Annotated in this window: 83 protein-coding genes and 8 pseudogenes; 51 read left to right on the top strand and 40 right to left on the bottom strand. The window is 70.9% G+C overall.

Annotated features, from left to right (window positions below):
* From ACP4IX_RS26965 to ACP4IX_RS26955, 3 genes and pseudogenes are all read left to right on the top strand, one after another.
* A partial coding sequence (locus tag ACP4IX_RS26965; RefSeq protein WP_426557040.1) for a type I polyketide synthase occupies nucleotides 1–1,842 on the top strand: 1,842 nt, incomplete at its 5' end.
* A 137-nt stretch (nucleotides 1,843–1,979) separates the two neighbouring features.
* Entirely contained in the window at nucleotides 1,980–2,120 is a 141-nt protein-coding gene (locus ACP4IX_RS26960) for a Tn3 family transposase (RefSeq protein ID WP_426557038.1), read from the top strand.
* Nucleotides 2,121–2,202: 82 nt separating this feature from the next.
* Nucleotides 2,203–2,743, top strand: a pseudogene (locus tag ACP4IX_RS26955) (monooxygenase); the annotation flags it as partial.
* 19 nt (nucleotides 2,744–2,762) lie between these two features.
* Here ACP4IX_RS26955 and ACP4IX_RS26950 read toward each other — a convergent pair.
* Nucleotides 2,763–3,206 carry an Rrf2 family transcriptional regulator gene (locus ACP4IX_RS26950; RefSeq protein WP_426525821.1) on the bottom strand — a complete coding sequence of 148 codons (444 nt, stop codon included), beginning with the start codon at nucleotides 3,204–3,206 and terminating at the stop codon, nucleotides 2,763–2,765.
* A gap of 161 nt (nucleotides 3,207–3,367) precedes the next feature.
* On the opposite strand from ACP4IX_RS26950, the gene ACP4IX_RS26945 reads away from it, so the two are divergent.
* Nucleotides 3,368–3,838 (top strand): nuclear transport factor 2 family protein, encoded by a 471-nt coding sequence (locus ACP4IX_RS26945; RefSeq protein WP_426525823.1) that lies wholly within the window; start codon nucleotides 3,368–3,370, stop codon nucleotides 3,836–3,838.
* Nucleotides 3,839–4,102: 264 nt separating this feature from the next.
* Here the strand turns inward: ACP4IX_RS26945 and ACP4IX_RS26940 are convergent.
* The 7 genes and pseudogenes from ACP4IX_RS26940 to ACP4IX_RS26910 all read right to left on the bottom strand — a co-directional run.
* Nucleotides 4,103–4,269, bottom strand: a pseudogene (locus tag ACP4IX_RS26940) (aminoglycoside phosphotransferase family protein); the annotation flags it as partial.
* A gap of 47 nt (nucleotides 4,270–4,316) precedes the next feature.
* Complete coding sequence (locus ACP4IX_RS26935) at nucleotides 4,317–4,970, bottom strand: DUF5825 family protein (protein ID WP_426557036.1); 654 nt, start codon at nucleotides 4,968–4,970, stop codon at nucleotides 4,317–4,319.
* Nucleotides 4,971–5,000: 30 nt separating this feature from the next.
* The gene (locus ACP4IX_RS26930) at nucleotides 5,001–6,920 is read right to left on the bottom strand and encodes a RiPP maturation radical SAM C-methyltransferase (protein ID WP_426557034.1); all 1,920 of its coding nucleotides are present in this window, start codon (nucleotides 6,918–6,920) and stop codon (nucleotides 5,001–5,003) included.
* An 86-nt stretch (nucleotides 6,921–7,006) separates the two neighbouring features.
* The gene (locus ACP4IX_RS26925; protein WP_256359348.1) at nucleotides 7,007–7,135 is read right to left on the bottom strand and encodes a hypothetical protein; all 129 of its coding nucleotides are present in this window, start codon (nucleotides 7,133–7,135) and stop codon (nucleotides 7,007–7,009) included.
* Nucleotides 7,136–7,152: 17 nt separating this feature from the next.
* Complete coding sequence (locus ACP4IX_RS26920; RefSeq protein ID WP_426557032.1) at nucleotides 7,153–8,973, bottom strand: alpha/beta hydrolase family protein; 1,821 nt, start codon at nucleotides 8,971–8,973, stop codon at nucleotides 7,153–7,155.
* Complete coding sequence (locus ACP4IX_RS26915) at nucleotides 8,970–10,196, bottom strand: MFS transporter (protein WP_426557030.1); 1,227 nt, start codon at nucleotides 10,194–10,196, stop codon at nucleotides 8,970–8,972. Before ACP4IX_RS26915 ends, ACP4IX_RS26920 begins: the two co-directional genes overlap by 4 nt.
* Before the next feature lie 613 nt (nucleotides 10,197–10,809).
* Nucleotides 10,810–11,196 carry a DUF1330 domain-containing protein gene (locus ACP4IX_RS26910; RefSeq protein ID WP_271059198.1) on the bottom strand — a complete coding sequence of 129 codons (387 nt, stop codon included), beginning with the start codon at nucleotides 11,194–11,196 and terminating at the stop codon, nucleotides 10,810–10,812.
* 342 nt (nucleotides 11,197–11,538) lie between these two features.
* Here ACP4IX_RS26910 and ACP4IX_RS26905 point away from each other — a divergent pair, with 342 nt between their 5' ends.
* From ACP4IX_RS26905 to ACP4IX_RS26880, 6 genes and pseudogenes are all read left to right on the top strand, one after another.
* Nucleotides 11,539–12,864, top strand: a complete 1,326-nt coding sequence (locus ACP4IX_RS26905; RefSeq protein WP_426525834.1) for a zinc-dependent alcohol dehydrogenase — start codon at nucleotides 11,539–11,541, stop codon at nucleotides 12,862–12,864.
* Nucleotides 12,861–13,022, top strand: a complete 162-nt coding sequence (locus ACP4IX_RS26900) for a hypothetical protein (RefSeq protein WP_426525836.1) — start codon at nucleotides 12,861–12,863, stop codon at nucleotides 13,020–13,022. Before ACP4IX_RS26905 ends, ACP4IX_RS26900 begins: the two co-directional genes overlap by 4 nt.
* A gap of 42 nt (nucleotides 13,023–13,064) precedes the next feature.
* A pseudogene (locus ACP4IX_RS26895) lies at nucleotides 13,065–13,221 on the top strand (SDR family oxidoreductase); the annotation flags it as partial.
* A 398-nt stretch (nucleotides 13,222–13,619) separates the two neighbouring features.
* Nucleotides 13,620–14,180, top strand: coding sequence for a hemerythrin domain-containing protein (locus ACP4IX_RS26890; RefSeq protein ID WP_426557028.1), 561 nt, complete (start codon nucleotides 13,620–13,622; stop codon nucleotides 14,178–14,180).
* A gap of 641 nt (nucleotides 14,181–14,821) precedes the next feature.
* A complete protein-coding gene (locus ACP4IX_RS26885) occupies nucleotides 14,822–17,875 on the top strand; it encodes an FAD-binding and (Fe-S)-binding domain-containing protein (protein WP_426557026.1) in 3,054 nt (1,017 codons plus the stop codon).
* A 17-nt stretch (nucleotides 17,876–17,892) separates the two neighbouring features.
* Complete coding sequence (locus ACP4IX_RS26880) at nucleotides 17,893–19,356, top strand: cation:proton antiporter (protein WP_426557025.1); 1,464 nt, start codon at nucleotides 17,893–17,895, stop codon at nucleotides 19,354–19,356.
* Nucleotides 19,357–20,117: 761 nt separating this feature from the next.
* Here ACP4IX_RS26880 and ACP4IX_RS26875 read toward each other — a convergent pair.
* From ACP4IX_RS26875 to ACP4IX_RS26860, 4 genes are all read right to left on the bottom strand, one after another.
* Complete coding sequence (locus tag ACP4IX_RS26875; RefSeq protein ID WP_426557023.1) at nucleotides 20,118–21,911, bottom strand: glycoside hydrolase family 15 protein; 1,794 nt, start codon at nucleotides 21,909–21,911, stop codon at nucleotides 20,118–20,120.
* Nucleotides 21,908–22,996 carry an enolase C-terminal domain-like protein gene (locus ACP4IX_RS26870; RefSeq protein ID WP_426557021.1) on the bottom strand — a complete coding sequence of 363 codons (1,089 nt, stop codon included), beginning with the start codon at nucleotides 22,994–22,996 and terminating at the stop codon, nucleotides 21,908–21,910. Before ACP4IX_RS26870 ends, ACP4IX_RS26875 begins: the two co-directional genes overlap by 4 nt.
* A gap of 44 nt (nucleotides 22,997–23,040) precedes the next feature.
* Nucleotides 23,041–24,885, bottom strand: coding sequence for a thiamine pyrophosphate-requiring protein (locus ACP4IX_RS26865; RefSeq protein ID WP_426525848.1), 1,845 nt, complete (start codon nucleotides 24,883–24,885; stop codon nucleotides 23,041–23,043).
* 138 nt (nucleotides 24,886–25,023) lie between these two features.
* A complete protein-coding gene (locus tag ACP4IX_RS26860; RefSeq protein ID WP_426525850.1) occupies nucleotides 25,024–25,434 on the bottom strand; it encodes a four-helix bundle copper-binding protein in 411 nt (136 codons plus the stop codon).
* 242 nt (nucleotides 25,435–25,676) lie between these two features.
* On the opposite strand from ACP4IX_RS26860, the gene ACP4IX_RS26855 reads away from it, so the two are divergent.
* Entirely contained in the window at nucleotides 25,677–25,847 is a 171-nt protein-coding gene (locus tag ACP4IX_RS26855) for a hypothetical protein (RefSeq protein ID WP_426557019.1), read from the top strand.
* 205 nt (nucleotides 25,848–26,052) lie between these two features.
* Here the strand turns inward: ACP4IX_RS26855 and ACP4IX_RS26850 are convergent, their stop codons facing one another.
* Nucleotides 26,053–26,421, bottom strand: a complete 369-nt coding sequence (locus ACP4IX_RS26850; RefSeq protein WP_426557017.1) for an MmcQ/YjbR family DNA-binding protein — start codon at nucleotides 26,419–26,421, stop codon at nucleotides 26,053–26,055.
* The gene (locus ACP4IX_RS26845) at nucleotides 26,418–26,804 is read right to left on the bottom strand and encodes an MmcQ/YjbR family DNA-binding protein (RefSeq protein WP_426525854.1); all 387 of its coding nucleotides are present in this window, start codon (nucleotides 26,802–26,804) and stop codon (nucleotides 26,418–26,420) included. The genes ACP4IX_RS26850 and ACP4IX_RS26845 overlap by 4 nt, the downstream gene beginning before the upstream one ends.
* A 128-nt stretch (nucleotides 26,805–26,932) precedes the next feature.
* Here ACP4IX_RS26845 and ACP4IX_RS26840 point away from each other — a divergent pair, with 128 nt between their 5' ends.
* Complete coding sequence (locus ACP4IX_RS26840; protein WP_426557015.1) at nucleotides 26,933–27,868, top strand: helix-turn-helix domain-containing protein; 936 nt, start codon at nucleotides 26,933–26,935, stop codon at nucleotides 27,866–27,868.
* 867 nt (nucleotides 27,869–28,735) lie between these two features.
* On the opposite strand, the gene ACP4IX_RS26835 is transcribed toward ACP4IX_RS26840, so the two are convergent.
* The 5 genes from ACP4IX_RS26835 to ACP4IX_RS26815 form a co-directional block, all read right to left on the bottom strand.
* Complete coding sequence (locus tag ACP4IX_RS26835) at nucleotides 28,736–29,194, bottom strand: DUF4440 domain-containing protein (protein ID WP_426557013.1); 459 nt, start codon at nucleotides 29,192–29,194, stop codon at nucleotides 28,736–28,738.
* Nucleotides 29,195–29,249: 55 nt separating this feature from the next.
* Nucleotides 29,250–30,272, bottom strand: a complete 1,023-nt coding sequence (locus tag ACP4IX_RS26830) for an alcohol dehydrogenase catalytic domain-containing protein (RefSeq protein WP_426557011.1) — start codon at nucleotides 30,270–30,272, stop codon at nucleotides 29,250–29,252.
* A gap of 150 nt (nucleotides 30,273–30,422) precedes the next feature.
* The gene (locus ACP4IX_RS26825) at nucleotides 30,423–31,931 is read right to left on the bottom strand and encodes a GMC family oxidoreductase (protein WP_426557009.1); all 1,509 of its coding nucleotides are present in this window, start codon (nucleotides 31,929–31,931) and stop codon (nucleotides 30,423–30,425) included.
* Between the two features lie 418 nt (nucleotides 31,932–32,349).
* Entirely contained in the window at nucleotides 32,350–33,786 is a 1,437-nt protein-coding gene (locus ACP4IX_RS26820) for a carboxylesterase family protein (protein ID WP_426557007.1), read from the bottom strand.
* A gap of 52 nt (nucleotides 33,787–33,838) precedes the next feature.
* A complete protein-coding gene (locus ACP4IX_RS26815; protein WP_426557005.1) occupies nucleotides 33,839–34,258 on the bottom strand; it encodes a glycoside hydrolase family 3 N-terminal domain-containing protein in 420 nt (139 codons plus the stop codon).
* A gap of 8 nt (nucleotides 34,259–34,266) precedes the next feature.
* Between ACP4IX_RS26815 and ACP4IX_RS26810 the strand changes: the two genes are divergently transcribed.
* The 7 genes from ACP4IX_RS26810 (at nucleotide 34,267) to ACP4IX_RS26780 (ending at nucleotide 41,254) form a co-directional block, all read left to right on the top strand.
* The gene (locus ACP4IX_RS26810; protein WP_426557003.1) at nucleotides 34,267–34,428 is read left to right on the top strand and encodes a hypothetical protein; all 162 of its coding nucleotides are present in this window, start codon (nucleotides 34,267–34,269) and stop codon (nucleotides 34,426–34,428) included.
* Nucleotides 34,429–35,016: 588 nt separating this feature from the next.
* On the top strand, nucleotides 35,017–36,498 hold the full coding sequence (gene dctA / locus ACP4IX_RS26805) for a C4-dicarboxylate transporter DctA (protein ID WP_426557001.1): 1,482 nt from the start codon (nucleotides 35,017–35,019) through the stop codon (nucleotides 36,496–36,498).
* 85 nt (nucleotides 36,499–36,583) lie between these two features.
* The gene (locus ACP4IX_RS26800) at nucleotides 36,584–37,489 is read left to right on the top strand and encodes a LysR family transcriptional regulator (RefSeq protein WP_426525870.1); all 906 of its coding nucleotides are present in this window, start codon (nucleotides 36,584–36,586) and stop codon (nucleotides 37,487–37,489) included.
* Nucleotides 37,490–37,669: 180 nt separating this feature from the next.
* Nucleotides 37,670–38,752, top strand: coding sequence for a tartrate dehydrogenase (locus ACP4IX_RS26795; RefSeq protein WP_426556999.1), 1,083 nt, complete (start codon nucleotides 37,670–37,672; stop codon nucleotides 38,750–38,752).
* A 250-nt stretch (nucleotides 38,753–39,002) separates the two neighbouring features.
* Nucleotides 39,003–39,823, top strand: a protein-coding gene (locus tag ACP4IX_RS26790; RefSeq protein WP_426556997.1) for an IS5 family transposase whose coding sequence is annotated in 2 segments (ribosomal slippage) — nucleotides 39,003–39,342 and nucleotides 39,342–39,823 — 822 coding nt in all. Because the reading frame shifts where the segments join, the coding sequence is not laid out codon by codon here.
* An 11-nt stretch (nucleotides 39,824–39,834) separates the two neighbouring features.
* The gene (locus tag ACP4IX_RS26785) at nucleotides 39,835–40,566 is read left to right on the top strand and encodes an SMI1/KNR4 family protein (RefSeq protein WP_426556995.1); all 732 of its coding nucleotides are present in this window, start codon (nucleotides 39,835–39,837) and stop codon (nucleotides 40,564–40,566) included.
* Nucleotides 40,567–40,660: 94 nt separating this feature from the next.
* Nucleotides 40,661–41,254, top strand: a complete 594-nt coding sequence (locus ACP4IX_RS26780; protein ID WP_426556993.1) for a site-specific integrase — start codon at nucleotides 40,661–40,663, stop codon at nucleotides 41,252–41,254.
* Nucleotides 41,255–42,030: 776 nt separating this feature from the next.
* Here the strand turns inward: ACP4IX_RS26780 and ACP4IX_RS26775 are convergent.
* The 3 genes and pseudogenes from ACP4IX_RS26775 to ACP4IX_RS26765 form a co-directional block, all read right to left on the bottom strand.
* Nucleotides 42,031–42,246: pseudogene (locus tag ACP4IX_RS26775) on the bottom strand (hypothetical protein); the annotation flags it as partial.
* A gap of 19 nt (nucleotides 42,247–42,265) precedes the next feature.
* Complete coding sequence (locus ACP4IX_RS26770) at nucleotides 42,266–43,387, bottom strand: sensor histidine kinase (protein ID WP_426556991.1); 1,122 nt, start codon at nucleotides 43,385–43,387, stop codon at nucleotides 42,266–42,268.
* The gene (locus tag ACP4IX_RS26765; RefSeq protein ID WP_426557050.1) at nucleotides 43,384–44,010 is read right to left on the bottom strand and encodes a response regulator; all 627 of its coding nucleotides are present in this window, start codon (nucleotides 44,008–44,010) and stop codon (nucleotides 43,384–43,386) included. The genes ACP4IX_RS26770 and ACP4IX_RS26765 overlap by 4 nt, the downstream gene beginning before the upstream one ends.
* 686 nt (nucleotides 44,011–44,696) lie before the next feature.
* Here ACP4IX_RS26765 and ACP4IX_RS26760 point away from each other — a divergent pair.
* Nucleotides 44,697–45,947 (top strand): DUF418 domain-containing protein, encoded by a 1,251-nt coding sequence (locus tag ACP4IX_RS26760; protein ID WP_426556989.1) that lies wholly within the window; start codon nucleotides 44,697–44,699, stop codon nucleotides 45,945–45,947.
* A gap of 544 nt (nucleotides 45,948–46,491) precedes the next feature.
* Here ACP4IX_RS26760 and ACP4IX_RS26755 read toward each other — a convergent pair.
* The 4 genes and pseudogenes from ACP4IX_RS26755 to ACP4IX_RS26740 form a co-directional block, all read right to left on the bottom strand.
* Nucleotides 46,492–48,294 carry an ABC transporter ATP-binding protein gene (locus tag ACP4IX_RS26755; protein WP_426556987.1) on the bottom strand — a complete coding sequence of 601 codons (1,803 nt, stop codon included), beginning with the start codon at nucleotides 48,292–48,294 and terminating at the stop codon, nucleotides 46,492–46,494.
* A gap of 501 nt (nucleotides 48,295–48,795) precedes the next feature.
* Nucleotides 48,796–49,041: a hypothetical protein gene (locus ACP4IX_RS26750; RefSeq protein WP_426556985.1), complete on the bottom strand. Its 246-nt coding sequence runs from the start codon at nucleotides 49,039–49,041 to the stop codon at nucleotides 48,796–48,798.
* 11 nt (nucleotides 49,042–49,052) lie between these two features.
* Nucleotides 49,053–49,670: pseudogene (locus tag ACP4IX_RS26745) on the bottom strand (transposase); the annotation flags it as partial.
* Nucleotides 49,671–49,841: 171 nt separating this feature from the next.
* Nucleotides 49,842–50,258: a hypothetical protein gene (locus tag ACP4IX_RS26740; protein WP_426556983.1), complete on the bottom strand. Its 417-nt coding sequence runs from the start codon at nucleotides 50,256–50,258 to the stop codon at nucleotides 49,842–49,844.
* A 137-nt stretch (nucleotides 50,259–50,395) separates the two neighbouring features.
* Here ACP4IX_RS26740 and ACP4IX_RS26735 point away from each other — a divergent pair, with 137 nt between their 5' ends.
* The 7 genes from ACP4IX_RS26735 (at nucleotide 50,396) to ACP4IX_RS26705 (ending at nucleotide 56,490) form a co-directional block, all read left to right on the top strand.
* Nucleotides 50,396–51,532: an IS701 family transposase gene (locus tag ACP4IX_RS26735; RefSeq protein ID WP_426557049.1), complete on the top strand. Its 1,137-nt coding sequence runs from the start codon at nucleotides 50,396–50,398 to the stop codon at nucleotides 51,530–51,532.
* Between the two features lie 264 nt (nucleotides 51,533–51,796).
* The gene (locus ACP4IX_RS26730) at nucleotides 51,797–52,321 is read left to right on the top strand and encodes a hypothetical protein (protein WP_426556982.1); all 525 of its coding nucleotides are present in this window, start codon (nucleotides 51,797–51,799) and stop codon (nucleotides 52,319–52,321) included.
* Between the two features lie 39 nt (nucleotides 52,322–52,360).
* Nucleotides 52,361–52,762 carry a tyrosine-type recombinase/integrase gene (locus ACP4IX_RS26725; protein ID WP_426556980.1) on the top strand — a complete coding sequence of 134 codons (402 nt, stop codon included), beginning with the start codon at nucleotides 52,361–52,363 and terminating at the stop codon, nucleotides 52,760–52,762.
* Between the two features lie 342 nt (nucleotides 52,763–53,104).
* The gene (pcaC, locus tag ACP4IX_RS26720; protein ID WP_426556978.1) at nucleotides 53,105–54,454 is read left to right on the top strand and encodes a 4-carboxymuconolactone decarboxylase; all 1,350 of its coding nucleotides are present in this window, start codon (nucleotides 53,105–53,107) and stop codon (nucleotides 54,452–54,454) included.
* Nucleotides 54,455–54,498: 44 nt separating this feature from the next.
* A complete protein-coding gene (locus ACP4IX_RS26715; RefSeq protein ID WP_426524005.1) occupies nucleotides 54,499–55,134 on the top strand; it encodes an MBL fold metallo-hydrolase in 636 nt (211 codons plus the stop codon).
* Nucleotides 55,135–55,198: 64 nt separating this feature from the next.
* The gene (locus ACP4IX_RS26710) at nucleotides 55,199–55,978 is read left to right on the top strand and encodes an exodeoxyribonuclease III (protein ID WP_426524003.1); all 780 of its coding nucleotides are present in this window, start codon (nucleotides 55,199–55,201) and stop codon (nucleotides 55,976–55,978) included.
* A 104-nt stretch (nucleotides 55,979–56,082) separates the two neighbouring features.
* Nucleotides 56,083–56,490 carry a DUF6278 family protein gene (locus tag ACP4IX_RS26705; RefSeq protein ID WP_426556976.1) on the top strand — a complete coding sequence of 136 codons (408 nt, stop codon included), beginning with the start codon at nucleotides 56,083–56,085 and terminating at the stop codon, nucleotides 56,488–56,490.
* A gap of 735 nt (nucleotides 56,491–57,225) precedes the next feature.
* Here ACP4IX_RS26705 and ACP4IX_RS26700 read toward each other — a convergent pair.
* Entirely contained in the window at nucleotides 57,226–64,599 is a 7,374-nt protein-coding gene (locus tag ACP4IX_RS26700; protein ID WP_426556974.1) for an SDR family NAD(P)-dependent oxidoreductase, read from the bottom strand.
* A gap of 159 nt (nucleotides 64,600–64,758) precedes the next feature.
* Here ACP4IX_RS26700 and ACP4IX_RS26695 point away from each other — a divergent pair, with 159 nt between their 5' ends.
* The 6 genes from ACP4IX_RS26695 to ACP4IX_RS26670 are packed head-to-tail and all read left to right on the top strand — an operon-like array spanning nucleotide 64,759 to nucleotide 70,789.
* Nucleotides 64,759–65,781, top strand: a complete 1,023-nt coding sequence (locus ACP4IX_RS26695) for a 3-oxoacyl-ACP synthase III family protein (protein WP_426523997.1) — start codon at nucleotides 64,759–64,761, stop codon at nucleotides 65,779–65,781.
* On the top strand, nucleotides 65,775–66,725 hold the full coding sequence (locus tag ACP4IX_RS26690; RefSeq protein ID WP_426523995.1) for an alpha/beta fold hydrolase: 951 nt from the start codon (nucleotides 65,775–65,777) through the stop codon (nucleotides 66,723–66,725). Before ACP4IX_RS26695 ends, ACP4IX_RS26690 begins: the two co-directional genes overlap by 7 nt.
* The gene (locus tag ACP4IX_RS26685; protein WP_426523993.1) at nucleotides 66,722–68,299 is read left to right on the top strand and encodes an AMP-binding protein; all 1,578 of its coding nucleotides are present in this window, start codon (nucleotides 66,722–66,724) and stop codon (nucleotides 68,297–68,299) included. Before ACP4IX_RS26690 ends, ACP4IX_RS26685 begins: the two co-directional genes overlap by 4 nt.
* On the top strand, nucleotides 68,296–69,309 hold the full coding sequence (locus ACP4IX_RS26680) for an NAD-dependent epimerase/dehydratase family protein (RefSeq protein ID WP_426523991.1): 1,014 nt from the start codon (nucleotides 68,296–68,298) through the stop codon (nucleotides 69,307–69,309). The genes ACP4IX_RS26685 and ACP4IX_RS26680 overlap by 4 nt, the downstream gene beginning before the upstream one ends.
* Complete coding sequence (locus tag ACP4IX_RS26675) at nucleotides 69,306–69,566, top strand: acyl carrier protein (protein ID WP_426523989.1); 261 nt, start codon at nucleotides 69,306–69,308, stop codon at nucleotides 69,564–69,566. Before ACP4IX_RS26680 ends, ACP4IX_RS26675 begins: the two co-directional genes overlap by 4 nt.
* Nucleotides 69,563–70,789 carry a beta-ketoacyl-[acyl-carrier-protein] synthase family protein gene (locus ACP4IX_RS26670; protein WP_426556972.1) on the top strand — a complete coding sequence of 409 codons (1,227 nt, stop codon included), beginning with the start codon at nucleotides 69,563–69,565 and terminating at the stop codon, nucleotides 70,787–70,789. The genes ACP4IX_RS26675 and ACP4IX_RS26670 overlap by 4 nt, the downstream gene beginning before the upstream one ends.
* A 190-nt stretch (nucleotides 70,790–70,979) precedes the next feature.
* Here the strand turns inward: ACP4IX_RS26670 and ACP4IX_RS26665 are convergent, their stop codons facing one another.
* Nucleotides 70,980–71,390 carry a RidA family protein gene (locus tag ACP4IX_RS26665; protein WP_426523985.1) on the bottom strand — a complete coding sequence of 137 codons (411 nt, stop codon included), beginning with the start codon at nucleotides 71,388–71,390 and terminating at the stop codon, nucleotides 70,980–70,982.
* A 76-nt stretch (nucleotides 71,391–71,466) separates the two neighbouring features.
* Here ACP4IX_RS26665 and ACP4IX_RS26660 point away from each other — a divergent pair, with 76 nt between their 5' ends.
* The 3 genes from ACP4IX_RS26660 to ACP4IX_RS26650 all read left to right on the top strand — a co-directional run bounded on the left by ACP4IX_RS26660 (nucleotide 71,467) and on the right by ACP4IX_RS26650 (nucleotide 73,746).
* Nucleotides 71,467–71,841 carry a winged helix-turn-helix transcriptional regulator gene (locus ACP4IX_RS26660; protein ID WP_426556970.1) on the top strand — a complete coding sequence of 125 codons (375 nt, stop codon included), beginning with the start codon at nucleotides 71,467–71,469 and terminating at the stop codon, nucleotides 71,839–71,841.
* A gap of 329 nt (nucleotides 71,842–72,170) precedes the next feature.
* Nucleotides 72,171–72,941, top strand: coding sequence for an oxidoreductase (locus ACP4IX_RS26655; RefSeq protein ID WP_426556968.1), 771 nt, complete (start codon nucleotides 72,171–72,173; stop codon nucleotides 72,939–72,941).
* A gap of 58 nt (nucleotides 72,942–72,999) precedes the next feature.
* A complete protein-coding gene (locus ACP4IX_RS26650; RefSeq protein WP_426523979.1) occupies nucleotides 73,000–73,746 on the top strand; it encodes an SDR family oxidoreductase in 747 nt (248 codons plus the stop codon).
* Here the strand turns inward: ACP4IX_RS26650 and ACP4IX_RS26645 are convergent.
* Together ACP4IX_RS26645 and ACP4IX_RS26640 are read right to left on the bottom strand one after the other, a co-directional pair.
* A complete protein-coding gene (locus ACP4IX_RS26645; protein WP_426557047.1) occupies nucleotides 73,695–74,129 on the bottom strand; it encodes a hypothetical protein in 435 nt (144 codons plus the stop codon). The genes ACP4IX_RS26650 and ACP4IX_RS26645 overlap by 52 nt on opposite strands.
* A gap of 132 nt (nucleotides 74,130–74,261) precedes the next feature.
* Nucleotides 74,262–74,864 (bottom strand): TetR/AcrR family transcriptional regulator, encoded by a 603-nt coding sequence (locus ACP4IX_RS26640; protein WP_426556966.1) that lies wholly within the window; start codon nucleotides 74,862–74,864, stop codon nucleotides 74,262–74,264.
* Between the two features lie 115 nt (nucleotides 74,865–74,979).
* Between ACP4IX_RS26640 and ACP4IX_RS26635 the strand changes: the two genes are divergently transcribed.
* Nucleotides 74,980–75,396: a Dabb family protein gene (locus ACP4IX_RS26635; RefSeq protein ID WP_426523975.1), complete on the top strand. Its 417-nt coding sequence runs from the start codon at nucleotides 74,980–74,982 to the stop codon at nucleotides 75,394–75,396.
* A 211-nt stretch (nucleotides 75,397–75,607) separates the two neighbouring features.
* On the opposite strand, the gene ACP4IX_RS26630 is transcribed toward ACP4IX_RS26635, so the two are convergent.
* On the bottom strand, nucleotides 75,608–76,354 hold the full coding sequence (locus ACP4IX_RS26630) for an SDR family oxidoreductase (RefSeq protein ID WP_426523973.1): 747 nt from the start codon (nucleotides 76,352–76,354) through the stop codon (nucleotides 75,608–75,610).
* 440 nt (nucleotides 76,355–76,794) lie between these two features.
* Nucleotides 76,795–77,493 carry an SDR family NAD(P)-dependent oxidoreductase gene (locus tag ACP4IX_RS26625; protein WP_426556964.1) on the bottom strand — a complete coding sequence of 233 codons (699 nt, stop codon included), beginning with the start codon at nucleotides 77,491–77,493 and terminating at the stop codon, nucleotides 76,795–76,797.
* Between the two features lie 66 nt (nucleotides 77,494–77,559).
* Between ACP4IX_RS26625 and ACP4IX_RS26620 the strand changes: the two genes are divergently transcribed.
* Nucleotides 77,560–78,189: a hypothetical protein gene (locus tag ACP4IX_RS26620; RefSeq protein WP_426556962.1), complete on the top strand. Its 630-nt coding sequence runs from the start codon at nucleotides 77,560–77,562 to the stop codon at nucleotides 78,187–78,189.
* Nucleotides 78,190–78,744: 555 nt separating this feature from the next.
* Nucleotides 78,745–80,568, top strand: coding sequence for a gamma-glutamyltransferase (gene ggt / locus ACP4IX_RS26615; RefSeq protein WP_426556960.1), 1,824 nt, complete (start codon nucleotides 78,745–78,747; stop codon nucleotides 80,566–80,568).
* A 6-nt stretch (nucleotides 80,569–80,574) separates the two neighbouring features.
* Here ggt and ACP4IX_RS26610 read toward each other — a convergent pair whose 3' ends face one another.
* Both ACP4IX_RS26610 and map read right to left on the bottom strand, forming a co-directional pair.
* The gene (locus tag ACP4IX_RS26610) at nucleotides 80,575–83,106 is read right to left on the bottom strand and encodes an ATP-dependent Clp protease ATP-binding subunit (RefSeq protein WP_426556958.1); all 2,532 of its coding nucleotides are present in this window, start codon (nucleotides 83,104–83,106) and stop codon (nucleotides 80,575–80,577) included.
* Nucleotides 83,107–83,237: 131 nt separating this feature from the next.
* Nucleotides 83,238–84,014 carry a type I methionyl aminopeptidase gene (map, locus tag ACP4IX_RS26605; RefSeq protein WP_426556956.1) on the bottom strand — a complete coding sequence of 259 codons (777 nt, stop codon included), beginning with the start codon at nucleotides 84,012–84,014 and terminating at the stop codon, nucleotides 83,238–83,240.
* Between the two features lie 63 nt (nucleotides 84,015–84,077).
* Here map and ACP4IX_RS26600 point away from each other — a divergent pair, with 63 nt between their 5' ends.
* The 5 genes from ACP4IX_RS26600 (at nucleotide 84,078) to ACP4IX_RS26580 (ending at nucleotide 89,291) form a co-directional block, all read left to right on the top strand.
* Entirely contained in the window at nucleotides 84,078–84,329 is a 252-nt protein-coding gene (locus ACP4IX_RS26600) for a helix-turn-helix domain-containing protein (protein WP_398135859.1), read from the top strand.
* 177 nt (nucleotides 84,330–84,506) lie between these two features.
* Complete coding sequence (locus ACP4IX_RS26595) at nucleotides 84,507–85,349, top strand: nitrilase-related carbon-nitrogen hydrolase (protein ID WP_426523961.1); 843 nt, start codon at nucleotides 84,507–84,509, stop codon at nucleotides 85,347–85,349.
* The gene (locus tag ACP4IX_RS26590; protein WP_426556954.1) at nucleotides 85,346–86,629 is read left to right on the top strand and encodes an aspartate aminotransferase family protein; all 1,284 of its coding nucleotides are present in this window, start codon (nucleotides 85,346–85,348) and stop codon (nucleotides 86,627–86,629) included. The genes ACP4IX_RS26595 and ACP4IX_RS26590 overlap by 4 nt, the downstream gene beginning before the upstream one ends.
* Nucleotides 86,630–86,833: 204 nt before the next feature.
* Nucleotides 86,834–88,279, top strand: a complete 1,446-nt coding sequence (gene hydA / locus ACP4IX_RS26585) for a dihydropyrimidinase (protein ID WP_426523957.1) — start codon at nucleotides 86,834–86,836, stop codon at nucleotides 88,277–88,279.
* Between the two features lie 10 nt (nucleotides 88,280–88,289).
* Complete coding sequence (locus tag ACP4IX_RS26580; RefSeq protein WP_426556952.1) at nucleotides 88,290–89,291, top strand: TIGR03842 family LLM class F420-dependent oxidoreductase; 1,002 nt, start codon at nucleotides 88,290–88,292, stop codon at nucleotides 89,289–89,291.
* Nucleotides 89,292–89,686: 395 nt separating this feature from the next.
* On the opposite strand, the gene ACP4IX_RS26575 is transcribed toward ACP4IX_RS26580, so the two are convergent.
* The 4 genes and pseudogenes from ACP4IX_RS26575 to ACP4IX_RS26560 form a co-directional block, all read right to left on the bottom strand.
* Complete coding sequence (locus ACP4IX_RS26575) at nucleotides 89,687–90,115, bottom strand: cold shock domain-containing protein (RefSeq protein WP_426556950.1); 429 nt, start codon at nucleotides 90,113–90,115, stop codon at nucleotides 89,687–89,689.
* Between the two features lie 333 nt (nucleotides 90,116–90,448).
* Nucleotides 90,449–91,111, bottom strand: a complete 663-nt coding sequence (locus tag ACP4IX_RS26570) for a hypothetical protein (RefSeq protein WP_426523951.1) — start codon at nucleotides 91,109–91,111, stop codon at nucleotides 90,449–90,451.
* A gap of 448 nt (nucleotides 91,112–91,559) precedes the next feature.
* On the bottom strand, nucleotides 91,560–92,624 hold the full coding sequence (locus tag ACP4IX_RS26565; RefSeq protein ID WP_426557045.1) for a lipoate--protein ligase family protein: 1,065 nt from the start codon (nucleotides 92,622–92,624) through the stop codon (nucleotides 91,560–91,562).
* A gap of 252 nt (nucleotides 92,625–92,876) precedes the next feature.
* Nucleotides 92,877–94,253: pseudogene (locus tag ACP4IX_RS26560) on the bottom strand (IS1380 family transposase).
* 122 nt (nucleotides 94,254–94,375) lie between these two features.
* Here ACP4IX_RS26560 and ACP4IX_RS26555 point away from each other — a divergent pair.
* The 3 genes and pseudogenes from ACP4IX_RS26555 to ACP4IX_RS26545 all read left to right on the top strand — a co-directional run.
* Nucleotides 94,376–94,723 (top strand): annotated as a pseudogene (locus tag ACP4IX_RS26555) (transposase); the annotation flags it as partial.
* A 986-nt stretch (nucleotides 94,724–95,709) separates the two neighbouring features.
* Nucleotides 95,710–96,207 (top strand): hypothetical protein, encoded by a 498-nt coding sequence (locus ACP4IX_RS26550; protein ID WP_426556948.1) that lies wholly within the window; start codon nucleotides 95,710–95,712, stop codon nucleotides 96,205–96,207.
* Nucleotides 96,194–96,661, top strand: a complete 468-nt coding sequence (locus ACP4IX_RS26545; RefSeq protein WP_145871233.1) for a hypothetical protein — start codon at nucleotides 96,194–96,196, stop codon at nucleotides 96,659–96,661. Before ACP4IX_RS26550 ends, ACP4IX_RS26545 begins: the two co-directional genes overlap by 14 nt.
* 390 nt (nucleotides 96,662–97,051) lie before the next feature.
* Here the strand turns inward: ACP4IX_RS26545 and ACP4IX_RS26540 are convergent, their stop codons facing one another.
* Together ACP4IX_RS26540 and ACP4IX_RS26535 are read right to left on the bottom strand one after the other, a co-directional pair.
* Complete coding sequence (locus ACP4IX_RS26540) at nucleotides 97,052–98,428, bottom strand: IS1380 family transposase (RefSeq protein WP_426556946.1); 1,377 nt, start codon at nucleotides 98,426–98,428, stop codon at nucleotides 97,052–97,054.
* Nucleotides 98,429–98,561: 133 nt separating this feature from the next.
* A pseudogene (locus ACP4IX_RS26535) lies at nucleotides 98,562–98,868 on the bottom strand (ISAzo13 family transposase); the annotation flags it as partial.
* A 249-nt stretch (nucleotides 98,869–99,117) separates the two neighbouring features.
* On the opposite strand from ACP4IX_RS26535, the gene ACP4IX_RS26530 reads away from it, so the two are divergent.
* From ACP4IX_RS26530 to ACP4IX_RS26515, 4 genes are all read left to right on the top strand, one after another.
* On the top strand, nucleotides 99,118–99,870 hold the full coding sequence (locus tag ACP4IX_RS26530; RefSeq protein ID WP_426557043.1) for a thioesterase II family protein: 753 nt from the start codon (nucleotides 99,118–99,120) through the stop codon (nucleotides 99,868–99,870).
* A 261-nt stretch (nucleotides 99,871–100,131) separates the two neighbouring features.
* Nucleotides 100,132–102,960, top strand: a complete 2,829-nt coding sequence (locus tag ACP4IX_RS26525; RefSeq protein ID WP_426556944.1) for an AAA family ATPase — start codon at nucleotides 100,132–100,134, stop codon at nucleotides 102,958–102,960.
* Nucleotides 102,961–102,986: 26 nt separating this feature from the next.
* Nucleotides 102,987–103,472 carry a PH domain-containing protein gene (locus tag ACP4IX_RS26520; RefSeq protein WP_426556942.1) on the top strand — a complete coding sequence of 162 codons (486 nt, stop codon included), beginning with the start codon at nucleotides 102,987–102,989 and terminating at the stop codon, nucleotides 103,470–103,472.
* Between the two features lie 300 nt (nucleotides 103,473–103,772).
* A partial coding sequence (locus ACP4IX_RS26515) for a type I polyketide synthase (RefSeq protein ID WP_426557041.1) occupies nucleotides 103,773–110,669 on the top strand: 6,897 nt, incomplete at its 3' end.

Raw genomic sequence — 110,669 nt, 5'->3', positions numbered from 1 at the left:
GCGCCTGAGCTGGTGGCGGAGTTGTCCGGGCTGGGTGCGCGGGTCACGGTGGTGGCGTGTGATGTGTCGGACCGGGATGCGCTGGCGGGGTTGCTGGCGGAGCATCCGGTCTCGGGTGTCGTCCACACGGCGGGTGTGCTCGATGACGGTGTCATCGGCTCGCTGACCGCCGAGCGGATGCATCGCGTACTGGCACCGAAGGTGGATGCCGCCTGGTATCTGCACGAACTGACCGAGGGCATGGACCTGTCGCTGTTCGTCGTCTTCTCGTCCGTGGCCGGCCTGCTGGGCGGGCCAGGCCAAGGTAATTACGCCGCAGGCAATGTGTTCCTGGACGCTCTGGTGCAGTGGCGCCGGCAGGCGGGCCTGCCGGGTGTGTCGATGGCCTGGGGCGCGTGGACGACCGAGGTCGGGCTGACCGGCACCCTGCGGGATGCCGACATGCGGCGCATGGAGCGTTCGGGGATGCCTCCGCTCTCGGTCGACCAGGGCTTGGTCCTGTTCGATCAAGCTCTGCACACCGGCGAGGCGGTCGTGGGGCTGACCCGCCTCGATCCCTCGGTACTGCGCACTCCGGAGGGACTGCCGCCCATGCTGCGGTCGCTCGCCCGCGGTGTGGCCCGTCCACTCGCCAGGGATGTCCGCCAGGACCCTGATGGATTCGCCCGGCGCTGGGCGGCCGTCGTGGCCGCGGACCGGCCGCAGTTCCTGCAGGATCTGGTCCGCGGGCATGTCGCCGCCGCATTGGGACACGCATCGCCCGACCACATCGACAGCAGCCGGCCATTCCGTGAGCTGGGCTTCGACTCACTCACCTCGTTGGAACTCCGCAACCGGCTCGCTACCGTGACCGGGCTCAAGCTGCCGGCCGGCTTGGTGTTCGACTACCCGGCCATCACCGACGTGGCAGACTACCTAGGGACCGCGCTCGCGCAGTCGCCGACGGCCGCGAAGCCCGATGAGGCGGCACCGGCCGCGGGATCGGCGGGGGCTCCGACGGCGCACCGGCAGGACATCGTCGGCAAGCTGTACTTCCGCGCGGTCGAGAACCGGCAAGTGGGGGCAGCGCACGAGTTCGCGAAGAGCGGTGCGATGCTGAGGCCCAAGTTCGAGACCGCCGACCAACTGGCCAAGCCGCCCGCGCTGGTCAGGCTCTCGCCCGGGGACACTGGATCGCACCTCATCTGCATCTGTCCGCCTGTACCTCTGCCTCTGACCGGCCCGGACGTGTACTTGCGGTTTGCGGCCGAGTTCGCCGGCATGCGACGGGTCTCGGCGGTCATGCCGCCCGGGTTCGACGCGGGCGATGACCTGCCCGCGACCAGTGAGATCCTGATGGAGGTCATGGCGACCGCGATCATGGACTACGTCGGGGACGAGCCCTTCTCCCTGGCAGGTGCCTCGTCCGGCGGTGTACTCGCGTACGAAGTGGCCAAGGAACTGGAGCGGCGGGGAGCGGCCCCGACCGGTGTCGCGCTGCTGGACTCGTACCGGATGAACGACCAGGTCATCAGGAAGTGGGAAAACGACCTGGCCGGCAGGTCGTTCACCGGCATCGACTCCGGGAGTATCGGGTTCGAGGAGCTCACGGCCTTCGCCTGGATCTGCGGGAGTCTGCTCATCGACTGGGAGCCGGGTGGTCTCGCCGCCCCCGCCCTGCTCGTGCGGGCCACGGACCCGATCGTCCAGGAGGAGGGGGTGAACTGGCAGACGAGTCTCACGGCGATGTCCGCCGTCGTCGACGTCCCCGGCGACCACTTCACCATTCTGGAGAGCGAGCACGTGCCGTTCGTGGCCGAGGTCGTCCATGAATGGCTGACGGAAACCGAGCAGCAGGGGTGACCGAGACCCCTCCGGGCGGCGATGATCACCGCCGCCCGGAGGGGTGCCACTACTTCGCGTACCGCTGGGGAGCCGCCGTAACGTCCCTCACCCGGACCGTGTGACTTACCTGCGTAGGTGCCACACCAGTAGAGGTCATGTCCGCTGGAGTGGTGTGTACGCTGCGGTCGGGATCGTGGAAGAACGCCACCTACACCGCGTTCCGCGAGGTCGGCCGCGTGATTCGCACCGTGCAGCTGCTGCGCTACCTCTCGGATGCCCGCTGCGCCGGCGGGTGACCGCGGCGACGAACAAGGTCGAGGTCGCGGCGATGTGGCTGCAGGAGCGCAATGGCGGGCTGACGCCGCAGAAGGCGATGCCGAGGGCGGCACCCATCTGGTCATCGTGTCGGGGCTGCGTGATGAGGAACCGCCCACGGACGACGACGGGGTTCGTGACGTACGTCAGGAAGAGGCTGCCGCATCCGCTCCTGCATCGGTGGCTGGACGAGGCCGAGCCCCTGTCGTCGGCGTTCGGCTACCGGCGGACCGCGGACATCCGCCGCCGCTACGGCCTGCCCGGCCGCCGCCCGGGGGGATTCCTTGCCACTGGCGACGCCCTGTGCACGTTCAACCCGATCTACGGGCAGGGCATGGCTGTCGCCGCGATGAGCGCGGTCGTCCTGCGTGAGCCCCTGTCCGATCCGCGCCGGATCCCCACGACGCGGCGCGTGCAGAAAGCGCTCCTCGCGGCGTCCCGGCAGGCATGGGGCATCTCCGCCGGGTCGGACCGCTCGATGCCGGGCGCGGTGGGCAGTGCCCTGGCCTCTGGGCCGGCGGACCGCGTCGCCGACTGGTACCTGCGGCGCGTCCTGGAGCGCTACCCCGGTGACCCGGTGGTGGGGACCGCCTTCCGCTCCGTACACGGGGTCGCCCAGCTGATCAGAGAGGCTGGCGAGGTGCCGCGAGTACGTCCCTGAGCACCTTCTCGAGCGTGACGCGGGCCAGTTCGTGTCTCAGGGTCTGCTCGATGTCCTGGTAGATGCCCCGCATTGCCGGCTGGATGCCGTGACCCACCACGCATCCCTGGTCCGGGGTGGTGCGGTGCATCGCGAACAGCGGGCCGGGTTCCACTGCCTCGTACACGTCGAGCAGGGTGATCGACCCCAGCTCGCGCGCCAGCGACCAGCCCGCGCCCGCGCCCCGCCGGGACTCCACGAGGCCGGCCCTGCGCAGCTCGCCGAGCAGCCGTCTGATCACCACGGGGTTGGTGTTCGCGCTGGCTGCGATCTGCTCGGAGGTGGCGACCTCGTGGCCCTGGCGCTGGTAGAGACCGATCCAGGCCAGCGTATGGGCGGCAATGGTCAGCCTGCTGTTGGCGCTCATGATCCCTCCTCCGGTCGCAACGCTCCATGTTACGACAGCGCAGTCGCAACAGTGAAGGTTGCGACAATCTGTCGTAACGATTACCGTTACGACAGTCGGGAAGGGTCAATCAAGGACAAGCGCGGACCGTGAGCGTGTTGCGTACTCGAAGGAGAACAGGAATGGAAAGTAACGAAAAGACCATTCGCGAGGCTTACCGGCTCGCGGAAGGGAACGTTCTCGACGGTGACGGTTTCCTGGCCTTGTTCACCGAGGACGGGTCGTTCAACGACATGTCGACCTCGCAGAGTTTCCGCGGAGAGCAGATTCCTCAGGTGATCGCGGGCCTCGCCCGCTCGTTCCCCGATGTACACCGTGAACTGCTCGAGGTACATGCGTTCGGTGATGTCGTCGCCGTCGAGTTGCGGATCCAGGGCACGCATCTCGGAGGGTTTCCGACTCCGGTCGGCGAGATCCCACCGACCGGGAACCGGATCGACGTGCCGGCGGCGGACCTCTGGTACCTCCGTGACGGAAAGATCGAAAGGTTCAATTGCTACAACTCGATGAGCGTGTGGCTTGAACAAATAGGGGTCCACCCTGACTTCGAGTCCGCAGTCGAAGCCACCGAGACAGCAGCCACGACGGCGTAACTCTGCCGGTCAGCGCCGAGTGTGCGACAAGACACTCCCTTCTTCGGGCCGCATGCCCGGCGCTGCTTCTTGAACGAAGTTGTTGTTCGCACCCAGCCGCCCGGTCATCACCGCCGACATGCTCCACACCGTGCTCCGCCGCCGCGCGGGCGGCGAGTCCGTCGAGCAGATCCAGCCCGAGCTGATCATCCCCACCGGCAAGCGCAAGGGACAGACACCACCCCCCTTGTACCGTTTCGGGACGCGCCTGCCTTGCGAACGCACGACGTCCCCCGGGACGTACGTCAACCGCTCCCGGTCGTCCGCGGTGAGCCCCACCGGCCGCGGCGCCGCGTCGAACCCGTGCTCCCTCAGCGCGCGCAGATGGGCGTGCAAGGCGCGGGACGCTCGACCAGGTCACCGCGGCGGAGCACGGCGCCCGGGCACACCATGCCGTCGGCCAGCGCTTTCTCCTCGGCCACGAATGAGCCCCGCTCCTTCAGATGGCGATCGACTGCTGGAGCCACCGGCTGACACGGTACGGCAGCCACCACGCGTACGGGCCGACGTCCAGGACGAGGTGTTCGGAGCGGAAGTCGGCCAGCGCGGCCTGGTCGACGGTGTCGGCGAGGGCGCCGTAGTCCAGCAGGCGGACCGCCGTGTCGTACTCGGGTTCGTCGGCGGTGAAGCGGCGCAGCTCTCCCCAGCGGCGGTCGCGGATCTGCAGGAAGCCGGGGCCTTTGCGCCACAGGCACTTGCACAGGTAGTGACCGCGCCGCCATGTGCGCAGCGACTCCCCGGCGTCGGCGGGGCCGTGCAGCGCGGCGGGCGGCTGGAGATGACTGAGCCGTCGCCAGGTCTCCCCCTCCCTCGGGTCGAGACGCAGTTCCCACTCGACCATGACCGCCCGCGCGGTCAGGTCCCGGACCAGGGAGAGCCCGTACACGGCGGCTGCCGGGTCCGCGCCGGTGGAGAGGTCGACAGGGGCGGGCAGCCGCACACGGCGCGCGCCCAGCTCCCACAGGCGTGCGGCCTGGCCGCGCGCCGGGCCGGGCAGGGGCACCTCGCCCAGGAACATGCCAGGCAGCCCGCACGCGGCGGGGTCGTAGTCGCGCCAGGCGAGGACCGTCGGCGCGGTGAGGGTGGCGGTCATCGTGCTCCTTCGAAGCGGGGCGGGAGGGGGTCAGGCCGGCTCGGGAACGGCGGGACCGTCGGGGGCGTCCTCGGTGTGGATGTGTCGCATGAAGTCCAGGCGCAGCAGGTCCTCGTTGACGGCGGCCGGGGCGATGTGGACGTACTGTCCCGCATCGGCGAAGACGATGCCGAGGCCGATCCAGGTGTCAAGGAGCCGCCGGACCCCGTCCTCGTCGCGGGCCGCCTCGGGGACGCGTGCCGCTGCCTTGCGGGTGAGGGCCTGCACGTTGTGCGGCTGGTCGAGGAGGCGGAAGAGGGCGAGTTCGAAGGGGTCGGTCAGCTCCTTCACCCGCCAGTCGAAGGCGCGGCGACGGCTGACCAGGACGATGCGATCGCCGTGGTCGTCGTGGGTGAGCCGGGCGTCGGTGTGGTGCTTCTTCCAGTCGGCGAGGGCGTTGTTGAGGGCGCTGACGGTGGGTTCGCCGATACCGCGGGCGGGCGCCTCGAAGACGTACGCCATGCCGTACAGCTCTTCCTCGGGCAGGTCGTAGGTGAAGCGGTAGTGCGCTTCGGGGAGCAGACCGGTGAAGCCCAGTTCGGGGCGTTCGAAGTAGGGGCTGAAACGCTCGATCGCGATGCGCGCGGACAGGTCGACCGGTGGGTCCAGGTGCTCCAGGGCCGGTATCTGGGCGATGACCGGGTCGTAGTCCTCGGCGCTCTCGCCGGGGAATCCGTGCAGGTAGTTCCAGGCGACGGAGAGACCGGTCTCGGCGCCGTCGCGCAGCATCCGCACGTTCTGGCAGCCGCTCACACCCTTGTCCATCAGGTCCAGCACGCGGCTATTGAGGCTCTCGATGCCGGGTTGCACGTAGATGAGTCCGGCGTCGGCGAGTGTGCGCAGCTGGCTGCGCCTCATGTTGGCCTTGATCTCGATGTGCAGGCGCAGGTCGTAGCCGCTCTCGATGATGCGGGGCAGCACGGTGGTGAGGTAGCGCATGTCGAGGATGTTGTCGACGACATACATGTCGAGGACCCGGTGGCGACGGGCCAGCTCCATAATCTCCTCGTAGAAGGTGTCCGGGCTCTTGGAGCGGAACTCCATGAAGGAACCGTTGAGCCCGCAGAAGGTGCAGTGGTGTTTCTCGCCCCACCAGCAGCCCCGCGCCCCCTCGACGACGAGTTTTGGCTCGACCCAGTTGCGGGCGACGGACGCGGCGAGCCGTTCGAAGTAGCCGCTGTAGTCGGGCGGCAGGATCGCGGTGGGCGGCAGCGGGCGGGTGGCCATCGGGTTGGCGACACTCGCGCCGTCCGCCTCGCGGTGGCACAGGCCGGGAATGGAGTCGAGCGGGCCGTCCTCCGCGAGCGCGCCGAGGAGTTCGGGGAAGGCGGCCTCGCCCTCGCCGCGTACGACGTGGTCGACGAAGGGGAAGTTGCGGTGCACGGTGGCGCCCTGTTCGCCGTCGCAGTTGGCGCCGCCCATGACGGTCACGATGTGCGGGGCGAGCTGCTTGACACGGCGGGCGGCGGCGAGCGCGGCGGTGTTCTGCTGGAAAGTGGAGGTGAACCCGACTACATCCGGCTCGCTCGCCACGATCTGCCGGGCGATCGACTCGACGAACTCCGGTGCAGTGCGGTGCAGTTCGCGAGTCATCTTCATCCGAGCGGACTTGAGCTTGCCGCTCATCGTCGCCACGAACTCGTCCTCGCGCCAGGCCGGGTCGTCGTACAGGGCGGAGGAGAAGACCCAGTCGCCGCAGCCCATGAAATAGGAGGAGAGGGCGTAGTACTCGTAGTCGTCGCCGGTGAACTCGGTGCGTTCGGTGATCCAGTCGGTGAACATGAGGTTGGCGTGCAGCACCTCGGCACTGGCACCGGGCACACGCTCGTCCACACTCCGTTTGAGGATGCCGAGGGCCAGGGACGGCAGGTCGATGGGCGACCAGGGCATGTTGACCAGCAGTACGCGCATGGGCGCTTCTCTCCTGACGTGGTGCGGGGGCGGGCGACGGTGCGGGCCGGTCGGCCCCGGGGTGCCCTGGGGCCGACCGGTGAGGATCAGTCCTCGACGGTGTCGTCGCCGTCCTCGGCGTTGCGGAACGGGACGGTGACCGTAATGCCGACGCTCGGCTTGCGGTTCGTCTCGTCCTCGGCCAGCGGGTCGTTGTGGATGACGTCCTTCTGCATGGGTTTCTCCTTCTCTCTCAGTGTTCGACTGTGTGGTGCGCTGACCCCTCTCCGGCCGGAGCGGGGTGTCTGGGGGGTGGGGTGGTGCGGGCGGTGCGCCGGAGCGTGCGGTCGAGGAAGCGCACCGCGCGGCGCAGGACGGTCACGTGGTCGCCGCCGTCGTAGCCGTCGTGGCCGGACTCGAGCCACAGGGACTCGTGCGGGGCACCGGCCGTGTCGAGGGCGGCGAGGTAGGAACGGATCTGTGCGGGCGGGCACTTGGTGTCGTGCGTGGCGGCGACGACCAGGAGCGGATCGCGGACGCGGGCGGCGTAACGGATCGGCGAGCTGTGTGCGTACGCGTCCGGCACCTGCGCGGGTGTGCCGCCGAACAGCCGCTCGTCCAGCGCGCGGAGGGCGGGCGTGGCGGCGGCGTGTGCGGCGGCGTAGTCGGCCACGGGTTTGACGGCGACGCCCGCCTGCCAGAGCCCGGGTCGGGTGCCGAGGGCGAGCAGGACGAGGTAACCGCCCCAGGAGGTGCCCCAGAGTCCGGTGGCGTCCGGCCGGATGAGCCCGCGCGCCACGAGGTCGGCGCGGACGGCGGCGAGGTCGGCGACCTGGGTGTGGCCGACGCCGTCGCGGAAGGCGCGCTGCCAGCCCGGTCCGTATCCGGTGGAGCCGCGGTAGTTGACGCGGGCCACGGCGAACCCGGAGGCCACCAGGGAGTGCACGGTGCCGTCGTAGGCGTCGCGGTCGTGGTCGGCGGGGCCGCCGTGGACGAGGAACACGGTGGGGTGCGGCCCGGGTGTGGACTCCGGAAGGCTGAGCAACGTGTGTACCGGGCCGTCCGGTCCCGGTGTGTACATGTCGTGCAGGGTGCCGGGCACACGGCCGTCGACGGTGCCGAGCGGGGGCAGCGGTGTCCCGGCCGTGGACCTCATGCGGGGCGGGTGGGTGCTGTCCGTCCAGAGGGTGTGCAGGTCGCCGCCGGGGCGCGGGACCGCGTCCAGGAGGGTACCGGGCGGAGTCGGTACGGGGCCCAGGGTACGGCGGGCGAGGTCGGCGCGGCGGAGCAGGGAGCGGCCGTGCCGGTCCTGCCGGATCAGCACGGCGCCGCCGTCCGGGTACCAGCGGGCGGTGAACTGGGTGTCCAGGGCGCACCAGTCGTGGGTGACGGTGCCGGTGGCGGCGGTCCAGGTGGCGAGGGTGTAACGGTCCCCGCGCTCGCAGACCAGCAGCAGGATGGGGTGGTCGTCGGGCGCGGGGCCGAAGCCGAGCGCCCACAGTCTGCCGTGCGGGCCGTCACCGGGGAGGGCCACGACCTCGGCGCCGTCGGGGGTGAGGAGGGTGACGGCGCTGGGCGCGTCGGCGGTGCGGGTGAGGGCGAGGAGGTCGCCGTGCGGGGCGAGTCCGGCGAGCGCGGCGGGGCCGTTCACACGTGTGACCTCGCGTCCGGGGCCGCCGCGTGTCCCGAGCCTGACGCTGGTGTGGTCGCCCAGCCCGATGCCGAGGGCGACGGTGGCGTCGGCGGTGACGGCGAGGCCGCGGGCGGTGCCGTCGGGGACGCCGGTCAGACCGGGCCGGCCGGGGCCGCCGGCGAACGGGCCGTCGAACGGCTGGAATCGCCAGTGGCCGACGCCCCGCGCGTCCTCGGCGAACCACCACACGTATGCGTCGGCGTCGATCGCGCCGTGCAGGGTGCCGCCGGGGCGGTCGGTGACGCGGCGGGCGTGGCGGGCGGCGGCGTCCCAGGTGAAGACCTCGCAGCGGCCCTCCGCGTCGGCGGTGAAGACCATGCGGTGCGGATCGGCGGCGCACACCTCGGGCAGCGCGGCGCGGTACACCTGGAAGCGGCTCATGCGGCGGCCTCCGCGAGGGCGGCGCGCCGGGTGGTGTGCGCGGCGAGCAGGACGAGGAGGGCGGCGCAACCAAGCGCGGGCGTCGCCGAGTTCAGCTGACCGGCGAAGAGACCGGCCAGGACCGGGGCGAGGGCGGCGGTGGCGCCGGAGGCGGTGGCGATGACGGCGCCGACGCGGGCCTGCACGTCGGGCGCGGTGGTCAGCAGGGCGCGGGCCTGGAGGACGACGGCGGGCAGCGGCACGAGGAGGCCGATCGCGCCGAGCAGCACGCCGTACGCCCAGGGCCCGTCGGCGAGGGCGAGGGCCGCGGTGAGCGGGGCGAGGAGCCAGGTGACCGTGGTGAGGGTGCGGGCGGCGCCGAGGCGGGCGGCGGCCTTGGGCGCGGCGAGGGATCCGGCCAGACCCGCGGCGCCGGTGACGGCGAGGACGAGGCCGAGCGGGAGCGCACCACTGCCGGAACGTTCCAGCACGAAGACCGCGGAGTAGTAGAGCGTCGCGGCCACCCCGTTGACCAGCGCGATCCACGTCAGCACGAGGCGCAGCAACGGCCGTCGTCGCACCAGGTACAGGCCGGCGGCGGCCGCACGCCACAACCCCTCGCCCGAAGGAGCTGCCGCGGCCCTCAGATCCGTACGCATGGCCCGTACGCAGCCGGCGACGACGGCGTAGGAGAGGGCGTCGGCCGCGAACGGCAGAGCGCGGAAGAGCTGGTACGCGGCTCCGCCGAGGGCCGGGCCGAGGATGAGTGCGCCCTGGTCGGCGGCGGCGAGCCGGGCCACGGCGCGCGGCTGGTCGTCGGGCGGGCAGACCAGGGCGACCGTGCCGCGCGACGCGGCGTCGTGACAGGCGGTGGCGAACCGTTCGACGAGGACGGCGGCCACGAGGTGCGGAAGTGTCAGGTGTCCGGCGAGCAGGGTCACGGCGACGGAGCCCATGGCCAGCGCGGCGACGACGGCGGACCAGAACATGATCGTCTTGCGCGCGCCGCGGTCGGCGGGGACGGCCGCGAGCGGCCCGAGCAGCAGGCCCGCGGCCAGCGAGAGCCCGGCGACGAGCCCAGCGGTCCGCGGTGAGTGCCCGAGACCGAGGAGCAGCAGGGGAAGGACGGCACCGGATGCCTGGGTGCCCAGAGCGTCAACGGCGTTGGCCCACCAGAAGAGGCGGAAGTCCCGGGCGGACTGGTCGCGCCCGGAACCGGAAGCGCCACGGCGGCCCCGGAGCAACCGGGGCCGGGGTAATCCATCGCGGGGGTCCGCCGCTCCCGCCCGCGTGAACGACTCCACGATTTCCCCCAGTTGGATGAAGTTACCGTGCAGGTTGTGCAGAAAGCGAAAGCGAAACGAGCGGGATCGTAGCCAGCGCCTCGAACGGGCTACAAGGTCGCGGTTCGGTTGGCCGGAAAGCGCTAGGGGGCGCGGAGGGATGGGGATTCCGGGTTCGCAGCAAAGGGAGGGGTGTGTTCCGTCGCGGTCCGCGGGGAGGAGGAGGTAGTGAGAGACGCGCGTGACGTGTGAGGCGTGTCGTTGGCATGCTTCTGGTCAAGCGCCGAGCCTGCCGAAGCGGTCCGGAAGGACGTCGGACGGTGCCGGTGCCGGTACTTTCCCGGCCGAGGATGGCCAGTTCTCGCTGCCGGGTGCCGCCATGGCATGCGTAATGCCGCGCCCCTGCGGAGCGCGGCAGGCATCGCGGCTTCGCCGTGAGGCCGCACGCGCTGGTGCGCATGATGCGGTCGCTGCCTCGTGCGGTCCGTGTACTGGAACACCCTCGGGTGCCTGATTTGCCATCGCACCCGTTCATCTGTATCAGGGGCGTGTGTCCCTCTCGGCGTGGCCCGCTTCAGGACGGTCGCGGGCCGAGCCGAGATGCCCAGGGTGCGGTCGGTTGGAGTACGGCCTCGGACAGCGCGCGGGTCCGTAGCGCGGTGATCTGCTGGTAATCAGGGTCGGTGACCATGCTGTTGAACGCCTCCCGGCTTGGATAACGCACCAGAAGCACCGCGTCCCAGGTCTGGCCTTCCCCGGCCACGAGGGGCGTATCGCCGTCGCCTGCGTAGAGCAGTTCCCCTCCGTACCTGCTCAGGAAGACGGCCGCACGGCGCGAGTATTCCTCGTAGGACCGCCGGCCGTCCGGCGTGAACCGCAGAAGGTTCAGCATGACGAACGGCCCATCCGGGCCATGCGTAGCGAAGGCGTTGAGAACCGCCTTGTCGGGATCGACAGCCACGGGCTGCTCCTGTCGGTCGTCGTGGGACGCTTCCCGCCCGCCCGGGCCGGGTGGTACGAGGCTAGGCGACGACAGGCCCCCTGCATACCGCCCGGTCGGTACATCCTGCCTTTCGGGAGTGGCGAGCTCACTTACCGTTCCCCGGCCGTCAAGACGGCATCCGGCTCTCCCGTCGCAGGGCTCGACGAGTCGAACCCTACGTCTGTACGTCAGCAGGTCTCACCGTCACCGGTGGGACACCGCGGTTTCGAGGACCCCCGGCAGGACACCCAAAAACGGCCATAAGGAGTGCACCTGTGGCGTCGCCTTGTAACGGTGATACGAGAACGACCGAGGAGACACATGAAGGCTGTGGTGTGGCACGCGCTGGGGGACATACGCCTCGATGATGTGCCGGAACCGAAGATCAAGGACCCGTACGACGCGATCGTGCGGATCACGACGTCCGCCATCTGCGGCACCGACCTGCACTTCATCCGTGGCACGATGCCCGGGATGCAGGAGGGACGCATCCTCGGTCACGAGGCCGTCGGCGTCGTGGAGGAGGTCGGTTCCGGCGTGCGCAACCTCCGTCCCGGTGACCGTGTCGTGGTGCCGTCCACCGTGGCCTGCGGGACGTGCAGCTACTGCCGGGCCGGCTACTACGCGCAATGCGACAACGCCAACCCGGGTGGTCCGCGGGCGGGCACGGTGTTCTTCGGCGGCCCGGAAGCCGCCGGGGGACTGGACGGTCTCCAGGCCGAGTACGCCCGTATCCCGTTCGCGCACGTCGGGCTGGTCCCGCTGCCGGACACCGTGGATGACGCGCAGGCCATCCTGGTCTCCGACATCTACCCCACGGCGTGGTTCGGGGCGAGGCTGGCGGAGGTCGGACACGGCGACACCGTGGCGATCGTGGGTGCCGGGCCGGTCGGTCAGGCGGCCATCGCCTGTGCCCGCCTCCAGGGAGCCGGGCGCATCATCGTCGTCGACGGCCTGGCGGATCGGCTGGACCTGGCGCGCGACCAGCATGCCGAAACGGTCGACTTCAACACCGAGGATCCGGTCGAGGCCGTCTTGGAGCTGACCGGCGGCATCGGCGTGGACCGTGTGATCGAGGCCGTGGGCGTGGATGCCCAGCGGCCCGCCCACGGCCCGGCGGCCGAAGCGCTGCGCGAGCAGGGCGAGCAGTTCGCGCACGAACGCCAGGAGGCGGCTCCCGAACAGAATCCGGACGGCAGCACGTGGGTGCCCGGTGACGCCCCGACCCTGGCCGCCCGCTGGGCCGTGCAGATGTCGGCGAAGGCCGGCACGATCGGCACCGTCGGCGTCTACCCGCCGCAGGTGCAGCACTATCCGTACGGCGAGGCGTTCATGAAGAACCTCACCCTGAAGATGGGCAACTGCAACCACCGCCGATACGTGCCCGAGCTGGTGTCCATGGTCGCCGCCGGCCGGCTCGACCCCACTCCGCTGATCACCCGCTGGGTCGGCACCGAGGACGCGATCGACGCCTACCGCGCCTTCGACCGGCGGGAGGCGGGCTGGACCAAGGTGACCCTCGGCGTGGCGGGCGACGGCTCGGTCGCTCCGGGCTTGGGCGAAGCGGCCGGCACCGGAGCCGCCACCACGGCAGGTACGCAGGGGCCCAGGACGACGGACCAGGGCAGCCGAGGTGACCGGTCATGACCGCCGAGGCCGGCGAGAAGGCGCAGAAGACAGGGGACTTCTACTGCGCGCACCGCAGCGAAAAGGTGCATGTGGCACAGGGAGACAAGATCCCGTCCTGCCCCAACGGGCACAAGGAGTTCGAGACCCGGAGGAACGGACTCGGCAACAGGTCGTGAACGGGAGCCTAGGTGTCAAGGGGCCCGAGTGTACGGCCGCCGGTGCACATCGGCTCCGCGCTCGCCTACCGCGGCATTCCGTTGCAGAGCGCGTACTGCGGTGCCAAGCACAATCCAGGGCTTCACCGAGTCGGTGCGCTGCGGACTGCTGCGCGACAGGTCGGCGGTACGCGTCACCATGGTGCAGATGCCGGCCGTCAAGGCCGGTGCGGGGTACGCGCTGCTGCGCCGCCGAGCCATGTAAAACGCCAGTTCGCCGAGGAGTGGTCGGGGAACGCCTTGCGCAGCGTCGCGCGGGCGAGTCCACCACAGGCAGGCGCGGGTCGGGAGGCAGCGCCGAGTCCCCGGCCGCCCGTGCGGTCCTCTGCCTCAGCCGTGCTCTGCTTCGGGACAGCAGAACACACAACACCCCTCGACGCTTCGCGGACCCGGTCGGGGAACAGGTGTACCCCGGGGGCGACGTTCGCTCGCAGTGCAGTCCGCACAGCCCGCGTGACGGGCCCGGTGCGCCGGATGCTTCACCGGTTTGCGCGCGCGGGGACTGGGATACACGGGCGAGGCATTGCGGACGGTATTGCGCGTAGGAAGGGAACGCCCATGGGCCACGGCGGGGATGTCACCGCGGAGCTGACCACCGACCACCGGGAGGTCGAAGAACTGTTCGGCAAGATCGAGGCCCTGCCTCCGGGGGACGGGCAGAGGAAGAAGTACGCCGACCAAGCCGTGATAGAGCTGGTGCGGCACTCGGTCGCCGAAGAGGCGTACCTCTATCCGGCCGTGCGGGAGTTCCTGTCGGACGGTGACACGATCGCGGACAAGGAGATCGAGGACCACGCCGAGGCCGAGCGTACGATGAAGGCCCTCGAAGGAGTCGACGCGGGTGACGCGGAGTTCGACCGGCTCATCGGCGAGCTGATGGCGGAGATCCGGTCGCACGTCCGGGACGAGGAGGACAACCTCTTTCCCCGGCTGCGGTCGGCGGCCACCGAGGATCAGCTGGTGGGGCTGGGCGAGAAGGTCCGACAGGCCAAGAAGACCGCTCCAACCCGACCGCACCCGTCCGCCCCGGACAAGCCGCCGGCCAACAAGCTGCCGGCCCCCGGCACGGGCATGGTCGACCGGAGCAGGGACGCCCTGTCGGGGCGTGGGAAGGGCTGACCTGCCCAGCTGCCCTGTCGCCGCAGCTCAGCTCCTGCCCTGGCTGGATGTCGCGGTCTTCCTTGACGGCGATGGCGGCGATGGCGGCGGCGAGATCGGCCGGGCAGGCGGACGCCTGGCGCAGGGAGCAGGACACGGCAGCGGATCGGGCCAGCGAGCATGCCGCCGTCTTGAATGGGCTGTGAGCGTGGCGGTCGGGTTGCGGCTCGCCACCGGGGCGGCCGACGGCGACGAGCGCGGCCGGGCCACCCCTTCTCGGCCGGCACTGGGCGAAGTCGTCGACCGTGGTGCCGTGGTGGTGCAGGGGGCGCAGTGGCGAAGCGGTGGGGCACGCGAAGGGTGCGCGCGGGGGCTAGCGCCGCCGCGCGGGCTTCCGGTTTGTGTGCGCGAAGCCCTGGATACACGGTCGGGGCAACGCGGTCCACGAAGGAGAGGGGCGCCCTCGTAAGGCACGACGGAAACGTCGACGCCGAGGTGCGCATACCGCCGGCCGACACACTGCCGGCACCCGGCTCGGGCATGGTGCGACGCGGCAGGCACTGAGGCCGCGCGATCCCGTCCTCCGGTGGACGGGCCGACTGCTCCCGGCGTCAGCCGGTCGATACCGACGACGCACCCCTCGTCACCAGTGGAGGTTGTTCATGGACCCGGTTGATCTGCCTCTTCCCGTCGTCCTGCGTCCGCAGGAGCGACCCGATGCGGGTGTCCTGGAGCGGGACCTGCGGTCCCGCGTCGACGGGGAGGTGCGTTTCGACGCGGGCGCGCGGGCGACGTACTCGACCGACGCCTCCAACTACCGGCAGGTACCCATCGGCGTGGTCGTCCCCCGGACGGTCGAGGCGGCCCGGGAGGCGGTGGAGGTATGCCGTGAGCACGGCGCGCCGCTGCTGTCGCGGGGTGGCGGCACGAGCCTCGCCGGCGAGTGCTGCAACACCGCCGTGGTCCTGGACTGGACCAAGTACTGCAACCGGCTGCTGTCCGTCGACGTGCAGAACCGTCGATGCGTCGTCGAGCCGGGCATCGTGCTGGACGACCTGAACCGACAGCTGGCCGACTACGGCCTGATGTACGGCCCCAAGCCCGCCACCCATCCCAACTGCACGATCGGCGGAATGATCGGCAACAACTCGTGCGGGTCGACGGCCCAGGCGTACGGCAAGGTCGTCGACAACCTGTACCGCCTCGAAGTCCTCACTTACGACGGCGTACGCATGTGGGTGGGCCGGACGGACGACGGCGAACTGCGACGGCTCACAGAGTCCGACGGGCGCACTGCCGAGCTGTACCGCGGCCTGAAGGCCCTGCGCGACCAGTACGCCGGCCTCGTCCGTGAGCGCTACCCGGACATCCCGCGCCGGGTCTCCGGCTACAACCTGGACTCGCTCCTGCCCGAGCACGGTTTCGACGTCGCCGGACTGCTCACCGGCTCCGAGTCCACTCTCGTCACCGTCCTGCACGCGGAACTCGAGCTCGTTCCGGTACCGAAGCACAGCGCGCTGGTCGTGCTCGGTTACGAGGACATCTGCCAGGCCGCCGACCACGTACCGGCAGTCCTCCGGCACGAGCCGGCGGCGCTGGAGGGCGTGGACCACCAGTTGATCCACTTCCAGCAGGAGAAGCACCTCAACCCCGACGCCCTGAAGGAACTGCCCGACGGACGCGCCTACTTGATGGTGCAACTCAACGGCGACACCCGCGAGGAGGTGGAGAAGCGGGCCAAGGCGCTCATCGACGCCAAGCCCGACGACGTCGACCACACCTGGTACGACGACCAGCGGCACATCGGACAGCTGTGGAAGGTGCGCGAGTCCGGGCTCGGTGCGACCGCGCACGTCCCCGGCAAGCCGGACACCTGGGAGGGCTGGGAGGACTCGGCCGTCCCCGTGCACCGCCTCGGTGACTACCTGCGTGATCTCAAACGCCTCTACGAGGAGTTCGACTACGGGCACCCCTCGGTCTACGGCCACTTCGGTCATGGCTGCGTCCACACCCGCATCCCCTTCGACCTGGAATCGGAGCAGGGGATCGCCCGGATGCGGGCGTTCGTGGAACGCGCCGCCGATCTCGTCGTCTCCTACGGTGGATCGCTGTCCGGCGAGCACGGGGACGGCCAGTCCCGGGGCGAACTGCTGACGAAGATGTTCGGGCCGGAGCTGATCGAGGGCTTCGAGCGGCTCAAGGGCCTGTTCGACCCGGAGAACCGCATGAACCCGGGCAAGATCGTCGTTCCCTACCGCCTCGACCAGAACCTGCGGCTGGGAGCCGGCTACCTGCCCTGGGAACCGGAAACCGTCTTCTCCTTCCCGCACGACGACGGCAAGTTCAGCCGGGCCGCCGCCCGCTGCGTCGGAGTGGGCAAGTGCCGTTCCTCGGAGGGTGGGGTGATGTGCCCCAGCTACCGGGCCACCCGCGAGGAGGAGCACTCCACCCGTGGCCGTGCCCGCCTGCTGTTCGAGATGGTCAACAACGACGACGACTCCCCGGTGACGGACGGCTGGCGCTCCGACGAGGTGCACGACGCACTCGATCTCTGCCTGGCCTGCAAGGGATGCAAGACGGACTGCCCGGTCAACGTCGACATGGCCACCTACAAGGCCGAGTTCCTGCACCACCACTACAAGGGCCGGTTGCGGCCGCTCGCCCACTACTCGATGGGCTGGCTACCCGCCGTCGCACGAGTCGTCTCGCTCGCCCCCCGCACCGTCAACGCCCTGGCATCCGTGCCCTGGCCGGCACGTGCGGCGAAGGCGCTGGGCGGAGTGGCGCCGGAGCGGGATGTGCCGGTCTTCGCCGAACAGCGCTTCACCGACTGGTGGCGTGAGCGGGGTGGGCCGCGTGGTGACGGACAGCGGGGAGAGGCCGTGGTCTGGCCCGACACCTTCACCGACCACTTCCACCCCGCCGTCGGCCGCGCCGCCGTCGAGGTACTGGAAGCGGCAGGGTTCCGGGTCAAGGTGCCCGATCACGCGGTCTGCTGCGGGCTGACCTGGATCTCCACGGGACAGTTGGGCGTTGCCCAACGCGTTCTGGGACACACCCTCGACGTGCTCCGCGAGGATCTGCGCCGGGGCACCCCCGTCGTCGGTCTGGAACCCAGCTGCACCGCCGTCTTTCGCGCCGACGCCGTGGAACTGCTGCCGAAGGACCCGGACGTGGAGCGGCTGCGCGCTCAGACCAGGACGCTCGCCGAACTCCTGGTGGAGCGTGCCGACGACTGGCGGCCGCCCCGGGTCGACGCCCGGGCGGTCGTCCAGCGTCACTGCCACCAGTACGCCGTCATGGGCTTCGACGCCGACCGCGAGATCCTCGAGCGGGCCGGGGTCGACGCCGACGTCCTCGACGCCGGATGCTGCGGACTGGCCGGCAACTTCGGGTTCGAGAAGGGCCATTACGACGTGTCCATGGCCTGCGCCGAGGCCGGGTTGCTGCCCGCGGTACGGCAGGCCGACGACTCCACCCTGGTGCTCGCCGACGGCTTCAGCTGCCGTACTCAGGTCGACCAGGCCGGCACCGGACGCACCCCGCTGCACCTCGCGGAGATCCTCGCGGCCGGCCTGCGTGGGAATGAGCCCGTGGCGGACCGGCCCGTGCCTCCAGGCCGACGCGCACTGCTGCCGCTGGCCGGGGCGGGCGCCGTCCTGCTCGCGGCCGCCGTCGGCGCCCGACGTGTCCGGGTGTCCCGTACCAGTTCCTGAAGAAGGGTGTGCGCTAGGTGGAGGGAACCTGGTCGTTCGGACTGGCGATTCTCGTGGTGGCACTGGCCGGCACGGCAGCGGTCGCGTCGAACCGGTTGAGTGAGCGGACCCGTGTTCCCGCTCCCGCGTTCTTCCTGGTGGTGGCCGCCGTCGCCGTGGACGTCTTCCCCGGGCTGCGGGAACTGTCGACCGCCACGGTGCAGGACGTGGTCACCGTCGCCCTGGTGGTGCTGCTCTTCCAGGGCGGAATGGACCTCGGCTGGCGGCGCTTCCGGCCGGAGGCCCGAGCCATCCTCGCGATCGGTGTACTGGGGACCTTCGCCACCGCCGGCCTGCTGGCTGTCGCGGCGCACACACTGCTCGGCCTGGACTGGCGTCCCGCCCTGCTGCTGGGCACGGCTCTCGCGCCCACGGACCCGGCCGTCGTCTTCTCGGTGCTCGGACGCCGCCGCATCACGGGCCGCACCGGAGTGCTGCTGCCCGGCGAGTCCGGCGCCAACGACCCGGTGGGCATCGCGCTCATGGCCGGTCTGCTGGGCAGCTCGGGCGGTGCCCTCGGCACGGCCGGACACACGGCCGTGCTCTTCGTCCAGGAGATGGTCGTCGGCGCGGTGCTCGGCGCCGCCGGCGGATGGGCGCTCAAGTGGCTGATGCGCAGGGTAGCGCTGCCGGCCGAGGGCCTCTACCCGCTGCGCACGCTCGCGGGGGCGTTCGCGGTCTACGGACTGGCGACGGTGGCCCACGGCTCCGGGTTCCTGGCCGTCTTCGTCGCCGGAATCCTGCTCGGCGACGTCCGGGCTCCCTACAAGAGGGAGATCGAACGCTTCCACACCGCGCTGGGCAGTCTGGGGGAGGTCGTCGCCTTCGCCGTGCTGGGGCTGACCGTACCGCTGTGGACGTTCACTGCCGAAGGCGCGTGGCAGGACGGACTGATCCTGGCGGTGCTGCTCGCCCTGGTCGTGCGTCCGGTCGTCATGGCCGTTCTGCTGTGGCGCATGCGGATGAGCCTGGGGGAGAGGGCGTTCCTCGCCTTCACCGGGCTCAAGGGCGCCGTGCCGGTGCTGCTCGGCAGCTACATCGTCAGCTCACGGGTCGCGGACGCCGATCGCCTGTACGACATCGTCTTCGTCGTGGTCGTCTTCTCCGTCGTGGTCCAGGGATCGCTGGTGCCCACCGTGGCGCGGTGGTGCCGGGTGCCGATGCGGTCGGTGGAACTGGAGCCGTGGGCTTTGGGAGTGCGCTTGCGTGACCGCCCCGAGGGGGTGGTCCGCCACGTGGTCGCGGAGGGCTCCCCGGCAGACGGCACCGCCATCGAGGAACTCGACCTCGGCGAGGACACCTGGATCAGCCTCGTCGTCCGCGAGGGGCGCCTGCTTGCCGTGAGCGGCTCCACGCGGTTGCGCAGGGACGACGAGATCCTGCTGCTGACGGGAGACGACGACGAGACATGTGCACGGCTGTTCACCACCCACCCGACGTGACACCGACCGTGCCGGGGACGCGGTGCGTGTGCATGGCACTGCTGGTGCTGCTGCAGGCGGTCGTACGGTAGGCAGCAAGCGCCCGGTGTCGGCGAGGGTTGGTCCGACAGGGATGTCCGGAGACGTGCGGGGCGACCGCCGGACGGCCTTGCGTACCGCCCCCGGGCGCCGGCGGCGCCGACTCGCGCGTACGTCGCTCCCAGGGCCCGGCGCCTCCGAGGCCCCAGGCAGACCGCGTGGGGAGGCCGACGGCGGCCACCTTGCGTATGGACCGGATCGTGACGGCGAACAACGTCAGATCGGCGGCTGCGATGCCGAGAGTTCCCCACACCGGGCGGCTGCGGTAACAGCGGTATCGGCGCGGGCGTGAATGACATGATGAGTGCCGGCCGTGTCAGCATGGGCCTCGAGCAGCCGCCGGACGGGCGCGCTGGTGCTGGCCACGGACAGGAGCATGCCCAGGTCCCGGCATGTTCGGTGGACGCGGAGGACGACGCTGGTCGTGGGGCCGTCCGCGGCGTACTCTTCCAGGACGATCAGGACGGGAGCGGGTTTGTGAGCGTGAACGAGACCTCGAGTCGGCCCACGAGCTCGGCACGTCCGGCGATGTCAGGAGCCTGGTGCACCGTGATGACGAGCACTCCGTGCTCGAGTGAGTGAGACAGCAACACGGTTCTCGACCCCCGCAGTGGTGGACAGCGCCCCTTCGGGTACCCGGAAGGGCAGGCACCAGTCCGCGCGGAGTCGTGCTGTGCGAACTGTCACCAACCGGCCGACGACATCGCGTCCGTAGCGTCGCCGAACCGTGCCGAGCACTCCAACAGCAGCGCATGGACGAACCCCTGCGGCAGATTGCCCCGTAGCTGGCGCTGTGCCACGTCGTACTCCTCGGCGAACAGTCCGGTGGGCCCGCAGGCCGAGCGGGTGCGCTCGAACCACCTCGCCGCTTCGGTGTGCCGGCCCTGGGCGTGAGCGGCCAGCGCCATCGTGAAGCCGCACAGCAGGAAGGCACCCTCCGCGTCGCCCAGCGGCTCGTCCCCGTGCCGGAAGCGGTAGACGTAGCCGTCGTCCGCCAGGAGGCGTGCGACCTGCGAACGAGTGAGGGAGAAGCTGGGGTCGGTGCGCGGAACCGCCCCGCGTGCCAACGGCAGCAGAAGGGCCGCTTCCGGACCGGCGTCGTCGTCAGCACGCTGCCAGTGACCGTCGGGATGGACGCAGCGCGACCTGGTGGCGTCAAGGATGCGGTCGGCCAGGCGTGACCACTCCGCCGACGCGGGCGTGCGCAGCCGGCGGGAGAGGTCGCGCAGGCCGACGACACAGCAGAGACGGGAGTGGGTCCACCATCGGTTCTCCAGTTCCCACAGTCCGGCGTCCGGCTCGGTCCAGCGCTCGGCGATCGCGTCGGCGGCCATGGTGGCGGCCTCGACGGCCCGGGTGTCGAGCGCGTCGTGGCGGGCGGCAGCGGCGAACAGTTGGAGGGCCTCCCCGAAGACGTCGAGCTGGAACTGCCGACCCGCGCGGTTGCCGGTCCGGTCGCCACCGCCGGGGTAGCCGACGAACGGCAGTCGCCGCTCCGGCGGCAGCGGCTTTCCGTCCACTGTGTAGGCCGGGCGCAGCCCGGTGCCGTCCTCCAGGATGCGGTCGGTGACGAAAGCCGTCGCCCGATCCAGCAGGGCGTGCGGGCCGTGTGCCGCGACCGCGATGCCGGCGTAGCACTGGTCGCGGACCCAGGCGTAGCGGTAGTCGTAGTCGCGGCCGGTATCGGCGCGTTCGGGCAGCGAAGTGGTCGCTGCGGCGACCATGCCTCCGTTGGCACTGGTCAGTCCGTTCAGGACGGCGTACGCCATGCGGGTGTCGCGGGGAGCGGCGGTGTCGGTGCAGTCGGGCACAGTCGCCTTCCACCATCGCTCGGTGGCGTCCCACAGGGCCGGTGGGTCGAGCGAGTCGCTCTGCGGCTGGGTGGCGAGGTCCAGGACGAGGTCGTGGGCGCCGCCCTCCGGCAGCCGCAACCGGGTGCGCAGCCCGCCGTCCGGGTCCGGTCGGGCGCCCGCGGCCCCCGTGAACCGTACGTGCAGGGAACCGGTGCGTGCCTGCCAGGTGCCGCTCTCCCGCAGCATCTGGGTCATGGGGTGCCGTCCGTAGTCGGCGCGCACGTCGAGGTCGATGTCGACGAGTGCGGGTCCCCGAACGGCACGGATTTGCCGGAGCAGCACCACGCGTCCGGCTTCGGCCGGGAGCGCCAGGGCCTCCCGGCAGGAGATGATCCCGTCGGCGGTCACCCATCGGCTGACGCGGATCAGCGTGCCGTCCTCGTAGTAGCCGCCCCACACGTTCCACCGGTCGGCAGGACGGATCCGGTACCGGCCCGGCCCGCCGAGGAGGCCGTTGAAGACGGCACCGTCGTGCCATGCGGGCGCGCACAGCCAGGCGATCCCGCCGCGCGGATCGATGAGCGCCCCGCGCTCTCCGTCGGCGATCAGGGCGTAGTCGCGCAGAGTCCACGGGCTGTCCGCCGAGGCCGTGGACGCGTCGTCGGTCGTGGCGGGCCGGGTCATGCGGTGCGGTAGCGGTCGGCGGTCGTCCGGTTCAGTGCGAGTCCGTGGCCCGGTTCGCCGGAGGCGCCGGGGGTGACGGTGCCGCCTCGCGGGTCGAGCGTGCCGTGGAACAGCGTGTTCTCGACGCGGACATGGTCGTGGAACCACTCCAGGTGACGGGTGTTGGGCACGGCTGCGGCGACGTGGGCGTGCAGGTGCGGGGCGCAGTGACCCGAGATGTGCAGCCCGAGTCCTTCGGCCACGGCGGCAGCGCGTAGCCAGACGGTGATGCCGCCGCAGCGGGTGACGTCGGCCTGGAGGCAGTCGACGGCGCCCGCGGCCGCCATTCGGGCGAGGTACGGGAGGTCGTAGCCGTATTCACCCGCGGCGACGTCAGCGGTGACGGCGTCGCGTACCTCGCGCAGGCCGGCCAGGTCGTCGGAGGAGACGGGCTCCTCCAGCCAGGTGACACCGAGGTCGGCCATGGCCGTTGCCATACGTACGGCCTGCTTGCGCGTGTAGCCGCCGTTCGCGTCGACGTACAGTTCGGCGGTCTCGCCCACGGTGCGGCGTGCCAGCGCGGTGCGGTGCAGGTCGCGGGCCGCCTGGCGGCCCCAGGACTCGGCGACCTTGATCTTCACCCGGTCGATGCCCTGATCGGTCCAGCTGCGCAGTTGCTCGACGAGCTGGTCGTCGTCGTACGTGGTGAGGCCGCCGCTGCCGTATACCGCGACCTCGTTGCGGGCAGCGCCCAGCAGACGCAGGAGCGGCAGGCCCAGGAGGCGGGCCTTGAGGTCCCACAGCGCCGTGTCGACGGCGGAGACGGCGCCGGCGGCGATGCCGGGCCTGCCGGCGTTGCGCAGGGCACGGCTCATCCGGTCGTTGGCGGCGGGGGCGTCGAAGGCGTCGTGCCCGACGACGAGGTCCGCCAGTTCGTGCTCGATGACGGGTGCGGTGGCGGGCGATCCGTAGGTGAAGCCCAGGCCCGTCACGCCCTCCGCGACGGCCTCGACCAGCACCAGGGTGGTGGCCTCCCAGGTCAGGGTCGCGTCACCGCCCGGCAGATCCGTGGGGATCCGGTAGACGGAGACGGCCAGGTCCTCCACGGCCGGACTGCCGCGGAGAACCTGACCTGATGAGGCCGCCTGGGTCACTTGTTCTCTTCGGTGCTGTCGTGCGGTCCGGCGCCGGGGCGGTCGTCGCGGTGGCGACTGCCGGGCAGCATCTCCTGCACTTTCGCCTTGAATCCCTGCTTCACCATGGAGCCGCGGTCGCTGTCACCCTTGAGGATCGCTGCGGCTGCGGCCTCGATCTGGTCCAGCTCGGCGTGCGGCGGGATCGGCGGGACGGCCGGGTCGGTGCGGAAGTCGATGACGAAGGGCCGGTCCGCGGCGAGGGCCTGATCCCAGGCGGACTCGACGTGCTTGGGCTTCTCCACCCGGACCCCGTCCAGACCGAACGACCGTGCGATGTCCGCGTACGGCAGGTCGGGAATGTGCTGGGACTCCTCGAACTGCGGGGCGCCGGACATGGCGCGCATCTCCCAGGTGACCTGGTTGAGGTCGCCGTTGTTCAGCACCGCCACAATCAGCCGCGGATCCGACCACTCGCGGTAGTACTTCGCGGCGGTGACCATCTCCATCATGCCGTTCATCTGCATCGCGCCGTCACCGACCAGGGCGATGGCGGGCCGGTCGGGGTGGGCGAACTTGGCGCCGATGGCGTAGGGCACGCCGGGGCCCATGGTGGCCAGGGTGCCGGACAGGGAGCCGCGCATCCGGCCGCGCAGCCGCAGGTGACGGGCGTACCAGTTGGCGGCCGAGCCGGAGTCGGCGCTCAGGATCGCGTCGTCGGGCAGCTTGCCGTCCAGGGCGTGGACGACGTACTCGGGGTTGACCGGGTCGGCGCTGACGGCGGCGCGGCGCTGCATGACCTCCCACCAGCGGGCGACGTTCTTCTCGATCTTCTCCCGCCAGGAGCGGTCCTCCTTGCGGTGCAGGCGGGGCAGCAGCCGCTGGAGGGTCTCGCGCGCGTCGCCGACGAGGTTGACCTCGTTCGGGTAGCGCAGGCCGATCATGTGCGGGTCGATGTCGATCTGCACGGCCCGGGCCTGGTCCAGCTCCGGCATGAACTGTGTGTACGGGAAGCTGGAGCCGATCATCAGCAGGGTGTCGCACTCCTGCATCAGCTCGTACGAGGGACGGGTGCCCAGCAGCCCGATGGAACCGGTGACATAGGGCAGGTCGTCGGGCAGGGCGTCCTTGCCGAGCAGGGCCTTGGCAACGCCGGCACCGAGCACGTCGGCCAGCCGCTCGACCTCGGCGCGGGCGCCACGGGCGCCCTGCCCGATCAGGACGGCGACCTTCTCGCCTGAGTTGAGCACGTCGGCGGCCCGCTGGAGGTCCTCGTCGGCGGGGACCGGCGCGTACCGTCCCATTCCGAGGCTGGAGGGCACCATCTTGAAGGAGTGCGTGGGCGGACTGTAGTCCAGCTCCTGCACGTCGCCGGGAAGGATGATCGCCGTGACGGTGCGCTTGGCGTACGCGGTACGGAAGGCCCGGTCGATCAGGTTCGGCAACTGCTCGGGGACCGTGGCCGTCTCGCAGAAGTCCGAGGCGACGTCCTTGTACAGGCTGGCCAGGTCCACTTCCTGCTGGTAGGAGCCGCCCATCGCACTGCGGTTCGTCTGCCCGACCAGGGCCACGACGGGAACATGATCGAGCTTGGCGTCATAGAGCCCGTTCAGCAGGTGGATCGCGCCCGGTCCGGACGTCGCCGCGCACACGCCGACCTTGCCGGAGAACTTCGCGTAACCGACGGCCTGAAAGGCAGCCATCTCCTCGTGCCGGGCCTGGACGAACTTGGGTTTGTTGTCCGCGCGTCCCCAAGCGGCCAGCAGCCCGTTGATGCCGTCCCCCGCGTAGGCGAAGACATGGTCGACGTCCCAGTCGCGCAACCGCTGGAGAATGTAGTCGGACACCTTCGTGCTGGCCATGCAAACTCCGTTTCCGATCTCGATAGTGAACGGCTGTCCCGGCGTCTGGACGCCCGCGGGCATGACACAGCCCATGGGTAACCGTCTGGCTACGCGGGAAACGTCGCCCCCGTGGGGCCCGCCTCGGCCGCGCGGGCGTCAGCCGAGGGAGGCGAGCAGGTCGTTGCACGCTTCCTCGCAACGGCGGCACGCCTCGGCGCAGACGCGGCAGTGCTCATGCTGCTCGGCGTGGCTCGCGCACTCGTCACCGCAGGCTTTGCAGACGGTGGCGCACGCCGTGAGGACGGCCCGGGTGACGTTGGCGTCGTAACCGGTGTGGCGGGAGAGGACGGCGGCCGTCGCGGCGCAGACGTCGGCGCAGTCGGCGTCGGTCCTGATGCACTTGGTCAGTTCGGCGACCATGTCCTCCGACAGGCAGGCGTCCGCGCAGGCCGTGCACGCCTGAGCGCAGGCGACGCACTCCTCGATGCAGTGGGCGAGCTTGTCACGATCCACACCGCCCAGGTCGGCGGGGTAAGCGGCGAGCATGTCCCGGACAGCAGTGTTCATGCGAGTCTCCAGTAAGTGCGGTGGCAGTGGGACTCCGAATGGGCCCCGACCCTTGACGCGTAACACCGAATGACGGCGGGGAAACCCGCCGGAACGCGGACGTATGCGCTGCCGGCTGCAGTAGGCCGACGGCGACAGTGTGTTCCGGGCTTCCCGTCTTCATCAGCCACCAGCAGGCCCAGGCCTCTTTCGACGAGGGCGACGGACGGACGCGGGCAGTCCCCTCGCGGGGGGAATCGGCCGTGGCGGTGTACGAGGACCCGGCCGGCGTGCTGACCGCCCTGATCCGGGCCAGTCACCTGTCGGCGTTCGAGGACCTGCCGGCCCTGGTGGCCGCCCACGCCGCCGCGCGGGCCTGGGCAGGGTCGGTATCTTCCTGGCCGACCTGCAGCAAGGAGTGCTGCGTGAACTGACCGGCCGCGGTCTGGACGCCGGGTACGGGGGCGAGGAGCTGCGCATCGACGGCACCCTCGCGGGCAGGGCCGGTCGGCGAGTGGACGGGCGGGCCCCTCGTCGAAGAGCGGCAGGGTCGGTTCCATGGTTCTCTCGGTCGGCGGCGAGCGTAGGGGGCGCTGGTAGGTGTCGGATCAGCCGCTGGCGGGCGCGCGCCGAGGGTGCTCATCGGGGGCGGGGGCGATCACGCTCGGGCAGCCGCGCGACGACCAGGTCGTAGGAGTCCTCGACCACGTCGGTGATCAGCCGTTTGGTGATGCCGGGGCCCGCTCCGAGTGTGATCCAGTGGCGTTTGTCGAGGTAGCGGCCCGGTGTGATCGTGGCGTGGGCGTGCATGTGGGCGCGGGCGCGTTCGGGTTCGCATTTGACCGTGATGATCTGTTCGTCCGGGTCGTCGGTGACGATGAGGAACACCTTGCCCGCGACTTTGTACACGTCGAGCTGGGGGGTGAAGGGGCGTGAGTGGCTGACGTCGGGCAGGGCGAGGGCCGTCTTGCGGGCGGTGTCCTGGAGCCGGTCGCCGGCCGCGCTCACCGGGCGGCCCGCGTGCCGCCGGCGTAGGTGTGCGGGTCGACGGGCTGCTCGGCCTTGGGCAGATGGGCGACGACGAGCCGGTAGGACTCGGTGACGAGCTCCCGGACCAGCTTCGTGTCGATGCCCTCCCCGTCCTCCAGAGTGATCCAGTGCTTCTTGTTCATGTGGTATCCGGGGGTGATGTGGCTGCTGTCTTCCCGCAAGGCCAGGGCCTCGCCCGGGTCCGACTTGAGGATCACGACGGGTCGCCCGGGGACCTCGGTCATCAGCATGAACACCTTGCCGCGCACCTTGAAGACCTCCCAGTCGTCCCCGAAGGGATGATCCAGCTCGGCTCCGGGAAGCTCCTGCGCGCAGTCGGCGGCGGTCTTGTGCAAAGTCATGGGTTGTCCTCCTTGAAGTGGCGGCGGGCTACGTTGCGGTGAACCGCCAAGTGCGCGCCCCGCAATTGCGGCGGCACACTTCATCCGTGCCCGTAATCCACCGAAAACGGGCAGTAGACTGCGGACACATGATGGTCGATAGGCGACAACCAGCCTCGAATGGCCCGGCCGGACCGGCCAAGGTCCCCTTGTACGGTTTCCAGCCCCCGGTCGGCACGCCCCTCGGGCTGGAGGTGAGCACCGTGCAGGACTTCTTCGCCGAGCACGACGACTGGCCGTGGAACCCTCCCCGGCCGGGCCGCGCCACCTTCCACTACCTCATCGCGGTCACCGAGGGCGTACTGCGGCACGACGTCGACCACCTCACGCGGACCGTCACCCCCGGCCAGTGGCTGTGGGTGCGGCCCGGGCACACGCAGTGCTGGCATCCGCCGGGCGCCGCCCGCGGCCCGTTCATCCTGTTCGAGCCGGACGTCCTGACACCCGCCACGGCCCGCCTGCTGGCCCCGCTCACTGCCCACGAGGCCCCTGCCGTGCTGAGCCCGCACCCCGACGACGCCACTTGGCTGCACCAGACGGCACTGCAGCTCCTCGACGAACACCGTGCGCTCGGACGCCGCCCTCTCGATGTCCACCATGCCCTGCGGCGCAGTCTGCTCGAATCGCTGCTGCTGCGCCTGGCCAACGCCCCCGGCATCGCCCCCGCGGACGCGACGTCGGCCGGCGCGGGCCGGGGCGACACCTACGGCCGGTTCGCGGACGCCCTGGAGCTGCACTTCCGCGAACTGCACCGGGCGGCGGACTACGCCGAGCTGCTCGGCTGCTCGGTGCGCACCCTCAGCCGCGCCGCCCGGGCCGCCACCGGCAAGGGGGTGCGTGAACTCATCGACGAGCGCCGCCTGCTCGAAGCAAGGCGCCTGCTGGGAGGTGCCCGGTGGGACGCCCGGAGTGTGGCCGGCCACCTCGGCTTCACCGACCCTGCGAACTTCGGCCGCTTCTTCCGCGACCGTACCGGTCTCACCCCGTCCGCCTTCGCTGCCCGCGAGGCGAGGACCGGGGCGTGACGCAACGCGGCGGAGGCGCCTTGCCCGTCAGGAGGAGACGGCTGCCTTCGCGGTCTGCGCGCGCACGTCCAGCGGGGGTGCACGGTGTACCACTTGCCGTCGTCAGTCGGGACGGGTCGCGCTGTCCGTGCGGAGGTCGCGTTCGCAGACGGCAAGAACGTTGCCGGAGGGGTCGGTGAACCAGGCGAACCAGGGCCGCTGGCGCGGTAAATCCCGTCCGGGTCGGTCTGCATGGGCGTTCCGTCGTAGTGCTCGAAATCCACGCCTCGTCGGGTGAGGTCCGCGACAGCACTGGGGAGGTCAGGGACGACGATGTTGAGGATGGTGAATCGGGCTGGTTGGTGGTTGGGGTGGGTGTACGCGACGGTGCTCGCGCCGCCCGGGAGGTAGAGGGTGAGCATCCCGTCCCGGTCTTCCACCTGCAGCCCGAGTAGCCGTGGTAGAAGGTGCGGGTCGATTCCAGGTCGGTCACGGTGAAGGAGCTGTAGGCGTCGGTTGCGGTCTCGGTCATCGGGGTCCTTACGCTCGGTCATTGGGTTGCGTTGGTGCCGCGGGGCGGGTGTCTCGCTGATCGGTGCGACGGGGGCGGCGCCGGGCAGATGCTGACTGCACAGGCGCCGGCGGGGCCCCGCTCGCCATGCGTCGCAGTGAGCGATGCGCCACGGGCCATCGATGAACCGGTAGCCGTGCGAGCCGTTCCAGGACCTGATCGGTGGAAGGAAAGCGTTCGGGGCCGCCGCCACCACGTGCCGCGGGGCGCGTGCCTGCCTCAGCCGAGCAGACCTTCCTGGGCCGGCGGAGGTCGCGTTCACCTCGCGAACCGTCCGCGGGTCGATCGCTGCCGCCGGAGGAGCGCGGAAAGGGTTCTCAGACGACCGTCTCAGCGGAGCCGAAGTCCATGTCCATCGGGCGAATGAACGACCAGGTGGAGTGGATGATGCGCCACTGAGAGTCTTCTTCTTTCTGGTAGAGCTCGATGCAGTTGTACTTCATGTCGATGAGGTTGGTGTCCGCGTACAGCTGGTAGGTCAGCAGTGCCGTGTCGCCTCCGAACTGCACGCGCGGGCTACGGAAGTCGTACGCGTCGGCATGGAGCTTTCCGTTCACTCCGTCCAGGAAGGCGTCGATGGTCTCGTGGTCCTCGACGCGTTCCAGATGGGCGCCGTCGAAGTAGGTGAAGCTTCTGCGCGACCACAGTTCCCGGTATCCGGAGACGTCGCCGTTGAACCATTTGTCCAGGGCGCTCTTCTCCAGCCCGATGAGGTGCTCGGCGAGCTGCTTCTGCTCGGCGGTGTAGTTCGCCTCGTAGTCAGGGACGGTAGTCATGATCTTCCTTTCGTGCATGCCGCGGCCGGCGCCGGACAAGAGATGGTGGGCTTCGTCAGTCGCCGAGGACGACGACGGGCTTGCCCGGCGTCGTACCGGACTCGACGTCGGCCTGGGCGGCGCGGACCTGCTCCAGACCGTGGTGGACCCCCGCGATGGGAGGCTTGATGTGTCCGGCCGCGATCGCGTCGAGCTGGCGCTGGAACACCTCGGCGGGCAGGTCACGTGCCTCGCCCCCGTAGGAGGTCAGCCGAACCCCGCCGGGGATCATGAACGGGGTGAAGTGGGGGATGGTCCACTCGCCCGCCAGGGCGCCGGTGAAGCAGACGGTGCCATGACGGCGCACCGTGCGGAGAGTGTCGGGGAGCACCGAGCAGCCCACCAGTTCCAGCGCGGTGTCGACGCCGTCCGGTACCAGGGCGCGCACCTGCTCCTCGATGCGGCCGTCGTCGACCAGCGGATGGTCGACGCCGAAGGCCCGAAGTTCCACGGCCCGCTCCGGGTTGCGGGTGGTGGACAGCACCGTGGCGCCGAGGTCCTTGGCGAGCGTGGCGGCGCTCAGCCCGACCGTGGAGGTGCCGCCACGGATCAGCAGCGTCTGCCCGGCCTTCAGGTCCAGGCCCCGGGTCAGCGAACCGTACGCCGTCTGGAACATCTCCGGCAGCGCTCCGACCACGTCCCAGGGCAGGCTGGTCTCGAAGGGGATGACCTGCTCGGCGGGGACGGTCACGTACGGGGCGTAGGCGCCGTCGTACCGCCGGCCCATGCCGCCCATCATGGTCGCGACCTGCTGTCCAGGGCGCAACCCGCTGTTCTCATCGGCCTCGTCGATGACGCCGACGCCCTCGATGCCGGGGATACGCGGGTAGGTGACCTCGGCGTCCGATTCTCCCTTGCGGGTGGTGACCTCGGACTCGTTGACGCCGAACGCCTTCACCTTGATCCGCACCCAGCCGGGGTTGCGGACCGGTAGCGGCACGTCCTTGATCTCCAGGGCGTCGAGATCGCCCGGGTGGGTGACGACGACGGCCCGCATCGTTGCGGGTGTGGCGCCGTCGGCTGCTGTCGGCTGGCTCATGTCGAACTCCTTTCCGTGTCCCCCTGAAGATGTGAACTCGGAGCCGTGGCTCCGGACGCGGCGGTGTACCCGGTTGCCGCCCGGCCCCCATCTGCCGAGGCGCCTATGGCGGCATCCTGGGCCGGCTACGACCGGCCCGCTCACTCCTCATCAGCGGTTCCGCGCGGTCAGGGCGGCGGAGCAGTGTTCGGCGAGGGCCATGGTGGTGAGGTTGGGATTGGCGGTGGGCAGGCCCGGCATCACCGAGGCGTCGATCACATACAGGTCCTCGACGCCGTGGACGGCGCCGGTGGGGGACACGACAGCCTTGGTATCGCCGGCCGGGCCCATGCGGCAGGTTCCCACCGGGTGCTGGTAGGTGGTGACGGACCGGCGCAGCGCTTGGTGCAGCTGTGCGTCGGTGGCCGCGGCGGGGCCGGGGGCCTGCTCGGCGCCGAGCAGGCCGTCCAGGGGCGGGGTGTGTGCCAGGCGGCGGGCCAGCCGCATGCCCGCCACCAGGCGTTCGCTGTCCCGGGGGTCGGTGAGGAACCCGAGGTCGACGCGGGGCCCCTGGCGGGGGTCGTTCGAGCGCAGCCGCACTTGCCCGCGGGAGTGGGGCCGCAGCAGGCAGACGTACAGGGTCAGCACGGTGCCGCCGTCGTCGTCCGTCTCCGGACCCAGCGGGAAGACGTGCAGGTCGGTGCCGGTGTTCTCGCCGGAAGCACAGGTGAGGAACATCTGCATGAGGGCGGTGTGCGCCTGGGGCGGGGCGGCGTCGGCGGGGAAGGTGAGGGTGGTCACTGGGTGGTCCTGGAGGTTGCCGCCCACACCCGCGAGGTCGGACTCGACCGGGATGCCGAGGTCGCGCAGGTGTGCGGCCGGGCCGATGCCGGAGCGCATCAGCAGGACCGGGCTGCCGTAGGAGCCGGCGGCGAGGATCACCCTCCGACTCCGCAGGACGGTGCCCTGTCCGTCGGCGAGCCGGACCCCGGCCGCCCGGCCCCTCTCCAGGACGACGCGGTCCACGAGCGTGTCGGCCCGCAGGGTGAGGTTGCGGCGGTCTCTGGCGCGGGCGAGGTAGGTCAGGGCGGTGCTCTGCCGGATGCCGTCGATCCGGTTGACCGGCACCGGCCCGATGCCCTGGGTCCCGGGTGCGTTGTGGTCCTCCACCGCCGGGTATCCAAGAGCCAGGCAGGCGTCCTGGAAGGCCCGCTGCAGGGGGTGGAGTTCCTCGGGCCGGTAGCGGCGCACGGGCACGGCGCCGTGGGTGCCGTGCCAGGGCGTGGTGAAGTCCAGGTCGTGCTCGACGGTACGGAAGTGGGGCAGCAGGTTCTCGAAGGACCACGCGGTACCGGCTCGCGCTGCCCAGCCGTCGTAGTCCTGCGGGTGCCCGCGCAGGGCGATGGCGTTGTTGACGGCAGAGGAGCCGCCCACCAGTTTCCCGCGGGCCACGGGGATCTCGCGACCCAGGCTGCCGGGTTCGCTGACTGACCCCCAGTCGTGGCTGAGGGTCTCCCGCGGGCCGGCGGCCACGTCCTCGGGCATCCGGGCTGCCTCGCTGCCGTAGTCCGGTCCCGCTTCCAGCAGCAGCACCGAACGCTTCCCCGACTCACTCAGCCGGTCCGCCAGCACCCCTCCGGCGGACCCCGCACCGACCACGATCACATCCCACTCGTCCACGGTTCCCACTTCCCCTGGTGCTGTCCGCTCGCTGGCCGGGCTCAGCGTTCCACCCGGCTGCCCCGAGCCACCGGCGGACGATGCCACGACAACCATTCGCCACTCCGTCGGCCCATGCCGCGACGGCCGACGGACAGCCCGCCGCCCGTCACCCATGGCATTTCTCGCCCGGCGCGCCGGGAGGTGTGCCGCCCGCGGGCCGGGGCTCGCGGCTCCGTTCTGGCGGCGCGTCTCCTCCTTGACTGCCACAGCTGGGTTTCGCTCTCCGGGCCCTGGACCCGCCGGTCCCAGGCCCGGCCCCACCGAAGACTGCGGCTTGCACGGGACCGGTATATCCCTGGCCAGGCGTCCAGGCTGCTGGGCTGGGTAACGACGACGGCCCTGCGCTGTTCTGCGTCCCTGTGTCGCCTGGTGACCGTCAAGGGCGGTCGATGCCCTTCCACAGGTCGAGGGTCGCCTGGTAGCGAGCGGTGGCCTCGAAGGGCGGGTTGCCGACGCTTCCCGAAGTGGGCTGATCGACGACGGCGGGCCACAGGCGGCCCAGCTCGCCAGTGGCGAAGTCGAGCACGATGTCGCGGATACGCGTGTCGCGCTCTGCCTGCTCGGCGCTGCGGCCCGGCTGTTCCTGGCCGACGAGGGCGTGCATCTCGCTGCCGTGGACGGCGGGCACGTTCTTGGCGGGTCCGACTACCAGGAGATGAGCGTTGCCGCCTGCGGCGGCGTGGGCCAGGGCGGCGCGCGCGGCGGGGAGCCCGTAGATGTAGTCCGTCAGGAGCGCGGAGCGGACCTCGGCCGGAGTGCGGCCACCCTGGTTGCAGGCATCGACGATCTGCTGCGCGCGCGAGCGCGGAATACGCCAGCCGGCGACCTCGTCGGTGATGGCCTCGACGGTGTGGGGGTCAAAGCGGTCGAGGTCGTTCGCCACCCACCAGCCCATCTCGTCACTGGCCGCGCTCAGCAGGATGTCGACGTCGCGGTGTGTACCGGAGGCGAGTACGTCCATGGGGTGGGCACGCAGCACCGCTCCGGGCTGTCCGGTGTCCAGGACGACGCCGATGGCCTTGGAATCCATTCCGGCGCGGACGCCGAGGTCCGTGGGGAGGACCTTGTGCAGAGCGGGCACCAGGGATGCCGCATCCAGGTCGAGCAGCTTCTCCGGCTGGTCCGCGACGCCGAGTTCGGTGACGAACCGGTGCGCGAGCTCCTCGGCCCACCAGGCCGGCTGGACGCGCGAGGCGGCGCCGGAGAACCCGGCCAGACGTCGGTACAAGCCGTTGGCGGCGGGAGCTCCGAGCAGCCCGAAGGCGGAGAAGCCGCCGGCGCTGTGGCCGTAGAGGGTGACGTTGCCGGGGTCGCCGCCGAAGTAGGCGATGTTCTGCCTGATCCAGGTCAGCGCGGCGATGACGTCCTGCAGACAGAGGTTGCTGGCCTCGGCGAGCGCTCCCCCGTACTGCGACAGAGAGACCCCGCCCAGAGCGCCGAGCCGGTAGTTGATCGACACGCCCACCACGCGTCCCGTCGCCGCGAGACCGGAGGCGTTCGAGGTGATCTGCGTGTTGGCGCCGTACTCGAATCCGCCGCCGTGGATGTACACGGCCACCGGCAGCGCCTTGCCGGCAGGCTCCTGGGGAGCCCACACGTTCAGGTTCAGGCAGTTCTCGCCCATCCCGCTGTCCGCCCCCAGCCAGTCGCCGCTGTCGGGCTGGACGGAGACGACGCCCTTGCGGTCATAAGGGAGGTCCGGATCGAAGTCCGCGACCACGGGGCGGCGGAACCGCTCGGCGGTGGCGTACGGAATTCCCCACCAGGACCGAACCCCTGGTGCAGTCGGGGCCGTAGGTGTGGTGGCGGTCATGGCGTCTCCTTCGGGCACAGCGGAGGGTGTCGCGTTGGTGTGCGGCGTCATCTCATGGGGAACACCGCGGCGCTCTTCCATGGTGTGTCGGTCTCTGGCGCATCAGGCATTCGGAGGCGGACAGCTGATGGTCGACCGGTGACATTCGTCGGCGGATGAACGCGGCGGTCAGCCGGGCCACCGTGCCCGGGTCCTCCCCGAACGTTCCATATCCGCGTGACCAGCGTGGGTCGCTGTAGATGTCGGCCATCGGGCCGAGCGCGACCCGGAATCCGAGGGCCAGGTACTCGCGGCGTACGACGTCGCCGTACTCCTGGACCCGCCGCTCGGCTTCGGGCAGCGCGGCCATGCCGGTGTGCTCGGGCCAACGGGAGAGCGCCTCCAGGGTCTGACCGGTCAGCGGTGACGAGAACACGCCGTGCCGCGGGTCGGTGGAGACCGTCACCGGGATACCCAGCCGCGTGCCAGCCACTGCGGGAGATGGGGCAGGCCGCGGTGCGCCTCCTCACCGACACCCTCGACCACGGCCGGAGCCCCGCCAACGCCTCTGTCCCCACCCACCTCGTCATCCGTGACTCCTGCGGCTCCCCCGCCCCGGACGGCAGCCCGCTGCCCATGCGGGTCAACGGGGCCTCGGCGTAGGCGGGTCCCATCGGGCTGTCGCCTCCCCGAACCCTCGTCACCCGGTCCGAGACTCGCCCGCTGCCAAGCCAGGGCCTTGCGTACGGCCGGGGGTATGGCCCCGATACAGCGGACATGAGCGGCGGCGAGATGCCATCCGTCCTCGCGTTGAGTAGGTCGACGCGATCGGGGGCATTGAGCAGGAGGGCCGAGGCGATTTCGGCCGAGCCGGCCGACCGAACCTTCCCCGATCGTCGTGAGCGACCTCTCCGGCATCCACCCCGGCCCCGCACACAGAAGCTTGCTTCGCGCAGGACAGCTGGGCGACTTCCCAGCCGCCAGAGCCGTCAGACAACGACTCGTCACCTCAAGGTGAAGCGACGGCCGACCGGTAGTGAATCCTGGGCGGAACACCCATTGGTTGCGCCTATACAGGCCATCGATTTTTCGTCGTGGACCTCCCTGCATGTGACCGGCTTCACTGACCCGTTAGTGAGAGCGGTGCCGGTCGGGCCCGGCGCCGCACAAGACATCGTCGTCGTGGCCGTCCGGATCGGACCTTCTCGTGGCGCGTCGGTGGTGTTCAGCCGTGCCTGGATGGAGGTTGCAATGACGCACACCCCGGATGAAGCCGCGGGCGGCAACGGCGTGGTGGGGGCCAAGCCCTGGTACCGACAGCTTTACGTACAGGTCCTGGTAGCCATTGTCGTCGGTATCGTGCTCGGTTGGCGGTGGCCGGATCTGGGCACTTCGATGGAGCCGATCGGCACCACGTTCGTCACCGCCATGAAGATGCTCATCGGCCCGATCGTGTTCCTGACCATCATCGGCGGCATCGCCGGGGTCGCGGACCTGAAGAAGGTGGGCCGCACGGGAGTCAAGGCGCTCGCCTACTTCCAGATCGGCACCATCGTGGCCATGGCGGCGGGCCTGATGGCCATCAACCTTTTCCCGCTCGGCGAGGGCGTGCACGCCGACGTGGGCGAGCTGGACACCTCCGGGGACGCCGGCCAGTACATCGAGAAGGGCGAGCACCAGCACTGGTGGGAGTTCCTGACCAACCTGGTCCCGGACAGCTTCTTCGGCGCGTTCGTCGACGGGGACATCCTCCAGGTCATCTTCCTGGCCGTGCTCTTCGGCATCGCGCTGAAGATGGTGGGCAAGGCGGGCGAGCCGATCATCGCGTCCGTGAACCGGCTGACCGAAGTCGTCTTCAAGGTCCTGGCGTTCGTGATGAAGGCAGCTCCGCTGGGCGCCTTCGGGGCGATGGCCTTCGCGATCGGCAAGTTCGGCCTCTCCACCCTCACGAGCCTCGGCTCGCTGATCCTGCTGTTCTACGTCACCTCGATCCTCTTCGTCGTGGTCGTCCTCGGAACCGTGCTGGCCGCCTACGTGAAGCTCAACATCTTCCAGCTGCTGCGGTACTTCAAGGAGGAACTGCTGCTGGTGCTCGGTACGTCCACGGCCGAACCGGCACTGCCGGGGCTGATGCGCAAACTGCAGTTCATGGGAGTCGACCGGCCCACCGTCGGTCTCGTCGTGCCGACCGGCTACAGCTTCAACCTCGACGGCGCGGCGATCTACCTCTCCCTGGCCACCCTCTACATCGCCCAGGCCACCGACACCCCGCTGTCGGCAGGCCAGCAGCTCGGCCTGCTCGCCGTGATGCTGCTGACGTCCAAGGGCGCGGCCGGTGTGGCCGGCGGCGGGTTCATCGCCCTGACCGCGACGCTGTCCACTGTTGGCCACGTCCCTGCCGCAGGCATCATGCTCGTCTTCGGTATCGACAAGTTCATGTCCGAGTGCCGGGCCATCGTCAACTTCTGCGGCAATGCGGTCGCCACCCTGTTCGTCGCGCGGTGGGAGAACGGACTGGACGTCGAACGAGCGCGCCGCGTGCTGGCCGGACAGCCCGTGGAGGAGCTACCTGAACCGGAGGCTGTACTGGGCAAGCCTGACCGAGACGGCGTGACGTCGCTGCGGAAGGAACAAGACGCCGCGGCCACGGAGGGACCGGTCTCCGGTCAGCCGGGCCCGGGGCCGGCCCCAGCTGGCGACATGCCCTCCGCCGTTCCTTCGCGGTCGGCCTGAGAGGCGTGGACCAGCTTTCCTGACTGGCCGGAGGCCTGCGCACGTTCGATAGGTTTCCCCTATAGCAAGCGGTAGGGGAGGCAGAGTGGACGCCCGGCAGTTGCAGTACTTCCTCGCCATCGTGGAGCACGGCGGTTTCAGCAAGGCCGCCGCCGCGCTTCACGTGGCGCAGCCGTCGTTGTCCCAGGCGATGGCGAACCTGGAGGCCGATCTGGGGGTCTCCCTCTTCCACCGCATGGGCCGCGGCGTAGTCCTGAGTGAAGCCGGTGCCCAGCTCCTGGAGCCGAGCCGCCGCGTCCTGCGCGATCTCGACGCCGTACGGGCGCGGGCGGCCGACCTGGCGGGGCTCGGCCGCGGCACGGTTGAGGTGGCCGCCATGCCCTCACCCGGTATCGAGCCGCTGACCACGCTGATCCACCGGTTCGCCGAACTGCACCCTGGCGTCACCGTGAACACCCGGGCGGCCTTCACCCCGGAGGAGACCGTCGACCTGGTCCGCAGCGGCGCCTGCGAGCTGGGGCTGCTGGGAGCCGCCCGGCCGGTGACCGCGACCGGCATCGATGTCCTGCCGGTGGAGGAACAACCGTTCGTCGTCGTCTCCGCGGCCGACGCGGGCTTCCATGACGGCGACGTCCTGAGTCCCGCGGACCTGGCCGGGCACGAACTGATCGCCTCCCGCCCGGGCAGCCTGATGCGCACCATCGTCGACGACATCACCGCCCGCAGCGGGAACACGGAGATCGTCGCCGTCGTGGACCACCGCACCTCCATCCTGCCGCTCGTGCTCACCGGCGTGGGCATCGCCGTGCTGCCGGCCGCCTGGACCCGACTGGCCCGCCGCTGCGGACTGGTGGTCGCCTCCCTCGCGCCGACCGCCCACCTCCACGTCGCGATGATCAGCCTGGCCAACCACCTCACCCCCGGCGCACGGGCCTTCCTCGACCTCACCCGCGCCCTGGCCGCACGACGGGGGCACGACCCCCAGGCGTGACGGCACGCCACAGTCCTTGCACCGATCGGCCACCCCTATGAGTCGTATCGAAAGCACGTCTTGGACGGAACCTGCCGCCGACCGGTTGACTCGAAAGCACACCAGATCAGCACCCGATCCCCTTCGCCCCAGCCCGGCTGAGCACGGGCGCTGGCCCTGTCCAAGAACTGGAGGCTCCCCGTGCCCGAGACCCGAACCTTCCGTATCGCGGCCATTCCCGCCGACGGCGTCGGCGGGGAGGTCGTCGCGTCAGGACGCGCCGTCCTGGACGCCCTCGCCGACGCCTCCGACAAAGCCTTCGCCTTCGACTGGCAGGAGTTCGACTGGGGCAGCGACTACTACGCCCGCACCGGAAAGATGATGGCCGACGACGGCCTCGAACAGCTCAAGGACTTCGACGCCATCTACTTCGGCGCCGTCGGCTGGCCCACCGTCCCCGACCACATCAGCCTGTGGGGACTGCGCCTGAGGATCTGCCAGAGCTTCGACCAGTGGGCCAACGTCCGCCCCGTGCACTTCCTGCCCGGCATCACCAGCCCCCTGCGCAAGGCCGACGACACCGAACTCGACTGGGTCGTCGTCCGCGAAAACAGCGAAGGCGAATACGCCGGCCTCGGCGGCCGCAACCTCGCCGGCCGCGGCGCCGGCGGCGAAGTCGCCGTCCAGTCAGCCCTGTTCACCGAGGTCGGCTGCGAACGCATCATCCGCTTCGCCTTCGACCTCGCACGCACCCGCACCCGCCGCAAGGTCTCCTCCGTCACCAAGAGCAACGCCCAGCAGTACGGCATGGTCCTGTGGGACGACGTCTTCAAGCGCGTCGCGGCCGACTACCCCGACGTCGAGACCGAGAGCGTCCTGGTCGACGCCATGTCCGCCAAGTTCGTCCTGCACCCCGAGGACCTGTCCGTCGTCGTCGCCTCCAACCTCAACGCCGACATCCTCTCCGACCTCGGCAGCGCCCTCGCGGGCAGCCTCGGCCTCGCGGCCAGCGCCAACCTCAACCCCGAACGCCGCTTCCCCAGCATGTTCGAACCCGTCCACGGCTCCGCCCCCGACATCGCCGGCCAGGGCCTGGCCAACCCCATCGGCGCGGTCGGCAGCGCCGCCCTTATGCTCGACCACTTCGGTCTACCCGACCAGGCCGCCCGACTGAACAAGGCCATCGAAACGGTCACCGGCGCCGGCATCCTCACGCGCGATGTCGGCGGTACCGCTACCACGGGCGACGTCACCAAAGCACTCATCGACGCTCTGGCCAACTGACACGCCGTCTCGACGGCGGCACCGCAAGCGTCCCGGTCCGCACCAACGTCGCGCCCGCGGACCGGGCGAACCAACCGTGCCGGGCCCCACCTCGGAGCCCGGCACGGCTGTGTGCCGTGCAGTCCGCGGCGCCTTGCCGACAGGCAAGAGGCGAGGAGAAGTCGGCGTCCTCGGCGCCTTACTGATCGTTTCAGAATGAGTTGAGCTGCGGGTCCTGCGCTTAGTGATCTTGGGCGGCAGGGTGTCCGGAGTGCGTGCTGATCTTGTTCCTGACGACTTGTGGGAGCGGGTAGCTCCGCTGCTGCCGCCCGCTCCCGAGCGGCGCCGCCGCCATCCGGGGCGGCTGCGTGTTCCCGACCGAATCGCACTCGCCGGCGTCCTGTATGTACTGCGGGCCGGTGTCGCCTGGCGTGACGTCCCCGCGGGGACTGCGGGCTGCTCCGGGGTGACGGCCTGGCGCCGGCTGCGGGACTGGACCGAGGCCGGCGTCTGGCCACGCCTGCACGCCGACCTGCTGACCGAGCTGCGCCGCGCCGACCTGCTGGACCTGGACGACTGCGCCGTGGACGGCTCGCACGTCCGGGCCCTCAAAGGGGGGATCACGTCGGCCCATCGCCCGTCGATCGGGCCCGCCCCGGCTCCAAGCACCACTTGATCGTCGACCGTCACGGAACCCCGCTCGCCGTCACGCTCACCGACGGCAACCGGCACGATGTCACCCAGCTCCTGCCCTTGTTGGACGCGGTCCCATCCATCCGGGGTCAGCGGGGACGCCCCCGCCGCAAGCCTCGGCGACTGTACGCGGGTCGGGGCTACGACTTCGACAAGTACCGCCGCCTGCTGTGGAAGCGTGGCATCAAACCCGTGATCGCCCGGCGCGGTGTCGCCCACGGCTCCGGACTGGGGAAGGTCCGGTGGGTGGTCGAGCGCGCCTCCGCCTGGCTCCACCAGTTCAGACGACTCCGCACCCGCTACGAGCGACGCGCCGACCTCCATCAAGGCATGCTCGAACTCGCCTGCGGAATCATCTGCCTCAGACGGCTTCCGAAGGCAGTCGACGTGCAGCAGTAGGCTCCTGACGCGTGACCTCTTCTCCCCACGGCGTACCTGCGCCCTTCCGCCATGAGCCCAGCCCGGAGACCAGGCGAGAGGCGGACGACGACGCGTTGATCAAAGCCCTGCAGGATCGTGCATGGGATCCGGGTCTGCGATTCGACCGCGCGGACGTCCCTGTCGCGTGGATCGTCGAGCGTTATGGCAAGCCCCGGTTGGAGCAGTTGCGAGACGACATAGTTTCGTATGGCAGTGACGGGACGGTTGAGCTCAAGGCCGAGACCGAGGAGGTGACCGACTACTACGCCGACGCCCCTCGTGGGCCGCTGTTCCCTCCGATCTCCCTGTCAGACATCGAGAAGGCAGAGCACAGAATCGGGCGCCGTCTTCCCGAACTGCTTCGGCGTCTCTACACCGAGGTCGCCAACGGAGGATTCGGACCCGATGGCGGGCTTGCCTCCCTGACCGACGGCAACCGGGCCCCAGGGCACGTGCGCGACTGGCCGTGCGCGGCCAGCGTCCACGAACGCGACCTGTCAGAGGGCACGCCACCATCGTGGCTCTTTCTCGCCTACGGCGGCTGCACGATGCAATGGCATGTCTCATTGAGCGCAGTCGACAACCCAGTGCTTCTCTACGACGCCGACGGTCACACCTTCGGGGAGGGCCCTCACGACGGCCTTCACCATGCGACCGCCTCACTACGAAAATGGCTGTGGACCTGGGCTGACGGCGGCGACGTCTGGGGTGAAGTCCTGTGACTGCTCTTACGAGCAGGCGTGATGTCGCATTGCACGTCCAGCTCATTCTGAAACGGTCAGTAAGGAGGTTGTCGAGCCGTGGAACGCCTCGGAGGTGGGTGCCTTCGTCGCTGCGATGAAGAGTGACCGCCTGTTCGCGCCACTGCTGCTGTCCGTGATGGGGCTCCGTCCGGCGGAGGTCTGCGGCCTGCGGTGGTCGGACATCGACCTGGACGCAGCCACGCTCAGCATCGCCAACACCCGGACCATGATGGGCAACCGCACGGTGGTGGAGAAGGACACGAAGAGCATGGCGGGGGAGCGTGTGTTGCCGATTCCGAGCCTCGTACGGGAGGCGCTGAAGACATTCCGCGCCACGCAGGCAGGGGAACCCCTGGCGGCGGGTGAGGGGTACGAGGGCGGCGGGTATGTGCTCGTGGATGAACTTGGGGGCGCGCTGAACAGTCGGCAGCTCCGAACGCGGGCCTACAAAACAATGGACGCAAACGGCCTTCGCAGGGTCCGTCTGTACGATGCTCGGGCGTCTTGCCTCACGTACCTGGCCAACAATGGGGTGCCGGATCACCTGCTCGCCATGTGGGCCGGGCACACCAACGTGAAGACGACGAAGAAGTGGTACGTGAAGCCGGACGTGGCGGACCTGCTTCCAGCGGCGGAGGCATGGGGAGGTCTCGCAGGGGGCGTGTGACAGATCGTGACAGATGAAGGTGTGAACCCGTGACCGAAGCCAAGATCGAAACGCTGCAATACCGCCTTGACGGGCCAGAACACCTCCCCGTGCTGATCTTGGGACCGTCCCTCGGTACCACATGGCACAGGTTGTAGAGACCGTCCAGGGACGTCTACGGCAGTCCAGCGCGGGCAGGAAAGTGCAGGTCAGAACGTCTTGGTCCGGGACGGTCCGCCCAGTTGGTGATTGCGGTGTGACACGAGGGTGATATGGCGAGGCCCCCACTGAGGTCCGTCCTGAAGGGATCTCTGCTCGGATCCTCGAGACGGCGAAGCCGCATCGGTGAGCAATCCAGTGCGGCTTCTCTGGGATCGCACGCTCTGGCGTGCACGATGCGGTCGGCGGCCCTTGCAGCCGGTTGGACGCGACTTTCCCGAGTGCCTGATTTGCGATCGTACGCGCTCGTCCGTGTGAGGGTGGCTGGCCATTGGGGCAGCTGAACTGGCGATCCCGGCCTGTGGCGAAGCCGCGGCGCATCACTGTCTCAGGGATGTCCGTGTGGGCGTCGATTCGCACTTCCGTAACTAGTACGAGCGCCGCATCGGAAATTCGCGAGATAGGCCCATGCCTCAATAACTGCTTTGCCCGAGAGGTCAGCCACTTGGTCGGGTCCACTCGGCCGTGACACCCACCAGAGGGCCGGTCGTACGCTGAGGACTGGCCCGTAAATTATCTTCATTGGGGTGGGATCGGTCCAGCCTCCGCCATCAGGGCTGCTCGTGTGGTGGGCTGCCTCAGGCCGCACGGGCAGTCTGCGTGGCTGGTGTAGGGCAGGGCAGGATCCAGCGCGTCGGCACAGGGCCAGGAGCGTGGGCGTGACGGTGCAGGATGCGCGGTTTGGCTTGGGTCTCACGTAGGACACGGGCTGGGTGGTGGTGCAGGGTCACGTGCTCAGCAACGATGGCGTCCGGCTCGTCGCGGTGTGATTTCGGGCGGTCGAGGGTACGGCGGGTGCTCGTGGGGTCGGTTTCAGTCGGGCCGGGCGGGGGCGCGTAGTTCGACCTTGTACCCGCCTTGCGGGGTGGGTACGGCGGTGAAGGTGCCGTCGAGCAGTTCGGCGCGCTCTCGCAGGCCGATCAGGCCCTGGCGGGAGCTGGGCAGCGCGACGGCCGGGCGCGTGGGTGCTGTGTTGGTAATGGTGACGCCGAAATAGTGGGCGTCGTGCCACAGGCAAACCTCGGCGCGGGCTCCGGGCGCGTGCTTGCGCACGTTGGTGAGGGCTTCTTGGACTGTGCGGTAGACGGTGCGCTGGGCAGTTGTGCTGATGGCGGCCGGAAGCTCGCCGGTCAGGGTCGTCTCGATGCCGCTGTTGGCGATCAGTTGCTGGAGATCTGCGAGGGTGGGCTGGGGGGCGAGTTCGGTTTCCTTGCCACCGGAGGCGCGGAGCAGGGTGACCATGTGACGGAGTTCATCGAGGGTGTTCACGCTCAGGGAGCGGATGGTGCGGGCGGCCTCGCGGGCTTCGGGATCTTTGGAGGCGACCTGTAGCGCTCCGGCCTGTACGGCGATGAGGCTGACCTGGTGGGAGACGACGTCGTGCATCTCGCGGGCCAGCTGGGCCCGTTCGTGGGCGAGGACGGTCTGGGCGTGCAGGGCGCGTTCGTGCTCCCGGGCCTCTTCCGCCTCCTTGAGCTGGCGTGCCACGTCGCGCCTGGCTTGGACGAGCTGGCCGCACAGGACCGGGGCGATGGCTGTGGCCAGCGTGTAGACGAACTGGATGAGCGTCCAGGTCCGGTCGCCGGTGAACGTGTCGGACAGGGGCCAGGCGAGGGTGCCCGCCGCCGCGTGCAGCAGGGCGCAGCCGACCAGCAGCCGACGGTTGCGGGTGGCCGTGGCCAGTGTGTACAGGGCGGCGATCGGCGCTACCGCCACGTCCATGAAGACCGTCATGGGCAGAGTCAGCAGGAAGACGGTCAGCGGAAATCGCCTGCGCAGGAACAGTCCTGTGCTGCCGATGGCGACGCAGGACCACACGAGGGGGGTGCCCTCGTCGAAGAGGTTGATCCAGGCGTCGAGCACGGCGAGCACGACGAGTCCCACGTCGACGGCCCAGGGCGGCACTCTCCGCCTCAGTGCCTGGCCTGTGCTCATCGCCCCTTGTCCCGCGACGTGTCGTCACCGCTCTTGCTGAGCAGTCCGGCCCGCTCCGCGAGCAGTGCCGCCTGGACACGGCTGGAGACCCGCAGCTTGGTCAGGATCGAGCTGACGTGGTCCTTGACGGTGCCGGCACTCAGATGGATGCGGGTGCCGATGTCGGCGTTGGACAGTCCCTCCGCAACCAGGACGAGGACGTCACGTTCCCGGTCGCTGAGCAGGCCCACGCGCGCCACGTCCGCGTCCTGGGGTGCTCCTGCCCCCGGGTGACCGCGCAGCAGGGCACGTGTGGCCTTCGGCGACATCACCACCCCGCCCGCGGCCAAGGTCCGCACCAGGTGGGCGAGCTGTTCGGGTTCGGTGTCCTTGAGGAGGAAGCCGGCGGCCCCCGAGCGCAGCGCGGTCAGGATGTACTCATCGGTGTCGAACGTGGTCAGCATGGCCACGTGCGGTGGTTCGGGCAAAGCCTGGATCTGCCGCAGGACGGTCAGACCGTCCACGTCCGACATGCGGATGTCGAGGAGCACGACATCCGGCATCTCGCGGCGGATCACGTCAGCCGCCTGCGCTCCTTCCGCGGTCGCCACGACCCGGATGCCGTCGGACGCGTTCAGGATCATCTGGAAGCCGGATCGCACCAGGGCCTCGTCGTCCACCACCACTACCCGGATCACCGGCGTTCCGCCTCACACTCGTCTGCCCTGTCTGGGTTCTCGGCGACTCGTACGCGGCGCAGGGCATTCCGGCCCCGTATGAATTCGCTCGCTGCCGAGCGTACGTCCGCGGCGGCACGCGACGCTCGATCACGAGGCGACGCCCGCCACCTGACAGGCCCGTCCCAGCCGTTCGGGGGGAGCGCTTCGGCCCTTCGGCGGGCAGGAGGGAGAACCCTGGCGGATGGAACCTGTGGCCCTGTCGCGGTGGGACGGTGGGTGGTCGGCCGGACCGGCGGGCCGCAGCCGATCTCCGTACCGTTGGAGGACCCCCTGACCCTGCCCCGCTCGTCTCTGCGCTTGCGCCGTTCCGCCCGCGCTGGAGGCCGTACCTGGGGCTCCTCTATGGCGATCGGCACGGCGGACGCGCTCCTCGGCCTGGCCGTCGTGGAGGCCAACGCCCTTATCAAGTAGGGATGTCGGTCGCCGGGTAGCTGCGGGCGCCTCCTCCCCGGCGCTGCAAGTGGCCCGCTCCGAGGCAGCGGCCGCGGTACCGCCCCGCCGTCCGGCGGGGCGACACCGGCCGAACGGCGGGGCCGTCACCGAAGGCTGCCGGATGGTCTGTCACTCCGCGTCACCATGAGGTTGTCTCCATGACATATACGCAGCCGCCACACGAGACATCAGGGCCGCAGGAGCATTCCCCTCCGCAGACCCGGACCTCGCCCGAATCCGCCGTGCCCGCCTCGGCCGGTGTGTCTGTGCGACGCATGGTCGGGCTGGACGTGGCCCGTGCGCTGGCGGTGTTCGGCATGTACATAGTCCACATCGGGCCCCCACTGTCGGCCACGGACGGCGTCGGCAGCTGGGTACGCTACCTGGCCGACGGCCACTCGTCGGTTCTGTTCGCCACGCTCGCCGGGTTCTCGCTGATGCTGATCGCCGGCCGCAGGGAGCCGAAGACCGGCCTGGCCGGCCGACAGGCAAAGGCGCGGATCGCGATCCGCGCCGTGGTCCTGCTGGCGCTGGGCACCGCCCTGGCGATGGAGTACGGGGGCGTGATCATCCTCGCCTTCTACGGCGTCTACTTCCTCCTCGCCCTGCCCCTGGTACGGCTGCGCGCCGGGACGCTCGCGGTGATCGCTGCCGGGCTCGCCCTGGTCACACCGCAGCTGGCGTTCGTCCTGAAGTCGCTGCTGAGCGAGTCCGTCCAGCAGAGCGTCAACACCTACGACCCGCTCAAGGCACTCAGCGACGTGGGAGTGCTCGATCTGCTGCTCACCGGCTTCTACCCGACGATTACGTGGATGCCGTTCGTGGTCGCCGGGATGGCGCTGGCCCGCCTCGACCTGTCCGCCGTCGCCGTTCAGTGGCGTCTGGCCGCGCTCGGTGCCGCCCTCACCGTGACCGCGTACGGCATGTCCCTGCTACTGGCGGGCAAGGACGCGTTGCGGAGCATGGCGGAGGGCGGGGAGTCGTCCGCCGGCTCCGAGCCGGCGTCCTTCGACAGCGGGTCCTTCGAAGCTCAGGGAGCGGTCTCTGATCTGCTGTCCGCCGGGCCGCACAGCGGCACCACGTTCGACATCATCGGCAGCGTGGGCGTAGCGATCCTCGTGATCGTGTCCGCGACAGCGCTGATGGACCGTCTGCCGCTCCTGCGCCGCCTGGCGAAGCCGATCACCGCCGTGGGCGCCATGTCCCTGACGGCCTACGTCGGCCACTTCGCCGTGCAGTCCGTGGCGGGGATGCCGACCGGTGAGAGCAGCCAAGTTTCCTGGGTGCCCGCGCTCACGTTCGTCCTCGGGGCGATCGTGTTCGCCGCGGTCTGGTCCCGCTTCTTCCGCCGCGGGCCGCTGGAGTCGCTGCTCAACGCCGCCACCAGGCTGGCGAAGTACGTCCGATGAGAGCGGGCCGGGGGCGGCTGGCCGACGCGCCCGGCCTCGACGGCCCTCGCTGCCCGCAAGGGGACCAGCCCCTGCGGGCTTCGGCCGTGCGCCAGCGGGCCGACCGCCCGTGGGCGAAAGTTCCCTCTTGGGACCGAACGGTGCAGAGACAGCGCGCGTCTCAGCCATGGCGCTCGATGGCTTGGGGCAGGCAGGCGAAGGTCGTGCAGGTCTCCGGTAGGCCGATGGCCGTCATGGCCCAGGCGTCGGCTGCGCGGGCATTTCCGCCGTGGTCAGTGCCGTGGGGGGGCCTTCGGCCGGAAGGTGCACCGGGCCGAACGAGCGAAGCCGTGAGGGGCATGAGTGAAGGCTCTCCTGCGGCTGAGGGAGCGGTGGTGTGCGTCCTGCGGACTCCGCGTGCGACTCCCGGAGTGATGGCCGCAGCCTTAGGAACCGCCGTGCCTTCCGCCGGTATCCGGCGGATTCCGGCTCACCTGCACAGCCGGGCTGCCCCCGTCTCACGGCGGGGGCAGCCCACGGGGACGACGACGTCGCCCGGCTCATCTCACCCGGAAGGGCGCCCCGCCGATGTCAGGAGCTGGGTCGCGGCAAGCTGTGCGTACAGCTCATCCTTGGCCACCAGCTCCTCATGGGTGCCGATCGCGCGGACGGTGCCGGCGTCCATGACGATGATCCGGTCGGCGTCCGTCACCGTGGACAAGCGGTGGGCCACCACCAGGACGGTGGTCTCGCGTGCCGTCTCGGCGATTACGTCCCGCAGCGCCAGCTCGTTGACGGCGTCGAGCTGCGAGGTCGCCTCGTCCAGGAGCAGCAGCCGGGGCCTGCGCAGCAGGGCGCGGGCGATCGCGACGCGCTGGCGCTCGCCGCCGGACAGCTTCGAGCCGCGGTGCCCGACCAGGGTGTCCAGGCCGTGCGGGAGACGCGCGACGAGGGTGTCGAGCCTGGTCCGGGCGAGGACGGCACGAATGTCGTCGTCCGTCGCACTGGGCGCGGCGAAGACCAGGTTCTCCCGCAGCGTTCCGGCAAGGACCGGCGCGTCCTGCTCGACGTACCCGATGACGGACCGCAACTCGGGCAGCGGCCACTCTCGCACGTCCTTGCCGTCGACCAGAACCCGGCCGCCGGTCGCCTCGTAGAACCGCTCGATGAGCGTGAAGAGCGTCGACTTGCCCGCTCCCGAGGGACCGACGAAAGCTGTCACCCCGGTGCCCGGCACCTCGAAGTCCACCTGCTGGTGGATGTACGGCAGCCCGGGTGCGTAGCGGAAGGACACGTCTTCGAAGCGGACCGATGCCGGGTACTGCACGACGGCCCAGTCCTCGGGCCGCACCGGCCCATGTGCGGCCGACGGCTCTGTCGGCAGACGGTCCACCTCAGTGATCCGGGAGATCGCGGCCGCGCCCTCCTGGTAGCCGGAGACGGCCTCGACCAGTTTGTACACAGGCTCCATCAGGTAGAAGAGGTACAGCAGGAACGCGATGAGTGTGGACACGGGGATCTCCCCGGACGCCACCCGCGCTCCGCCGACGGCGAGCACCGCGAGGAACGCCAGCTGGACGGCGAGGTTGTCCGCCGTACCCACCACGGCCTCCCACTTGGCGCCGCGCACGCCGTGGCGCCACGCCCGCCGGGCCGCCGCCTCGACACGGGCGGTCTCCCGTGCCTCGGCGCCGGCCGCCTTCACGGTGCGGGCAGCGCCGAAGGCTCGCTCCAGTCCCGTGGACATCTCCCCGACCGCGGCCTGCGAACGCTCGGTGGCCTGCCCGATCTTCGGCATCACCAGGGCGACACCGACCCCGACGACCACGACCACCGCGAGCGTGACGCCGAGCAGTACGGCATCGAGGAAAGCCATCACCACGATCGCGGCGACCAGCGTGACCGCCCCTGTCGCGGCGTTGACCACCGCCTGGGTGCTGACCGCCCGCAGCAGCGTGGTGTCCGAGGTGACCCGCGACATGAGATCGCCCGGCTGCATCCGGTCCACTTCCGCGAGCCGCAGCCGCAGCAGCCGGTCGATGAGGCTGCGGCGAGCGGCCAGGACCACGGACTCCGCAGTCCGCTCCAGGACATGGCCGCCGAACGCCTCGGCCACTGTGCTCAGCAGCACCAGCACTGTCATGGCCAGCAGGATGTCGGCGATCGTGTCGCCGGAGGAGAGCCGGTCGACCAGTTCCTTCGTGGCCAGCGGCTGGAGCAACCCACCGGCGGCTCCTACCAGCGCCAACAGCAGGCCGACTACGACCGCCCACCGGTGTGGGCGGACGTACCCGTACAACGCCTTGAGCGTCTCGCCGGCACGGGGGAAGTCGGCACCCGTCGTCTCGGAGGCGGATGCGGTGTTCACAAGATTCCTTTCCTACGTGGTTCGCCGCTGTGGCAGGACGCGCACCGTAGCCTGGCGGCACGACGGTCCGCCGTACCGGCCGATGACCGATGCGTGGTGGCGAGCTCCTGCTCGTGTGCACGGCGTCATGCCACCAGCCTCGAAGACCGGCCGTCTCTTCGGACATCCGGCGATCGTCGGGTGGACCCCCGCCGAGTGGCTGGAGAAGAACGCCTGCCGGCCTACCGTGCCGGGATGCCACGAGGTCCCCGTGCTGGATCGCGGGCTGTCTCATCGCAGCAGGCGTGTCGGAGATCTTGGGGGCTCGCGGCCGCCTTCCGCGGAGGTCAGATGCGCCCGATCCATTCCACTACGGTCGCGGCGAGCTCCTGGGGCACCTGCTCCGGTGCCGCCACGTGCCCGTCGGACAGCACTCTCGTCGGGCAGCCGAGCGCTGCTGAGAACATGGCCAGGGACGGGAGGGAACAGTGGTCGCCTCCTCGCCGGGACGGCAGAAGGCGGTCACTTGCCCCACGACTCCCGCAGATGCGAGCCGTCCGGCGCGAGGTCGACATGGTCGATGCGTCCGTGGGTGACCGCGCCGGCGCGCTCCTCGTCGTCGACGAACGATGCCGCGGACAGCATGAGGCTGGCCACGCGGTTCTGGAAGCGCGCTGCCGGCTCGACGGCGATCACCCCGCCCGTGTGGTGCTCGACCAAGTGGAACCGGTCCAGGCCGAGTGCCTCGGTATTCGTCTTGTCCCTCATGCGTGGGTCGGGGGTGCGTCGTAGCCGGCGTCCGCGATGATGAGGATGTCCGGGTCATCGGCCTGCCACTGCCCTGCGGTGATCAGTCGCTCGACCAGTTCGCGCAGCTGTCGGGCGGTGACAGTGGCGGTGTCGTCTCCGGGCGCCAGCCGAAGCGCGTCCAGCGGCGCGGTCCATGAACTGCGGCCGGGCTCGAGCGCGCAGACGATGGAGTACGGCCAGCCGGGAACGGGGATGTGCTGGTCCTTGCCGCGTCCGTAGGTGTGGCACAGGATCCGCTGCGGTGAGGTGTGGGCATTGGGCCGCAGCCAGCAGGTGATGTCGACGGCCAGGACCAGTCGGCCGTCAACGGCCCGCGGCAGGGACACCGCGGTCAGAGCCCGCCGCAGCCGGTTCGTATCCACCTGACCGCGAGCCACTGCCGCATAGAGACCGCCGTGACCACGACGATGTTCGCCCACCAGTGACAGCTCGGCCAGAGACCTGACCGGCCCGTCGCCGCACAGAACAGCGTCGGCCAGCTCGAACAACGCGTCCGAACGAGCGGTGAGACAGGAGTGGAACTCGCCCCGGAAGCGTGACAGTTGCGCCAATTCCTCTTGCCGGGTATCGCGATGCAGCAGACTCATCCTTGCGGCCTTCGTGCTGGACGTGTGTGTTCCTTGGTCGGAGCACATGTTCAGACGAAGGCCGCTTTGGTGTACGCCGGATACCAGACCGAGTGATCAAGTTCGAGGCGCCATTCGACGCCGGATGTTAAAGATCAAGCTAGAGCATCTGCACTCCAGTCTCGAGGCTCATCACGCCGTTCGTGACGCCGGACGCGACGTCGGCGAGCACCGCGGTCCGGTCGGTCGGGGTGTGCGGCCCCCATGCCAGGGCGGCGGGCAGGGATTCGCCTGCGGGCCAGCCTGGCCGGCTTGGCGGAGCTGCTGCACCATTCGCAGCAGGATCTCGTACTTGTCCGCCCGGGCCAGGCGCATCGAGGAGACCAGGGAGTCCAGCGGGCCGAGAGCAAGCTGCAGCGCGTACCCGGAGGGCACTTCCGTCGGGTTGAGCAGGCCGAGGGGCGCAGCGGTGATCCGAGAGTTCGCGGCGATGCGGTCCTGCACGTGGTTGATGCGCTGCCGCAGCTCGGCGATCTGGGGCGAGGCGTCGAGGGTGTCCATCCGGCCGCCATCGCTCAGCTCCCACGCGCTGCCCGCCTCGATCTTCACCGGCAGGGGGCGGCCCGTTGCGCCTGGATGACCAGCCTACGACCGCTGCAATAAGCCGCCGCGAAGCTATCTGGACACCCTTAGTACTGCAGCCGCAGTTGCTGTGACCGGTGCTCCGGCTGGTCGTTGTGCTGGTCATGGGTGGGGGTGTCACGGTTGACGAGGTGCATCGCTGGGCGGCTGATCTCGATGTGCTGCATGCTCGGATCGGTCGGTATTTCCGCAGATCGGAACCGCGCGAGCGGGCAAGGCAGTATCTGCGCGGGATGCTCGCTCCGCTGGAGCGGAAGAACGGCTGGACGCTGGCCGAGCAGGCCGGCGAGGTGTGCCCGGACGGCATGCAGCGCCTGCTGAATCAGGCCGACTGGGATGCCGACGCGGTGCGGGACGAGGTCCGAGGCTTTGTGCTGGAGTATCTCGGCGCCGAGGACGGCGTGTTGATCGTGGATGAGACCGGCTACATCAAGAAAGGGGTCCGCTCGGCCGGGGTGCAGCGGCAGTACACCGGCACCTCTGGAAAGATCGACAACTGTCAGCTGGGGGTGTTCCTCGCCTACGCCTCCGACCGGGGGCGGGCCCTGATCGACCGGGAGCTGTACCTGCCGGCCTGCTGGACTGAGGATCCGGCCCGCCGGGCGGACGCCCGGATCGGCGACGAGGTCGCCTTTGCCACCAAGCCGGCCCTGGCCCAGGCGATGCTGGCGAGGGCGGTGGACGCCGGTGTGCCGTTTCGGTGGGTGACCGGGGACGAGGTCTACGGCCAGGATCCGGTGCTGCGCAGTTGGCTCGCCCAGAGGCGGCTCGGTTACGTGCTGGCGATCGGCTGCAAGCACCGGTGCGGTCCCCGCGGGCAGAACGCCCGCACCATCTCGGCCATCCTGCCCGAGGACGCCTGGGAGATCCGCTCGGCCGGCGACGGCGCCCACGGCCTGCGCGAATACGCCTGGGCGATGGTTTCGTTGCCTGGTCAGGGCACGGATGGCTTCGAGGACGGTCTGCTCATCCGCCGGTCCCTGGTCGACGGCGAACGCGCCTACTATCTCACCCACGCCCCCGCCGACACCCCGCTGGCGGAGATTATCCGCGCCGCCGGGGCCCGCTGGGCGATCGAGGAAGCCTTTCAGGCGGCGAAGAACGAGGCCGGCCTGGACCACTACCAGGTCCGTCACTATCCAGCCTGGTACCGGCACATCACTCTGGCCATGGCGGCCGCCGCCCATCTAACCGCCCTCCGGGCTGCCACCGGGGAAAAGGGGGACACCGAGGCGACCTGATCCGACTGACCGTGAACGAGATCCGCCGCCTGCTGAACAAACTCGTCCACACCGTCCGGCACGGGACCGACCACATCCTGCACTGGTCACGCTGGCGCCGCCGACACCAGCACCGAGCCCGGCTCAGCCACTACCGCCGCCGCGGCCACCGACCTCCGTAGCACTGACTGAATCCGGGTGCCGGAGCAAGGCCGCCCGGGACAATAGCGTTCACGCTGTGCGTTGGAGGGCTGCGTCATCCTTTACCTGATTCTCGCTTGCGATGTGCTCTTCTGGGTCTTCCTCGTCGGCGGCCTGACCGCGCGCTATGCCGCCGGCTGGCGGACCCTCGGCGGCGCGCTACTGCTGTGCGTCCCGCTGATCGACATCGTGCTGCTGGGAGCCACCGTGCTCAGTATCCGGGCCGGTGCCGAGCCGACGGTCTGGCACGGCCTGTCGGCGGCCTACCTCGGAATCACCGTGGTCTACGGCCACCGCACCGTCCGCTGGGCCGATGCGAAGTTCGCCCGGCACTTCGGCGAAGCCGCCGCCCCACCACGCCCGGAGCTCTACGGCCGCGCGGCCGTCGCGGATGCCTGGAAGTCCTGGTTCAGGTTCCTGCTGGCCTACGCGATCAGCGTCGGCCTGATCTTCGGCTTGGTGGTACTGGCCGGCACCCTCGACAACGGCGCTCCGCTACTTGTGTGGCTCAACCCCCTTACCAAAGTCCTCGTCTACAGCCTGATTTGGCCCATAGTGACCACCATCTGGCCTGGCAAGGCACCAGAGCCGGCGAAGGAGAACCAGTGACCGGGGAGCCCCGCCGGCCACCGGCTGGGCACACACCCGATGACCGCGACCACCGACTCCCGCAACTGCGGCTGCAGTATTAGGACGTTCAAGACTCTCCAGGCCAAGGAGAGGCTCGTCCTCGGTGAGGCTTACTCGGACTCTGGGTACGTCGTGGTGCACGAGACCGGGGAGGCTTTCACGATCAAGCAACTCCGCAGGCGCGCGTACCGGCTCATGGAGGTTCTTGGCCTGCGCAGAGTACGTCTGTACGACGCTCGTGCCTCCTGCCTCACCTTCCTTGCCAACAACGGCGTGCCGGATCACATCCTCGCCCGGTGGGCCGGGCACACGAACGTGAAGACGACGAAGAAGTGGTACGTGAAGCCAGACGTGGAAGATCTCCGCGAAGCCGCCACCACATGGGATGGCCTGCACGGTGAGGCAGAGGGTCGTGCATGAGTTCGGCGCCGTTCCCGAGGGCGGTTTTCAGGTGGCGATCGGAGCGGCCCGAAAGGTTCCCCGCTACGCCGTTCCGACCTTCGGGACGGCGCCACATGCTTTGCTGCAAACTCGGAACAGTCGGCCGCTGTGCTGATGGAGGAGGCAGCGCGTCGACGCGAGGATCGGACGAGAGTACGGCCGACAGGTCACGCCGTGTCAGGGGCGGGCGTACACGCCGAGAGGCTCAGGCTCGGTCGACGAGACCACCGGCGGTACCCGACGAGTCGAGCCGCGGGTGCATCGAGCCGCCGGCTTCCCCGGGCTGTGTGAGATTTCGTGAGACGTGAGAGGGTCTGGGGCGTGAGCGAGACACCACCCAACACCCTGCAATACCGCTTTGACGGGCCAGAAGACGCTCCGGTTCTGATCCTGGGTCCCTCACTGGGTACCACATGGCACATGTGGGACCGGCAGGTGCCCGAGCTGGCTCAGCAGTGGCGGGTCTTCCGTTTCGACCTGCCCGGGCACGGGGGCGCCCCCGCCCACCCGGCGGGCTCCGTCGCCGAGATCACCACACGGTTGCTGGCCACACTCGACGGACTCGGCGTGCAGCGCTTCGGCTACGCGGGCTGCGCGTTCGGCGGCGCCATCGGTGTCGAACTGGCCCTTCGCCACCCCGAACGCCTCGCCTCCCTCGCGCTGATCGCCGCCTCGCCGCGCTTCGGTACGGCCGACGAGTTCCGTCAGCGTGGCGTGATCGTCCGCACCAACGGCCTGGACCCCATCGCCCGCAGCGCGCCGGAGAGGTGGTTCACCGGAGGGTTCGCCGCCGCCCAGCCCGCGATCACCGAGTGGGCCGTGCAGATGGTGCGGACCACCGACCCCGGCTGCTACATCGCCGCCTGCGAGGCGCTCGCCGCGTTCGACGTACGAGGCGAACTCGGCCGCGTCGGTGCCCCGGCCCTGGTCCTCGTCGGCTCCGACGACCAGGTCACCGGCCCCGCCGAGGCCCGCACCCTGGTCGCGGGCATCCCCGACGCACGCCTCGCCGTCGTCCCCGGCGCCTCCCACCTGGTCCCGGTCGAGCAGCCCGCGGCCGTCACCGACCTGCTGGTGCGGCACTTCACCACCGCCTGGCAGACCGCCCACGACACGTCCACCGGTCAGATCGCCGTCCCGGCCGCCCACGCCGTCGCACCGGCGCTCTCCGCGGCGCCCGCGGCTTCCACCGGCCCCGTCCAGCCGGCCCTGGCCCCGCCGCCGGCCGCGTCGCCGGTCGCGGAGATCGCCCCGCCCGCCGTACCGCCGCAGGTACCCGGGCAGGGGCGGCCCGACCCGTACGAGGCGGGGCTGAAGGTGCGTCGCGAAGTGCTCGGCGACGCGCACGTCGACCAGGCGCTGGCGCAGGCGGACGAGTTCTCGGCGGACTTCCAGGAGTTCCTCACCCGGTACGCGTGGGGCGAGGTCTGGGACCGGCCGGGCCTGGACCGGCGCACCCGCAGCTGCGTCACCCTCACCGCCCTCGTCGCCGGCGGCCATCTGGACGAGCTCGCGCCCCACCTCCGGGCCGCCCTGCGCAACGGCCTCACCCCGGGGGAGATCAAGGAAGTACTGCTCCAGGCGGCCGTCTACTGCGGCGTACCGGCCGCGAACGGCGCCTTCCGGGTGGCGCAGCAGGTCATCCGCGAGGAGACCACACCGCCGGAGTGATTCCCGCCGAGCCGGGGACCGGTGTGCGGCGGCAGGATGGAGTCATGAAGCTCACCAAGAAGTCGCACGCCTGCGTCCGCCTCGAAAAGGAGGGGCGGACGCTCGTCCTGGACCCCGGCGGTTTCAGCGAGGAGGACGCCGCCCTCGGCGCGGACGCGATCCTCGTCACCCACGAGCACCCCGACCACTTCGACGAGCTGCGGCTGCGCGCCGCCATGGAGGACAACCCGGCCGCCGGGATCTGGACGCTGAAGTCCGTCGCGGAGAAGATCTCGGCGGCGTTCCCGGGCCGCGTGCACACCGTCGGCCACGGCGACACCTTCACCGCCGCCGGCTTCGACGTGCAGGTGCACGGCGAGCTGCACGCGGTGATCCACCCGGACATCCCGCGCGTCACCAACGTCGGCTTCCTCGTCGACGGCGGCAAGGTCTTCCACCCCGGCGACGCCCTCACCGTCCCCGGCCACCGGGTCGAGACGCTGATGCTCCCCGTCATGGCGCCGTGGAACAAGATCTCCGAGGTCATCGACTACGTCCGTGAGGTGAGGCCGCAGCGCGCCTACGACATCCACGACGCCCTGCTCACCGACCTCGCCCGCCCGATCTACGACCGCCAGATCGGGCAGCTGGGCGGCTCGGAGCACCTCCGCCTGAGCCCCGGGGACTCCGCGCGGGTGTGAGGCGCGACCCGGCAGGACGGGGACCCGGGCCGCGTTGTCAGTGCCGCCGGGTAGGTTGTGGGACATGCGCATCGCGACCTGGAACGTGAACTCGATCACCGCCCGCCTGCCAAGGCTGCTCGCCTGGCTGGAGAGCAGCGGCACCGACGTGCTCTGCCTCCAGGAGGCCAAGGTCGCCGAGGAGCAGTTCCCGTTCGACGAGCTGCGCGAGAAGGGCTACGAGGCAGCGGTGCACGCCACCGGCCGGTGGAACGGTGTGGCGGTGCTCTCCCGCGTCGGCCTCGACGACGTGGTCAAGGGCCTGCCCGGCGACCCCGGCTACGACGGCGTCCAGGAGCCCCGCGCGATCTCCGCCACCTGCGGCCCGGTCCGCGTCTGGTCGGTGTACGTGCCCAACGGCCGCGAGGTGGAGCACCCCCACTACGCCTACAAGCTCCAGTGGTTCGAGGCGCTGCGCGCGGCCGTCGAAGGCGACGCGGCCGGCAGCCGCCCCTTCGCGGTCCTGGGCGACTACAACGTCGCCCCGACGGACGACGACGTCCACGACCCCGCCGCCTTCGAAGGCTCCACCCACGTCACCCCCGCCGAGCGTGCCGCCCTCGCCTCCCTGCGCGGCGCCGGCCTGTCCGACGTGGTCCCGCGCCCGCTGAAGTACGACCACCCGTTCACCTACTGGGACTACCGCCAGCTCTGCTTCCCCAAGAACCGCGGCATGCGCATCGACCTGGTGTACGGCAACGAGCCCTTCGCCAAGGCGGTCACCGACTCCTACGTCGACCGTGAGGAGCGCAAGGGCAAGGGCGCCTCGGACCACGCGCCGGTCGTCGTGGACCTGGACGTGTAGGCGCCCGGCGTCCGCGGCCCGCCTCCCCGCCGGGGCCGGCTCCTCGCTCACCGCTCCCGCGTGCCCCATGGTGCACATGGCGGTATGAATGACAGTCTGCAGGTATGAACCTCCCCTTCCTGGGCAAGCGGCGCGAGGATACCCGGGCTCACGACGCCGACGGTATCGGCGACCTGCTCGCCGACTGCGACCTGCTGCGCTCGCAGGCACTGCGGGAGGGTGTCCGGCTCGACGACTCCGAGGTCTCGCTGGAGCGGCTCGACCAGATGCTGCCGCGCTGGCGGAGCGACGAGGAGATCATCGCCTGGCTCGGCAACGACGCCGGTCTGTACCTCGGCACCGTGATCGTGCGCACCGTGCCCGGTGCGGCCTGGGCCATCCGGTCGGACGGGCAGCCCGTCGTCCGCCTCGCCTCCGGTCGGGAGTTCGACGTGGTGGCGTCCGGCCACGCGTGGGCGGAGGACGGCGTGCCCGAGCTCTCGCAGCTGTACGGCGAAGTCGCGGAGGCGTGAACCTCCGGTCCCGCGAACACCGTAAATAGGGCTAATGCCCGAAAAGCGCGTGTCGTTGGCATACCTGCCGATTGTGTCGATACGTTGCAGTGGTCAGGGCACACGCGACCGCACAGGGGCACACGCAGGGCGCGGCCGGAGATCACTGCTCGCGCGGCGGATCGGACACCACGACGGGCCGTCCGAGGGCGAGGAGAAGGTCAGCTGCGCACCGGGTTCACGCCCGGTGGGAGTTGCGGGGCGTGGGCGCCGGTGCCGGCAGGGGGTTCGTCACCGCCCGGTTCACGCCCCCGACGAGCTCGACGACATCGGGCCGTACGTCTGCGAGTTGACCACCTACAGCAGCAGCACGAAGGAGTTGCTGCCGTGCTCGCGCGCCGGCAGCGCGTACCCTGTCACGCCGGCGTCCACGCGGTGGCGCTCGCCGCCTGTCCGGAACGCGGTCCGCCGCCCGGTGCGGGAGCAGGGCGTTGCCCGCGCCCCGGGCGGCGTGCCGCTGTCAGGGGCGCCGATGGACCGGTCCGGACGTGTTCCGGATGCCCCCTCTCGCACGCGGTTCCACGGCAGCCGTCCGGCCCGCGGGAACAAGGCCCTCGCTTCGACAGAGGGCTCTGCCATGGAGTCCCGGGCGGGGCAGGGAGCGCCGGGCTGCTTCGGGCGCGACGCGAGCGGATCAGCCCGGCCGCTCCCCGCCCGCTGTACCGGGACTCCGGCACAGCGGGCATCCGTGTCCGTCTACTCCTGCTCGGCGGGGTCCAGGCCCAGCCTCTGATGGACCAGACGGGCGAAGTGGGTCAGGGTGCGGCCGGTGGCCAGGTCGGCCGGTGCCAGGCGGATGTCGAAGAGATCTCTTGCCTGGACCAGGAACTGCATGCCGAGCAGTGAGTCCAGTCCGAAGTCGGTGACACTGCGCGTGGGGTCCATGTCGTCCGGATCGGTCTGCAGGACACCCGCGAGAAGCTGGGCGAGCGTTTCGACGATCTTGCGCTGTGCCTCGTCCGCCGGAAGGCCGGCCAACGTCCGAAGCAGCTCCTTGCGGGTGTCCGGGGAGGGCACGGAGGACGACGGCGCCAAGCGGGCGAAGCGGGGCGTGGCCAGGGCGGGCAGCAGGTGGCGTGCGGCCCCCCAGCGGTAGCGGCCCGCTCCGGCGACGTCGGCACCGGTGGCCAGGAGGCGGCCCGCGGTGGTCAGGGCCTCGGCCGGAGTGAGGAGTTCGAGGCCACGCTCGGCCATGGCGGCTTCCATACCGCTGCGGGCGACATAGCCGGTTTCGCTGATCGGGCCCCAGGCCAGTGCCGTGCCCGGTTTGCCGCTGTTCCGCCGGGCCCGGGCGAGGGCCTCCAGATAGGCGTTGGCCGCCGCGTACGCCGCCTGGCCGGGGTTGCCGATGGCGGCGGAGACGGAGGAGTAGGCGAGGAACAGGTCCAGGTCGCGGTCGGCGGTAAGGCGGTCCAGCAGAGCCGCGCCCGCCGCCTTGGGCGCGAGTACGGCGGCGAACCGTTCGTCGGTGAGGTCGGACAGCACCGCGTCGTCCATGTGCATCGCCGCGTGCACGATGCCGCGCAGGCGGTGCCCGCCGGCGTCCACGGCGTCGAGGACCTGACCCAGCGCGGCTTCGTCGGTGACGTCGGCGGCGTGGGCGGTGGCGCGCACCCCGCGGTCGGCGAGCTCCTGGAGGAGGGCCGGTGCTCCGGGGGCGTCGGGTCCGCGGCGGGAGAGGAGGGCCAGGTGCCGGACTCCGTGGTCGGCCAGCCGACGTGCGGTGGCGGCGCCGAGGCCGCTCAGCCCTCCGGTGACCAGATAGGTGCCGTCTCCGTCGAGCCGGACGGTACCGGGTGCGGGTTCCACGGGGACGGGCTCGTCCAGCGGGTCGAAGGTGACGACGATCTTTCCGGTGTGCCGGGAGTGCTGCAGGAGGTGGAAGGCCGCGTCGGCCCGGGCGGCCGGGTGGACGGTGTGGGGCAGGGGGCGGTAGGCGTGGGAGGCGACCAGTTCGCCGAAGTCCGCCAGGAGACGGGAGCGCAGGGCGGGGGCGTCGACGACGGCGTCGAGGTTGAAGCCGATGAAGGTGAGACTGCGGTCGAAGGGGCGCAGCGTCATCGGGTTGTTGAGGAAGATGTCCCGCTTGCCGAGTTCGACGAAGCGGCCGTTGGGGCGGAGGAGGTCGAGGCCCTGGGCGATGGCCTCGCCGCTGAGGGAGTTCACCACGACGTCCACTCCCCGGCCGCCGGTCAGTTCCCGTACCCGGGGGACGAAGTCCAGGCTGCGGGAGTCGAGCACGTGCTCGGCGCCGAGCGTGCGCAGCAGGTCCCGTTTGGTCTCCGTGCCGGCGGTGGCGATGACGCGGGCGCCCTGCCGGCGGGCGCACTGGAGGACGGCCAGGCCGACCGCTCCGGCTCCGCCGTGGACGAGTACGGTCTCGCCGGCGGAGAGCCGGGCCTGATGGGTCAGGGTGTGGTGGACGGTCAGGAACGCGACGGGGAAGGTCGCGGCCTCCGTGAAGCCCATTCCGTCAGGGATGCGGACGACCGCGGCGGCCGGAGTCGTCGTGTGGGAGGCGAGGGCGGCGGGCATGAGGCCGAAGACCCGGTCGCCGGGCTTCAGGTCCTCCACTCCCGGCCCCACGGCGTGGACGACGCCGGCCCCGTCGGTGCCCAGCCCGCGGCCGAGGGGGCTGTTCTCGACCGCTTCGGGCGGTAGCAGACCGTTGGCTCGCATGGGGTCGCGGTAGTTCAGGGCCACCGCCCGCAGCTCGACGGCCACTTCGCCCGGGCCGGGTTCGGGAAGGTCCGTCTGCCGCCAGACCAGCCGCCGGTGCAGGCCTGGTTCACGTACCTCCAGGATGAACGGCGTGCGGGCGGGTGCGGCCGGGGACTCGCCCGCCGGGTGCTGCACCTGCCGGGGCACGAACCGGCCCTGTGCGGTCAGGACGATCTCGTCCTCCTGAACGCTCCGGTCGTCACCGCCGGGAGCGAGGAACTCTCCGGCCAGGCGGCGGGCGTCGGTGTCCGCGTCACCGGTGCGGTGGCACGACAGACGCCTGACGCACAGGTCGGGACGCTCGTTGGCGAGGGTGCGGCAGGCCGCCCAGACGGCCGCGTCGACCGGGTGGGAAGGCTGCTCCGGGGCCGGGAAGAGACCGGTCGGACGCGTGACGAGCCACACCTGTGGACTCGTGCCGCCGCTGAGGCCGTCGCAGGCGGCGGCCAGGGCGCGCAGGAGGGCCGCACGGCGGGTGGTCCGCGTGACGGTCTCGTGCGGCCCGGGCTCGGCGAGCAGCAGGACGAGGCGCGGATCGGAGTCCGCGGGCAGGGCCCCGCTCCAGACGGCGGCCTCGTCGGAGGCGGCGATCACGGTGGCCGTCCCGAGCCGGGCGGCCAGTGCCCGTGCGGTCGCCGTCTCGGTGTCGTCCTCGACGGCGATCACCCAGGGGGTGGCGGAAGCCGCTCGGGGCTCTTCGTGGTCCGCGGCGTGGTCGTGGTCGGCCGCGGCGAGGAGGACGGAACGGTCCTCGGGACCGGTCTGCGCCACACCGGAGAAGCCGCACCGGCGCAGCAACGGTGCCCACCGGTCGCGGGGGAGGATGCGGCAGGTGGGGCGCAGGTCGTGGTCGCCGCGCTCCCAGAAGTCGTCCAGGGCGCCGGACCGCAGGGCCTGGAACCGTGAGCTGTGCGGTTCGACGGCCAGCAGGTGCCCTCCGGGGGCCAGTACGGCGTGCAGCCGGCGCAGTGTCACGGCCAGATCGGTGGTGGCGTGCAGCGCGTCGCCCGCGAGGACGAGGTCGAAACCGCCCCGGGGCATGCCCTGGTCCACCAGGTCGGTGTTGGGGTCCAGCGTGCGGTAGTCGACGAAGTCATGGGCGGCGAAACGGTGCTCGGCGCGGGTGAGCCCGCCGCCGGTGGGGGCGGTGCAGGTGTACCGGGTCCGGTCGGCCGGGAGTACGGGCAGTGCCGCGGCCGTCAGAGCGGTGGTGGTGGCCCCGATCTCCAGGACGCGCAGCGGGCGGTCGGCGGGCCAGCGGGCGACGATGTCGCAGAGCAGGGCCTGCGCGGCACGGTGGGCGAAGCGGTGGGCCGGTCCGGTCTCGCTGAGCTGCTCGTACGCGCTGTCCCCGGCGGGCAGGAGCTCGCGCGCGTCGGTCAGGCCCCGCAGCACGTCGGGCAGACGGCGCAGATGGCGGTTGAGGAGCAGTGTCTCGGCGCCGAAGGCGGGATGGTCCTCCACGAGGCCGCGCAGCAGTGCCTCGGACTCCGTCTCGACGCCGGTGAGCTGCCAGGACTCCCCGGCCGGCTGGACGAGACCGTGGTCGGCCAGCAGGGGCATCATCAGCCGCACCAGCCGCCGGTGCCGGGGCTGCAGCCCCCCGGCCACCAGTTCGGCCGTCGAGAAGGGGGCCGTGGGGTCGGCCAGGAGACCTCGCAGCGTCTCGGCCCAGCAGTGGGCGCCGGCCCGTTCGGCGTCGGAGACGAACCGGTCGTGGCCGCTGTCGTCCAGCGCGGCGCGGGCGGCGGTGACGCGCGGCTCGGCCACGCGTGCCACCTCGGCGGGCGCGGGCAGCGGAGACGGCGCAGCGGGCGTGTCCGGGTGGGGCGCTGCCCGCAGAACAGTGCGCTGGACGGTCAGGGGGGTGTGCTCGGTCAGGCGTCCGCGGCGGGTGCGGCAGCCGTCGATCTCGGCGGTGACCGTGCCGTCCACGTCGGCGTAGGTGATGTCCCAGCAGATCTCGTTGACGCTGCGGCTGCGCCGGCGCAGATGCACGACACCGGTGGGCGAGGGGGTGCGCCACACGCGTACGGACCCGAACACGGTCGGCAGGAAGGCGGCGGATTCCGCCTCCGGCCCGGCGAGTGCCACGGTGGCCTGGAGCGGCGCGTCGAGCAGGACCGGGTGGGCGGTGTAGGCGTCGGCGGCGTGCGGCAACCGGTAGGAGACGAGTGCCTCTCCGTCGCCGGCGTCGACGCGGTCGATGAGCTGGAAGGCCGGCCCGCAGTTGAGGCCGATGTCGTGGCACGCCCGGTAGAAGTCCGGGCCGTCGATGCTCCGGTGGCAGCGGGCCCGGAGCGCGTCGACGTCGAGCGGGGGCGGTGCCGTGCCGAGCAGGGTGCGGACCTGGGCGCGTACGACGGGCCGGCACTCCCCGCCGTGTTCCTCGCGGACGCTGACGGTCAGGGAGCCGTCGTCCGGGGTGACCGCGGTCTGCAGGGCGACCGGAGTCGGATCCGGCCACGGCACGGCCAGCGGACGGCCGATCTCGAGATGCCGTACCTCGACCGGGCGGTCCAGCGCCCGCCGTCCGGCGCTCAACGCGATCTCCACGTAGGCGGCGGCCGGCATGAGTACGTCGTCGCCGATCCGGTGGTCGCCCAGCCAGGGCACCAGTTGCGGCTCGACGGAGCCGTGCCAGACGGGGTGCGGGGCGGGCATCCGTTCACCCACCAGGGGGTGGTCCAGCATGCCGCTGCCGGTCGCCCTGATGACCAGGTCCTGCGGGGCGCCGTGCCAGTACCGTTCGTGCTGCCACGCGTAGGCGGGCAGGTCGACCACACGGCCCGGGCGGTGGAAGTGCCGCTGCCAGTCGGTCCCGGTGTCGGTGGCGAGCACGGCGGCGACGGCCGCCGCGGTCTCGCGTACGCCGTCCCCGTCACGGTGCAGGGTGGCCACGCAGGCGGCGCCGGTGCGGCGCAGGTAGGAGCGCAGCACCGGGTGCGGGCCGATCTCGACCAGGACGCCGGCGTGCTCGGCGGTGAGGTGGGCGGCGGCGTCGGCGAACCGGACGGGTTCGCGGACGTTGCGCCACCAGTACCCGGCGTCGAGCTCCGGCCCGTTCAGCGGGGTGCCGGTGACGGTGGAGACGAACGGAATCCGGGCCGGGGCGGGGGCGAGCCCGTCCAGTGCGTCGAGCAGCGGCTCCCTGAGGGGGTCCATGGCACGGCTGTGGAAGGCGTAGTCCAGGTCGAGATCGCGGAAGAAGACGTCTCGGCTGTGCAGCTCGGCGCCCCAGGCGGCCAGTTCCTCGGCGTCACCGGCGACGGTCACGTCGCGCTCGCTGTTGATGCCCGCGATCTCCAGGGCGCCGCCGTAGCGCAGGAGTTCCTCCCGGGCCTGTTCCTCCGGCAGGCCCACGGCGGCCATGCGGCCCCGGCCCGCCGTGGCGCCCTGGGTACGGCTGCGTTCGGCGATCACCAGGGCCGCCTGGTCCAGGGTCAGGATGCCGGCGGCGCAGGCGGCGGCGACCTCTCCGACGCTGTGCCCGGCCACCGCCCGCGGACGCACGCCGTGCGAGGCCAGCAGTGCGGTCAGGCCCACCTGGACGGCGAACAGGGCCGGCTGGGCGATCTCCGTGCGCTGCCAGGTCGGGGCGGAGGGGCGTGCCAGTTCCTTCGCCACCGACCAGCCCAGGTGGGGTGTCAGGGCCGCGTCGGCCTCTTCGACGGCCGTTCGGAAGGCCGGTTCGCGCTCCAGCAGGTCGGCGGCCATGCCCGGCCACTGGGAGGCGTTGCCGGAGAACACGAACGCGGTGCCGTCCCGCTCGCTCGTGCGCACGAGCGCCCCGTGGGCGGGCTCGGCGGCGATCAGCCGGTCGAGCTGCCGGGCGGCGTCCTGCGGGTCGGTGGCCAGCACGGCGGCGCGGTGCGGGTGCGCGGTGCGCCGCACGGTGCTGGTGTGGGCGAGGTCGTAGAACTCCTCGGGCCCGGTGTCCCGCAGCCGCTCCGCCATGCGGGCGGCCATCTGGTTCAGTGCCTTGGGGGACCGGGCGGAGACGACCAGCGGCAGCGGGCGCCCGCTCGGCACGGGCCGCGGTCCGCTCTGCCGGGCGGCGGGCGGCAGGGTGACGATCGCGTGGGCGTTGGCTCCGCCGAAACCGAAGGAGGACACGCCCACGGCGGACCGCTCCCCCAGCGTCAGGGGGACGGGCTCCACGGCGGGGGCCAGTCCGAGGCCGTCGAAGTCGATCGCGGGGTTGAGGGGGAGGGCGTGCAGGGACGCCGGCACCGTGCGATGACGCAGCACCAGGATCGCCTTGAGCAGCCCCGCCATCCCGGAGGCGGGCTCCAGATGACCGAGGTTCGTCTTCACCGAGCCGATCGGCAGCGGGCCGCCGCGGCGGCGACGCCCCAGGGCCCGGCCGATGGCCTCGGCCTCCGCCGGGTCCCCCACCTGGGTGCCGGTGCCGTGTGCCTCGGCGTACACCAGGTCGTCCGCGTCGATCCCGGCCTCCGCGTAGACCGCGTGCAGCAGCGCCTCCTGCGTCTCGGCGCTGGGCACGACCATGCCGGTGCTGCGGCCGTCGGTGTTGTTGCCGGTGGCGGCGAGCACGCAATGGATGCGGTCGTGGTCGGCCACCGCGTCACCGAGGCGTTTGAGGACGAGCACCGCGCCGCCCTCCGCGCGGACGAAGCCGTCGGCGTCGGCCGAGAACGCCGCACAGCGACCGCGCCGGGACAGCATGCCCGCGTACGAGAATCCGGCGAAAGGGTACGGGGTGGACAGCACGTTGACGGCACCGGCCAGGGCGACCCGGGAGGTGCCCTCCCGCAGGGTGCGGCAGGCCCGGTCCAGGGCGACCAGGGCGGAGGAGCAGGCCGTGTCCACGGCCATGCTCGGGCCGCGCAGGTCGAAGGCGTACGACAGCCGGTTCGCCGTGATGGACAGGGTGGCGCCGGGCATGGTGTGCGGACTCGTGTGGTCCTGCATCATCGACAGGGTCACCCCGTAGCCGGGATCGGAGACGCCCACGTACACGCAGGTGTCCGATCCGGCCAGTGACCCGGCGGGCAGGGCGGCGTCGTCCAGGGCCTCCGCGGCCATCTCCAGCAGCAGCCGCTGCTGCGGGTCGATGTGCCGGGCCTCCGCGGGTGCCATGCCGAAGTAGCCGGCGTCGAACGAGGCGACGTCCGTGAGGAATCCGCCGGCGGCGGTGTAACTGCGGCCGGGGCGTACGACTTCCGGGTCGACGATTCTCTCCCTGGGGAACCGGTCGGCGGGCATCTCGCCGACCATGTCCCGCCCGTCGCGCAGTACCGACCACAGGCCGTCCAGATCCGTGATTCCTCCGGGAAGCCGGCAACCGACCCCTACCACGGCCACGGCCCGCTCGAGCTGCTGCATACCAAGTCCCCGCCTTCTCACGCCGATTGCAGGCATTGGTAGCCGAGGAAGGAGCAGCGCGGCGCGAAAAGGCCGGTGCCTACCACTCGTTGTAGTGAATATTGACGTACAAAGAGCTTTTCAGTCCGGTGGTGCGGAGGGGGCGGCTACGGTGACGCGGTGCCCGAAGCCTTCCGTGCCCGTATAGCCGCCGTCTCCGTTCATCTGCCGTCCCGCTACCGGACCATGGACGAAATCCGCACGAAGATCACCGAGACCGGCGGGTACGCGCCACCGCCCGGTCTGCTGGAGGACCTCACCGGGGTCCGTGGAGTCCATGTGCACGAGGACGGCGAGAACGCCTCCGACCTCGCCGTGGCAGCCGCGCGCAAGGCGCTCGCCGAGGCGGAACTGGAGATCGGCGACGTCGATCTGCTGCTGTTCGCCGCGACCGCGCTGGACCTGATCGAACCCGCCACGTCCCACCTCGTGGCAGCCAAACTGGGCGCTTCCTGCCCGGTGTTCGACGTCAAGAACGCCTGCAACAGCGTCCTCAACGCCATGGAGGTGGCCACCTCGTTCATCGAGTCCGGCCGCTACCGCACGGTCCTCATCGCCTGCGGCGAACCCGCGACGCTGGCCACCCGCTGGCACGCCCCCGACCGCCAGGCCCTCCTGAGGGCCCTGCCCGGCTACACGGCGTCGGACGCCGGCGCGGCGATGCTGCTCACCGCCGGCCCCGCGGGCGAACACGACCCCGGCATCCTGTCCCTGCGATTCGTCAGCAACTCCGAGGCGTGGGAGGCCTGCACCGTGGCCGGCGGGGGAAGCATGCACCACCTGTCCGTGCACGACGACCACACCACACTGCGCCTGAACGGGGACCTGCGCCAGGGCGCGCTCGACGCCCTTCCCCAGATCCTGGCCGCCGCCGGGAAGGAACTCGAGGCGGTCTCCCGCAGTGCCTTCGTCGCCTTCCACCAGATCGCCATGCCGCAGTACCGGGAGATGCTCGAGCTGCTCTCCCTGCCCGAGGACCGGTGCATGCCCGCGGTGGCCGAACACGGGAACTGCGCGGCGGCCTCCCTCCCGCTGCAACTGGTCAAGGCACGGGAGGCCGACCGCATAGAGAGCGGGGACCTGGTGACGATGATCGGCCTGGCCAGTGGTTTCAGCTTCGGTCTGGCTCTCGTCCGATGGTGAGCGCACGGGCCGCCCGCCCCCCGGACCGGGCTCTGGAACCCGCCGCCCTGCAACGGCTGTTGCCGGGCTATCCCGCCGCCCGTCACTGGCGGCGCGTACCGGCCACCGGACAGCACTATCTCGACCTCGGCTCAGGGCAACCGGTGCTCTTCCTGCACGGCAACCCGTCGTGGAGCTACGTCTGGCGCAAGCTGCTGCACCGGCTCTCCCCGCACGCCCGCTGCCTGGCACCCGACCTGCCGGGTTTCGGGCTGTCCCGGCACCTGCGGCCCGCGGACGGCGTCCCCGACCCCTACGAGGCGCAGCTGGACGGCCTGGACATCCTCCACCGCCACCTGGTGCGCGACGAGGGGCTGCCCGAGCACGGCTGGACCCTCGTCCTGCACGACTGGGGAGGTCCCCTCGGCGCCGCCTGGGCCCTGCGGCACCCGGGTGCGGTGGCCCGGCTGGTCGTCTGCAACACCGTGGCGTTTCCCTTCCCGGAAGGCTTCCGGCTGCCGTTCTACCTGCGCTGGATCCGCGACCACCGGCCGGTCGCCGAATTCGTCCACCTCACCAACGCGTTCGCCCGTGTCGCCCTGCGCGCCGGGGTCCACCACCCACTGCCGCCGGCCGAGCGCGAGGCCTACCTCCGGCCGTACGCCCACCGCGCGGAACGCCGGGCGGTCACCGACGCCGTCCGGGCGATCCCCCGCGACCCCACGGACCCGGCATGGCGCCTGCTCGAACCTCCCGCCGCGGGGGCGGGCCTGTCGGAACTGCCCCTGCTCATCGGCTGGGGCATGCGCGACCCCGTCTTCACCCCGGTACTGCTGCAGGAGTGGGTCCGCCGCTTCCCCCATGCCGCCGTGCACCGCTTCCCCGAGGCCGGGCATTTCGTGATGGAGGACGCCGCCGCCGAACTGGGCGACCGCGTCCGTGACTTCCTCCAGGGGGCCGCATGACCATGTCCGTTCCCGGATTCGCCGCACACCTGGGTGACCGGCCCGACGCCACCGCTCTCGTCCGATGCCGCAAGGGCGCCTCCCGCGCGACCAGCCGCGGCGACCTGGTGCGGGACTCTCTCGGCCTCGCGGAGGCCCTGCGCGACGCCGGTGTGCGGCCCGGCCACAAAGCGGTCGTGATGACGCGTGACGCCTACGACCTGACCACCCTCTGCTACGCCCTCGGCGCCCTCGGCGCCGTCCCGGTCCTGATCGAGCCGCGCGCCGAGGTGGGCCGCTGCCTGCGGGACGTCGCCCCGGACGTCTTCATCGGTGAACCCCTGGCCCACCTCGGACGCCGCGCCCTGGGGTGGGGCCGGCCACACGTCCGGATCCCCCTGGTCACCGCCGTCGCGCCGCGCCCGCTGGGGCGGCGGCTGATCCTGCGGGAGCCGACCCGCAGCAGCCCGTCGCTGCGGACGCGGGAGCGCGACGGCGACGAGCTGGCCATGATCGCGTTCACCTCCGGCTCCACCGGACGGCCCAAGGGCGCCGAGTACCGCCACGCCACCCTGACCGGGCAACTCGACGCGCTGAGGGCCCTGCTGGACCCGCGGCCCGACGACGTACTCCTCGCCGGATTCCTGCCCATCGCACTGCTCGGCCCGCTGCTGGGGCCGGCCACCGTCGTCCCGGCCGTGAACCATCTCGCTCCGGCCCGCACCCCGCCGGGGGAGCTCGTCGGACCGATCCTGAGACACCGGGTCACCACGATCCTGGCGTCTCCCGCCGTTCTCGCCCTGATCGCCGGCCACTGCGCCCGCCACCGCGTCACCCTGCCGACGGTCCGGCAGATCCTCTCCTTCGGCGCCCCGCTGCGCGTCCGTCTCGCCGACGCCCTGCGCGCCGTCGTCCCGGACGACGCCGAGATCCTCAGCGTCTACGGTGCCACGGAGTGCCTGCCCGTCTCCGCGATCGGCGACCACGACCTGCGGGCCGCCCGCAGCCGTCCACCGGCCGGGCACGCCGGAACCTGCCTGGGCCGGCCGTTGCCCGGCATCCGCGCCCGGATCCTGGACGCCGACGCCGGCGGGCTCGGCGAGATCGCCGTCACCGGCCCCACCGTCAGCCCCGCCTATCACGGGCGTCCCGACGCCGAGGACGCCGCGAAGAGCGTCACCGACCACGGCGTGCTGCACCGTACCGGAGACCTCGGCCGGCTCGACGACGAGGGACGGCTGTGGTTCCTCGGCCGCAAGGCCCACCTGGTCACCGGCACCGGTTTCACGCTGACCACCGAGGACCTCGAGGCCACGGCGGACACCGCACCCGGCATCCGGCGCACCGCGCTCGTCGGGGTCGGCACGGCCGTGTGCCAACTGCCCGTCCTGTGCGTGGAACCCCTGCGGGCCACCCCCCGCGCCACCGCCCTGGCAGCCGTACGCGCGGCCCTGAAGGACCATCCGGACGCGCACCGCGTCGGCGCCGTGCTGCTGCATCGCGGTTTCCCCACCGACCCCCGGCACAACTCCAAGATCGACCGCCTGCGACTGGCCGGCTGGGCCGCCGGGCGGCTGCGCGGGAGGCTCCGATGAAGGTACTGGTCACCGGCGGAAGCGGCTTCCTCGGGCGGGAGATCTGCCGTCGGCTGAGCGCCCGCGGGGTCGTCGTCTCCTCGCTGGGCCGCCGCCCCAGCGACGCGCTGGAGCGGTTGGGCGTCCAGCAGCACCTGGGCGATCTCGCCGACGCCGACGCGGTCTCCCGCGCCGTCGCCGGGTGCGACGCCGTCATCCACAACGGCGCGCTGGCCGGCGTCAGCGGCCCGCCGCGCCCCTACTGGTCCACCAACGTCGTCGGCACCCGCCATGTGATCGCGCAATGCCGCGCCCACGGCGTGCGCACGCTCCTCTACACCTCGACCGCCAGTGTCGCCTTCCGGCCCGGCGGCCTGGAAGGCGTCACCGAGGACCTTCCCCCCGCCCTCCGCCACCTGACCGCCTACCCCGCCACCAAGGCCCGCGCCGAGGCCCTGGTACTGGCCGCGCACGGCCCGGAGCTCGCCACCGTCTCCCTGCGCCCGCACATCATCTGGGGGCCGGGCGACCCGCATTTCGCCCCCGCCCTCGCACGCGCCGTACGGGCCGGCCGGCTGCTGATGCCCGGCGACGGCGGCAACCTCGTCGACACCACCCACATCAGTACCGCCGCCCACGCCCACCTGCTCGCCCTGGACCGCCTGCGGCAGACACCGGCGGTGGGCGGCCGCGCCTACTTCATCAGCCAGGGCGACCCGCGCCCCCTGAGGGAGATCACCGAGCACTTCCTGCGCGCCGCCGGCATCGACGCCCGCTGGTGCGCCGTACCGCCCCGGCTCGCCACCGCGGCGGCCGCCGCCAGCGACACCGTCCTGCGCGCGGTCCGCAGCCCCCGTACCCACGCCCTGAGCCGCTTCCTGGTCGCGGAACTGCTGCATCCGCACCACTTCGACCTCACCGCCGCACGCAGGGACCTGGGCTTCGAGCCGCCGATCGGATTCGAGGCCGGGGTCGCGGAGCTCACCCGGCTCACCCCGCCCGCACCGAAAGACCGCGAGGAGACGCCGTGACGGACACCTACGACGCCGTCCGCTCCATCCTGACCAGCGCCTTCCGTGTCCCGGAGGAGGAGGTCCAGCCGGGACTCACGCTGGAGCAACTGGACCTGGACTCGCTGGCCCTGACGGAACTGGTGCTCATCCTCCACGAGCAGTTCGGCGTGAAGATCGACAACGAGTACGCCTCCCCGGGCACGACCGTCGCCCAGGTCGCCGATCACCTCGACGCGCTGCGCACGGGGACCACGGGTACGGTGACCTCCGAATGAACGAGCCCGTCGCCGTCACCGGCCTCGGTCTGGTCACTCCCGCGGGAGAAGGCACCGACGCCACCTGGGACGCGGTCTGCCGCGGCGCGGGCACCGCGACCCACGATCCGGCGCTGGCCGGCCTGCCCGTGGACTTCTCCTGCCGCGTTCCCCTGTCACCCGAGGACCTGGACCGTCGCGTCGGACGCACTGCCTGGCGCATGTCGCGGAACGCCTCACTGGCGGTGCTCGCCGCCCGCCAGGCGGTCCGCGACGCCGGCTTCGATCCCGGAACGTGGAACGGTGACCGGGTCGCCGTCGTCATCGGCTGCGGACTGGGCGCGGACGCGGTGCGCGAGGAACAGGCGGGGCGCCTGGCGGAACTGGGCGCCGACATGGTCTCCGCGCTCACCATCCCCCAGATCATCCCGAACATGGCGGCCGGAGAGGTCTCCATCGCCCTCGGAGCCCGCGGTCCCGGCCTCGCCCCGGCCACCGCCTGCGCCTCGGGCGCCACCGCAGTCGCCGTGGCCCGCGACCTCCTCGCCACCGGCCAGTGCGACGTCGCGGTGGCCGGAGCCACCGAAGCCGCCGTCACTCCGCTGACGTCCGTCGGGTTCTGGCGCATGGGCGCCCTGTCCCGGCGCGCCGACGCCCCCGCCGGCGCGTCCCGGCCCTTCGCCGCCGACCGCGACGGTTTCGTCCTGGCGGAGGGCGCCGGCGTCCTCGTCCTGGAACGGACCGAGGACGCGACCGCCCGCGGCGCCCGCCCCCGCGCCCTGCTGGCGGGCTGCGGCAGTACTTCGGACGCCCACCACCCCACCGCGCCCGCACCGGACGCCCGGGGCGCGGAGGCGGCCCTGCGCACCGCCCTGGCGGACGCGGGCCTGGCTCCGCGGGACGTCGACCACGTCAACGCCCACGGCACCTCCACGCCGCTGGGCGACGCCGGCGAGGCAGCCCTGATCGCCCGGGTCCTGCCGCACCGCCCCAGTGTCACGGCGCCCAAGGGCGTACTCGGTCACGGCCTGGGGGCGGCGGGCGCCATCGAGGCGGCGCTGACGGTGCTCACCCTCCAGCACCGTACGGTGCCGCCGATCGCGAACCTGGGCGCCCCGGCGTCCGAGTTCGACATCGACTGCGTCACGGCGGAGCCCCGACGTCAGGAGGTCCGTACCGCCGTCAGCCACTCCTTCGGCTTCGGGGGGCACAACGTCGTCCTCGCCCTGACCAGAGCTCCCTGACCGAACCAGGCAGCGGAACATGGGCAGCAGCGCCGTACCGGTCGTCCGTGGCGGCCGCCGGGGCGATCCGGGGGAGCCAACGGGGCCGGGTGACAGCCGTCAAGTCCCTGGTGGCCCCGGACGGTGAGGGCAGCCTCCTGGGTGCAGCGGCCCGTCCCGTAGAAGTGTCCGGGAGCCGTCGAGCGAGATCTCAGTCGAGGAGGGCGGTCGCCTCGACCTCGACGAGAACGTCCGGCTCGAAGAGGTACTCGACACCGATGAGGGAAGCCGGAGGCATGGGAAGACGGAGCCCGATCTCGTCGGCCACGGACTCGACTCCTGCCATGAAGTCGCCGATCTTCTCCGGGCTCCATCCGGTCACGTAGAACGTCAGGCGCAGCACGTCCGCGAACGTCGCCCCCGCGCCCGCCAGGCCGATGGACGTGTTGCGCAGTGCCTGGGCGACCTGACCTGCCAGATCACCGGGTGCGACCGGGGTCCCGTCGGCCCGGCGTGCGATCTGTCCGCTGACGTGGACGTGCTTCGTCCCAGTGCCCACCGCGACGTGGTGGTACGGGGTCGGCTGCAGCATGCCGTCCGGGGTGAAGTACTGAACAGTCATGGCTCTTCTCTCCTCCACTAGGTATCTATAAGCTACTTAGTAGGGAAAGGACACTTCAACGAGACCAGGTTTCGCCATGGATACCGACGCCGAACTCCGCATCGATGCACCGCACCGCGAGCTGCTCGACCAGATCCTCGACAAGTGGTCGCTCGACGTCCTCAACGAACTGTGCGAACGGCCGTGTCGCTTCAACGAACTGCGCCGGGCCATCCCTCAGGTCACACAGAAGTCGCTGACCGCGACGCTTCGGCGACTCGAACGCAACGGCGTGATCGAGCGTGAAGTCGTCTCCACCCGCCCCGTTGCGGTCAGGTATCGCATCACGCCCATCGGCAAGACCCTTCGACACCCCATCGACGTGCTGCTGGAATGGGCCTCGCAGAACATGCCCGCCATCGCAGACGCACGCGAAGCCTTCGACGTGCGGGAAGAGGAATCGGGCCTCTGACCTTCCTGTTGGCCTCTTGGCGGTCCTGCCGGACACGAAGGGCACCATGGGCGCTGCGGGCGTCGCCCCACCCGGCCCACACCCTGCGCACCCTCGACCTCGCCGACGCGGTCACCGCCGAACCGCAGGCACCACCAGGCACTCGCTGAACTGCCTATAGGCAACTCCTATAGCGCCCGCTCATATTTCGTCTTTGCCTCTCAATCCCTCCGGACCTACGGTGAAACAACTCGACAAGGCGAGATGTGCAGCGTGGTTCTCCGAAGTCACCGCTCCGTGCGCCCCCTTGGATTCGAGCGGACCAATGCGTACCTGAGAGGGCAAGCGGAATGACCATGGCCGAGAACGATTCAAGAGTGCGAGAATTCACCGGAAAGCGAGTTCTGGTCACGGGCGGTTCGCGCGGAATCGGCGCGGCAATCGTGAGCCAGTTCCTGGACGCAGGTGCTGAGGTACTCACGACCGCCAGGTCCAGTACGAGCACGGTGCCGAAGGGCGCCGCCTTCGTGGCGGCCGATGTGCGGACACCGGCCGGAGTGAAGGCAGTCGCCGAGGCCGCGCAGGAGGCCTTCGGCGGGGTGGACATCCTGGTCGACAACGCGGGTGGAGCGCGCCCCTTCAAGAACGCCTGGGCCATCCCCGACGAGGAGTGGCAGGACCAACTGGACCTGAACTACCTGGCGTCGGTGCGGCTGGACGCACTGGTGACTCCGGGGATGCGTGAGCGGCGTTCGGGTGCGGTCGTGCACGTCTCCAGCGCGGCCGTCCCCACCTCCGCACCGGCGTTCCTGCACTACACGGCGGCGAAGGCGGCGCTGCAGAACTACAGCCGGGGACTGGCCCTGGAACTGGCCCCGTTCGGGGTCCGGGTCAACGCGGTGTCTCCCGGCAGGACCGCCACCCCCGGCGGCGAGGCGACGCGGGAACACGCGGCAAGCCTGGACGACGGGGCGGGCCAGGACGACACCGCACCTCCGCTGGGGCGCGACGGCCGGCCCGGCGACATCGCCGACGCGGTGCTGTTCCTTGCGTCGGACCGGGCGAGCTGGCTGACCGGAAGGAACCTCACCGTGGACGGCGGCGAGTTCCCCGTGGGGTGACGCCCATGAGGTGCCAGAAGGAGCCGAACGAGGAAATGAAGAAGTGAGGAATTCGGAAATGAACGACACGTACAGCGGCAAGAACGTGGTGATCACGGGCGGCAGCAGCGGCATAGGTTTCGCGACGGCGAAGCTGCTGGTGGACGCCGGAGCACGGGTGCTGATCACCGGCCGTTCCCGGACCGCGCTCGACGCCGCCGCGGAGCGCCTCGGTAAGAACGCGCTGGCTGTCCGGGGCGACGTGGCCTCACTGCCCGACCTGGACGCCCTGGCCGCCCGCGTACGGGACGAACTCGGCACGGTGGATGCGCTGTTCGTCAACGCGGGTGTCACCAACCCCACGCCGTTCGCGTCGACGACCGAGCAGATGTACGACGAATCGTTCGCGATCAACGTCAAGGGAGCCTTCTTCACCGTGCAGAAGCTCGCCCCGCTGCTGAACAGGGGCGCCGGCGTCGTCCTGACCACCTCGGTCGCGAACGTCATGGGCATGCTGGAGTCCAGCGTCTACGCGGCCGGAAAGGCAGCGGTGCGCTCGATGGCCCGCAGCCTCTCCCGCGAGCTCCTTCCCCGGGGAATCCGTGTCAACGCCGTCAGCCCCGGCCCGGTCGACACGGGAATCCTGGAGAACACGATGACCAAAGAGGCCGCGGATCAGTTCAAGGCGGAACGGGTCGCGGAGAACCCCATGGGCCGTTTCGGGACTCCGGAAGAAGTCGCCAGGGCGGTGGCATTCCTGGCCTTCGACGCCACTTACACCACGGGCACCGAGCTGGTGGTGGACGGAGGCGCCACCCAGTTGTGAGCACATCCTGACCCGTTACCGGAAGATCCTGTGTAGTACCGGGACTCCTCACGTAGAAATTCGAGCAGGGCCATTTCCGCCGGATCCCCGGCGGGCCGTACGCGGGGACGGCGGGCATGGAAACGGAGGGGACGACGGGACGCGTGAGGTGCTCGAAACCGGGAGGCGCCGCGGAGGCCGGCACGAGAGTCAAGCGCACCGCCGTCGCCGTCCGGGAGACGCGGGCGACCGTGGTCGGGGCCAGCTCGTTGTCCCGCAGCACGTCCCGCACGCAGTACGCCGTCGAGCGTGCTGCCGTGGCCGAACCTGATCCAGGGCTCCCTCGCGACTTCACTCGGCTCGACCCGGTCCGCGGCGAGCCGTGCCTGCTCGGGACCCAGCACCACGACGAACTCCTCGTCGCCGAGGTGGTGCCCTCGTACAGGCCGAAGCACGCGCCGTCACCCCCCCCTTGGCACCCGCTGCGACGTCGGACGACTGGTTGAGGTTCCTCGACTTCGGCGAGGAACCCGCGCTCAGACCGCTCGCGACCCCGCGGCGCGCCAGCCGAGAAGAATCGTGCGGCACGCCTGTTCGGCGAGCCGTTGCGCCCGCTCGGTCCCCACGGTGTCGAGATATCCCAGTGCGGCCATGCCGTGCAGGGTGCCCCAGAGGATCTCGCAGGCGTCCGATCGGTCGGACAGGGTCACGCCGTGGGCGTGAGACCAGGCTTCCAGCAGTTCGGTGAGCAGGTCGATGGCGGGTACCGCAGCCCGTCGGCGCTCATCCGCGTCGGTCACGGTGCTGTTCATCGCTTGATAGAGGTGAGGGTGCTCGCCGGCGAAGCGAACGTACTGAGCGGCGGCCCGCAGGATGCGTTCGTCGATGTCGGATGCCTCGCCGACCCGCCTCAGCTCGGCGAGCAGCTGGTCGTAACCGCGCACGACCAGCTCCAGCACGAGAGCGTCCTTGTTGGCGAAGTGCTGGTAGACGATCGGCGCCGTGTACTCCATGTCGGCGGCGATACGCCGGATCGTCAGTGCCGCGGCGCCCTCGGACTCGAGAAGGCGCATGGCGGTCTCGACGATGCCGGCGCGGATGTTCGCCCGGTCGCGAGCGCGTCGTGTACTGCTCGGCATGTCCCATCACTTCACTTCGGGTATCGCACCGCACAGTAACGCCCCGCTTGACGGGCGAGCCACCACACCCCTAATCTAACGACGTTAGAAAATATAACGACGTTAGGGAGCTGTGGTGATCTATCACGTCAATCGCATCAAGCTGAAGGCGGATGCCCCGTCGGCGCAGGTGGAGGAGGCGTTGGAGAGCCTGCGCAACCAGGGCCGGCAGGTCTCCTCGGTGAAGTCGTTCGTCGTCGGCCGCGACCACGGCGGCGACTTCGACTGGGGCGCCACCTACGTCGTCGAGGACCTCGACGGCCTCTGGGAGTACCTGACGCATCCCGCGACGCTGAACTCCGACAAGGTCGGCCTGCCCGTGGTCGAGCGACTTGACATCTTCGACATCAGTGACGACGAGGATCCCGAACTGGCCGTGAAGATCGAGGAACTGCACCGACGCCGCAACGAACTGAGCCCTGAAACGCACGAGATGCTGGCCGAGGTGCCCGCCTATCTTGGCGCGGGCCTGGAGAACGATCCCAGGAGCTGACCACCGGTCGGCCCCGGCGGCTTGGCACCCGCTGCCGGGGCCGGCCGCCGAGGGGACCGGGGCGCGGCGACGTGACCCGGCCACCCGACCGGTGGCGCGGTGTCGCACCCGTTACGGGAAGACCGCCGCGATCCGTCCGGCCGGGTTCCAGTTGCAGGCGTCTGCCCCCGATCCGCCCGGTGTTTCGTACGAGAGCCCATGGCCGTGGCCGTCAGGCGGTGAAGCCGCCGTCGATGTTCAGGCTGGAGCCGGTGATGTAGTCGGCGTCAGGCCCGGCGACATAGGACACGAGGGCGCCGACCTCCGCGGCGGTGCCGTAGCGGTCGGTCGCCATGACACCGAGCATGGCCTGCGCGACGGGCCCGTCGGCGGGGTTCGCATCGGTGTCGATCGGTCCGGGCTGGATGTTGTTGATGGTGATCCGCCGTGGTGCCAGTTCTCGCGCGAGGCCACGAGTGAGACTCGCCAGCGCGCCTTTGGTCAACGCGTAGACCGACTGGTCGGGGAACGGCGTGCGGTCGGCGTTGACGCTTCCTATGTTGATGATCCGCCCGCCCGGGCCCATGTGAGCCAGGGACTGGCGGATCGCGACGACGGCGGACCGTACGTTGATCGTGAGCATCGCGTCGATCTCGTCCATCGTCAGGTCGGTGATCGGTGCCACGGAGGCTACGGCGGCGTTGTTCACGAGAATGTCCAGCGCGCCGAATCGCTCGACGGTCCGCGTGACGGCGGCTGCGACGTCCTGTTCGTGCATGCTGTCGGCGCGGATCGGGAATGCTGTACCTCCCGACGCGACGACCGCGGCCGCTACGGCGTCCGCGCGCTCGTCGGACCGGGCGTAGGTGAACGCCACTGCTGCGCCGTCGGCTGCCAGGCGCGCGACGATGCCGGCCCCGACTCCCCGGGAACCTCCGGTCACCAGTGCGGTCCTGCCTGCGAGCGGTTGTGCGGTCATGAGTCTTCCTCTCGGTGATGTGGTGCTGGGTCAGGAGCCCGTGATCACGGGCGTGCAGGGGCGGCGAACCGGGCGCCGCGGATTGCGGGCCGGATCGACGGCTTCCGGTGGTCGTGGTGGGTTCCGGCGTGGACGCGGCGGGGTACGCGAAGACCCACTCGGTGGAGTCCCGTCCACGGTGTCGAAGCCCCCTGGGCGTGGAGCCGGTTCACCGGCGTGAGGGCAGCGGGGAAAGCGCTGGAGACCGACGTCGTCGGAAGGTCGGGGTGCCGGGACGTGAGTGAAGGCGTCGGCGGCTTCGAACCGCGGCGGCCGTTCCCGGCGCAGCTCGTGCTCGGTCTACTCGACCGAGTCGATCGCCGGGATGCGGCCGCGGCGCCGCACACGTGGGTCGTCGGGTCCGGTACGCCCTGAAGAAGCCAGGTGTCGTCCGCGCCGTATCACCACACGAGGGGGCCGTAACGGTCGATGATCCGACCGGTCCCGGCGCTGGGGTTCTCGGTGGCCAGCGTCACGATGGCGTCGGTTCCCTCGGTCACTGTCTGGGTGCCGGTGCGGCCGTTGAGGTCGGTTGCGGTGTAGCCGGGATCGGCGGCGTTGAACCGGATGTCGCCGAACGCCTTCGCGTACTGCGTGGTCAGCATCGTGACGGCGGCCTTGGAGGCCGCGTAGGCGGGGGCGATCACCTTCGACTCGACCCGTTCGGGGTCGTGGGTGAGCGCGACGGACCCCAGGCCGCTGGTGACGTTGACGACGGCGGGAGCACCGGAGGCGCGCAGGAGCGGAAGGAAGGCCGTGGTGACCCGCACGATGCCGGCCACGTTGGTGTCGAGCACCAGAGCGGCCTCCGTCCCGGTCAGCCCTTCGGCGGACACGACGCTACCGGTGATGCCGGCGTTGTTGACCAGAACGTCGATCCGGCCCTCGCGGGCGGTGACGTCGGCGGCCGCGGCCGCAACCGACGCGGCGTCGGTGACATCGATCTGGACGAAGCGGGCACCGATCTCCGCCGCCGCACGGCGCCCGCGATCGACGTCGCGGGCACCGAGGAGCACGGTGTGACCGAGTTCGGTGAGGCGGCGGGCGGTCTCGAAACCGAGGCCCTTGTTGGCGCCGGTGATGAATGTGGTCTTGGGCATGCCCCAACGATTGCCGAGCCCGCCGGGACCAACCAGGGAACGGTTCTCGGTAGGACCGGCAGTACCATGCGGACGAGCACCGAGACATACGACGCCACTCCGGTCGCGGTCTTCGCCGCGGACGGGCAGCTGGTCTGGTGGGACCCCAGGTGGGCGGCGCTGTTCGGTGATCCCACGCGGTTCGGGGCCGAGGAGCGCGACCTGGTGCGGCTGCGCTTCCCGGTCGCCTCGGACCGCGGCCGTCTGACGAGCCGGCCGGTGATCCCGGTCAACGCCGAGGCCGCCGACCAGGCCCTGGTGGCCGACCTGCGCCGGGCCGCGGCCCGGTTCCCCGACGATCCGTGCGTGTCCGAGCTGGTGGCCGGCAGGGTCGCCGGCACCCCCCGGTTCGCCGCGTTCTGGGCCGATGCCGCCGCGGGCCGGCACGCCGAGGACCGCAAGACCGTCCGGCACCCGGACATCGGGGAGGTCCGCGTCGGTCGCGCTGCTTCCCTCGGGGCATCCACCCGCCGGCCGTTCCCGGCTCACCCTCGCGGAGGCCGGCCACGTGCCGGACCTGCCCTCGCACGCCGGCCCCGGCTGGACGGCTCCTGTCCCGAGGGCCCCGGACCGGACGTGCGCACCCAGTCACAGCTTGCCCAGCTCGTCGCGGTGGGCAGGACACTGCTCGTCATCCCCGCTTCCAGCCGCGCCTGACAGCGGCCCGATCACGTGGCGGTGCCCGTGAGCGACGCCCCGGAGATCACGACGGTGCTCGCATGGCCCGCCGCCCGCGACTCACCGGCCGTCGCCGCACTCGCCCGAGCCGCGGCCGGGCTCCGCAACACCACACCCTCTGCGACTCCGCACTGAGCGTGCTCCCACCCGCGGTGCGTCGAAGGCGATCGCACCGATCGCCCGGCTGCCGGTCGCGACCGACACGGGCATGGTGCCGGGTCCGTCCTGGCGCTCCCCGTACGTTCTCGCACGCCCCGGCGCCTTCCCCGATGTGCCGGCAGCACCGCCGCCGGACGCACCGCCTGCCCCACCAGCAAGCTCGCCGCGATCCACCTGGTGCACGAGTATCCCCGACGCCTGCCCGCCGGTATCGCCGGCGATGACGCCGACCCCTTCGCGACCGGCCCCCGCGCCGTCGGCCGAACGGCTCACCGTACGGAGCGGGGAGTTGCGGCAATCACCGCCTGCGCAAGCCTGCCCCTGGGGGAAATCGATCAATTAAGCTGCCCGAACGGCCCTTCCCTGGAGGTGCGGATGCGTCGCCCTGTCGCACGGAATCTGACGGTCCTGGCGGTCTCGGCCGCCGTCGTGGTGTCGGTGGGAGCGGCGGCGCCACCCGCCACGACGGCGCCACCCGCCGCCCAGAGCAGACCCGCAGCCCCGAAGACCCCGGTCGCCGTCGGGTACGGCGGCGCGGTCGCCAGCGTCGATGCCGACGCCTCCGCCGCCGGCATCGAGGTCCTGCGCAAGGGCGGCAACGCCGTCGACGCGGCGGTGGCCACCGCGGCCGCCCTCGGCGTCACCGAGCCCTACTCCGCCGGCATCGGCGGGGGCGGCTACTTCGTCTACTACGACGCCACGTCCCGTACCGTGCGCACCATCGACGGCCGGGAGACCGCGCCGCTGACCGCCGACGAGCACCTCTTCACGGAGAACGGCAAGCCGATCGCCTTCGCCGACGCCGTCAGCAGCGGCCTCGCCGTCGGCACCCCGGGCACGCCCGCCACCTGGCAGGCCGCCCTCGACAAGTGGGGCACCCGGAAACTCGGCTCCGTGCTCAGGCCCGCCGAGCGCCTGGCCCGGCACGGCTTCACCGTCGACGACACCTTCCGCTCCCAGACCGCCGCCAACGAGCAGCGGTTCCGCTACTTCCCTGACACCGCCGAGCTGTTCCTGCCGGGCGGCGAACTCCCCGCCGTCGGCTCCACGTTCAAGAACCCGGACCTGGCGCGCACGTACAAGGAGCTGGCCCGCGAGGGCGTCGGCGCGCTCTACCGCGGCGAACTCGGCGAGGACATCGTCGCCACCGTCAACGAGCCGCCCGTCGACCCGGACTCCGGCTGGAACGCCCGCCCGGGCGACCTGACCGCCAAGGACCTCGCGGCCTACGAGGCCGAGTTCCAGGCGCCCACCAGGACCTCGTACCGAGGCCTGAACGTCTACTCCATCGCGCCCTCCTCCTCCGGCGGCACCACGGTCGGCGAGGCCCTCAACATCCTTGAGCGCACCGACCTCTCCACGGCGAGCAAGGCCCGCTACCTGCACCGTTTCATCGAGGCGAGCCGCATCGCGTTCGCCGACCGGGGGCGCTGGGTCGGCGACCCGGCCTTCGAGGACGTACCGGCGAAGGAACTGCTGTCGCAGCGGTACGCCGACTCGCGTGCATGCCTGATCAAGGACGACGCGGTGCTCACCAGCCCGCTCCCGCCCGGCGACCCGCGGCACCCCGCCCCGTGCGCGGGCGGCGGCACGGCGGCGCCGACGACGTACGAGGGTGAGAGCACCACGCACCTGACGGTGGCCGACAAGTGGGGGAACGTCGTCGCCTACACGCTCACCATCGAGCAGACCGGCGGCAGCGGCATCACCGTGCCCGGCCGCGGCTTCCTGCTCAACAACGAGCTGACGGACTTCTCCTTCGCCCCCGCCAACCCGGCCGTCCACGACCCGAACCTGCCCGGTCCCGGCAAGCGCCCGCGCTCGTCGATCGCGCCGACCATCGTCCTGGACCAGCACCACAGGCCGGTCGTGGCGGTCGGTTCGCCGGGCGGTGCCACCATCATCACCACCGTGCTCCAGACCCTCACCGGCGTCATCGACCGCGGACTCCCGCTCGTCGACGCGATCGCCGCCCCGCGCGCCAGCCAGCGCAACGCCGCGCAGACGGAGCTCGAACCCGAGCTCTACGACAGCGGGCTGCGGGCCGAACTGGAAGCGCTCGGGCACGCGTTCAAGGCCAACCCCGAGATCGGCGCGGCGACCGGTGTGCAGCGGCTGCCGAACGGCAGGTGGCTGGCCGCCGCCGAGAAGGAACGCCGCGGCGGCGGCTCGGCGATGGTGGTCAGCCCCGTCCGGTAGCGCGGGTCACAGCTCGGGGACGGGTCGCTCGGGCGTCCGGAACGCCAGCCGCCCGTCCTCGACGCCGACCGTCACCCGGCCGCCCTCCGCGATGCGGCCGTCGAGGAGCAGCCGGGACAGCTCGTTGTCGACCTCGCGCTGGATGGTGCGGCGCAGCGGGCGGGCCCCGTACTCGGGCTGGTAGCCGCGTTCGGCGATCCAGTCCACGGCCTCGTCGGTGAAGTCGACGGTGATGCCCTGCGCGTGCACCATCCGGCGGGTCTGCTCCAGGAGCAGGCTCGTGATCTGCCGCAGCTGCTCGCCGCTGAGCTGGCGGAAGACGACGATCTCGTCGATGCGGTTGAGGAACTCGGGCCGGAAGTGCTCGCGCAGCGGGCGCAGCACCTGCTCGCGCCGGGCCTCCTCGTCCGCCTCCGAGCCGCCGGCGCCGAAGCCGATGCCCGCGCCGCGCCGGGTGATCACGTCGGAGCCCAGGTTGCTGGTCATCACGACGACCGCGTTGCTGAAGTCCACCGTCCGGCCCTGGGAGTCGGTCAGGCGTCCGTCGTCCAGGACCTGGAGGAGGATGTTGAAGACGTCCGGGTGCGCCTTCTCCACCTCGTCGAGCAGGAGCAGCGAGTACGGGTGCCGGCGCACCACCTCGGTGAGCTGACCGGCCTCCTCGTGCCCGACGTAGCCGGGCGGGGCACCGACCAGGCGGCTGACGGTGTGCCGTTCCTGGTACTCGCTCATGTCGAGCCGGACCATCCGGTCCTCGCTGCCGAACAGTGCCTCGGCCAGCGCGCGGGCCAGCTCGGTCTTGCCGACGCCGGTCGGGCCGAGGAAGAGGAAGCTGCCGATGGGCCGGTCGGGGCTGGAGAGACCGGCGCGGGAGCGCAGTACGGCGTCGGAGACGACCCGTACGGCCTCCTCCTGGCCGACCACCCGCTCGTGCAGGTGGGACTCCAAACCCAGCAGGCGGTCCTTCTCCTCCTGGGTGAGGCTGCTGACCGGGATGCCGGTCTGCCGGGACACCACCTCGGCGATGGACTCGGTGCCGACCACCAGGTTGAGGCCCTCGTCGGCCTTGCCGCCGCCGTCGGCCTCGGTGATCCGCTGCTTCAGTTCGGTGATCCGGTCGCGCAGCTGCATGGCCTGCTCGTACTGCTCGTCCGTGACCGCCTGGTCCTTGTCCCGGATCAGCTGGTCGACCTCGCGCTCCATGGCCCGTACGTCCGTGCCCTTGGTGCGCGCCCGCAGCCGCACGCGGGCGCCCGCCTGGTCGATCAGGTCGATGGCCTTGTCCGGCAGGCGGCGGTCGGTGAGGTAGCGGTCGGACATCTCCACGGCCGCCACCAGCGCCTCGTCGGTGTAGCGGACCTGGTGGTGGGCCTCGTAGCGGTCGCGCAGGCCGCGCAGGATCTCGACGGCGTCCGCGGTGGTGGGCTCGGGGACCAGGATCGGCTGGAAGCGGCGGGCGAGGGCCGCGTCCTTCTCGATCCGGCGGTACTCCTCCAACGTGGTGGCGCCCACGATGTGCAGCTCGCCGCGGGCCAGCGCAGGCTTGAGGATGTTCCCGGCGTCCATCGAGCCGCCCTCGCCGCCACCGCCCGCGCCGACGACGGTGTGCAGCTCGTCGATGAAGATGATCAGCTGGTCGGAGTGGGCGCGGATCTCGCCCACGATGTTGTTCATCCGCTCCTCGAAGTCGCCCCGGTAGCGGGTGCCGGCGACCACGCCGGTCAGGTCCAGCGCGACCACCCGGCGGCCGATCAGCACGTCGGGCACGTCGCCGTCCGTGATGCGCTGCGCCAGCCCCTCCACCACGGCGGTCTTGCCGACGCCCGCGTCACCGATGAGCACCGGGTTGTTCTTGCCGCGGCGGGAGAGCACCTCGACGGTCTGCTCGATCTCCTCCTCGCGCCCGATCACCGGGTCGATCCGGCCCTGCTGGGCCAGGTCGGTGAGGTCGCGGCCGTACTTGTCCAGGGTCGGCGTGTTCGTGGACCGGGGCCCTTCCGGGCGCCCGGCCTTCGCGGCGTCCGGTGCCTCCGTCGGCAGGCCCGAGGGGGCGAACCGGGCCGCGTTCAGGATGTGCCCGGCGGCCGAGTCCGGGTTGGCGGCCAGGGCGCTGAGCACGTGCTCCGGGCCGATGTACCCGGTGCCGGTCGACCGGGCCAGTTCGTGCGCGTCCAGCAGGGCGCGTTTGACGGCCGGGGTCAGGGAGAGCGAGGTCGGTGGCGGGACCTCACCCGGCGGGTGCTGCACCGGGCCGGTCCGCTCGTCGATCTGCGAGGCCATCGCGTCGGGGTCGGCGCCGGCCCGGCTCAGCAGGCCCCGGGTCGGCTCGGTGGAGAGCGCGGCCCGCAGCAGGTGCTCGGTGTCCAGGTCCCGGCTGCCGTGCTCGGCGGCGTACTGTGCGGCGCCGCGCACCAGCTCCCGGGCGGGCTGGCTGAGCAGCCGCCCGATGTCGATCTGCCTCGGCCTGGGCCCGCCGAAGAAGCGTGCCAGGAATTCCGCGAACGGGTCGCCCTCCGGGCCCATGAAGCCGCTGCTCATCGTTTCCGGTCCTCCGCTGCTTCGCTGATCGACGTGCCGGGGCCGGGTAACCCGGGCGGGGTGAGCTCATGCCCAACATGACACGTTCTGTCCCGGCGGGCATGTCCGGGAACCCCGGTCCCCGGCCCGCCTCAGAGGCCGTCGCGCGAGGTGAGCACCCGCGGCCCGGCGTCCGTGACGGCCACCGTGTGCTCCACGTGAGCCGCCCGGGAGCCGTCGTTGGTGCGCAGGGTCCAGCCGTCGGGCGCGCAGTGGTAGTCGTCCCGGCCGCCGCTGATCAGCATGGGCTCGATGGCGATGACCATGCCGTGGCGCAGGGGGAGTCCGCGTCCCGGCCGGCCCTCGTTGGGCACCCCCGGGTCCTCGTGCATGTGCCGGCCGATGCCGTGGCCGCCGAAGTCCTCCATGATGCCGTAGCCGCCCCCTCGGCAGACCGAGCCGATGGCGTGCGCGATGTCGCCGATGCGGTTGCCGACGACGGCCGCCTCGATGCCCGCCGCGAGGGCCCGCTCGGCGGTCTCGATCAGCGCCACGTCCGCCGGGCGGGGGGTGCCGACGACGAAGCTGACCGCCGAGTCGCCCGCCCAGCCGTCGAGTGTCGCGCCGCAGTCGATGGAGACGAGGTCCCCGTCGCGCAGCCGGTAGCCGTCCGGGATGCCGTGCACGATCGCGTCGTTCACCGACGCGCAGACGACGGCCGGGAACGGGGTCTGCGCGAAGGAGGGGCGGTAGCCGAGGAACGGCGAACCGGCGCCCGCCTCCCGCAGTACCTCGTGTGCCACCGCGTCCAGCTCCAGCAGGGACACCCCCACGTCCGCGGCCTGCCGTACGGCGGTCAGGGCGCGCGCGACGACCTGGCCGGCGGCGTGCATGGCGTCGATCGATGTGTCTGTCTTCAGTTCCACCATGCCAATTACTATACCGGTATTTGAATTGGACCCGTTCCGGGGGACCGGTATTACAATGACGGCATGGTGCGCACCCCCCTGACCCCCGAAGAGCGTGAACGCGGCGAGCGGCTCGGGCGGCTGCTCCGCGCGGCCCGCGGCGACCGGAGCATGACGGAGGTCGCGGCCGAGGCCGGCCTCTCCGCCGAGACGCTGCGCAAGATCGAGACCGGCCGGGCGCCCACCCCGGCGTTCTTCACGGTCGTCGCGCTGGCCCGCGCGCTGGGGCTGTCCATGGACGAGTTGGCCGGGCGGTGCTCGCTCGCGGGGGTCTGAGACCGCCCCGTCCGCCCCACCGGCCCCTCCACTCGCCCACAGGGGTGCGAAAACCGATCGACGCCGCGCCTTGACGACGATGGTCTTGGCAAGCCCGCCCGGCCGGGCTTACGTTCGTCCCTCTACGGCCTGCTCTACGGGCGTAGAGGCTCTGACGTCGTGTCGAAGGAGCAGCTCATGGCCAACGTCGTTCGTGCCGCTCTGGTCCAGGCCACCTGGACCGGCGACACCGAGTCCATGGTGGCGAAACACGAGGAGCACGCCCGCGAGGCGGCCCGGCAGGGAGCCCGGGTCATCGGCTTCCAGGAAGTCTTCAACGCCCCCTACTTCTGCCAGGTCCAGGACCCCGCGCACTACCGCTGGGCCGAACCCGTGCCCGACGGACCGACCACCCGCCGGATGCAGGCGCTCGCACGCGAGACCGGCATGGTGATCGTCGCCCCCGTCTTCGAGGTCGAGCAGTCCGGTTTCTACTACAACACCGCGGCGGTGATCGACGCCGACGGCACCGTCCTCGGGACGTACCGCAAGCACCACATCCCGCAGGTCAAGGGATTCTGGGAGAAGTTCTACTTCCGTCCCGGCAACGCCGGCTGGCCCGTCTTCGAGACCGCCGTCGGCCAGGTCGGCGTCTACATCTGCTACGACCGCCACTTCCCGGAGGGCTGGCGGCAGCTCGGTCTCGGCGGCGCCCAGCTCGTCTACAACCCCTCCGCCACCCACCGCGGCCTCTCCTCCCACCTGTGGCGGCTCGAACAGCCCGCGGCGGCCGTCGCCAACGAGTACTTCGTCGCCGCGATCAACCGGGTCGGGCAGGAGGAGTACGGCGACAACGACTTCTACGGGACCTCGTACTTCGTCGACCCGCGCGGTCAGTTCGTCGGGGACCCCGCCAGCGACACCAAGGAGGAACTCGTCGTCCGCGACCTGGACTTCGACCTCATCGAGGAGGTGCGGCAGCAGTGGGCCTTCTACCGCGACCGCCGCCCCGACGCCTACCAGGGACTGGTGCGCCCGTGACCCGCGACCTGTTCGCCCGCCACCGGTCCGTCCTGCCCGACTGGCTCTCCCTCTACTACGAGGACCCGCTGGAGATCACGCACGGCGAGGGACGCCACGTCTGGGACGCCGCCGGCAACAAGTACCTCGACTTCTTCGGCGGCATCCTCACCACGATGACCGCGCACGCCCTGCCCGAGGTGACCAAGGCGATCAGTGAGCAGGCCGGGCGGATCAACCACTCCTCGACCCTCTACCTCAACCGGCCGATGGTCGAACTCGCCGAGCGCATCGCCCAGGTGAGCGGCATCCCGGACGCCCGCGTCTTCTTCACCACCTCGGGCACCGAGGCCAACGACACCGCCCTGCTGCTCGCCACCACCCACCGGCGCTCCAACACGGTCCTGGCGATGCGCAACAGCTACCACGGCCGCTCCTTCGGCGCGGTCGGCATCACCGGCAACCGGAGCTGGTCCCCGACCTCCCTGTCCCCGCTCCAGACGCTCTACGTCCACGGCGGCGTACGCACCCGCGGCCCCTACGCCCACCTGGACGACCGTGCCTTCATCGACGCCTGCGTCGCGGACCTCGAGGACCTCCTCGGCCACACCCGCCCGCCCGCCGCGCTGATCGCCGAGCCGGTCCAGGGCGTCGGCGGCTTCACCTCCCCGCCGGACGGCCTGTTCGCCGCCTTCCGGGACGTGCTGCACGAGCGGGGCATCCTGTGGATCGCCGACGAGGTGCAGACCGGCTGGGGCCGGACCGGCGACCACTTCTGGGGCTGGCAGGCCCACGGGCGCGGCGGACCCCCGGACATCGTGACCTTCGCCAAGGGCATCGGCAACGGCATGTCCATCGGCGGCGTCATCGCCCGCGCCGAGATCATGAACTGCCTGGACGCCCACAGCATCTCCACCTTCGGCGGCACCCAGGTCACCATGGCGGCCGGCCTCGCCAACCTCAACCACCTCCTGGAGCACGACCTCCAGGGCAACGCCCGGCGCGTCGGCGGACTGCTCATCGAGCGGTTGCGGGCCGTCGCCGCCCAGGTTCCGCACGTGCGGGAGGTGCGGGGGCGCGGGCTGATGATCGGCGTGGAGGTGACCCGGCCCGGCACCGACCGGGCCGACCCCGAAGCCGTGTCCGCCGTGCTGGAGGAGGCCCGCGCCGGCGGGCTGCTCATCGGCAAGGGCGGCGGCCACGACACCAGCGCCCTGCGCGTCGCCCCGCCGATGTCCCTCACCGTCGCGGAGGCGGAGGAGGGCGCGGCGATCCTGGAGCGCGCCCTGCGGAGCCTGTGACCACCGCGCGCTGAGCGGAGGGGAACGAACCCGCCACCGGCCCGCCGGCACCGGCCCGGTGCCCGGTGTCCCGGCGGCGGCGCGACGGTGCTCACCACCGGGCGCCGCGCGCCGACGACGCCGACGAGCAGGCCGGGTCCGTCCGCCGCCCGCACCGCGCGCAGCCCGCGACCGACGAACCGGGCCCTGACAGGAGGGATCAGCATGAGCAGCCGTACCGTCATCCGCGGTGGCCTCGTCATCACCGCGTCGGACGAGATCCACGCCGACGTCCTGATCGAGGACGGCCGTGTCGCGGCGCTCGCCGCGACCGGCACCCCGGCCGCCGAGGCCTTCACGGCCGGGCGGAGCGACACGGGGGGCGACCCGCCCGGAGAGTGGGGGAGGGTCGTCGACGCCACCGGCAAGTACGTGATCCCGGGCGGGGTCGACGGACACACCCACATGGAGATGCCCTTCGGCGGCACCTACGCGGCGGACACCTTCGAGACCGGCACCCGGGCCGCCGCCTGGGGCGGCACGACCACGATCGTCGACTTCGCCATCCAGAGCGTCGGCCGCTCCCTGCGCGAGGGCCTGGACGCCTGGCACGCGAAGGCCGAGGGCACCTGCGCGATCGACTACGCCTTCCACATGATCGTCTCCGACGTGAACCAGGAGACGCTCAAGGAGATGGACCTGCTGGTGGAGGAAGGCGTCACCTCCTTCAAGCAGTTCATGGCCTACCCCGGCGTCTTCTACTCGGACGACGGCCAGATCCTGCGCGCCATGCAGCGCGCCGCCGGGAACGGCGGCCTGATCATGATGCACGCCGAGAACGGCATCGCGATCGACGTCCTGGTCGAGCAGGCCCTGGCCCGGGGCGAGACCGACCCGCGCCACCACGGTGAGGTCCGCAAGGCGCTCCTGGAGGCCGAGGCCACCCACCGGGCCATCAAGCTCGCCCAGGTGGCCGGGGCCCCGCTGTACGTCGTGCACGTCTCGGCAGCGGAGGCGCTGGCCGAGCTGGCCCGGGCGCGCGACGACGGACTGAACGTCTTCGGGGAGACCTGCCCGCAGTACCTGTTCCTGTCCACCGACAACCTGGCCGAACCGGGCTTCGAGGGCGCCAAGTACGTGTGCAGCACCCCGCTGCGCCCGCGTGAGCACCAGGCGGCCCTGTGGAAGGGACTGCGGACCAACGACCTCCAGGTCGTCTCCACCGACCACTGCCCCTTCTGCTTCACCGGCCAGAAGGAGCTGGGCCGCGGCGACTTCTCCAGGATCCCCAACGGGATGCCGGGCGTGGAGAACCGCATGGACCTGCTCCACCAGGCCGTCGTCGACGGGCACATCAGCCGCCGCCGCTGGATCGAGATCGCCTGCGCCACCCCGGCCCGCATGTTCGGCCTCTACCCGCGGAAGGGCACCATCGCGCCCGGTGCCGACGCCGACGTGGTCGTCTACGACCCGCACGCCGAGCAGGTCATCTCCGCCGAGACCCATCACATGAACGTCGACTACTCGGCCTACGAGGGCCGGCGCGTCACCGGCCGGGTGGAGACCGTCCTGTCGCGCGGCGAGGTCGTCGTGGACCGGCGGACCTACACCGGCCGCGCCGGCCACGGCATGTACACCCCCCGTTCCACCTGCCAGTACCTCGACCGCTAGGGAGGCCGCCGTGGACTTCGGCATCGTCCTGCAGACCGACCCGCCCGCGTCGGCGGTCGTCGAGCTGATGCGCCGCGCGGAACGCAACGGCTTCCGCTACGGCTGGACCTTCGACTCCGCCGTACTCTGGCAGGAGCCCTTCGTCATCCACAGCCGCATCCTGGAGCACACGCGCGACCTGACCGTCGGGCCCATGGTCACCAACCCGGGCACCAGGACCTGGGAGGTCACCGCCTCCACCTTCGCCACCCTCAACGACATGTACGGCAACCGCACCGTCTGCGGCATCGGCCGCGGCGACTCCGCGATGCGGGTCGCGGGCCGCCGGCCCCACACCCTGGCCGCGCTCGGCCGGGCGATCGACGTCATCCGCGACCTCGCCGAGGGACGCGAGACCGAGATCGAGGGGCAGCCGCTGCGGATCCCGTGGGTGCGGAACGGCAGGCTGCCGGTCTGGATGGCGGCGTACGGGCCGAAGGCCCTGGCCCTGGCCGGGCAGAAGGCCGACGGCTTCATCCTCCAGCTCGCCGACCCGTACCTGACGGAGTGGATGGTGAGGGCGGTACGCACCGCCGCCGCGGACGCCGGCCGGGACCCCGGCTCCGTCACCGTCTGCGTGGCGGCCCCCGCCTACGTCGGTGACGACCTGGCCCACGCCCGCGAGCAGTGCCGCTGGTTCGGCGGCATGGTCGGCAACCACGTCGCCGACCTCGTCTCCCGCTACGGCGAGCACTCCGACGCGGTACCCGAGGCGCTGACCGCGTACATCAAGGAGCGGCACGGCTACGACTACGGCCACCACGGCCGCGCCGGGAACCCGTCCGCCGACTTCGTCCCCGACGAGATCGTCGACCGCTTCTGCCTGCTCGGTCCGCCCCGGGCACACATCGACCGGCTCCGGGCCCTGCGCGACCTGGGTGTCGACCAGTTCGCCGTCTACGCCATGCACGACGCGAAGGAGGCGACCGTCGACGCCTACGGCGCGGAGGTCATCCCGGCACTGCACGCATAGGCCCGGTGTTCACCACGGCTGCGGAGCGGTGAGGGGAGCGACTGTCGGGCCGGGCGGCGGAAGCGCATCGTGCGCAGGGGGTGTCCGCATGTCGCTGAGCCACGGGGCCCTCGTGGGCAGGAGCCTCGAGATGCTGCCGCCTTCCAGGGCCTGCGTCGGCGCCTTCCGCTCGACGGCGATCGTCCCTGAGCCCGACCCGGTGCTGCACCGTTCCGCCCTCACCGTGGTCTGGTTCCGGACCACGGTGGACGTCCCGTCGGGGCGAGGACGCCGACCTTGCGCTTCGCGGTCTTCGCCGGGAGGAGTCGGCCCCGGGACCACGAGCTCCAGCGGTGGACGCCCGTCACAGCCGGGGCGGGGGAAGCGCGCGCCCGCCTCCCCCTGTCGACCCCGTGTCAGTGGGCGATCCAGCCCCGCTTCCGCGCCAGGGCGACGACACACTCGCGGACCTGCTTGATCTGGTCCGCCGTGAGGGTGCCCGACGAGTCGAGCAGGGCTTCCGTGAGTTCGGCGCGGAACCGCGCGGCGTCCGTCGCGCCGTCTCCGCCGGCGCCCCGGACGGCCTGCCGGTCCTCCGGGGTGCCGGCCGGACGGGAGGGCAGCCGAATCGCCGTCGGCTGGTGGACGAGGCGGATCTGCGAGGCCTTGGGGCCCTTGTCGCCCTGCTCGAGGAAGAACTCGACCTCGCGGCCTTCCTGGTAGAGGTACTTCTCGTCGAGCAGGTCGTTCGCGTGCATGAAGACGTCCTCACCCGCGTCCGCGGGTGCGATGAACCCGTAGCCGCGGACCTCGTCAAAACGCACAACCTTGCCTGTCATCAACACAGCACACACCTCCGACATCGGACCACTACAGCAGAGGGGCTTCGCACGGAGCACACCTCGAGAGGGGAACCTACCGTGCCGCGCCGCTCGGCCGGCGGGCGTTTCCGCCCGACCGGCTCGGTGCCGCGGGGCGCAGCGGAACCCGGTACCGGCTCGGCGTGCAGGCAGTCAGCACCGCCGGAGACCGGGAGACCGAGGGTACTGCCCGCCGGGGCGCCGCGGGTGACCGCCGAGGACGAGCGGATGCGCGGCACGGCGCAGGGGATGTACGACGGGCCGCCAGGCCCGGGACGAGGACCGGGCCCCGGGCCGGCGCCGGCCCGGGCGGCAGGGTCAGCCGCCATTGCTCTCCAGGGCCGACACGGCTTCCTTGGCGGCCTTGATGGCCCCCTTGTTGATCTCCTCCGTGCCGGGTGCCTTCCGCGTCTCGAAGTCGCTGCCGTTGTACGTGATGATCACCAGCGCGTTGGCGGCACGGGTCATCACGGTGCCCTCACGCGTCTGCTGCTTGTCCTCGGTGGTGAGGTTCACGACGGAGTAGGCCGCGTCACCGAGACCGGGTACCGGGCCCCCGCCCCCCTTGTCGGCGGTCCGCTCCTCGTACGACTTCCGTGCCGCCTCGTCCGACTCCATCACCTCGAAGGAGACGTCGAGCCAGCGGTAGTCGTACCCCTTGAGCGCGTTCCAGGAGCACGTGCGGCGCACCTGGGTGTCCGTCGACGGAATCTCCTTGCCGTCCGCCTCGGCACCCGGGACGAGCGAGGCGACCGTCTTCCCGGCCAGGCTCTCGCAGGGCGCCGGGGCGGCGGCGTAGGTCTTCGTCACCGCCTCGGTCGCCGGTGCGGAGGCAGACCGGTTCGCGGTGTCGGGCGGGGTCGGGTCCTTCGCGGCCGATGGCGTGTCAGGCCCGGACGACAGTGCCCAGCCCGCCGTGGCGAGCACGGCGACCGGCGCCAGACGAGCGGTCAGGGCGAGCGGCAGGGGAAGAGAACGCACGGCGCACTTCTCGTGGGGGTCGGTGCGGAGACGGTCCGCACTGCGGACGGGACGCCAGTGTCACACGAGACCCCGTGGGGCGGAAGGGCGAACTCGGTGCGTGGCCGCGCGGTGACGCAGACGAACGGGAGGCGCCCGGTCCGGACGGGCGGGCCGCCATGGCCGGGCGGCGCCACCGGTCACACGCCGGGCCCGCACCCGTTACCCCTGCCCGTACCCGGCCGTCGGCGGCGAACGGGCCCGGTGGCTCGCAGCGCGTGGGTGTTCGCCACCGAGCCGGGGACCGGTGGCGGCGCGCGGAGCGCACCAGACACGGACAGCGAGTAGGTGATCGTGTTGCCGGGCTCCACGAAGGCCGGACGGGGAAGACACTGCGAGCCGGCGTGATCACGGGCAAGGGCCTACTCGCCCTGCCGGGTACGAGGCGGCACCCGGCCGGACGCGGCGCCTACGGCACGCGCGCCGTCCACTCCTCGGTCGCGAACTTCGTCCGCACCAATTCCTCCGCACGGGCCATCTCCTCCGCGGTGACTTCGCCGGTGGTCAGCCCGTAGCGGTTGCGGAAGGAGGCGACCATGTTCTCGATGACCTGCTCCCGCGCGAGGCCCGTCTGCCGACGGAGCGGGTCGACGCGCTTCTTGGCGCTCCTGGTGCCCTTGTCGGACATCTTCTCCTTGCCGATGCGGAGCACCTCGAGCATCTTGTCGGCATCGATGTCGTAGGACATCGTCACGTGATGGAGGACGGCTCCAGGACCGCCATCAGGGCCGACCATGCGCTTCTGGGCCGCACCGGCGATCTTGCCGGCCTCGGTGGCGATGTCGTTCAGGGGTTGGTACCAGGCCTTGATGCCCATATCGCCGAGTGCGCCGAGCACCCAGTCGTCGAGGTAGGCGTAGCTGTCTGCGAAGGAGAGGCCCGAGACCAGGGACTCCGGCACGGACAGGGAGTACGTGATCGTACTCATGGGCTCTACGAACATGGCCCCACCACCGGAAATACGGCGAACCACGGTCATCCCGTGCTTCGCGGCCCCTTCGGGGGCCACCTCGTTCCGCAGGGACTGGAAGCTGCCGATCACCACGGAAGGCGAGGCCCACTCCCATACCCGTAGGGTCGGGGCTCGTCGCCCGGCGGCCACCTCGGCAGTGATCACCTCGTCCAGCGCCATGTGCAGGGCCGGTGCCTGCGGCTCCATGTGCACCAGCTGCCAGTCGTAGTCGCTCCACTCGGTCGCGCGGGCCAGAGCGCGCCGGACGGCGATGCCGACGCCCTCCGCTGTCAGCCCGAACATCACGGTCGACTCCGGCAGCGCCGCCGTGATCCGGGCAGCCAGCCCTGCGGCGTCCGTCGATGAGGGTGAACCCTCAAGGGCTGTGTTGATCGAGAGGATCGCTTCGTCCGGCTCCAGGAAGAAGTCCCCGGCGACTCGTACGTTGCGCAGGACACCGTCCTCGACATCCAGATCCACGACGACCAGCTTGCCGCCGGGCACCTTGTACTCGCCATGCACGGCTTCGTTTCCTTCCAGTGCGCTGTACGTGTCCTGAGCCTGCTGCTCCGGCATTCGGACAGATGCGTACATCTTTCGGATTGCACCTTAACCTCGATCTTTCGTGACGGTCCGTCGGTTCTTTCGGCGGGCCGTTTCGGCTGTTCGGGCTGGTGGCAGCCAGGCTGATGGCCCGGCTGTCGCGTCGGGTGGGCGCCGGGTTCCACGGCTCCGGTCGGGGTAATGCTGCTCGCAGGGACGGGAACGTACTGCTCAGCCGGGGTTCGGGAGAGCTTCGAGCCGTGCCAGGGCGTCGGTGATCACGCCGGTCCAGGGTCAGTGGCGGGCGAACCGCAGATAATGGCGTCGAGCGGTCGTGACGATCTGGGCGGCGGCGGAGAGAAGGCGGAACCGGAGACGGCGGGGCTCCCACCTGCGGGTTTCACCGGTCAGAGCGAGCATCGGCATCCAGGCCAGCAGGTCCAGGGCGAGCTGGACGATCTCCAGCCAGATCTGATTCTGCGCAGTGTCGTGCAGGGGCAGGTTGCGCAGGCCGGTGGCCCGCGCGGCCCGGATACGGTCCTCGGCCCGCGCCCGCTGCCGGTGCCGCAGCTCCAGTGCCGCGATCGGCATGACGGTGGTGTTGGTGGCGAAGCAGGTCAGCCGCAGTCCGTCGGCGTCGGTAATCCTCAACTGGGCGCCGGGGTGGGGCCGTTCCTTCCGCACGATCAGCCGCATTCCCTTCGGCCAGCCCTTCAGGCAGTCGCCGGACAGTTCGGCGACCCAGGCGCCGTCGCGGATCTCGCCGCCGGGCTCGATCGCTGCCGCCCACGCGGCGGGCGGGATCTTGAGGGCGGCCTGGTGGACCTGCTCGGTGATGGTCATGCCGACCGAGTACGACAGCCACCGGCCGCGCTGGGCGAGCCAGGCGACGAACTCGTGGGTGCCGCCGCCGGAGTCGGTATGGATCAGCGTCCGGCGTCCACGCCGGTACTTCTTCGGCAGTTACGCCAAAGCGAGTTGAGCCGTGGTGATGTGGTCGGCGGCGGTGTTGCTGCCCGCGTTGCCCGGCCTGAGCAGGCCGGCCACCGGCTCACCGCTCCCGAGGCTTCCGTGGTCGACGAAGGCCATCAGAGGATGGTGTCCGAAGGTCTTCTTCCAGGTCGCGGTGGCGTCCTGCTTCTCGGAGTGGGCCAGCACGAGCACCCCGTCCAGGTCCACGATCACCTGCCCCGCGGCATCCGGCGCCGCAGTGCCGGCCAGCTTCCACACGTGCTCGCGCACGCCGGCCCGAGCGGTCCTGATCGCGGACAGGACCTTCGGCCCGGCTGCGGCGAGGGCGTCCACGAGCCGGGAGACCGTGGGGTCGGAGGCCACCGGCCCGAACACGCCGGGCTCGGCCCGCAACGTCCCGATATCCGCGAGGCAGTCCCCGCCCAGCGCGACCGCGAGGGTCACGTCCAGGAGGATCTTGCCTGGATCGTGCACCGCCCGCGGCCGTCGCCATGGCGCAAGCGCCGCCGATATCGCCTGGTCCAGCCCGGTCTTGCGGACCGTCTCGACCAGCAGCACGGCCCCGGCCTGGGACACCACCCCACGGCCACCGCCCTCGACGCGGACGCGTGGGTAGGACCCGATACGCTTCTTCACCTGAGAAGTGCCTCCGGCGGTAGCAGGAACAAGGACCTCGACAATCATCATTCTTGCTGGTCAGAGGCACTTTTCGCCTACCTGCCCACCCGTCGGACAGCCCGCTTCATGAGAGCGCGAGGCTAAAGGACCACCAGCGGGAACGCGTCGAGGCCGCCCGCACCGCCTGCCACGAGATGACCGCTCTGGCCGACCTCATCCACCGCTTCGCCGTGCTGCTGGATCCCGGCGACGGCAATGCAGCCCTGTTGAGCACCTGGATCACCTCGGCCCAGGCCGAGGATCTGCCCCACCTGCATGCCTTCACCCGGGGACTCGAAAAGGACCGCGCCGCAGTCGACGCCGCCTTCACCCTGCCGCACCACAACGGCGGCACCGAAGGCGTGAACAACAAGACCAAGCTGATCAAGCGCCAGATGTACGGCCGCGCGAGCTTTCCCCTCCTCCGCCACCGCATCCTCCTGGGCTGATCACACCCTCCGTCACCACCGACTACGGAACAAACCCGATCGTTTTACAGTCCCAAATCAGGCAGACGTATTGACGAGTTGAGTTACCATCATTGCTGCGATATGCAAGGAGTTGACTATGCGTGAAATACTTCTCAACTCAATGTAATTGATTAAACGTCAATTATTGACTTAACAACAAAAGCTTTGCGCTGCAACGACTTTGTCTGCCTCAGCGGATGCGCTTTCGCAGAGACGGGCGCACACTGAAGGAGTACGCGGATTCCGGGGGTGTCGTACGCGTATCCCAAGTCGGTACTCGAGGTTGGAGGAAGTGATGGCGGGATCTCCTGTGACGACGAGCGAACGACTCGCTCTGATTACCGGCGATCAGGCAAAATCGGAGTGGGATCGCCTGAACCGAAGCTACTCGCAACTGGGTCAGATGCGAGAGGCTATCCCCGCGATTCTTGGAGCCAGCCTTTCCGAGGCTGACGAGCAGGACCCGATCGGCCTTCGGGGAGACTGGGACCTGAACGGGAAAGTTTACCCTGCGGGAGGTTCCGAGGCTGGCCCGGGAGTGAACGCGGTCAAATCTGGTCTGATTGTCACCAGCGTCAACTACGGAAACAACCTGGTCGCCATGTGCGCGAGCGTGTTGAAGGGCGAACCCGACGGACCGGAGATAGTGGAAGCGTTCACGCTCCAGACCTCGAGTTCGAACTTCCTGGACGACGTCAAGGAGCAGGGCGTCAGTGGCGGGAAACTGCAACCCAGGTCAGGCTTCTGGGACACGCTCTTGGACTGCCTCTCGAGGGACTGCGGGCAGGCGTGCCTCAGCGCCGCCGTCTCATGTCGCAAAGACAACTGGGCTGATTTCCTCGTCTGCCTTGCGGGGCGATGCGGGTTGTGCGTGGTCAAGTGCCACGCATGCGCAGGATGTAAGTGCGCGTACTGGTGTGTCCCAGTCGCTGGATGCTGCGGTCAATGACTTGGGAGGAGGTCACGTGACTACCACTCACTGGCTGGAAATTCCGATTCGTCAGCCGATCCACGAGGGCGCACCGGTGGACACGAAGTACGAAGTCGGCGATGCCGTCGTGGTCTACAACAACGAGTCGGCATACGTCGGACTGGGCGATCGGCGCGCCGCCGAGGCGCTTCTGGTCCATCAGGATGTGCGAGCGCTCGGCGTCCGTGAGGTGGATCGCACGAAGCCTGTTCCAGGGCTCTCCTTGACCTTGAGCGAACTGGAACACCAGGTCGGCCGGCTGCGCAAGCAGTCGTCATCCCGACATGCGACCGGCCTGGGAGATGCGATCGCGTTTCTCACGCGGCGCCTGGGGATCAGAGAATGCGGAAGTTGCGCCCGGCGTCACAAAACTCTGAACGGGATTCGGATATGGGGGTGGTGGAGAGACGGCAAGATCGGAAAATTCACGGTAACCGCGACGGCAATAGCCCGTCAGCGTGACGAGCAGGAGGCAGAAAATGGCAGCATATGACGACGGCCTCAAGGAAAGGGCAGTCAGCAGCACCTTTAGGGATGCGGCCCTCTTCGGGGTCGAGGCGTCCGGTACGACGGTGCTCTTCGGGAAGGCCGCCCTGCGGCTCCCCGTGGCGATATCCGATAATCCCGGAGGCAGGAAGTCCATTCATGACATGCCGCAGAGCGAGCCGACTCTGACGGGTGTCTACGTGGTCGACCTGCAGGTCGTGCGCGAGGTGCTCACGCGGACAGGTGATGCCTCCTACGAGGCAGAGCTCGTGTCCAAGACCGGACAGACCCTCTTCGAGGGCATGGGCAACCTCGAACACATCAACCCTGAAATCGGCTACAGCAGTATCACCTTCAAGGGCAAGTACAAGGAGCTGGCGCCGACGCTCCTCGGCCTCGAGGCTGAGGAACCTGCAGAGTGGACCAGGTTCACCATCGTCTGGAGCGGCATCGCCTGGTGAGTGCCGCCACGCGTGGACAAGCGGCCACCGCGGATCACTGTGAGTTGATTGGGTGGTGGCCGTGGTGAGTTCGGAGTGCCCTCGTCATACCGGCGGGCTGAGGAGATCTTCGAGTACGCCACGCGGCTGCTGGCCAACCCGCTCGCCTCACCCGAGGACCTCGAGGACCTGGATGGCTGGACCCTCCACCGGCTCCGCCACAGCGCTCTCACGGCACGACGCCTACTAGCCTCGATCTTTCTTGATGGGTCGCCGACGGAGTCGGCGGCCCATCTTGTTGCTGGTGGCGGAGGCTGGGCAGGTTGAGGGCCCGAGTGTCGTCTCGGGTGGACGCCGGGTTCCACTGCTCCGGCTGGAGGGTTCTCTCGTAGGGGCGGGTGGATCTGCTGGTCAGCCGGGGTTCGGTAGGAGTGCGAGTCGTTCGAGGGCGGCGGTGATGTGGCTGGTCCAGGGCCAGTGCCCGGCCAGTCGGAGGATGCGCCGGCGGCCGGTGGTGACGGGCTGGCCGGCCGTGGTGAACAGTCGGAGTCGCAGGCGGCGGGGTTCCCAGAGGCGGGCTTTGCCGGTCAGGGCGAGCATCGGCATCCATGCCAGCAGGTCCAGTGCCATCTGCACGATCTCCAGCCAGATCCGGTTCTGGGCGGTGCGCTTCAACGGCAGGTTGCGCAGGCCGGTGGCCCGGGCGGCCCGGATGCGGTCCTCGGCCCTCGCCCGCAGCCGGTGACGGAGCTCGAGCTCGGCGATTGGCCGCCCCGTGGTGTTGGTGGCAAAGCAGGTCAGCCTCATGCCGTCCGCATCCGTGAGCCGCAACTGAGCTCCAGGGTGCGGCCGTTCCTTCCTGACAATCAGCCGTATGCCCTTGGGCCAGCCGTCCAGGACGTCGCCGGTGAGCTCGGCGACCCAGGCCCCGTCCCGGACCTCGCCGTCCGCCTCGACGGCCGCCGTCCAGGCCGAGGCGGGAACCTTGAGCACGTGCTGGTGGATCGCGTCGGTGATCACCATGCCGACCGAGTAGGACAGCCACCGTCCCCGCCGAGCGAGCCAGGCGACGAAGTCGTGGGTGCCGCCCGCGGAGTCGGTGCGGATCAGGGTCCTGCGCCCGCGCCGGTACTTCTTCGGCAGCTGGGCCAGGACGAGTTGGGCGGCGGTGATGTGGTCGGCGACGGTGTTCGAACCCGCGTTTCCCGGCCTGAGCAGGGCCACCACCGGCTCACCGGTGCCGCCCGGTCCGTGGTCCCCGAACCCCATCAGCGGGTGATGGCCGTAGGTCCGCTTCCAGGTTGGGGCGGCGTCCTCCTTGTCGGAGTGCGCGACGACCAGCACCCCGTCGAGGTCGACGGTCACCGTCCCGCCCGCATCAGGCGCATCCCGGCCGGCCAACCGCCAGGCCCGGTCGCGTGCTTCGGCCCGCGCGGAACGGATCGCCGCCCATGCCTTCTCGCCGGAGGCGGCGAGGGTGTCGACGAAGCGGGAGACCGTCGGGTCGGAGGCCACCGGCCCGAACACAGCCGGCTCGGCCCGCAGCATGCCGACATCCGCGAGGCAGTCCCCGCCCAGCGCGACCGCCAGGGCCACGTCCAGCAGGATCTTGCCCGGATCGTGCACCGCCCGGGCCTTCCGCCACGGCGCCAGCGCCGCTGATATCGCGGTGTCCAAGCCGGCCTTGCGGACGGTCTCGACCAGCAGCACGCCCCCGGCCTGCGAGACCACGGCCCGGCCGCCGCCCTCGATGCGGACACGCGGGTACGACCCGATACGCTTCTTCACCTGGAGAGTGCTTCTTCCCTTGCACCGACACGGACCCTAGACAAGTCCCATCGTTGCAGGTCAGGAGCACTCTCCGCTTATTTGATCAAGCCTCGGACACCCCGCTTGGTGAAAGCGCGAGGTTAACGATCGCCCGTGGGGTGGACCAGCGCTTCGTGAGAAGGGAGACGACAAGCCGGTCGGCGGCGGAGAGCCGTCTGCTGCCGGCGCCGGGGCCGCCGTCGGGACGTTTGCCGGGCAGGAAGATCGGCGGGTGCTCGGCACACCAGGCTTGGTCACGGGCGGCGAGATCGTCGAAGGCGGCGGGTTCGAGTCCGGTGAGGCTGGGGTGCCGCAGCCACATGGGAGCCTGTCGCCGATGGGAAAGCGTCCGAACTCGACGCTGGGGACAACTCAGGAGCGAGTGGGTCGGGGCGCAGGGTGTGGTTCCAGGCGCCGTACCGCAACAGCTCCCGCTTACCCCGCGACACCGTGGACTCCGCCACCCCGGCCGCTCCGGCCACCGTTCGGCAGCTCCCTGGGTCAGGGGGTGTTCAGGGCATGTAGGGGTGCCGATTAGGGGTACACCGCCGCTTGGTGCCTCTGCTAGACATGGCGCTGTGAAGGAAACGTGTTCATGCCGCCGCGGCATCGAGCGCGCGATCGCGTCCCGACGTTGAGTGGAAAGTTTCAGTCAGTTGGCAGAAAACATGGCCTCCAGCCGCTGGATCCGCCGCTACCACCCGTCGGAGGGGAGCCAGGTCCGACTGGTCTGTCTGCCGCACGCCGGTGGCTCGGCCTCCTTCTACTTCCCGATGTCTCAGGCGCTCGCTCCGGCGCTGGACGTCCTCTCGGTGCAGTACCCCGGCCGCCAGGACCGCAGGGACGAGCCCGGCATCACCGACATGGCGCGCTATGCCGACGAGTTGGCCGGGGAACTCCTGCCGTGGCTCGACCGGCCGCTGGCCTTCTTCGGGCACAGCATGGGCGCCGTCCTGGCCTTCGAGGTGACGCGGAGACTGGAGCGCGACCACGGTGTCACCCCCGTGCGGATTTTCGCCTCCGGGCGCCGCGCCCCGTCGAGCCACCGCCACGAGACGGTGCACCTGCGCGACGACGACGGCGTCGTAGCGGAGATGCGTGAACTCAGCGGGACCGATTCGAGGATTCTCGGGGACGAGGAGATCCTCCGCATGGTGCTGCCCGCAATTCGCACCGATTACACCGCGATCGAGAACTACCGGGCCGCGCCGGAAGATGTCGTGCACACGCCCATCACGGTGCTGACCGGAGAGGCGGATCCGAGAACGACCCGCGAAGAGGCGGAGTCCTGGGGAAAGCACACGACCAGTGATGTTGAAATTCACTGTTTCCCTGGCGGTCACTTCTTTTTGGCGAACCATCAGGAGCGCATCATGAAAATTGTTTCCGAGAGGTTGACCGCGGACGCTCGGACGAACTGAACCAAGCGCTTCGGCACCATGGGGGATCGCGTCCGACGGGCCGCGAGTTCGAGTGATGCCCCCGCCCGACGGCGGGGGCGGAAAACGGCAGGACACCGGTGTCCTGGCGGACGACCGTATGGGGCAGGGCCGCACAACGGCCGGGCAGTTCGGCCTGGCCCCGCGGTGCGCAGATGACAGGACGGCACGGCACGGACCCACCGGCACGGCACGCAGTCGTCACGTCCTCCGTAGACGTGTGGTAGCGGGAGGGGAAACTCCGTGTCGGCAGAGCTGTTCGAGCGCGAGAAGCAGCTGGGCACCCTGAGCGAACTCCTCGGCAGCGCGATGCGCGGCCGGGGACGGGTCGCCGTGATCAACGGGGCCGTCGCCAGTGGGAAGACCAGTCTTCTGGAGGGATTCACCGACGAGGCGATGTCCGCCGGCGCACTCGTCCTCGAAGCCTCCGGTTCCCGTTCCGAACGCTTCCTCCCCTTCGGAATCCTGCGCAGGATCCTCGACAGCGCCGGCCACCACTCGCCGGAGGTCCACGCCTACGCCACCGAACTGCTCGACGCCGCCTCGGAGGAGACGGCACAGGCCGCGGACGGCACCGAGGCGGGCATGCGCATCATGCCGCACCTGTCCACCGCGGTGCTGCGGCTCGCCCGGAACAGGACCGTCGTCATCGCCGTCGACGACGTCCACCACGGCGACGAGCTCTCCCTGCACTTCTTGCTCTTCCTGGCCCGCCGGGTACGCCAGGCCCGGGTGCTGATCGTGCTCACCGAGGCGGTACGGCTGCGGCCCGCCCAACTCGCCTTCCACGCCGAGCTGCAGCGCCAGCCCAACTGCACCAGCATCCGGCTCCGGCTGCTCACCCCCGAGGGCACGGCCGGCGTCGTCGGCGACCACCTGCCCGAGGCGGCGGCCGGCCGGCTCGCGACCGAGATCCACCGCACGACCGGCGGCAACCCGCTGCTGCTCAAGGCGCTGCTGGAGGACGGCACCCCGGCCGCCCCCGGCGAAACCTTCCAGCAGGCCGTCCTCAACTGCCTGCACCGCGGCGACCCCGAGATGCTGACCGCCGCCCGCGGGGTCGCCGTCCTCGGCGACGGCTGCTCCGCCGTCCAGCTCAGCCAGATCGTCGACCTCCACGTCAAGCCCACCGAGCAGGCGCTGCAGGACCTCGAACGCTGCGGTGTCCTCCACAAGGGCGCCTTCCGCAGCCCCGCCGCCCGCGAAGCCGTCCTGGACGCGGCACCGCCCGCCGCGCTGTCCGCGCTGCACCTGCGGGCCGCCAAGCTGCTCCACCACGAGGGCGCGGCCTCCCTCGACGTGGCCCGGCACCTCGTGGCCGCCCGCAAGAACGTCGAGGAGTGGGCCATCCCCGTCCTCCAGGAGGCCGCGGAGTATGCGCTCGTCGACGACGAGGACGAACTCGCCCAGCACTGCTGGGAACTGGCCGTCGCCTCCTGCCCCGAGGGCCCGCAGCGCGCCGCCCTCAAATCCCGCCTGGTCAGCCTCGTGTGGCGCAGCAGCCCCGCGGCCGCCGAGAACCACCTGCGGCAGCTGTGCCGCGAGCTCGCGGCCGGCCGGCTCGCCGACCGGGACGTGATCCAGGCCGTCTCCGCGCTCGTGTGGATGGGACAGACCGAAGGTGCGGGCGAGGCCCTGCGGCACCAACTGGCCTCCGTGGCCCCCGCCTACGCCCCGGCCAGCCTCACCACCGCCCGGACCTGGCTGACGACGATCAGCCCGGCCCTGACCGCGCTCTTCGCGGACACCGGCACGGACACCGGCCCGTCCGGATCCGTACGGCCCGGCGGCGCGCACACGCCGGTCGCGGGCGGTTTGGCGGCGGCCCCCTACGACTCCGCGGACTGCGCCTACGTCCAGGCCGCCGAGGCCGTCCTGATGACCCTGCGGGAGCGCCGGACCGCTGCCGCCATCGCGGAGGCCACCCAGGTCCTCCAGCGCTACCACCTGGGCGACCGCACCATTCAGCCCCTCGTCATCGCCCTGCTGACGCTTGTCTACGCCGACCGCCTCGACCTGGCGCTCGCATGGTGCGAACGGCTCCTGGGCGAGTGCTCCGCACGCAACGCCCCCACCTGGCACGCCGCGCTCGGCGTCGTCCGCGCCAAGATCGCCCTGCGCCGCGGCGACCTGCCCGGCGCCGCGGCCCAGGCCCGCCAGGCCCTCTCGCGGATCTGCACGCAGAGCTGGGGTGTCGGCATCGCGCTGCCGCTGGCCATCCTCATCGAGACCGAGGTCCAGATGGGCAACCACGAGGAGGCGATGAACCTCCTGGAGCAGCCCGTTCCCGAGGCGATGTTCGCCACCTTCCTCGGTCTGCACTACCTCAGGGCGCGGGGCCGCTGCCACCTGGCCACCGGGCGCTACCACGCCGCGCTCCGCGACTTCCTCACCTGCGGCGAGCTGATGCAGGCATGGGACATGGACGCCGTGGAGCTGGTCCCCTGGCGGCTCGACGCCGCCGAGGCCTGGCTGGCCCTCGGAAACTCCGGACGGGCCCGCGAGTACGCCGCACAGCAGGACCAGCGTGACACCGGACCGGAGGGCAGCCGCTCCCGCGGCGCGCTGCTGCTCATGCTCGCCCGCACCGGAGGCGACCTCGCGTACCGGCTCAAGCGGCTCACCGAGGCCGTCGACATCCTGGAAGGCGGCGAGGACCGGCTGCGGTTCGCCGTGGCGCTCGGCGAACTGGGCCGCGCATACCGGGCGCTCGGCGACTTCCACCGGGCCCGGATCCTCGTCCGCAAGGCCTGGCACGTCGCCAAGTCCTGCGGCGCCGAGCCGCTGTGCCTGCAGTTCATGCCCGGCGGCCAGGCCGGCAGCGAAGCCGCCGAGGCGACCGGCCGCGAGGCCGAACCGCCCAAGGAGACCGAGGTGCTGTCGGAGGCCGAGGCACGGGTGGCGCTGCTGGCGGCACGCGGTCACACCAACCGGGAGATCGCGACCAAGCTGTACGTCACCGTGTCGACGGTCGAGCAGCATCTGACCCGCATCTACCGCAAGCTGCACGTGAAGCGGCGCCGGGACCTCCCCGCCCGGCTGTCCGACCTGAGCCTCCCCGGGGCCGCCTGAGTCCGCGATCGGCCGAGGAGACGGAAGTGGAGCAGACCGGCGAAGTCGGGCTCAGGCCCCCGCGCCACCGTGTCGACCGCCGCGCCCGGGGCTGGTGGACGCTCCAGTCCGCCGTGTTCGCGCTCCCGCTGCCGCTGGTGTTCGGCGCGCTGTACCTCTTCATCCCGCCCGCCCGGTTCGTCTTCGTCTGGCTCTTCCTGGCCTTTCCGGTACCCGGCGTCGCGTACATGGCCGTCATGCCCGTCCGGCGCTACCGGGTCCACCGCTGGGAGGTGACGGACCAGGCTGTCTACGCGGCTTCCGGCTGGCTGTGGCAGACCTGGCGGGTCGTGCCGCTGTTCCGCGTGCAGACGGTGGAGACGCTCCGCGGCCCGATCCAGCAGCTCTTCGGGCTCTCCGGGGTCACCGTCACCACCGCGTCCTCCGCCGAGGGGGTCGTACCCGGGCTCCTCACCCCGTTCCTCGAACGCGACCCGGAACGCGCGGCCGTGGAGCGCGCCAGGGTGGAGTAAGGAGCCGTGGAGCGAGGAGCCGGCGGCCGGTGACGGAAAGGGTTCCGGAAGCCCGTTTCCCCGCGCCGGCGGATACGGCTCCCGGGAATTCCGGCCGCAGTTTCCGTTCTTTCTTGCAATTGCCTCCCCTCTCCGCGCATCCTGGTGCAGTCGCACGTCAAACGGCCGAGCCCAAGAGCAAGTCCACGGCCACCTCCTAGGGGCCCGTAGGGGATTGGTAGGGGTTTCTCGCCCTTCTCCCGCATGCGAGAGTGACCCCTGGTCTTGGGTTCTTGTCCGGGGGTAATGGAGCGTGCGATGGTGAATGAGTCCGGAGAATTCCCGTCCGAGATCCACGCCGTTTCCGAATCCGCTCCGAATGCCTTCCAGGACGCCTTGCCGCAGGCCCTGCCGGACGTCCCGTCGCACGCTCCCGCGGACACTCCGTCATGGCGGGAGCGGCTGAGCCCTCTGACCGACGCCGAGCAGCACGCCGCCCTGCTCGAATGGGTCGTCTCGCTGGTCTCCGCCGCGCTCCGCGACTCCGCACCGGCCGTGCTCGACCCCCAACGGCCCTTCCTGGAACTCGGCTTCGACTCGCTCGCCGCCGTCGACCTGCACGCCCGCCTCACCGCGGGCACGGGCCTGCGCTTGCCCGTCACCCTCGCCTTCGACCACCCCACCCCCGCCGCCCTCACCCGGCACCTTCGCGCCGCGCTCCTCGGCCCGGACGACACCGCCACGACGCCCGTCACCGCCGCCGTCAGCAGCGACGAACCCATCGCCATCGTCGGCATCGGCTGCCGCTTCCCCGGCGGCGTGCAGTCCCCCGAAGCGCTCTGGGACCTCGTGGCCGCCGGCACGGACGCCGTCTCCGCATTCCCCACCGACCGGGGCTGGGACCTCGACGCGCTCTACGACCTCGACCCCGAGCGAGCCGGTACGAGCTACACCCGCGAAGGCGGATTCCTCCACGACGCCGCCCAGTTCGACGCGGCGTTCTTCGGTATATCCCCGCGCGAGGCGCTCGCCATGGACCCGCAGCAGCGACTGCTGCTGGAGACGTCCTGGGAGGCGTTCGACCGGGCGGGCGTCGATCCCGCGGGACTGCGCGGCGGGCAGGTCGGCGTGTTCGTCGGCGCGGAGACCCAGGAGTACGGCCCCCGGCTCCAGGACGCCACCGACGGGTTCGAGGGGTACCTCGTCACCGGGAACGCGGCCAGCGTCGCCTCCGGCCGCATCGCGTACACCTTCGGCTTCGAGGGCCCGACGGTCACCGTCGACACCGCCTGCTCCTCCTCCCTCGCCGCCCTCCACCTCGCCGTCCAGGCCCTGCGCACCGGGGAGTGCGCCATCGCCCTGGCCGGCGGCGTGGCCGTCATGGCGAGCCCCGGCTCCTTCATCGCGTTCAGCCGCCAGCGGGGGCTGGCCCCCGACGGCCGGTGCAAGCCCTTCGCCGCCGCCGCGGACGGCACGGGGTGGGGCGAGGGCGCCGGCATGCTGCTCGTGGAGCGGCTGTCCGACGCCCGCCGCAACGGGCATCCGGTGCTGGCTCTGGTACGGGGCTCCGCCATCAACCAGGACGGCGCCAGCAACGGCCTGACCGCTCCGAGCGGCCCCTCGCAGCAGCGCGTGATCCGCCAGGCCCTCGCCAACGCGGGCCTGGCGGCCGCCGAGGTGGACGCGGTGGAGGCACACGGCACCGGCACGACGCTGGGCGACCCGATCGAGGCCCAGGCCCTGCTCGCGACGTACGGTCAGGGCCGGGCCGACGGCAGCCCGCTGTGGCTCGGCTCCCTGAAGTCGAACATCGGACACACGCAGGCCGCGGCCGGCGTCGCGGGCATCATCAAGATGATCATGGCGATGCGGCAGGGCGTACTGCCGCGGACGCTCCACGTCGACGAGCCCACCCCGCACGTCGACTGGGAGGCCGGAGCCGTCTCCCTGCTCACCGAACCCGTCGACTGGCCCCGTGGCGACCGCCCGCGCCGCGTCGGCGTGTCCTCGTTCGGCATGAGCGGCACCAACGCGCACGCCATCATCGAGGAACCCCCGGCCGAGGACGCGGGAGCCGCCACCACCACCGTGCCTGGTGACGGCAGCGCCGCCTCCGGGTCCGGGGCCGACGATCACGACGGCGCACCGCGCCCGCAGGCACTCCTGCCGTGGGCCCTGTCCGCGAAGACGCCCGAAGCCCTGCGCGCCCAGGCCCGGCGGCTCGCCGACCAGGTGACCGCCGACCCGGAACCCACCCCCGCCGACATCGGCCACTCCCTCGCCACCACCCGCGGGGTCTTCGAACACCGCGCCGTCGCTCTGGGCTTCGACCAGGACGGGCTCCTGCGGGCACTCAACGCCCTCGCCGACGGCACCGACACCCCTGACGCCATCCACGACGAGCCCGCCACCGGCCGGCTCGCGTTCCTGTTCACGGGGCAGGGAAGCCAGCGCCTGGGCATGGGCCGTGAGTTGTACGGCGCTTACCCGGTGTTCGCCGACGCCCTCGACGACGCGTGCTGGCACCTCGACGACCAGCTCGAACACCCGCTGCTCGACGTGCTGTTCGCGGAAGAGGGCACGCCCGCGGCGGCGCTCCTCGACGAGACCGCCTACACCCAGCCCGCGCTGTTCGCGGTCGAGGTGGCGCTGTTCCGGCTGCTGGAGAGCTGGGGGCTGCGCCCGGACCTCGTGGCGGGCCATTCGGTCGGTGAGATCGCGGCCGCCCATGCGGCCGGGGTGTTCTCGCTGGAGGACGCGTGCGCCTTGGTCGCGGCTCGCGGCCGGCTGATGCAGGCGCTGCCCACGAGCGGCGTGATGATCGCGGTGCAGGCGTCGGAGGACGAGGTTCTGCCACTGCTGGACCAGCGCGTGAGCATCGCCGCGGTGAACGGCCCGCGGTCGGTGGTCATCGCCGGTGACGAGAACGCGACGAGGAGCGTCGCCGCGCACTTCACCGCGCAGGGGCACAAGACCAAGCAGCTCGTCGTCAGCCACGCCTTCCACTCGTTCCACATGGACGGCATGCTGGACGAGTTCCGCCGCGTGGCGCAGGTGATCGAGTACGGCACCCCCGCGCTTCCCCTCGTCTCCCTGCTCACCGGCCGCGCCGCCACCGCCGCCGAACTGACCGACCCCGAGCACTGGCTGCGGCACGCCCGCGAGGCCGTACGGTTCCACGACGGCATGCGGACGCTGAAGGACCGCGGCGTCACCACGTACCTCGAACTCGGCCCCGACGCCGTGCTCACCGCGATGGCCCAGGACTGCGTCGACTCCCGGGGCACCGCCTTCGCCGCGGCCCTTCGCTCCGGCCGCCCCGAGGCCACCACCCTGCTCACCGCCGTCGCCCGCGCCCACACCCGCGGCGCGGCGGTGGACTGGAGCCGGCTCTTCACCGGCAGCGGCGCACGGCGCGTCGACCTGCCGACGTACGCCTTCCAGCGCTCCCGCTACTGGATGGACTCGGCACCGGGCACCGGCAACCCGGGCCAGCCGGGTGCTCACACGGGTCACGGCACGGACACCGCCGACCGGGCCTTCTGGGACGCGATCGAGCAGGAGGACGTGACGGGCCTCGCGGCCGCACTCGACCTCGACGACGACCGGCCGCTGAGCGAGCTGGTTCCCGCCTTGTCGGCCTGGCGCCGGAGGCGGCGTACGGAGTCGGAGGCGGACGGCTGGCGGTACCGGGTGGTGTGGAAGCCGCTGGCCGACGCATCGAGCACGCGGTTGTCCGGGGCGTGGTTGGTGGTCGTTCCGGCTGGGGGTGACGTTGACGGGCCGGTGGTGGGTGCGCTGGCGGGGCGTGGTGCGGAGGTGCGGCGGGTCGAGGTTGCGGCCGGTGCGGATCGTGCGGCGCTGGCGGGGCTGGTCGGTGGTGAGTGGGCGGGTGTGGTGTCGCTGCTCGGGCTCGCCGACACCCTGCTGTTGGTGCAAGCTCTGGGTGATGCGGGGGTGGGTGCTCGGCTGTGGTGTCTGACGCGGGGTGCGGTGTCGGTGGGCCGGTCGGATCGGCTGGTGTCGCCGGTGCAGGCGCAGGTGTGGGGTCTGGGCCGGGTGGCTGCTCTGGAGGTTCCTGAGCGGTGGGGTGGTCTGATCGACCTTCCGGAGTCGCTGGATGAGCGTGCGCAGTCCCGTCTGGTGGGTGTGCTGGCGGGAGGTTCCGGTGAGGATCAGGTCGCGGTCCGTTCCTCTGGGGTGTTCGGGCGTCGTCTGGTGCGCGCGGCGTTGCCGGAGGGTGCGGGCTTGTGGTCGCCGTCGGGGACGGTGCTGGTCACGGGTGGTACGGGTGCGTTGGGTGGTCGTGTCGCGCGGTGGTTGGCGGAGGCGGGTGCTGAGCGGCTGGTGCTGACCAGCCGGCGGGGGATGGACGCGCCGGGTGCGGCCGAGCTGGTGGCGGAGCTGGGTGTCGAGGTCTCGGTCGTCGCGTGCGACGCGTCCGATCGTGAGGCGCTGCGGGTCGTGCTGGCCGAGTACGCGGATTCCTTGACCGCCGTCGTGCATACGGCGGGTGTCCTGGACGACGGTGTGCTGGACGGCCTGACCGCGGACCGTCTCGAGAGCGTCCTGCGGGCGAAGGCCACGTCGGCGCTCAACCTGCATGAGCTGACGGTCGAGCTGGGTGTCGAGCTGGACGCGTTCGTGCTGTTCTCGTCGATGAGCGGCACGGTCGGCACGCCTGGCCAGGGCAATTACGCCGCTGCGAACGCCTACTTGGACGCGCTGGCGGAGCAGCGCCGGGCGGACGGTCTGGCGGCGACGTCCATCGCGTGGGGGCCGTGGGCCGAGGGCGGCATGGCCGCCGACGAGGCGACGTCGGCCCGCATGCGCCGGGACGGTGTGCCGCCCATGGCGCCCGAGTCGGCCATGGCGGCACTGGCGCCCATCGTCGCCTCGGGCGAGGCCTCGCTGACCGTCGCAGACATCGACTGGGACCGCTTCGCGCCCTTCATGACCTCCGTCCGGCCGCTCCCGCTGATCGGCGACTTCGTCACGCACGCGGAGACCGTCACGGGCGCCGACGTGGCGGCCACCGCGGCCCGCCGGCTCGCGGGGCTGACGGCGGCAGAGCAGGAGCGTGAGCTGCTCACCCAGGTGCGTACGCACGTCGCGGCAGTCCTCGGTCACGGCGGAGCCGAAGCGGTCGGTGCCGACCGCGCCTTCAAGGAACTGGGCTTCGACTCCCTGACGGCCGTGGAACTGCGCAACCGCCTCGGCGCGGCCACCGACCTGCGACTGCCCACCACCCTCGTCTACGACTACCCGACCTCGGCCTCGCTCGCGGCATTCCTGCGCCACGAGCTGCGGGGCGCGCAGCCGGAGATGGCGGGGCCGGTCGCCACGACGGCGGCCGTGGACGACGATCCGATCGCGATCGTGGCGATGAGCTGCCGCTTCCCGGGCGGCGTGCGAACCCCGGAGGAGCTGTGGAAGCTCCTCGTCGACGGTGCCGACGCGATCGGTGACTTCCCCTCCGATCGCGGATGGGACCTCGCCGGCCTCTACAGCGCCGATCCCGACCGCCCCGGGACCACGTACACCCTGGAGGGCGGATTCCTCCACGACGCAGCCGAGTTCGACGCGGACCTCTTCGGGATCTCACCGCGTGAGGCGCTGGCGATGGATCCGCAGCAACGGCTGCTGCTGGAGACGTCGTGGGAGGCGTTCGAGCGGGCCGGCATCGCCCCGTCGTCGCTGCGCGGCAGCCAGGCGGGCGTCTTCGTCGGCACCAACGGCCAGGACTACCTCACACTCGTCGCGGGCGACACGTACGGCCTGGAAGGACACCTCGGCACCGGCAACGCCGCAAGCGTCGTCTCCGGACGGCTCTCCTACGTCTTCGGTCTCGAAGGGCCCGCGATCACCGTCGACACGGCGTGTTCGTCCTCGCTGGTGGCTCTGCACCTCGCCGTCCAGGCACTGCGGCAGGGTGAGTGCTCCCTCGCGCTGGCCGGTGGCGTGACGGTGATGTCGACCCCTGAGGCCTTCGTGGACTTCAGTCGTCAGCGGGGGCTGGCGGAGGACGGCCGGATCAAGGCGTTCGCGGCTGCTGCCGACGGTACGGGGTGGGGTGAGGGCGTCGGCATGCTGCTGGTGGAGCGGCTGTCGGACGCGCGCCGCAACGGGCACCCGGTGCTGGCTCTGGTGCGGGGTTCGGCGGTGAACCAGGACGGTGCCAGCAACGGCCTGACCGCGCCGAACGGCCCCTCGCAGCAGCGCGTGATCCGGCAGGCCCTGGCGAGCGCCGGGCTGTCGACGGCGGACGTGGACGCGGTGGAGGCGCACGGCACCGGCACGCGGCTGGGCGACCCGATCGAGGCGCAGGCCCTGCTGGCCACCTACGGGCAGGAGCGGTCGCCCGAGCAGCCGCTCCTTCTGGGGTCCGTCAAGTCGAACATCGGGCACACGCAGGCCGCGGCGGGCGTCGCGGGCGTGATCAAGATGGTGCTGGCGATGCAGCACGGGGTGCTGCCCCGGACCCTGCACGTCGACGAGCCGACCCCGCACGTCGACTGGTCCGCCGGCGAGATCGCCCTGCTGACCGAAGCCGTCGACTGGCCCGAGACCGGGCGGCCCCGGCGCGCCGCCGTGTCGTCCTTCGGTCTCAGCGGCACCAACGCCCACACGATCGTCGAACAGGTCCCTGCCGCCGCAGCGGACCGCGGCGACGAGCCCGAGAGCGACGCGGCACCTTCGGTGCTGCCCGTCCTGCCCGTCCTGCTCTCCGCGCAGAGCACGACCGGGCTCCGCGCCCAGGCCGCGCGTCTGGCCGCCCACTTGACGTCGCAGCCTGAAGCATCCACCCTCGACACGGCATTCACGCTGACGACGGCTCGTACCGCCCTGGACACGCGCGCGATCCTGGTCAGCGGTGCCGAGAAGCACGATGGGCTACTCGCCGGGCTCATCCGTCTCGCCGCCGGCGAAGCGCCCTCCGGCCTCGTGCAGGGCACGGTCACGACTGGCGCGCTCGCCTTCCTCTTCACGGGGCAGGGCAGCCAGCGCCTGGGGATGGGCCGGGAACTGTACGAGGCCTACCCCGTGTTCGCGGACGCGTTGGACGCGGTCTGCGCCCACCTGGACGCGCACCTCGATGTGGCCCTGGGCGGTGTGCTGTTCGGTGACGATGCGGAGGCGTTGGACCGGACGGAGTTCGCGCAGCCGGCGTTGTTCGCGGTGGAGGTGGCGCTGTTCCGGCTGCTGGAGTCGTGGGGT

Origin of the sequence: Streptomyces sp. WG5 (assembly GCF_049974565.1) — a bacterium.
In the GTDB taxonomy this organism is placed as follows: domain Bacteria; phylum Actinomycetota; class Actinomycetes; order Streptomycetales; family Streptomycetaceae; genus Streptomyces.
Note: the sequence above shows the minus strand (reverse complement) of the source record. Positions and strands in the feature narration are given on the sequence as shown.

What these genes read in the sequence shown, in the direction of transcription:
- ACP4IX_RS26960 (WP_426557038.1), top strand. Translation starts at nt 1,980, where the DNA reads ATGTCCGCTGGAGTGGTGTGTACGCTGCGGTCGGGATCGTGGAAGAAC.
- ACP4IX_RS26950 (WP_426525821.1), bottom strand. Translation starts at nt 3,206, where the DNA reads ATGAGCGCCAACAGCAGGCTGACCATTGCCGCCCATACGCTGGCCTGG.
- ACP4IX_RS26945 (WP_426525823.1), top strand. Translation starts at nt 3,368, where the DNA reads ATGGAAAGTAACGAAAAGACCATTCGCGAGGCTTACCGGCTCGCGGAA.
- ACP4IX_RS26935 (WP_426557036.1), bottom strand. Translation starts at nt 4,970, where the DNA reads ATGACCGCCACCCTCACCGCGCCGACGGTCCTCGCCTGGCGCGACTAC.
- ACP4IX_RS26930 (WP_426557034.1), bottom strand. Translation starts at nt 6,920, where the DNA reads ATGCGCGTACTGCTGGTCAACATGCCCTGGTCGCCCATCGACCTGCCG.
- ACP4IX_RS26925 (WP_256359348.1), bottom strand. Translation starts at nt 7,135, where the DNA reads ATGCAGAAGGACGTCATCCACAACGACCCGCTGGCCGAGGACGAGACG.
- ACP4IX_RS26920 (WP_426557032.1), bottom strand. Translation starts at nt 8,973, where the DNA reads ATGAGCCGCTTCCAGGTGTACCGCGCCGCGCTGCCCGAGGTGTGCGCC.
- ACP4IX_RS26905 (WP_426525834.1), top strand. Translation starts at nt 11,539, where the DNA reads ATGAAGGCTGTGGTGTGGCACGCGCTGGGGGACATACGCCTCGATGAT.
- ACP4IX_RS26900 (WP_426525836.1), top strand. Translation starts at nt 12,861, where the DNA reads ATGACCGCCGAGGCCGGCGAGAAGGCGCAGAAGACAGGGGACTTCTAC.
- ACP4IX_RS26890 (WP_426557028.1), top strand. Translation starts at nt 13,620, where the DNA reads ATGGGCCACGGCGGGGATGTCACCGCGGAGCTGACCACCGACCACCGG.
- ACP4IX_RS26885 (WP_426557026.1), top strand. Translation starts at nt 14,822, where the DNA reads ATGGACCCGGTTGATCTGCCTCTTCCCGTCGTCCTGCGTCCGCAGGAG.
- ACP4IX_RS26875 (WP_426557023.1), bottom strand. Translation starts at nt 21,911, where the DNA reads ATGACCCGGCCCGCCACGACCGACGACGCGTCCACGGCCTCGGCGGAC.
- ACP4IX_RS26865 (WP_426525848.1), bottom strand. Translation starts at nt 24,885, where the DNA reads ATGGCCAGCACGAAGGTGTCCGACTACATTCTCCAGCGGTTGCGCGAC.
- ACP4IX_RS26860 (WP_426525850.1), bottom strand. Translation starts at nt 25,434, where the DNA reads ATGAACACTGCTGTCCGGGACATGCTCGCCGCTTACCCCGCCGACCTG.
- ACP4IX_RS26845 (WP_426525854.1), bottom strand. Translation starts at nt 26,804, where the DNA reads ATGACTTTGCACAAGACCGCCGCCGACTGCGCGCAGGAGCTTCCCGGA.
- ACP4IX_RS26840 (WP_426557015.1), top strand. Translation starts at nt 26,933, where the DNA reads ATGATGGTCGATAGGCGACAACCAGCCTCGAATGGCCCGGCCGGACCG.
- ACP4IX_RS26835 (WP_426557013.1), bottom strand. Translation starts at nt 29,194, where the DNA reads ATGACTACCGTCCCTGACTACGAGGCGAACTACACCGCCGAGCAGAAG.
- ACP4IX_RS26830 (WP_426557011.1), bottom strand. Translation starts at nt 30,272, where the DNA reads ATGAGCCAGCCGACAGCAGCCGACGGCGCCACACCCGCAACGATGCGG.
- ACP4IX_RS26820 (WP_426557007.1), bottom strand. Translation starts at nt 33,786, where the DNA reads ATGACCGCCACCACACCTACGGCCCCGACTGCACCAGGGGTTCGGTCC.
- ACP4IX_RS26810 (WP_426557003.1), top strand. Translation starts at nt 34,267, where the DNA reads ATGGGGCAGGCCGCGGTGCGCCTCCTCACCGACACCCTCGACCACGGC.
- dctA (WP_426557001.1), top strand. Translation starts at nt 35,017, where the DNA reads ATGACGCACACCCCGGATGAAGCCGCGGGCGGCAACGGCGTGGTGGGG.
- ACP4IX_RS26770 (WP_426556991.1), bottom strand. Translation starts at nt 43,387, where the DNA reads ATGAGCACAGGCCAGGCACTGAGGCGGAGAGTGCCGCCCTGGGCCGTC.
- ACP4IX_RS26765 (WP_426557050.1), bottom strand. Translation starts at nt 44,010, where the DNA reads ATGATCCTGAACGCGTCCGACGGCATCCGGGTCGTGGCGACCGCGGAA.
- ACP4IX_RS26760 (WP_426556989.1), top strand. Translation starts at nt 44,697, where the DNA reads ATGACATATACGCAGCCGCCACACGAGACATCAGGGCCGCAGGAGCAT.
- ACP4IX_RS26750 (WP_426556985.1), bottom strand. Translation starts at nt 49,041, where the DNA reads ATGAGGGACAAGACGAATACCGAGGCACTCGGCCTGGACCGGTTCCAC.
- ACP4IX_RS26735 (WP_426557049.1), top strand. Translation starts at nt 50,396, where the DNA reads ATGGGTGGGGGTGTCACGGTTGACGAGGTGCATCGCTGGGCGGCTGAT.
- ACP4IX_RS26725 (WP_426556980.1), top strand. Translation starts at nt 52,361, where the DNA reads ATGACCGCGACCACCGACTCCCGCAACTGCGGCTGCAGTATTAGGACG.
- ACP4IX_RS26715 (WP_426524005.1), top strand. Translation starts at nt 54,499, where the DNA reads ATGAAGCTCACCAAGAAGTCGCACGCCTGCGTCCGCCTCGAAAAGGAG.
- ACP4IX_RS26710 (WP_426524003.1), top strand. Translation starts at nt 55,199, where the DNA reads ATGCGCATCGCGACCTGGAACGTGAACTCGATCACCGCCCGCCTGCCA.
- ACP4IX_RS26705 (WP_426556976.1), top strand. Translation starts at nt 56,083, where the DNA reads ATGAACCTCCCCTTCCTGGGCAAGCGGCGCGAGGATACCCGGGCTCAC.
- ACP4IX_RS26700 (WP_426556974.1), bottom strand. Translation starts at nt 64,599, where the DNA reads ATGCAGCAGCTCGAGCGGGCCGTGGCCGTGGTAGGGGTCGGTTGCCGG.
- ACP4IX_RS26690 (WP_426523995.1), top strand. Translation starts at nt 65,775, where the DNA reads ATGGTGAGCGCACGGGCCGCCCGCCCCCCGGACCGGGCTCTGGAACCC.
- ACP4IX_RS26685 (WP_426523993.1), top strand. Translation starts at nt 66,722, where the DNA reads ATGACCATGTCCGTTCCCGGATTCGCCGCACACCTGGGTGACCGGCCC.
- ACP4IX_RS26680 (WP_426523991.1), top strand. Translation starts at nt 68,296, where the DNA reads ATGAAGGTACTGGTCACCGGCGGAAGCGGCTTCCTCGGGCGGGAGATC.
- ACP4IX_RS26670 (WP_426556972.1), top strand. Translation starts at nt 69,563, where the DNA reads ATGAACGAGCCCGTCGCCGTCACCGGCCTCGGTCTGGTCACTCCCGCG.
- ACP4IX_RS26665 (WP_426523985.1), bottom strand. Translation starts at nt 71,390, where the DNA reads ATGACTGTTCAGTACTTCACCCCGGACGGCATGCTGCAGCCGACCCCG.
- ACP4IX_RS26660 (WP_426556970.1), top strand. Translation starts at nt 71,467, where the DNA reads ATGGATACCGACGCCGAACTCCGCATCGATGCACCGCACCGCGAGCTG.
- ACP4IX_RS26655 (WP_426556968.1), top strand. Translation starts at nt 72,171, where the DNA reads ATGACCATGGCCGAGAACGATTCAAGAGTGCGAGAATTCACCGGAAAG.
- ACP4IX_RS26650 (WP_426523979.1), top strand. Translation starts at nt 73,000, where the DNA reads ATGAACGACACGTACAGCGGCAAGAACGTGGTGATCACGGGCGGCAGC.
- ACP4IX_RS26640 (WP_426556966.1), bottom strand. Translation starts at nt 74,864, where the DNA reads ATGCCGAGCAGTACACGACGCGCTCGCGACCGGGCGAACATCCGCGCC.
- ACP4IX_RS26630 (WP_426523973.1), bottom strand. Translation starts at nt 76,354, where the DNA reads ATGACCGCACAACCGCTCGCAGGCAGGACCGCACTGGTGACCGGAGGT.
- ACP4IX_RS26625 (WP_426556964.1), bottom strand. Translation starts at nt 77,493, where the DNA reads ATGCCCAAGACCACATTCATCACCGGCGCCAACAAGGGCCTCGGTTTC.
- ACP4IX_RS26620 (WP_426556962.1), top strand. Translation starts at nt 77,560, where the DNA reads ATGCGGACGAGCACCGAGACATACGACGCCACTCCGGTCGCGGTCTTC.
- ggt (WP_426556960.1), top strand. Translation starts at nt 78,745, where the DNA reads ATGCGTCGCCCTGTCGCACGGAATCTGACGGTCCTGGCGGTCTCGGCC.
- ACP4IX_RS26610 (WP_426556958.1), bottom strand. Translation starts at nt 83,106, where the DNA reads ATGAGCAGCGGCTTCATGGGCCCGGAGGGCGACCCGTTCGCGGAATTC.
- map (WP_426556956.1), bottom strand. Translation starts at nt 84,014, where the DNA reads ATGGTGGAACTGAAGACAGACACATCGATCGACGCCATGCACGCCGCC.
- ACP4IX_RS26600 (WP_398135859.1), top strand. Translation starts at nt 84,078, where the DNA reads ATGGTGCGCACCCCCCTGACCCCCGAAGAGCGTGAACGCGGCGAGCGG.
- ACP4IX_RS26595 (WP_426523961.1), top strand. Translation starts at nt 84,507, where the DNA reads ATGGCCAACGTCGTTCGTGCCGCTCTGGTCCAGGCCACCTGGACCGGC.
- hydA (WP_426523957.1), top strand. Translation starts at nt 86,834, where the DNA reads ATGAGCAGCCGTACCGTCATCCGCGGTGGCCTCGTCATCACCGCGTCG.
- ACP4IX_RS26545 (WP_145871233.1), top strand. Translation starts at nt 96,194, where the DNA reads ATGGCAGCATATGACGACGGCCTCAAGGAAAGGGCAGTCAGCAGCACC.
- ACP4IX_RS26530 (WP_426557043.1), top strand. Translation starts at nt 99,118, where the DNA reads ATGGCCTCCAGCCGCTGGATCCGCCGCTACCACCCGTCGGAGGGGAGC.